We start from the raw sequence: 108,245 nt of genomic DNA, 5'->3' as shown, positions 1-108,245 counted from the left end.
CGTGGTGCTGCTCGCGGCCGTGCTGCTGATGATCCTGGGGCTCACCCGGATGATCGACCTGCGCAGGGAGCTCTGAGGGATGGACCGGCCGCGCGGCTTCGCCTTCTACGGGCTCGCCGGGATTTTTTCCCTCTACGTCCTGTTCCTGTACGGGCCGACGCTGACGATCCTAGCCCTGAGCTTCCAGGGCCCGTCCGGCGGCCTGACCTTCCCGATGAACGGGGTCTCGATCCACTGGTTCGCCAAGCTGTGGGAGGGGGTCGGCGTCGTCGACATCTGGGCGGCGCTGCGGCGCTCGCTGATGCTCGGGCTCGTGGTGATGGCGCTCACCGTCACCCTCGCGTTCTATGCCGGCCTCGCCTTCCGCAAGGGGTTCTGGGGGGCCGGTCTGGTCTTCGCCCTGGCGGTGTCGAGCCTGATCGTGCCCTCGATCGTGGTCTCGCTCGGGATCGGGCTGGAATTCCGGCTCCTCGACGACGCGGTCAAGGCGCTGGCCGACGCCACCGGCTTAGGATTTCTGCAGGATCACGGCACCTTCATGGGCCTCTTCACGTCGGCGCTGGGGGCGCATCTCACCTGGACGCTGCCCTTTGGCCTGCTGATCATGTTCGCGGTGTTCAACCGGTTCAGCCCCGCCTACGAGGAGGCCGCCCGCGACCTCGGCGCCACGGGAGCGCAGACCCTGCGGCACGTGGTGGTGCCGATCCTGGCCCCGGCCCTGGTCGGCGTCGCCCTGTTCGGTTTCACCCTGTCCTTCGACGAGCTTGCCCGCACCAGCCAGGCGATCGGCGGCCGCAACACCCTGCCGCTGGAGCTCCAGGGCCTGACCACCACGGTGACGACGCCCGAGATCTACGCGCTGGGCACTACCACGACGGCGTTCTCCGCCCTGGTGATCGGCACGGCGCTCGGTTTGACCGTGTGGCTGCAACGGCGCCGGGCCCGGCGGGCGCTGGCGGGGCTGCGGCCGTGAAGGTCTTGGCCTCGGATCGGATCTATTGGGGGATGTCGTCGGCCGTCAGATCGCGGCCAGCGTAGAGCACCCGCAGGATTGTCACGGCCATGTCGGTCACGATGAGGGCCACCAGCACTCGGCGTTCCAGGGCCACGGTACGCAGCCCCGGCATGAGGTCGTCGCGCGGCCTGGTACGGTTGGGAAAAACGGCCAAGCTCCTGCAGAGCTGCTCGACCCGGTCGATATAATCTCCGGCGCGTTCCGGGCCGGACCGGCTCTCGATGTAGGCGTAGATCTCCAGGAGATCCGTACGGGCCAGCGGATGAAATTGGACGCTACGCGCCACGTTTGGCAGCTTTCATCCGATCAGCGTGGTGGGCGCGCAACTCGGCGAAGACCTCATCGGCGGGAATCGCCGGCCGGGGGTCGTCCAGCGCCTCCTGCACCTTCTGTCGAAGGACGGCATCCAGCGCCGCCTCTTCGCGGTCGAGCGCTCGCAGACCGGCCCGCAGCACCTCACTGACACTGGCATAACGACCGGATCTTATGCGGGCGTCGACACCCTCCTGCAATTCGCCGAGGGTTACGGTAACGGGCTTGCTCGCGCGCATCGACCAAGCTTCCTATGCGTTTTTGCTGAACACGCGTATGACTTTATCACACTTCGATGGGCTGATCAGGAGCCTGAGTCGATGCCATGGTCCTTGAAGGAGGCACTCGAACGACGGGACCGGGACCGAAACGAGTCCGGCGACCGCAGCCCTTCCGGCCTCCCCGCCGATCTCGTTCTGTGGGCTCCGGGTGAGATCGAGCAGCCGGTCAGCCTCGTGCGGGCGCTTGTGAGCTTCAGCCTGGACTTACGCGAAGCGCACGATGCGGTCGATCGATTGGCCTGCGGGGAGAGCGTCAGAGTCACTCTGAGCACGACGGCAGAGAGCGAATCGCTCCCATCCCTCCGGGCCTTCGGGGTGATGGCAAATGTCCTTGCGGGAGAGGCGACCGCGTAGCGCGGCCCCTCCCAAACATTGCCAATCCGCCCCCATCCGTGTATGCGCACGGCGCGCCCCCCGACACCCTTGGAGGCAGGGGCGCACCGGGAAGGTCACAGCCGTCCGCGTCGGGCGGCTTTTTCGTTTTCCGGGTCCCACCATCATGTGAAGGATCACGCCATGAGCGCAGTCAAGACGCTTGAGGCCGTGGCACGCGACCGGGTCGGCAAGGGGGCCGCCCGGGCCGTTCGTCGCCAGGGTCAAGTTCCCGCCGTCGTGTACGGAGGCGGCCAGCCGCCGCAATCCATCGCCATCGACCTCGTCCGCGCCCGCACCCTGATCTACGCCGGCGGCTTCAAGACCACGCTGTTCGAGATCAAGGCCGGCGGCAAGACCGTCCGGGCGATCCCGCGCGACTTCCAGCTCGACCCGGTCAGCGGCGTGCCGCTGCATGTCGACTTCCTGCGCGTCGTCTCCGGTCAGACCGTGACCGTCGAGGTGCCGGTGCACTTCATCAACGAGGACGCGGCCCCCGGCATCAAGAAGCTCGGCGGCACCCTCAACATCGTCGCCCACACCCTGACCCTCGACGTCGCCCCGGACCAGATCCCGGACGCGATCGAGGTCGACCTGACCGGCCGCCAGATCGGCGACGTGATCCACGTCTCCGACATCAAGATCCCGGCCGGCACGCATACCGGTGAGCCCCACGATCCGGTCGCCAACATCGTGCCGCCGACCGTGCTGGGCGCCGAGGTCGAGGCCGAGGAGGCCGCGATCGCCGAGGCGCAGTCGGCCGAGGCCGCCGAGGAGAAGGCCGAAGAGGCTTCCGAGGACGGCGAGAAGAAGGACGGCGAGGAGGCCTGAGCCTCATCGCACGTCACCGATCAAGCCTGAGAGCCCCGGCCCCGCCGGGGCTCTCTTCATTTCAGGGGTTCCCAAAGGGCTCAGCCCTTTGGCGGGGTTCGGGGGCGGAGCCCCTGATGTATCGGGCGAAGCCTGACAGCAGGGCTCTGCCCTGCACCCGCAAAAGGTCTCGACCTTTTGAAACCAGAACTGTCCTACGGATAGAGCCGCGCGCGGCTCCAGCCGTCGCCGGCCCGGGTGAAGCGGACCCGGTCGTGCAGGCGGTAATCGCCGTTCTGCCAGAATTCCAGCGTCAGCGGGGTGATGCGGAAGCCGGTCCAGTGCTCCGGCCGGGGGATCGGGCCGTCCTCGTAGCGGGCGGCGAGGTCCGCGACCTCGGCCATCAGCGTGGCGCGGTCGACGAGCGGGCGGGATTGCCGGCTGGCGATAGCGCCGAGGCGGCTCTCCCGGCGGCGGCTCTCGAAATAGGCGTCGGCCTCTTCCGGCGTCACCGGCGAGACCGGCCCCCGGGCGCGGATTTGCCGGCGCAGGCTCTTCCAGTGCAGCACCAGGGCGGCCTGCGGGTTCTGGGCCAGCTCCTCGCCCTTGGCCGACTGGATGTTGGTGTAGAACACGAAGCCCTTCGCGTCGAAGCCCTTCAGCAGGACCATGCGCACGTCGGGCAGCCCGTTCGCATCCGCGGTGGCCAAAGCCATCGCGTTCGGATCCTCCGGCTCGGCGGCCTCCGCGTCGCGCATCCAGGCGGAAAACAGCGCCACCGGATCGTCGCTGAGGGTGAAGTCCCCCGCCGGGGCCTTCGGGTCATCGGTCCTTAACTGATCCACGGCAAGACTCCTGCCTGCCGCGTCCAGGGCCTGAGGGGGCACCGACATCGGCATGTTCGGTCGAGCGGATAGCCCGTCGTGAGTCAGGTGTAATGCGGCGATGCGCGTGTAAAGAGCCAAGCCGACGGTTGCGCGTCCCTGTGGCGATGGCAGCCCTGTCGCTGGCGATGGCCCTGTGCAGCTGCAGCCAGCCGCTGCTCGTCTTCCGCGGCGAGCCCGCGGCAGCGCCCCCCGTGGCCGAGGAGCCCGTGGTCACCGGCAGCATCGAGAAGCGGCCGGCGAGTTTCGGCAGCGATCTCGGGGAAGAGGATTGGCGGCGCGCCCGCGCGGCGCTGGCGGTGGCCCTCGATCCGCAGGGCAACGGCCGTCCGGTGAAGTGGGACAACCCGGAAACCGGCCTGTACGGCGCGGTCAACCCGACCGGCCTGCCTTACGTCGCCGACGACCTGATCTGCCGCAATTTCCTGGCTTCGGTGATCGGGCCCGGCCGCAGCCGCTTCGTGCGCGGCACCGGCTGCAAGCCCTCCGGCGGCCATTGGACGCTCAAGCGGGTCCGGCCGGCCGGAAACGAACGGTCCTGACGAGGCCGCCGGCTCCCCCGACGCGGGACCCGGCGGACGCGAAGTCCCTCAGTACGGGTGACCGTAATACGGCCGCATGCGCAGGCGCGGCTGGGCGGCCGGCGGCGTGGCGGCGCGGGCCGCGGCTTCCGGATCGTAGGCGCGGATATAGGGGTCGAGGGCCGGATCCCGGTAATTGCCGTTGTTGACCCCGGCCGAGCGGTCGTTGCCGCTCAGCGCCGCGTAGGGCGAGAGACCGCTGCCGCTGTCACCACCGCCGCCACCGCCGCCACCCCAGGCGAAGGCCGCGCTCGGAAGGCCGATGAGCAGCAACGCGGCCAGCGGCATCATCTTGCGTGTCATGTCGTGTCTCCGCATCACATCTCACGGGCGAACCGCCAAGCCGATCGGGGAGTTCCCGGGGGAGGCCGGGATCGGCGCGCGGCATGATATCACGGCGCCGTAACGGTGGGTTATCGCGATGCGTGAAAAACAGATCACTCCGCTTCTCAACAGAATCCGATGCGAATTAACCGCCCAAAATGGTGAACCCTCGACCAGACTTGTTTGATCGTGCCACAGAGCGATAGCATTCGGGCACGTGATAACCGTCTCGATGGTTGTCTTCGGGCGTCGTCAGGGTTCGCGGTGAGCGTCGTTAAGGAATTCGCCCCGCCGCATATGAGAGCCTCGTCGGAAACGGGGTTCGTCGGCCTGCGGGACGAGGCCCCCGCACAACCCGACAGCATCGTGCACCTGATGGAGCGGTCGATCGGCGGCGCGGACCGCCCCGTGGCCGGGACCGGCCGCGGACCGGTCTGGCCGGAGCCCCGCAGGGTCGCGCCGCCGCCGGTGGCCCGGGAGATCACCGTGCGGCTCGACCGCCGGACCCTGCGCGGCTGGCATATCCGCCTCCTCGACCAGCTCGGCCAGCGGCCGGAGCGGCGCCTGCGGGTCGAATGGGTCGCCGGCGCGCACGGCCTGCCACCCAATGCCGAGCTGCTGTTCCGCCTGGAGGCGGCGATCCACGGCCTGCCCCGGCCGGGCCTCGCCACGGCGGCCGAGCCGGTGGCGCTCGCCGCCTACGGGACGGAGAGCGCGGCGGACGCGCCCGACCTCATCCTCGATCTCTCCGGCGCACACGCCGAAGCCGACACGGCGCGCCCGGTCTGGCGGCTCGATTTCGACGGGATGCCGGGGGAGGCCGGCCTGCTCGCCGCCCTGTTCGCCGGGCGCGCGCCGGTGGCGGCCGTGCGGGGCCTAGATGGCGTCCCGGTAGCGGTCGGGCGCCTCGGCGCCGAATCCCACACGGTGATGCTTGTCGCCTTCGAGGATTACCTCGCCCGGATCATCACGCTGATCACCGCCGCCCTCGACGGCGGCGCCTCGCCGCGCCTCCCGGACGGGTCCGAGGCGCCGCTGCAACCGGGATCGCGCTTCGACCTCGGCGGCCTCGGCGTCAGCCGGCGCGCCGTGAGCGGGCTGGCCCGGCAGATCGCCCGCCGGCTCTACGCGCTGTGCTTCCACAGCCCGCAATGGCGGGTCGGCTGGCGGCGGGTCGTCGGCCCCGACCTGATCGACCTGCGCCGCCATCCCGAGGGCGGCTGGACCGACCTGCCCGATGACGGGCGCCGCTTCTACGCCGACCCCTTCGCCATCGCGCATGGCGGGTCCGTGACCCTGTTCGTCGAGGAATTCGACTATCGCCGCGGCAAGGGCGTGATCTCGGCCCTCGGCTTCGACGAAACCGGGCCGCGCGGCCGGCCCGAGCCGGTGCTGGAGCTCGACACCCACCTCTCCTACCCGTTCGTGTTCGAGGCGGACGGCGCCGTCTGGATGATCCCGGAATCCCACGCCTCGGGCACGATCGACCTCTATCGGGCGACCGCCTTTCCGGGGGGCTGGGTGCACGAGGCGGTGCTGGTCGATCACGTGGTGGCAGGCGATGCCACGCTGCTGCGCCACGATGGGGGCTGGTGGATGTTCGCCACGGTCCGGGCCGGCGGGGGCAGCTATTCCGACACCCTCCACCTCTGGCACGCGCCGCATTTCCGCGGCCCCTGGACGCCGCACCCGCGCAACCCCGTCCTGATCGATGTCGGCTCGGCCCGGGCGGCCGGGCCGATCGTTGTCCGCGACGGCGCCCTGATCCGCCCCGTGCAGGATTGCCGCCGGGGCTACGGCGCGGCGCTCGGCCTCGCCCGGATCCTGCGGCTCGACGCGGAGGGCTACGAGCAGCGGGTCGAGACCCGCCTCGGCCCCGGGGCGGCCTGGCCCGGCTCGCGCCTGCACATGCTGAGCGCGGCCGGCGGCTTCGAGTTCATCGACGGCTCGCGCCGGGCTCGGTCGCGGCTGCTGGGGTGATCCGGCAAGCGCTGCGGGCGGCCGAAGGCGTGCCTCGGAAGCTTCGATGCGTCACGAGGCCCGGCGATCGCCGCTGTCCTCCGACGCGAAGCTGAGGGAGAGCCGGACTTCCCTCACGGCCGGCCAGAGCGTCATATCCTCCTGCCTGATCAAGCCTGCATCGATCAGGACCCGGACATCGTCGTGGACCCGGCGATAATCCCGATCCAGGGTCTTCGCCAGCGCACGGATCGACCGCGCACTGCCGGACTTGAACAACGCTTCCAGCAGAGCCACGCGCTGGTCCGAGATGACGTTCTTGAAAGTCTTGAGATCCTTGAAGATCAGGACGGGTTCCGCCGGTGTCAGATCGCCGGCTTCCGCCTGCTTCCAGCGCTCGATGAAGCGGTGACCCATATCCTCGGCCGAGCCGCCGATAACGACTTTGATGTGATCCATCACAATGCACCTCCGCGTAGGAGAGAGACTTCGGCCAGAAAGTCGGCCACGAGCCGTTCGACGGATACGAACGCGTAAGCCGTCTCATTGTTGAGGCGATGGACGTGATCGCCTTTTCCGGCTTCGTTGTCGTAGGCCAGGATCCGAAGACCGGGTCGTCCGTAGAACAGCGAATATTTGAATTCGTGCGTTGAGCCCCGTACCGGTTGCGGCACTTGCCATATGCGCATCTGGAGGATCGCGCCGTCCGGATAGACGAGTTTCTCATCGAAATAGGAGATCGCGACTGCCACGGCTCAATGGCTCGCCTCTTATATGCCATATCCGACATATGTCATCGATGCCATAGTCTCGAGCGCATCGGGGCGAGTGTCAATTCCCGTGTCACCCCCGCGGATATGAGACCGTCGGAGCATCGAATCTTCTCAGGCCCCGGCGCCCGCTTGTGCCGAACGGCACGCCCGCGCATCTCGCATCGCGGCGCGGCCCGCGCTAAGCCGGAGCCTGCGCCGACGAATCCGAAGATATCCACCGAGAAGATCTGCATGGCGAGCCCCGTCGAACATGCGAGCTTCCTGCCGCCGGTCCTGACCTTTCTGGCGGCGGCGGTGATCGGCGTGCCGGTGTTCCGGCTGATCGGCCAGAGCGCCGTGCTGGGCTACCTCGTGGCCGGGGTGCTGATCGGCCCGTCCGGCCTGTCGCTGATCGCTGAGCCCGACACCGCCGCGAGCGTCGCCGAGATCGGCGTGGTGCTGCTGCTGTTCATCGTCGGGCTGGAATTGCACCTGTCGCAGCTCGTCTCGATGCGGCGGGACATTTTCGGCCTCGGCGCGGCGCAGCTCGTCGCCTGCGCGCTGGTCCTGGGGGGCGTCGGGCTGGCCGCCGGCCTCAGCTTCGGGGCGGCCTCGGTGATCGGGATCGCGCTTGCCCTGTCGGCCACCGCGGTGGCCTTGCAGCTCCTGGAGGAGCGGGGCGATCTCGGCAGCGCCTACGGGGGCCGGGCCTTCGCGGTGCTGCTGTTCCAGGACCTGTCGGTGGTCGGCATCCTGGCGCTGATGCCGCTGCTGGCCTCGGCGGGCGACGAGACCGGCGGCCCCTGGCTCGGGACGGCGGCGATCTCCACCGGCAAGGCGGTGGCGGCGATCCTCACCGTGGTGCTGGTCGGCCGCTACGGCCTCAACCCGTTCTTCCGCCTGCTCGCGGCCAGCGGCGCCCGCGAGGTCATGACCGCGGCGGCGCTCCTGGTGGTGCTCGGCACCGCGCTGCTGATGGAGCAGGTCGGCCTGTCGATGGCGATGGGCGCGTTCCTGGCCGGCATCCTGCTCGCCGAATCGAACTTCCGCCACCAGCTCGAGGCCGAGATCGAGCCGTTCCGCGGCATGCTGCTCGGCCTGTTCTTCATGAGCGTCGGCATGTCGATCGACGGCGGCCTCGTGCGGGAGGTCTGGCCGGCTTTGTTCGGGGCGACGCTCGGGGCGATCCTGCTCAAGGTCGCGCTGGTCGCCGGCCTGTTCCGGCTGTTCGGCTCCGATACCCTCGGGGCCTTGCGCGGCGCGGCCGTGCTGGCGCCGGCGGGCGAGTTCGCCTTCGTGCTGCTGCCGCAGGCGGAGGAGCTCGGGCTCACCGGGCCCACGGCGACGCGCTTCGCGGTGGCGCTGGCGGCGCTCACCATGCTGATCGGGCCGATCGCCGCCAAGGGCCTCGACAAGCTGATCGAGCGCCGCACCGCCCGGGAGCAGGTCGACGTGTCGGAGCCCTCCGCGGAACTCGCCGAGAGCGGCGAGGCCCGGGTGCTGGTGATCGGCTTCGGCCGGTTCGGGCAGGTGCTGACCCAGGTGCTGCTGGCCGAGGGGATTCCGGTGACGGTGATCGACAAGGACGTGGAGCAGCTGCGCGCGGCCTCGCGCTTCGGCTTCCGGATCTATTACGGCGACGGCACCCGGCTCGACGTGCTTCGCGCCGCCGGGATCGGCCGGGTCGAGCTGGTCTGCATCTGCGTGGACGACCGCGCCGGGGCGCTCAAGATTGTCGACATCGTGCACGAGGAGTTCTCCAACGTCCGCACCTTCGTGCGCGCCTATGACCGCCTGCACGCCGTCGAGCTGATGAACCGGGACGTCGATTTCCAGATCCGCGAGACCGCGGAATCGGCCCTCGCCTTCGGGCGCGCGGCCCTGGAGGGGCTCGGCCTGTCGCCGGAGGTGGCCGCGGCCCGGGCCGACGACGTGCGCAAGCGCGACATCGCCCGTTTGGTGCTGCAGCAGGCGGGCGCCCTGCCGGAGGGTGCCGGCTGGATGCGCGGCGCTGCGGCGGGCCTGAAGCCTGAGCCGCTGACCGAGCCGGTCCGGCCGGCCCGCGCCTTGAGCACCGAGACCCGCGACCTGATCGGCAACGACCGGCGCGAGGCGGCCGAGCGGCTTCTGGACAAGCCCGCCCTCGCCCCGCAGGAGCCCGATGCGGCCGAGGCCGAGAGCGAGGTCGATCCGGAGCCCGAGCTGGAATCGGAAGGCACCGCCCGGGATGCGTGACCGCCCCGATGCCTGACACCCTGCCCCCGGCCCAGGCGGGCCGGTTCGTCACCGGCTCGATCCTCCGGCACGTGGTCGTGATGGCCGCCACCGGCTCGGTGGGGCTGATGGCGATCTTCGTGGTCGACCTGCTGTCGCTGTTCTACGTCTCGAAGCTCGGCGATCCGAAGCTCACCGCGGCGATCGGCTTCGCCGCGATCGTGCAGTTCTTCGCCACCGCAGTGAATATCGGCCTGATGATCGCGGCCGGCGCCCTGGTCGGGAAGGCCCTGGGCGCGGGCGACCGGGACAAGGCCCGGCGCCTGTCTAGCTCGGCGCTGGCGCTCGGGAGCCTCGCCGCCGCGCTCATCGCGCTGCTGATCTTCGTCCTGTCCGACCGGTTGCTGCGCCTGATCGGCGCCAGCGGCGAGACGCTGCGGGTGGCGCAGCTGTTCCTGGACATCACCCTGCCGTCGAACCTCCTGCTCGCCGCCGGCATGCTGTTCACCGGCCTGCTGCGCGCGGTCGGCGCGGCGCGGCAGGCCATGATGGTGACGCTGGCCGGCGCCATCGTCACCGCGTTCCTCGATCCGCTGCTGATCTTCGGCGCCGGCCTCGGCGTCGAAGGCGCGGCGATCGCGATCTGCGTGGCGCGGGCGACCTTCGTGGCGGTTGGCCTGCGCGGCGTGATGCAGCACGGGCTGCTGGCCCTGCCCCGGGTGGCCGATGTGGTCGCCGACGCGCCGATCCTGGCGGCGGTCGCCGGGCCGGCGGTGCTGACGAACCTCGCGCCCTCGGTGGCGAGCGCGTTCCTGGCGCGGCTCTTTGCTGGCTACGGGGCCGATGCGGTGGCCGCCGCCGCGGTGATCGACCGGCTGACGCCGGTAGCCTTCGGGGGGCTGTTCGCCCTGTCGGGGGCGATCGGCCCGATCCTGGCGCAGAACTGGGGCGCGGGTCGGTTCGACCGGATGCGCGGGGTCCTGCACGAAGCGGTCCGGGTGACCCTGGCCTATACGGTGCTGGTCTGGATCGTCCTGGCCCTCGCCCGCGAGCCCCTGGCCTCCCTGTTCGGGCTGCACGGGGTGGCGCGCGACCTGTTCGGCTTCTTCTGCCTTGCCGGCGGGGCGATCTGGTTCTTCAACGGGCTGCTGTTCCTCGGCAATGCCGCGTTCAACAATCTCGGCTTCCCGATCCGCTCGACCCTGCTGAACTGGGGCCGGGCGACGCTCGGCACCGTGCCGCCCGCGATGCTCGGCGCCGCCCTCTACGGGCCGCGCGGCGTGGTCGCCGGCATGGGCCTCGGCTCCCTGGTCTTCGGGATCGCCGGCCTCCTGCTCGCCCGCCGCACCGTCGACCGGCTGGAGGCGAAGGGCCGGCGCGTGCCGGAGCCGGAGGTCGCGCAGGCGGCGCCGCAGCGGGCGGTGCCCCTGCCCGTCGGCCAGCCCCATCCCGGGCCGGTGAGCTGAGGCGGGCGCGGCCCGCAATACCGTCCGTCTCCCGGTCCGGACCGGACTGAGCACAAGATCCTCCGGCGGGAACTGGTATTTCGCCGCGCAACCGGTCACGATGCCCCGTCCCGGCCGGTTCGACCGGGATAGGGACGAGGCGTCATGTTCAACCCGCTCGAGATGTTCCAAGCCCAGGGCGAGGCCGGGATCCAGGCGATGGCCCAGCAATTCGGCCTGACCCCCGAGCAGACCGCCCGCGCCTTCGAGGCGCTGATGCCGGCCCTGACCCTCGGGCTCCAGCGCGGCGCCGGCCTGGACCCGAACGGCTTCGCCCGGATGTTCGGCATGCCCGATGTCGCCCGCACCGCCGCGCCTCAGGGGCTCGAAGCCCTCACCCAGATGTTCGGCTCGGCCCAGCTGATGCAGGCGGTGCTGCGCCAGGCCTCGGCCACCAGCGGCGTCGGCGCCCAGGTGCTGCGCCAGATGCTGCCGATGATGGCAGGCGCCGTGGTGGCGAGCATCGTCCACGTCATGCTCAACCAGCCGCAAGCCGAGCCAGTACAGGCGCCCCCGCCCCCCGTGCCGTTCCCGTTCGGCCCGGTCTGGGGCGAGATGGCCAAGGCGTTCATGCCCCCCGCGGCCCCGCCCCCACCGCCGAAACCCGCCCCGAAATCCGCGGGGGAGAAGGCCGGCGAGGCGGGCTCCGCCATGATCGAGCAGATGCTGCGCACCGGGGCCGAGGTGCAGGGCAACAACATCCGGGCGATGCAGGAACTGTTCGAGACGTTTTGGCCGTCCTCGGAGAAGCCCGGGGATCCGGCAGCGCCGAAGCCTCAGCCGAGCCCGCCAAAGCCCCGGCGTGGCCGCGCGCCCGAGGGCGGGACCGGTTGACGCACGATCCGGGTTGCCAGGGCCGTTGACCCGGCGCGGCCCGGAGGCATCTCCTGCGGTGAAGGAGACAGCCCGATGACCGACCACCTGACCGCCTGGGACGCAAGCGAAGAGAGTGTTGCCGGCAACGGCGTCGCCAAGCGGACGATCCCGGGCGCCGGCGCGAGCCTCGTGCGGGTCGTGGTCCCGGCGGGTGTCTCGGCGGAGCGCCACAGCCACGCGCACGAGCAGTTCGTGCAGGTGATCTCCGGCTCCGGGTTCCTCGAGACCGAGCAGGGCCGCAAGCCATTCTCCGCCGGCAGTGTGTTCCATTTCCCCGCCGGGACATGGCATGCCGCCGCGTTCGAGACCGACACCGTGCTGGTGGAGACGAATTTCGTCTCCTGAACGCGGGCGACATGTGCCCGATCCGGACTCAGAGGGACGTGTTTCTGCCGAACTGCGCTTCGAGCCTTGCGATGCTGGCCACTGCCTCATGAGCGTAGCGGATTGCGGCCTCGGCGGTCAGCAGCTTGTCCTCTTGCGGGTCGAAGGCGACGCCCGTCGACAGCCTTAAGGCGGCGGCAATCGCGATCCAGGTCCCCGCGCAGGCCGGGAACGTCGCGAAATAGAAGGCGTACGCGCAGGCCCATGGTCCCCCGAAATCGGTTTGGGGGTAGGTCTCCGCCAAGTCCGAAAACGGAATGACCGAGCACTCGAAGCCTGCCTCACGTCCCTGCCAGGTGGCCGGGAGATGACCGGATACGGTAGGCGGGATCCGATCCGCTTCAAGTTTCAAATCGAATCCAATCGCATCGATCGCGGACTGCCATTCCGAAGTGCTGGAAATAGATCGCGCGCACAAGACGTAGGCTTCCATAGTCATGCGCTATAAACTCGACGCAAATATGATCTGAAGTAAATATTATCTCTTATGTTGCCCGCCATCCTGAGACGAAATATTTAACTTATGCGGGCATATCAAGATCCGATCCGAAATTTTGATTCGCATTCTACGGTTTTGGCTTGCTTGTCCAAGTCCGCTCCTATGGCGTCCGATTCTTATTTATTCGACGCCTGGACGAACGCATCTCGTTACGCGAAGCTTACGGCCCCGGCCTCAACCCGGCGCCGCGATGCGCACCCTGCGGCAAATAATTCTTTGCGCGCGTCCAAAATGCCTGTGCTTGGCGGCGCGGGCCGGCCCGTGTAGGAATCCCGCTCGAATGCCCGCCCGTGCACGCCGACGAAAGGCCGGGCCCCGCCCCTACCAGAACAGAGGCAGACCATGAGCGCCGGTACCGCCGCCGACAAGCACTTCTCGAACAGCTTCTTCGCCGCCCCGCTGACCGAGGCCGATCCCGAGATCGCCGAGGCGGTGTCGAAGGAACTCGGCCGCCAGCAGCACGAGATCGAGCTGATCGCCTCGGAGAACATCGTTTCCCGCGCGGTGCTGGAGGCGCAGGGTTCTGTGCTGACCAACAAGTACGCGGAAGGCTATCCGGGCCGGCGCTACTACGGTGGCTGCCAGTTCGTCGACATCGCCGAGAATCTCGCCATCGAGCGCGCCAAGCGCCTGTTCGATTGCGGCTTCGCCAACGTGCAGCCGAATTCCGGCTCCCAGGCCAACCAGGGCGTGTTCCTGGCCCTGATGCAGCCCGGCGACACCTTTTTGGGCCTCGACCTCGCGGCCGGCGGCCACCTCACCCACGGCGCCCCGCCCAACGTCTCGGGCAAGTGGTTCAAGCCGGTCTCCTACACGGTGCGCCGGGATGACCAGCGCATCGACATGGAGCAGGTTGCCGCGCTCGCCGAGGAGCACAAGCCGAAGGTGATCATCGCCGGCGGCTCGGGCTACCCGCGTCACTGGGACTTCGCCAAGTTCCGTGAGATCGCCGATTCCGTCGGCGCCTACTTCATGGTCGACGCCGCCCACTTCGCCGGGCTGATCGCGGCCGGCGTGCATCCGTCGCCGTTCCCGCACGCCCACGTGGTCACCACCACGACCCACAAGACGCTCCGCGGCCCGCGCGGCGGCATGATCCTTACCAACGACGAGGCGCTCGCCAAAAAATTCAACTCGGCGATCTTCCCCGGCCTCCAGGGCGGCCCGCTGATGCACGTCATCGCCGGCAAGGCCGTGGCCTTCGGTGAGGCGCTCAAGCCCGAGTTCAAGATCTACGCCCGCCAGGTGGTGGAGAACGCCAAGGCGCTCGCCGACACCCTGATCTCCGGCGGCTACGACATCACCTCGGGCGGCACCGACAACCACCTGATGCTGGTCGACCTGCAGCGGAAGGGCCTCACCGGCAAGGCTGCCGAGGCCGCCCTGTCGCGAGCCGACATCACCTGCAACAAGAACGGCGTGCCCTTCGACACCCAGAAGCCGACCATCACCTCGGGCATCCGCCTGGGCACCCCGGCCGGCACCTCGCGGGGCTTCGGCGTCGCCGAGTTCAAGCAGATCGGCGGCTTCATCGTCGAGGTGCTGGACGGCATGGTGGCCAAGGGCGAGGCCGGCGATCCGGAGGTCGAGGCCTCGGTGAAGAGCCGCGTCCACGCGCTGACCGACCGGTTCCCGATCTACGGCTGAAGCCTGTGCCCGGCGGCCTTCCGGCCCGCCGGCACGTAGTCTAGGAAACGGCCGCGGACCAGACCGGTCCGCGGCCGTTTCCATGCGTCGAGTACAGATCCCATGCGGTGTCCCTATTGCGGCGGCTCCGAGACGCAGGTGAAGGATTCGCGGCCCTCCGAGGATGGCGCCGCGATCCGCCGCCGCCGGGTCTGCCCGGATTGCGCCGGCCGCTTCACCACCTTCGAGCGGGTGCAGCTGCGCGAGGTCGTTGTGCTCAAGCGCTCGGGCAAGCGCGTGCCCTTCGACCGGGACAAGCTCCAGCGCTCGATCGACGTGGCCCTGCGCAAGCGCGCCGTCGACCCGGAGCGGATCGAGCGGCTGGTGAGCGGCATCACCCGGCAACTCGAAAGCGCCGGCGAGCCGGAGGTGACCTCCGAGGCGATCGGTGAGCTGGTGATGGCCGGGCTGAAGGGTCTCGACGACGTCGCCTATGTGCGCTTCGCCTCGGTCTACAAGAACTTTCGCGAGGCCAAGGATTTCGAGGACCTGCTCGGCACCCTGGGCGACGGCCTGCTGGCCGTCGGGGCCGAGGCCGACTCGCCCCCCGACCCCGAGGAGCCGGGGCCCGAGGCATCCCCCCGCCGCCGGGCCGTCCGCCCATGAGCGACGATGCCAGCTTCATGCGCCTCGCCCTGGCGCTCGGGCGGCGCGGGCTCGGCACCACTTGGCCGAACCCCTCCGTGGGCGCTGTCGTGGTCGAGCCCGGCACCGGCCGGATCCTCGGGGCCGGGGCGACGGCTCCGGGGGGCCGTCCGCACGGGGAGCCCCTGGCGCTCGCCGAGGCCGGGGCGGCGGCCCGAGGCGCGACCCTCTACGTCACCCTGGAGCCGTGCTCCCATCACGGCCGCACGCCGCCCTGCACCGACGCGATCCTGGCCGCCGGCATCGCCCGGGTGGTCAGCGCCATCGAGGATCCCGACTCGCGGGTGGCCGGGCGCGGCCACGCCCTCCTGCGGGCCGGCGGCGTCATCGTCGAGACCGGCCTGATGGGGGAAGCGGCGGCCCGCGACCATATCGGCCACATCACCCGGGTGACCCGCGGAAGGCCGGCCATCCACCTCAAGCTCGCCCGCACCCGCGACGGCTTCTGCGCGAGCGCCGGCCCGGAGCGCCTGCGGATCACCGGCCCGGTGGCCGACGGCGCGGTGCATCTCTGGCGGGCGCATGCCGACGCGATCCTGATCGGCATCGGGACCGCCCGGGCGGACGACCCGTCCCTGACCGTCCGGCTGCCGGGCCTCGCCGCCCGCTCGCCCCTGCGGATCGTGCTCGATTCGCACCTGATGCTCTCGCCGGCCAGCGTGCTCGCCCGGACCGCCCGGGACACCGCCACTCTGGTCCTCACCACCCGCTCCGCCCCGGCCCATGCCCGCCGAGCCCTGGAAGCCTTGGGCGTCGAGATCGCCATCCTGCCGGCGGATGTCGCCGGCCGCGTCGACCTGCCGACCGCGCTCGCCCATCTCGGGGAGCGCGGTTTGACGCGGCTGTGCAGCGAGGGCGGCCCCCGCCTTGCCGATGCCTTCGCGCGGGCCGATCTGATCGAGGCCTGCACGCTGGTCACCGGGCCGGCGGAGCTCGGGGCCGCGGGCGGCCTGAAGGCGCTCGGCCCGGATTTGACCGGGGCTTTGGCGAGCGAACGATTCAGGCTGGCCGAGCGGCTTCTGCTCGGCCCTGACGAGGCCGCCACCTACGAGAAGGTTTTTTAGAGATGTTCACCGGTCTCGTCAGCGATGTCGGCACCATCGTCTCGATCGCGGGCGAGGGCGACCTGCGCCGGATCACGATCCGCGCCTCCTACGACCCGGCCACAATCGCGCTGGGCGCCTCGATCGCCTGCTCGGGCCCATGCCTGACGGCGGTCTCGGTGGAGCCGGCCGAGGGCGGCTGCGTCTTCGCGGTCGACGCCGCCGCCGAGACCCTGGCGCGGACCACGGTGGGCCGCTGGGTGGCGGGGGCGCGCATTAACCTGGAGCGGTCCCTGAAGATCGGCGACGAGCTCGGCGGCCACCTCGTCACCGGCCATGTCGACGGCGTCGCCGAGATTTTGGAGCGCGAGAGCGTCACGGCCGGCGCCTGGGGGCCGAGCGATCGCTTCACGCTGCGCGCCCCCGCAGGCCTGTCGCGCTTCATCGCCGAGAAGGGCTCGGTCTGCCTCGACGGCACCTCCCTCACGGTGAATTCTGTCGAGGGCGACGTCTTCTCGGTGCTGCTGATCCCCCACACCCTCCAGGTCACCACCTGGGGCGAGCGGCGCGTCGGCGACGGGCTGAACCTCGAGGTCGACCTGATCGCCCGCTACGCCGCCCGGCTCACCGAGGCACGGCCGGGCGCCTAACTGCGTTCGGATGGGATCGCGTAGGTGCCGGTGGCGTGGCAGACGAGATCGTCGCTGCCCGGGGCGGTGATCCCCACCTCCCCCACCGCCAGGCGCCGCCCGAGCTTGAGCAGGCGGCATTCCGCCAGCAGGTCGCCCGGGGTGGGCTTGCGCAGGAAGTTGAAGGTCAGACTCGTGGTCACCGCCAGAGCGACCGGGCCGATCTGGGCCAGGATCGCGGCGTAGAGCACGTAATCCGCCAGCGCCATCATGGCCGGCCCCGACACCGTGCCCCCGGGCCGCAGGAACCGCTCCTGCCCCTCCATCCGCATCCGCGCCGAGAGCGGCCCCACCGCCTCCAGATGAAACGCCCGCCCGCCGGCCTGCATCTGCGGGAATTCCCGGTCGAGGAAGTCTTTGGTTTCGGCGAGGGTGAGAATCGGGGCGCTCATGCCTGTTTGCAGCATGGGTTGGGGGGATGGGGCAATCCGCGGCTGATCCCATCCACCACCTCATCCTGAGGGGACGGGTGGGAAGACGCCCCTGGACAAACCCTCAGAAAAAGATGGGCCGCGCGCTGGCGCTGATCTCGCCCAGCACCGTGCCGGTGGCCGGCTCGACTTCCTTGAGCACCACGTCGTAGCCCCAGAGGTCGGCGAGGTGCTGGAGCACGCGCTTGGCGTCGTCCTTCTGCAGGGTGATCTTGTTGATCGCCTTGTGGTGCAGGATCAGGCGGCGATCGCCTTCGAGATCCACGTCCACCACCTCGATATCCGGATCGAGCCAGGCGACGTCGTACTGGCGGGCGAAGGAGCGGCGCATCTTGCGGTAGCCGCGCTCGTCGTGGATCGCTTCGACGCGCAGTTCCGCCTCGTCGGGGTCGTCGACCACGTGGAACAGGCGTAGGTCGCGCATCAGCTTCGGCGACAGGAACTGCTGGATGAAGCTCTCGTCGCGATAGTTCTCCCAGCAATCGCGCAGCACCGCCATCGAATCGCCGGCGCCGGCAATGTCCGGGAACCATTCGCGGTCCTCGGCGGTCGGCTGCTCCACGATCCGGGCGATGTCCTGCATCATCGCGAAGCCGATCGCGTAGGGGTTGTGGCCGCCGTAGCTGCGGTCGTCGTAGTTCGGCTGCCGGATGACGTTGGTGTGCGATTGCAGGAATTCGAGATAGGCGGCCTCGGTGATCTGGCCCTTCTCGGAGAGCGAATTCATGATCCGGTAGTGGCAGTAGGTCGCGCAGCCCTCGTTCATCACCTTGGTCTGGCGCTGCGGGTAGAAATACTGCGCCACCAGCCGGACGATGCGCAGGATCTCGCGCTGCCAGGGGCGCAGCCGGGGCGCGACCTTCTCCAGGAAGTAGAGGATATTCTCCTGGGGCAGTTCGAGCAGGGCCTTGCGCCGTTCCGCGGCCAGGTCCGGACGCACCGCGCCGGTCTTCTGCGGCAGGGTCCGCCACAGGTCGTTGTAGATCTGCTCGCCATGCTCGATCCGCTCGCGCTCTCGGCGCTGCTCGGAGGCGAGGTCCGGCCGCTTCTTGCGCGGGTAGCGGTGGACGCCCTGGCTCATGAGCGCATGGGCGGCGTCCAGCACCTGCTCCACCGCCTGGTGGCCGTAGCGCTCCTCGCAGCGGGCGATGAAGCCCTTGGCGAAGTCCAGATAATCGAGGATGCCCTCGGCATCGGTCCATTGCCGGAACAGATAATTGTTCTTGAAGAAGTGGTTATGGCCGAAGGCGGCGTGCGCGATGACGAGCGTCTGCATCGTCGCCGTGTTCTCCTCCATCACGTAGGAGATGCACGGGTCCGAGTTGATGACGATCTCGTAGGCGAGCCCCATCAGGCCGCGCCGGTAGCCGGCCTCGTGCTGGGCGAAATGCTTGCCGAAGGACCAGTGCTTGTAGAACAGCGGCATGCCGATCGACGCGTAGGCGTCGAGCATCTGCTCGGCCGTGATGATCTCGATCTGGTTCGGGTACCAGGACAGCCCCAGTTCCGGCCCGGCAATGGCCTCGCAGGCGTCGTGGATGCGCCGGATCGTGTCGAAATCCCAGTCGTTGCCGGTGAACAGAGGCTTTTGGCCGCCGGAGATGGTCTGGGGCGTCCGTGCCTTGACGCGAGTCATGCGGCCTCCCGTGTCTTCGAACCCTGCCCCGCACCGGCGCGGGACGGGTGGTCTCTCCCCTCGCGGAGGCGACCGGGTCCACCCGCATTTAGGTGGAGCGCGGGTCCCCTCTCCCGTGCGGGAGAGGGACAGGGTGAGGGGCGTGCTCTTTCCGGATGGACCTGATCCCTCACCCCAGCCCTCTCCCGCACGGGAGAGGGGGTGCGTCGCGGTCTGGGCGGACCGATCAGGGTCATGCCCGCGCGTCCCACCTCACGCCTCCGCCTCGGCCCGGGCGTCCTTGCGGCCGAACAGCTCGCGGAAGACCGGGTAGATCTCCCGGCGGTGGTTGACCTTGCGCATGGCGATCGGGCCGCCGGCCTTGGCGATGGCCTCGTAGGTCCGCCACAGGGTGGTGCGGTGCTCCACGAACCCGGCCCGGGGGCCGTTCTCGTCGCCGACCTCCAGATAGGCGAAGTGCTGGCAGGCCGGCAGGATGTGCGACCGCAGCAGCTCCGTCGAGGTCGGGCCGTCGGAGGAGACGTTGTCGCCATCCGAGGCCTGGGCGGCGTAGATGTTCCAGTCGTTGGGGTCGTAGCGCTCGGCGATGACCCGCTTCATCTCCACCAGCGCCGATGACACCAGCGTGCCGCCGGTCTCCCGGGAGCCGAAGAAGGTCTCCTCGTCCACCTCAGTAGCCCGGTCGGTGTGGCGGATGAACACGATCTCCACGTGCCGGTAGCGGCGGGTCAGGAAGATGTGCAGCAGGATGTAGAACCGCTTGGCGAGGTCCTTCATGTGCTCGGTCATCGAGCCGGACACGTCCATCAGGCAGAACATCACCGCCTGGGCGATCGGCCGCGGATAGGGTTCGAACCGGCGGAAGCGCAGGTCGATCGGATCGACATAGGGGATGCGCTTGGCGCGCTCGCGCAAGCGTAGCAGCGACTGCTCCAGGTCCGGCCGGCCCGGATCCGATTCACGCATCTCGGCGAGCTGCGCCTCCAACGCCGCGACCTCCTCGGGCTTCGGACGCTTGAGGGCGATCCGCCGGGACATCGAATTGCGCAGGGTGCGCGTCAGCGCGAGGTTGGCCGGCGAGCCGGTGACCGTGTAGCCGGCCCGGCGCATCCCCTCGGTCTCGACGACGGCAAGCCGCCGCTTGGCCAGATCCGGAAGCTCCAGATCCTCCAGGAACAGCTCCAGAAACTCCTCGCGGGTGAGCACGAAGCGGAACGCGTCCTCGCTGTTCTCGCCGCCCTCTCCGCCCTCGCCGGAGCCACGCCCCCCGCCGCCGCCCGGGGGCCGCTCGATCAGGTCGCCTTCCACGTAGGTCTTGTTGCCGGGCAGGATGTGGTCCTGCAGGCCGGTGCCGGGCTGGCGGGAGAACCGGGGCTCCCGCACGCCGTCGGCGGGCACGGTCACCCGGCCGTCCTTGCCGAGATCCTTGATGTCCTTCTCGCGGGCGGATTCCCGCACCGCGCGCTGGGCGACATCCTTCACGCGCCGCAGGAAGCGCTGCCGGTTGGGGAGGCTCTTGCCTCCCGGGTTCAGGCGTCGGTCGACGATGTGCATCCGCTGCGAAAACCCTCGTCCCGCGTGCTCCGGCCGGTTCTAGCCTCCCGTTATACCATGCTGCCTTCGAAAAGAGGCTTCCCTCTTTCGCACAGTCTGGTCTAACGCGCCGCTCCCAGATGATGTGTTCGGAAAAGCGGTTTTCCCTTTTCCCACATCATGCTTGCGAGCCTCGCCGGCCGGTCGTCCGAAACTATGGCGGCGGAGGGTCGAAACTTGGCCGCCCGGGTTTGGCCCGGGCGGGCTCTTCGTCCCTCAGCCGGCCTGCTTCACCCGCATGTACCATTCCACCAGACGGCGGACCTGCCGCTCGGTGTAGCCCCGGGCGACCATGCGCTCGACGAACTCGCCGTGCTTCTTCTCGGTGTCGCCGTCCTTCTTGGAGCCGAAGGAGATGACCGGCAGCAATTCCTCGACCTGGCTGAACATGCGCCGCTCGATCACCTCGCGCAGCTTCTCGTAGCTGGTCCAGCTCGGGTTGCGGCCGCCATGCTGCGCCCGCGACCGTAGGGCGAACTTGACCACCTCGTTGCGGAAGTCCTTCGGGTTGGCGATCCCCGCGGGCTTCTCGATCTTCGTGAGCTCTTGGTTGAGGAGCTCCCGGTTCAGCAGCTGGCCGGTCTCGGCATCCTTGAAGTCCTGATCCTCGATCCACGCATCGGCGTAGTCGATGTAGCGGTCGAACAGGTTCTGGCCGTAATCGTGGTACGATTCGAGATAGGCCTTCTGGATCTCGTGGCCGATGAACTCCGCGTAGCGCGGGGCCAGCTCGGTCTTGATGAATTCCAGGTACTTCTTCTCGGTCTCCGGCGGCAGCTGCTCCCGGCGCAGCGACTGCTCCAGCACGTACATCAGGTGCACCGGGTCGGCCGAGACCTCGGTGGTGTCGTGGTTGAAAGTCGCCGCCAGCACCTTGAAGGCGAAGCGGGTGGAGATCCCGTCCATGCCCTCGTCGACGCCAGCCGTGTCCTTGTATTCCTGCATCGAGCGGGCGCGCGGATCGACCTCGCGGAGCGATTCGCCGTCATAGACCCGCATCTTCGAGAAGACGTTGGAATTGGCGTGCTCGCGGAGCCGCGACAGCACCGAAAACCGGGCCAGCATCTCCAGGGTGCCGGGGGCGCAGGCCGCGTCCGAGAGCTCCGAGCCGGAGATCAGCTTCTCGTAGATGTGCTGCTCCTCCGTCACCCGGAGGCAGTACGGGACCTTGATCACGTAGATGCGATCGATGAAGGCCTCGTTGTTCTTGTTGGTCTTGAAGGTCTGCCACTCGGATTCGTTCGAGTGGGCCAGGATCACGCCGGTGAACGGGATCGCGCCGATATTTTCGGTGCCGACATAGTTGCCCTCCTGCGTCGCGGTGAGCAGGGGGTGGAGCATCTTGATCGGCGCCTTGAACATCTCGACGAATTCGAGAACGCCCTGGTTCGCCCGGTTGAGGCCGCCCGAGTAGGAGTAGGCGTCGGGATCCGCCTGCGACAGGGTCTCGAGCCGGCGGATATCGACCTTGCCGACCAGCGAGGAGATGTCCTGGTTGTTCTCGTCGCCCGGCTCGGTCTTGGCGATGGCGATCTGCCGCAGCCGCGAGGGCCGCACCTTGATCACCTTGAAGCGCGAGATGTCGCCGTTGAACTCGTCCAGGCGCTTAAGTGCCCAGGGGCTCATCAGGCCGGTGAGCCGCCGACGCGGCACGCCGTAACGCTTCTGGATCTCCTCGCCCATCGTGTCCGGATCGAACAGCCCGAGCGGGCTCTCGAACACCGGCGAGACCTCGTCCCCGGCCTTGAGGACGTAGATCGGGTGGACCTCCATCAGCGCCTTCAGGCGCTCGGCCAAGGACGACTTGCCGCCGCCCACCGGGCCCAGCAGGTAGAGGATCTGCTTGCGCTCCTCCAAGCCCTGCGCGGCGTGGCGGAAGAACGAGACGATCCGCTCGATCGTCTCCTCCATGCCGTAGAACTCGCGGAAGGCCGGATAGGTCCGGATCGTCCGGTTCATGAAGATCCGGCCGAGGCGGGAATCCTTGGCGGTGTCCACGAATTCCGGCTCGCCGATGGCCGCCAGGATGCGCTCGGCGGCCGAGGCATACATCAGCGGCTCGTCCCGACAGGCTTCGAGATACTCGGAGAGTGTCATCTCCGTATCGCGGCGGGCCTCGTACCCTCGGGCGAAGCTCTGGAAAAGGTCGTTCGTCGCATGCATGGGCATTCGATAACCCTCTCAGACCCTGACAGCTTCATCCTGTCTCGGCTCGGATGCAACCGACAGGCCCGCTTTTGTCGCAGCGCGGCGAACGTGCCGCCAGCCTGTCGATTGCTTGCAACACTCGTCTGGCGAAAACAGGGCCTTGACGAGGTTCAACGTTGATTTCAGTCTCCTCCGTACGCGCAATTTAGGATGAAAAACTATGCACGCGCCAGGGTTTCCTGCCTCTGCTTAGAGATCCGTGCCTTCTTTCTTGGCATCGTCCCCGGATTTTGATCCGGCCGCCCCGACGGTGATCTTGATGGTCTGGGTCTGGACTTGGCCGTCGGCGCTTCGGACTTCGAAGGTCACCTCGTCGGCACCGGTGAAGCCAGTGTTGGGCTGGTAGAATAGCGCCTGGACGGCGGCTTCCTTGTTGGGGCAGCGATAGCTCGCCGGCGTCTTCACCTTGCCGACCTTGGTGATCACCGCGCCGTTCTTGGGCGCGCCAGAAACTTTGAACTCCGGCATCGGGCCGGGGCTGCAATCCTTCTTGAGATTCGGGGCGATCTCCAGCCGCACGGTCTTGCCGGGGGCGACCGTCTTGGAGCGCGTCACCGTGGTCTGGGCAAAGGCCGGAACCTGGGCCGGTCCCGCAAGGATCAGGCCCCCTGCGAGCAGCGCGGCGAGCGGACGAAGGGCGGTCATGCGGCGTCTCTCCGGTACCGATCCGGGGCCGGATTTCGGGCTCATGCCCGGGCGCCCCTTTCATCGGTTGACCCGCATGTGGGGACGCCGGGCACGGCCGTCGAGGGTTTTGGGAGCGATGTCCCGTCCCAGACAGAGGCGTTGCGCCGAATCTTTTCCGGAACCGATCCTAATCCTGCAGCACGGCCGCAACCACGCCGGTTACCCGGGCGATCTGGGCGGCGTCGAACTCACCCGCGAGAGCGGCGGCGAGCCGGGCCTCGACCCGGGCGCGCTCCCCGGCGTCGGCGATCGGCACCGGCGGAATCTGGTCCTCGGGCAGGCGGCAGACCCGGCGGATCGTCTCGGCGGCGGTGAGCAGCTTCTCCCGGTCGGGGGGCGCCATGTCCCAGAGGGGATTGCGCAGGCGGCTGATCACCCGCTTGGCGTCCCGGTATTCCCGGTCGACATTGGTGGCGGCCTCGATCTGACTGACGAGGAACATCAGCTCGAGGACTTCGGAGGCGGCATCCGGGCAGGAGCGGACGATCCGCATGAGGCGGGCCATCAGTTCCTGGCTGGGTGACAGCTTGGGTTTGGGCGCGGCCATGCGGGCGTCAACGCGGTCTCCGGCCGGAAAGTTCGCTGATTCCGCAAGTTGCGTGCTTAACGCACTCCACGCGCAGTGCGCGAAGGAGCGCCGGCGGTCACACGTCCCGGTCGTAGGGCCTGCGCAGGGCGTCGAGCAGGGCCCGGCAGGCGCGCAGATCGTCCAGCACGCCCATCAGCGCCGCCCGGTCGGGGGTGTCGGCCCGGAGCGCCGATTCGGGGCCGCCCTCGACCTCCTGGACCAGGGGCTCGGCGGCCTTGGCCTCGCCGCGGCCCACGGCCTGGACGAAGCGGATGCCGTTCTCCTTGAGCACCCGCTGGGCGCCCGCGATGGTGTAGCGCTGCACGTAGAGGAGCTGCCGGATGCCGGCGACCAGCTCGACATCCTGGGGCCGGTAATAGCGCCGCCCGCCCGCCCGCTTCACCGGGCGGATCTGGCCGAATCGGGTCTCCCAGAACCGCAGGACGTGCTGGGGCACGTCGAGCTCGTCGGCGACCTCGCTGATCGTCCGGAACGCGCCGGCGCTCTTCTCCCCGATCGGTTCGAGCGTCCTATCGGCGGCGAGGGCTGGGGGCATGGCTGTCTTACAATGGCTGGGACGGGACGATCTTGCCGGCCCGCGCGGCCGGGCTCAAGCCTTACGGGGGCTCGTTTGTCGTCTTAGCGGGACACCAGCCCGATCCGCGCGTTCCGTCCCGCTCTGCGGGGGAGGGTGGGCCGGCCGTCAGGCCGGGTCGGGAGAGGGGAACCCGGCGTCCGGAAGAGGCAGAGCAGATGTGCGGACCGGAGCCACATCCTGCACCGTTGCTCCCCTCTCCCGACCCGCTTCGCGGGCCACCCTCCCCCGCAGAGGGGGGAGGGAGAGCGCGTCACTTCGGTGGAAAGGAGCCTCGATCGGCCCGCTCAATCATCCTCGTCGTGCTTGTCCAGCCCGTTGATCGCCTGGCCGTTGATCTTGGCCTTCAGGACGTTGGACGGCTTGAACACCATCACCTGGCGGGGCTCGATCGCCACCTCGACGCCGGTCTTGGGGTTGCGGCCGACGCGCTTGCCCTTGCTGCGCACCACGAAGGAGCCGAACGAGGACAGCTTGACCGTCTCGCCCCCGGCCAGGCAGGCGCAGATCTCCGACAGCACGGTCTCGACCAGGGCGGCGGATTCGGTCCGCGACAGGCCCACCTGGTGGTAGACGGCCTCGCTCAAGTCGGCGCGCGTCACCGTCTTGCCTGCCATGCCGTGTCCCCTCGCCCGCTCTTCTCTTCCGGCAGCCCACAGGCACGACGAACGCCGCCGCACAACAAGCTGAAGGTGTATCCCTATGATCCGGCACGCTAATCGGCGCTGGCCGCCCGGTCAACCGCGGGGAGGCCTGGAATCGGTCCAGCCCGTCACCAGCGGATCAGCGCCGCGCCCCAGCTGAAGCCGCCGCCGATCGCCTCGATCATCACCAGATCGCCGGGCTGGATGCGCCCGTCCCGCCGGGCCACGTCGAGGGCCAGGGGAATCGAGGCGGCCGAGGTGTTGCCGTGGCGGTCCACCGTCAGCACGATTTTTTCCCGGGCGATGCCGAGCTTGTCGGCCGAGGCCTCGATGATCCGGCGGTTGGCCTGGTGCGGCACGAACCAGTCGAGATCGTCCGCGGTGAGTCCGGCCTGCGCGAAGGCGTCGGCGATCACGTCGGTGACCTGCCCGACCGCGAACCGGAACACCTCGCGGCCTTCCATGCGCAGATGCCCGGTGGTGCCGGTCGAGCCCGGGCCGCCATCGACGTAGAGCTTGTCCCGGTGCCGCCCGTCCGAGCGCAGGCTGGCGCAGAGCACGCCGCGCGCGCCGGCATCCGCCCGCGCCTCCAGCACCACCGCCCCGGCGCCGTCGCCGAACAGCACGCAGGTGGTGCGGTCCTCCCAGTCGAGGATCCGCGAGAACGTCTCGGCGCCGATCACCAGGGCCCGGCGGGCCGAGCCGGTGGTCAGGAACTTGTCGGCGGTGGAGACCGCGAACACGAAGCCGGCGCAGACCGCCTGGAGGTCGAAGGCCGCGCCCTGATGAATGCCGAGCGCCGCCTGGATCTGGGTGGCGGTGGCCGGGAAGGTGTGGTCGGGGGTCGAGGTCGCGCAGATCACGAGGTCGATATCGGCGCCGGTCAGGCCGGCATCGTCGAGGGCCGCCTGGGCGGCCCGGGTGCCCAGCACCGAGGTGGTCTCGCTCGCATCGGCGATGTGGCGCTGGCGGATGCCGGTGCGCTGGACGATCCACTCGTCCGAGGTCTCGACCCGCTCGCTCAGGGCGGCGTTGGTCACCACCCGCGCGGGCAGGCTCGATCCGGTCCCGACCACCACCGAGCGGAGCGCCTGCGAAGACTCTGTGCGGAGGGCTGACATCGCTTTCCTTCCCGGACGCGGGGGCACCACAATCTTTGGTTGTGGTGCCCCGGACGCCCGAATTCCATCCGTCTGAACACGCGGCGCCGGCTTAGGGATCCGGCCTCCGTGGTGAGCGCATGGCCCTCACGCAGGCCACGCGCTCGATAGAAGATTTTTCCCAGGACCGTCCCGGCGAGGTTCGGTAATCCGAGGGGCAACCGCGGTAGGATCTATCACCCTGTCATTCCGGGGCCGCGCAGCGGAGCCCGGAATCCAGAATCATAGGTCGAGCAAGACTTTGCGCCGTCGGCGGCTCTGGATTCCGGGCTCGCCTCCGGCGCCCCGGAATGACAGGGAGGGTTTTACGCAGGGCGTGAAATTCCAAGGTTTCCGGACCGCAAATCTCCTCGTCGAACCAACTGCCGAGTGCCCGACCTGCCGCCCGTAGGGCACGGCACGCCGCAAGGCAAAAAATTATGCCGGCGCCAGGACCGCCGTCTGGTCCAGCATCTCGCGGATGGTGCGGATCATGTCGTGGCGGGCCATGTCGTGGGCCAGGTCGATCGCCGCGGCGAAGCCTTGCGCGCTCTCCGAGCCGTGGCTCTTGATGACGATGCCCTCGAGGCCCAGGAACACGCCGCCATTGGCGCGGCTCGGATTCATCTTGTCCCTCAGGGCCTTGAACGCCTGGCGGGCGAACAGCGCGCCGATCTTGGCTGCGAGCGTCCGGGTCATGGCCGCGCGGAGATAGGTGCCGATCTGCTTGGCCGTGCCCTCGGCGGTCTTGAGCGCGATGTTTCCCGTGAAACCTTCGGTCACCACCACGTCGACGGTGCCGCGGCCGAGATCCGTGCCCTCGACGAAGCCGTGATAGGTCAGCCCGGAGCTGTCCATCTCGCGCAGCAGCCGGGCGGCCTCCTTGACCGCCTCGTTGCCCTTCATCTCCTCGGTGCCGACGTTGAGCAGGCCGACGGTCGGCTTGTCGAGGTCGAACACGATGCGGGCCATGGCCGAGCCCATCACGGCCATCTCGACCAGGTGCTCCGCATCGGTGCCGATGGTGGCGCCGACATCGAGCACCACGCTCTCGCCGCGCACGGTGGGCCACAGGCAGGCGATGGCCGGGCGCTCGATGCCCGACATGGTCTTCAGGCAGATCTTCGACATCGCCATGAGCGCGCCGGTGTTGCCGGCCGACACGCACGCATGGGCCTGCCCGTCGCGCACCGCCTGGATGGCCTGCCACATCGAGGACTTGCCCCGGCCCTGGCGCACCGCCTGGCTCGGCTTGTCGTCCATGGCCACGGCCACATTCGTGTGGCGGATCTCGACGCAATCCTTGAGGCGCGGCTCCTTGGCGACCAGCGGGGCGATCACCGCCTCATCGCCGAACAGCAGGAAGGTCATGTCGGGATGGCGCTCACGGGCCAGCGCGGCGCCGGGCACGACGGTGGAGGGCCCGTGGTCGCCGCCCATGGCGTCGAGCGAGATGCACACGCGTTGGGACATATCTTTGCGGGTCGCGGTCTCGGCGAGGGGAGCGGCGAGCCGGACGAGGGCCGGCCGCCAAGCGCGGCGGACCATAGCGATACCGGGCCGCCGGGCAAATGAAATCGGGCCGGACGGGCCGGGCAATGTTTTCGGGGCGGGCGGGGGGCTTATGCGAGCGATCCCATCCACCCCCTCATCCTGAGGCTACGATGTTCACACATCGGCTGACGAAAGGCGCGACGCGCTCTCCTCCCCCCTTGCGGGGAGGAGTTGGAGGTGGGGGTGGTGCAGAAGGCACCGTTACGCGCGATCCTGCACTACCCCCACCCCTGACCCCTCCCCGCAAGGGGGAGGGGAAATGCGTTGTGTTTCAGAGGCTTGCGACAGAGTAATCTCGATGTGTGAATCCGCTGGCATCCTGAGGTGCGAGCGCAGCGAGCCTCGAAGGAGGCCTCCAGGGATCGCGCGGCTGGCTGGAGGGCTCCTTCGAGGCCTCCGCTGCGCTCCGGCTCCTCAGGATGAGGGGGTGGATGGGATGTCCCTTGGCAGAAACCTGCCCTCGCCCAGGGGCAGCGCCAGCCGGCCGCCCTCACCCCTCCCCGTCACGCAGCCGGCGGAGCGCGTCGAAAGGCCCCGCATCCTCGCCAGCCACCACGGGCTCGAAGGCGATGCCGGGCTTGCGCGGATAGGGGTCGAGGCCCAGCGCCAGGAACTCAGCGGTCAGCGCGCCGAAATCTATCCGGCCGCCTATCAGCGGGTCGGGCACCTCGACATCCTCGGCATCGGTGCCGGCGAGCTGGTCGGTATCGGTGAACACCACCTCCACCGGCTCGCGGACCGGCCCCTCGAACGGCTCGAGGCTGACCGTGCAGATCTGTGTCACCACGGCCTCGACCATGCCGGTCACGGTCATCCGGTTGGTGGAGCCCGAGATCTCGAACCGCCCGACCAGATCCCGGATGGCCGGGATCTTGAAGTCGGCGGCCAGCGCCGTGCACTCGGCCGGGCTCGCCTCGACGGTGGCGGCGCCCCGGCCCTGCGGCAGGCGCTCGACATTGACCCAGCGCGTGAGCGGCCCGCTCTCCGGACCCGTACGGTGTCTCATATCCTGTCTCCGGTCGGGGCCGGCGCGAAGGCGTCCGGCTCCGGGAAGGGCGGCCCGGCACCGAGCAGCCCGTCGAGATTGGTATTTGCCAGCGCGGCGTCGGCCGCCAGCACGTAGGCGGCCAGGCCTGCCGCGTCACCCTCGCCGCCGAGGACGTTGCGGGCGAGCACCACGGCCAAGGCCGCGCCGTCGCCGGCATCCAGCGCGGCGTCGTAGCCCGTGGCCCGGCCGTAGAAGGCCGCGCCGAGTTTTTTCATCCGCTTGCCGACGCCCATATCGCCGACGCCGAGCTCGCGCAAAGCCGCGTCGAGCTGGGTGAAGACCGAGTTCACCAGATCCTGCGCGACATCGGCCGCTGGGGCCGGCAGCCGGTTGAGCCGGCGCAGGATCAGGATGACGTGCAGGCACAGGGCCTCGAACCGGCCCTCCACGGTGTCGGGCACGGCGAGGCGCGTGTACAGCCCCGGCTGCCGCGCCGCCGCGCTGATCGCCGCATGCAGCCCCTCCACGGCCCGGCGCCGCGCGCTGTCGCGCCGGAAAAGACCGGCGATCATCGGTGCCTCGCGTCGAGACGGAGAGCCGTCGAACGGCGCATGCGGACGGCCCCCGTCTGTGGCCAAGCTTGCCTTGTCAAAGCCATATCCCCGCGGTACGGCAACCCACGCCCAAGGCGCAAGCGCCGTCGGAGACACGGACCGGCGGCGGCCCGCGTCGCTCGTCCGTCAACACCTGCTCTGGGGGCCCGATGCGGCGCCGTCTCGTCCAGTCTTTTGCGCGCCTCGCCCTGCTCGGCCTCGCGGGCGCCGGCCTCGCCGGCTGCGTCGGCGAAGAGCTGCGCCACGGCTACCAGATCGATCAGGCTGCGCTGGCGACGATCAAGCCCGGCATGAGCCCCGAGCAGGTGCTGCAGATCCTCGGCACGCCGTCGACGGTCTCCACGGTGGGCAACAAGTCCTGGTACTACATCTCGCAGAACACCAGCCGGACGATCATGTTCCTGGGCGAGCAGGTTGAGGACCAGAAGGTCACGGCGGTCTACTTCACCCCCGGCTTCAAGGTCGAGCGGGTGGCGCTCTACGGCCTCCAGGACGGCAAGGTGTTCGACTTCATCGAGCGCACCACGCCGACCAGCGGCGCCGACCGGGCCTTCCTCAGCCAGCTGTTCCGCGGCCTGACCCGCTACGAGCCGTTCGGCTCCGGCAAGGGCACCAGCGTCGTCCCGGGCGCCAACCGCGGCCTGTAACAAAAGTCAGGGGTTTCCAAAGGGCTCAGCCCTTTGGCGGGGTTCGGGGGCGGAGCCCCTGATTTGTCTCAGACCAATTCGGGCCGTCGCACCAAGCGTGCGATGTCCGCCGGCTCGGCGAACAGGTATTCGGGACCCAGCGCCGCGAGCGCTCGCGCATCGGTATAGCCCCAGGCCACCGCGCCGAACGGGCAGCCGAGCGCCCGCGCCGCCTCCAGATCCCGGACCTCGTCGCCGATGCACAGGGCGCGCTCGGGGGCGACGCCCTGCCGGGCCAGCAGCGCCCGCAGCCGCCGCGCCTTGCCGAACAGCGAGGCGCCGCAGGCATAGGCATCGATGCGCTTTGCATTCTCCGGCCCGAGCACCCGGCGGATTGTATCAACGCGGTTCGACGACAGGATCGCGAGCAGCACCCCCGCCTCGCGAAGATCGGCCAGCATCGCCGGCACGCCGGGAAACAGCGCGATCCGGCCTGCGTCACGCGCCGCCAGCGCATGCATGTGGCGGGCGATGAGCGGCAGCTTCCAGCGCGGGATGCCGAGATGGGCCACGATCGCCCGCGCCCCCTGCAGCCGCAGCGCCTCGACCTCGTGGGCCTCGACTTGGCGGAAGCGGTAGCGGTCGGCGACGCCGTTCAGGACCGAGCAGAACCAGTCGAAGCTGTCGGCGAGGGTGCCGTCGAAATCGAGCACGACGAAGTGCGGCGCGAATCCCCCCGGGCTGCGCGTCATCTCAGTGGCGGAGATTCTCGAGGGGCACGCTGAGCCGCATCAGCAGGCCGCCCGGGGCCCAATCGTGCACCAGAACGCCGTCGAGCTGGCCGGCGACGCTGCGCTCGGCGAGCACCGTCCCAAAACCCTTGCGGGAGGGTTTTGCCGTGACCGGGGGACCGCCGGCCTCGGCCCAGGTCAGGGTGTAGCGCCCGCCCTCGCGCAGGCCGCTCAGGGCGACGCCGCCCTCCTTGGTGGAGAGGCCGCCATACTTCATCGCGTTGGTGGCCTGCTCGTGCATGATCAGCGCGAGCGCCGTGGCGGTGCGCTCGCCGATCGCGGCATCGTCGCCGGAGATGGCGACGCGCGCCCGGCCGCCCTCCTCGTAGGCGGCCATGATCAGGCGCATGAGGCCGAGCACGGTCTGGCCCTCGACTTCGGGGGCGCTCTCCGGGGAATGCGGGCGGACATATTCGTGGGCCCGGGCCAGGGCGCCGAGCCGCTCCCGGAACGCCGCCGCGAACGGCTTGGCCGCCGGGTCGCTGCGGGCGGTGAGCGCGGCCAGGCCGCCGACCACGGCGAAGATGTTCTTGATCCGGTGGGACAGCTCGCGGATCAGCAGGTCGCGGGCCTCCTCGGCGCGCTTGGACTCGCGCAGGTCCCGGGTGACCGTGGCGTAGCCGATCTCGGCCCCGGTCGGGTCGCGCACCGGGAAGATGTTGTACAGCACCGCGACCCGCTCGCCCGTGACGAAATGCCGGAAGGCCAGTTCGCCCTCCCAGGTGCCGGAGCGCCGCACGGCCGGCATCGCGGTCTCGGACAACACCCGGCGGCTGTCCGCGCAGAAGAAATCCTCCATCCGGTGCTGCCGGGCGGTGGCGAGATCGGGCAGCCCGACGAGCGCCAGGGCGGCCTCGTTGAGATGGGTGATCGCGCCGTCCAGGGTGGTCAGGCCGATGAAATCCTTGGAGGTCTCCACGATGGCGGCGAGCTTGCGCGCCTCGGCCTCGGCCCGCTTCAGGTCGTCGATATCGGTGCAGGTGCCGAACCAGCGCTCGATCCGCCCCTCCGCGTCGCGGATCGGCATGGCCCGGCCCAGCGTCCACCGGTAGGTGCCGTCGTGATGGCGCAGGCGATACTCGATCTCGTAGGGCTCGCCGGTGGCGAGCGAGTGGCGCCAGCGCGCCCAGGCCCGCTCCTGGTCGTCCGGATGGAACACGCCGTTCCAGCCCTCGCCGTCGGTGGAGCCGTAGGGCATGCCGGTGAACTCGTACCAGCGGTCGTTGTAATAGTCGTGGAACCCGTCCGGCAGGGTGGTCCAGACCATCTGGGGCATCGCCGCGGTCATGACCCGGAAGCGGCGCTCGCTGGCGGCGAGCTCGGCCTCCCGAGCGGCCACCTGGGCGTGGGTCCGCCGGTATTCGAGCAGGGTCGAGACCTGGCGGGCGAGCGCCGTCAGGGTGGCTTTCTGGTCGGAATCGAGGCCCTCGGGCCGCGGCGTCCGGTCGAGGACGCAGAGCGCCCCGAGCGGAATGCCCTGCGAGCCCCGGATCACCGCCCCCGCGTAGAAGCGGAAGCCCGGGCCGCCGATCACCAGCGGGTTGTCGATGGTCCGCGGATCGTCGGTGAGATCGGGGATGATCAGGCTCTCGCCGGCCTCGATCGTGTGGGCGCAGACCGAGCAGTTGATCGGCAATTCGCGCTGGCCGAGGCCGAACTCCGACTTGAACCATTGCCGCTCGGCATCGACCAAGCTGACCAGGGCGACCGGCGCCCGGCAGACTTGGGCGGCGATCCGGACGAGGTCATCGTAGAGGGGCTCGGGCTCGCTATCGAGGATAGCGAGGTCGTGCAGCTCCGCCAGCCGATCCGCTCTGCTCCAGCGCCCGTCGGTCGATCCGGCATCCGCGTGTGTCTTGAGAGGCGGCACATCCATGGTCTTGCGCTCAAATAGGCGCAGATAGGCTGGATGCATAGGCACGGCCGCAGATTATGGTTTTCGCGCTCGCTATGACGGCGCGGGCGGCTTCCTCGGAAAACGCCCGCACCGTCATCGCGGCCCCGGAGCCCGCCGCGCAGGCCCCGGAACCAGGTGACCCCTGTCAGGCCGCCCGGGCTTCGTCGAGGGTCGGGTAGTCGGTGTAGCCCTTCGGCCCCTGGCTGTACCAGGTCGCGGCCTCGTCCTTGGCGAGCGGCGCGCCCTTGGCGATGCGCTCGACCAGATCCGGGTTGGCGATGAAGGTCCGGCCGAACGCGATCGCGTCGGCCTGCCCGGCATCGAGCGCCTTCTGGCCGCTGACCCCGTCGTAATCGGCGTTGAGGATCAGCGGGTTGCGGAACACCTTGCGCATCGCCGGGGCGATCGGCGGGTGGTCGGCCTTGCCGAAGGTGCCGTCCGGGCCGGGCTCGCGCATCTCCAGGAAGGCGATGCCGCTGTCGGCCAGCGCCTGGGCGGCGGCCACGAACAAGGGCTCCGGATCCGAATCGTTGGTGCCCTGGATTGCACCGTTCGGCGACAGGCGCACGCCGGTGCGCTCCGGCCCGGCGACCCCGGCGACCGCATCGGTCACCTCGCGCAGCAGCCGCACGCGGTTGGCGATGGAGCCACCGTACTGGTCGGTGCGGTGGTTGGTGCCGTCGCGCAGGAACTCGTCGATCAGGTAGCCGTTCGCGGCGTGGATCTGCACCCCGTCGAACCCGGCCGCGATGGCGTTGGCGGTGGCGCGCTCATAATCGGCGAGCAGGCGCGGGATCTCGGCGACCTCGAGCGCACGCGGTTCGGCATAGGGCTTCTTGCCCGAATAGGTGTGCGCCTGGTCCGGGGCGACGATGGCCGAGGGCGCGACAGGCTTGGCGCCGCCCAAAAAGTCCGGATGGACCAGCCGGCCCATATGCCAGATCTGGCAGACGATCTTGCCGCCGCGATCGTGCACGGCCTTCACGATCGGTCGCCAGGCATCGACCTGCGCGTCGGACCAGATGCCCGGCGCGTACGGCCAGCCCAGTCCCTCCTGGGAAATGCCGGTGGCCTCGGTGAGAATCAGCCCGGCGCCGGCGCGCTGGGCGTAATACTCGACCATGAGGGGCGTCGGCACGTGCTCGCGGGTGGCACGGCCGCGGGTGAGCGGGGCCATGAAGATGCGATTCTTCGCCTCGATGGCGCCGATGCGGATCGGGTCTAGCAGGGACGGCATGGAAACCTCGTGCTGGTGCGGCAGCGCCGCCCGTCAGTGAGACGCCGAGGTGGCGTCGCGGCGCGGTAACGCCAAGGTGCAGCGCAGCACGGGCGCTCGGTCCGTGCGCGAGCGCACGTCTCGGAGGGAGAGAATCATCCCGGGGTTTTTGGGTCGCAAAGCGATTCCCGGTTGGGCCGGACGGCGCGGGGAATGGGTCGCAGCCGCGCCCGGAAAACCCTGCGCTAGCTTAGCGGCATGGATCGCATCTTTCCTATGACCCGGGATGCCGGGCTCGACCGTCTCTCTGCCTTCCTCGCGGAGGCGGGTGCCGATTACGCCGCCTCCCGCAACACCGACCGCGGCGTGCAGGCGCGGCCGACCACCTCGGCGCTGTCGCCCTATCTGCGCCGGCGCCTGATCACCGAGGCCGAGGTGGTGGCCGCGGCCGACAGCGCCTTCGGCGACGGCGGCGCCGAGAAATTCGTCTCCGAGGTGTTCTGGCGGACCTACTTCAAGGGCCATCTGGAGACCCATCCGGCCGCCTGGACAGACTTTCTGGCTCTGGCCGCGGCGGACCGCACGCGGCTCGCCGCCGAGCCCGGGTTGCGCCGGACCTACGAGCGCGCGGTCGAGGGCCGGACCGGCATCGACGGCTTCGACGATTGGGTGCGCGAGTTGGTCGAGACCGGCTGGCTGCACAACCATGCCCGGATGTGGTTCGCCTCGATCTGGATCTTCACCCTGCGCCTGCCCTGGGCGCTCGGCGCCGACTTCTTCCTGCGCCACCTCGTCGATGGCGACCCGGCGAGCAACACCCTGTCCTGGCGCTGGGTGGCGGGCCTCCACACGCGGGGCAAGCATTACGTCGCCCGTGCCGAGAACATCCGGCGCTACACGGAGGGCCGGTTCGATCCCGCCGGGCTCGACGAGTATCCGGATTCCCTCGACGAATCGAACCCGCCGCGCGAGATCGCGCTGCCGCGGGCCGATGCGGCGCCGGCCGGCCCGGTCGCCCTGTTGCTGCATCTCGACGATTTGCACCCGGAGAGCCTGCCTCTGGGCGACGCCCGGGTGGTCCGAGTCGGCGGCCTGGTCGCCCACGCCCCCGGTGCGTCGGACCCGGTTCGGGCGGCCGATGCGGCCGCGATGGCCGACGCCCTGGCGCGGGCGGCGGCGCATTTCGGCTGCCCGGCGGGACCGGTCGCCCCGGATTGGTCCGACGCCCATCCGGTCGTCACGGCCTGGGCCCCGGTCGGCCCGTCCGCGGATGCCCTCCCGGCCGAATGCCTGCGCGTCCGGCGCTCCTGGGACGAGATCGCCTGGCCGCTGGCCACCCGCGGCTATGCCCGGGTGAAGAAGGCCATCCCGCAGTTGCTACCGCATTGATCGTCGGGGGGGCGTTGTGGCCAAGAAGGATAGGGGCGCCGGCCGGACCGACGCGACAACCCCGCTTTGTGCCTATCCTGGGGGTCTGAACCAATCAGCTTGCGCTTAGGGTGGCTGCTTACGATCCAAGTCGAACGGCGAATGAACGCGACACAGTACCCGTAAGCGGACCCTGCCAAGATCACGATGCTTCGACCGGCGCAGCTTGGCCGTTGCGCCCCGTTCGCCGGCGCGCTATCTTCGCGGCGTCGGAAAAGGCAGACTTGGTCTGGTAAGCCCAAGTCCTTTCGGTAACGAAAGCTCTGGTCTCTGGCTCCGCGCCGCTGATCCCCACGACGAACGAAGGATGCGCTCGCGCGTCCGGCCGTTCGTCCGCGTGGGTCTCGGTTTCGGGAAACGCTCCGGTCGAACATCGACTTGGGAGCCCGACCATGACTATCTCACAGACGCAATATGACACGATCATCGCTGGCGCCGGTCCCGTGGGCCTGTTCCTCGCCTGCGAACTGTCTCTTGCCGGCTGCTCTGTGCTGGTCCTCGAACAGGCGAGTGATCCGTCCTCACCGTTGAAACGCGCCCCGTTCGGACTGCGCGGCCTCTCAGTTCCAACGATCGAGAGCCTCGACCGACGCGGCCTGTTGAACGAGATCGAGGCTTACGCGGCAACCCGCGCCACGCTGGGGACGGCGCATTGGATGAAGCAGCTCCGCCGTCCGGGCGGCCACTTCGCCGGCATCCAGTTCTTCCATGATCGGATCGACACCGGGCGCTGGACCCATCGCCTACCCAGCCAAATCAGCAACTTGGCTGCGGAGATGGCGGGCATCGAAGCTGTCCTGACTGCGCGAGCGGAGGCGTCGGGCGTTACGGTCCTGCGGGGCGGAGGTGTCGAAAGCTTCACTCAGACGGACGAGGCCGTTGTGGTCCAGGCGGGCGGCCGATCGTTTCGGGGTCGCTGGCTCGTCGGCTGCGACGGCGCCCGCAGCGCGGTGCGCCAGGCAGCCGGCATCAGCTTCACCGGCACCGAGCCCGAGTTCACGGGCTACTCCGTCCAGGCCGAGTTGGCCGGCGCCGACGCGCTCAAGCCGGGACGCCAGTACACCGCGCAGGGCATGTACCTGTTTACGCCGCCCGGCACGGTCGCGATGGCCGACTTCGACGGAGGCGCATTCCACCGCTCCGCCCCGATCACGCGCGAACACGTCGAGGCTGTCTTACGCCGAATTTCAGGCACCGATGTTACGGTAACCAAGCTTGAACTTGCCACCTCCTGGACCGACCGAGCCTTTCAGGCGAGCGCGTATCGCAACGGTCGCGTGCTGCTGGCCGGCGACGCGGCGCACATCCATTCGCCGCTGGGCGGACAGGGTCTCAACCTTGGGCTCGGCGATGCGATGAACCTGGGCTGGAAGCTCGCCGCTACGATCCGCGGCGATGCGCCGGCGGGTCTCCTCAACAGTTATGAGCGCGAACGGCATCCGGTCGGTGCCCGTGTCTTGGACTGGTCGCGGGCCCAGGTTACGCTGATGAGGCCGAGCCCAGGCTCGCGCGCCCTTGAAGCCATCATCCGCGACCTGATCGAGACGCAAGACGGCGCGACCTACTTCGCCGAGCGGGTGTGGGGTGTCTCGCTACGCTACGACCTCGGTGGCAACCACCCGTTGGTAGGATACAGTGTTCCCAATCTCGTGCTGAAGGATGGACGGTGCGTCGGCAGCCTCTTGCGCGACGGCAAAGGCTTACTCCTGGACTTCGATCCAGGCGCATCGCATCAGGCCTTTGCGTGCCGCCAGTCTAAGAAGATCAGCTATGCCGCAACGGACGCGCGGGATCAGCTCGGCTTGCAGACCGTCCTCGTACGGCCAGACGGGATCATCGCTTGGGCGAGCGAGACAGCCGCCGACGAGGCGACCATAAGCCAAGCTATGTCTCCTTGGTTCGGCGACTGACCGAGCCTCGTAACCTGCTTCAGCGACGTCCGCTTTGAGGCGGATTGCGCTCAACCGCTCGGTCGGGCGTCCGACGCTGGAGCGCCGGTTCGATCCTGCATGAAGCGTCTGGGCCCATGCAGGATCGCCGCCCCGCCCCTCAATAATGCGCCAGCACCGCCAGCAGCAGCAGGGCGATGATGTTGGTGATCTTGATCGCCGGGTTCACCGCGGGGCCGGCCGTGTCCTTGTAGGGGTCGCCGACCGTGTCGCCGGTCACCGCGGCCTTGTGGGCGTCGGAGCCCTTGCCGCCGTGGTGGCCGTCCTCGATGTACTTCTTGGCGTTGTCCCAGGCGCCGCCGCCCGAGGTCATCGAGACCGCCACGTACAGGCCCGTGAGGATCACGCCGAGCAGGCTCGCGCCCACCGTGGCGAAGGCCTGGCTCTTGCCCGCGATGAGTTGGATCACGAAGAAGATCACGATCGGCGACATCACCGGCAGCAGCGAGGGGACGATCATCTCCTTGATCGCCGCCCGGGTCAGCATGTCGACCGCACGGCCGTAATCGGGCCGGTCGGTGCCCTGCATGATCCCGGGTTTTTCCCGGAACTGGCGCCGGACCTCCTCGACCACCGCGCTCGCCGCCCGGCCCACCGCCGTCATGGCGATGCCGGCGAACAGGAACGGGATGAGGCCGCCGAGCAGCAGCCCGACCACCACGTAGGGGTTGGACAGGGAGAAATCGACGCTGACGCCCTGGAAGAAGCGGTACTGCGTCGGGCTCGCATTGGCGATGAAGTAGTTCAGGTCCGACGTGTAGGCGGCAAACAACACCAGGGCGCCGAGGCCGGCGGAGCCGATCGCGTAGCCCTTGGTCACCGCCTTGGTGGTGTTGCCGACCGCGTCGAGCGCATCCGTGGACTTGCGGACATCCGGGGGGAGGCCCGCCATCTCGGCGATGCCGCCGGCATTGTCGGTGACCGGCCCGAAGGCGTCGAGCGCCACGATGAAGCCCGCCAGCGCCAGCATCGCGGTGACCGCGATGGCGATGCCGAACAGGCCGGCCAGCGCGTGGGTCGCGATGATGCCGGCCACGATCACGATGGCCGGGAGTGCAGTGGATTCGAGCGAGATCGCCAGGCCCTGGATCACGTTGGTGCCGTGGCCGGTCACCGAGGCGTCGGCGATGGACTTCACCGGGCGATAATTGGTGCCGGTGTAATACTCGGTGATCACCACGATCAGCGCCGTGATGGCGAGCCCGATCACCGCGCAGCCGAACAGGCCGCCCGAGGTGAAGGTGACGCCGGTGGAGGTGGTGAAGGCGGTGGAGAAGCCGCCGAGCAGGGTCAGGTTGACGATGGCGATCGCCGCCACCGAGAGCACGCCCGCAGTGATCAGCCCCTTGTACAGGGCGCCCATGATCGACTGGTTGGCCGAAAGCCGCACCGCGTAGGTGCCGGCGATCGAGGTGACGATGCAGGCTGCCCCGATGGCCAGCGGATAGAGCATCATCGGCTCGAGCACCGCCCGGCCGCTGCCGGTGGGGCCGGAGAAGAAGATCGCGGCCAGCACCATGGTGGCCACGATGGTCACCGCGTAGGTCTCGAACAGGTCGGCCGCCATGCCGGCGCAATCGCCGACATTGTCGCCGACATTGTCCGCGATGGTGGCCGGGTTGCGGGGGTCGTCCTCCGGGATCCCGGCCTCGACCTTGCCGACGAGGTCGCCGCCGACATCCGCGCCCTTGGTGAAGATGCCGCCGCCGAGGCGGGCGAAGATCGAGATCAGCGAGGCGCCGAAGCCCAAGGCTACCAGCGCGTCGATCACCTCGCGGCTCGACGGGTCGAGCCCGGCGCCGCGGGTGAGATAGAGGTAGTAGAGGGCGACCCCGAGCAGGGCGAGGCCGGCGACCAGCATGCCGGTCACGGCGCCGGATTTGAACGCCATGTCGAGGCCGGCGCCCAGCGAAGTCGATGAGGCTTGCGCGGTGCGGACATTGGCCCGCACCGACACGTTCATGCCGATGAAGCCCGCGGCCCCCGACAGGACCGCGCCGATCAGGAAGCCGACCGCGACCTTGATCCCGAGAAACACCGCCAGCAGCACGAACAGCACCACGCCGACCAGGCCGATGGTGAGGTATTGCCGCTTCAGATAGGCCTGCGCGCCCTCCGCGATGGCGGCGGCGATCTCCTGCATGCGCTGGGTGCCGGCATCCCGTCGCATCACGTCGAGGATCGTGACGATGCCGTAGGCGACGGCACAGAGCCCGCCCACGATGATCAAGGCCAAGGGGATCATGCTCTACCGTCCTTGTTTTTATCGTGCCTGGCGGGGGCTTGTGATTGTTGTCGAGCTTGGCCGCCGGAGGACGACCATGGGACGTGGCGCTCGAGTCGGGGCATTCCTTCCCAAATGTCAGTCTTAGCGCGACCCAAGCCGAGGTGGAGAGCGGTTCGGTAACGATGAGCCGTCTCAGCAAAGGATAAGTGTCGGCCCGATCCTCGCGTGATCGGGCCGACACTAGTTGCCAAACTTCGCCGTTTTGCGCAAACGCCACGTTTTCCCGTGTTGGCAGCGCAAAACGCGCATGCTGCACCGCGCCAAAACCTGGCGAATTCTTGCCGCGAAGGCTCTTCGAAGGGAACCGAAGCTGGACGCGCCATCTCTTCGAAGGATGGGCCGATCCCGGGGCCGCCGGGGTGGAATTCTTCGCGCGATGGCAGGCCTTAACCCGCGGTTAACCATACGGCTCTCTACTTCCGGTTGTATAACCGGATGGGGCTGGACATGAGCAGCGACCAGGTCGCCAAGCTGGCGGCGACGATCGAGGTGTTGACCGGAGCGGTGCATTTCCTGCTGGCCGAGCGGGTCTCGGCCCAGCCGGAGGCGGCCCAGGGCGATCTCTTGCACATCCTGCAGCGGGCCTTCTCAACCCCGCCCCGCCCGGAGGAGGCGGTCACCGGGCGCTCCACCCTGACGCCCGGCGGCCTGGCCCTGTGGATGCCGATCGTGGCCGCCGGGATGATGGACGAGGTCCGCCGCCAGATCGGCCGCCAGCCCGAAGGCGTCACCCACATCGTCCTCGGACGGACCAGCCCGGGCCCAGCCTCAGAAGTGGCTGAACGCCCCAGCCGCGAACACGCGCGCAGTGCCATCGCCCATTTCGAAGCCGGGCGGGCCGTCGCCTGAGGTGACGGTGCCGATGGCAGTGAGCGGGATCCCGGCTTGCGCCGCCTCGGCGCGGAGCGCGTCGAGCCCCTCGGGGGCGACCGCGCAGAGAATTTCGTAATCGTCACCGCCGGTTAGAATCGGTTCGATCAGGCCGGGCTCCGCCTCCCACGCCCGGGTGGCAGCCTCCGAGAGCGGTACGGAATCGGTCGCGATCCGGGCGCTGCGGCCCCCGCCCAGCATCTTGGCGAGGTCGCCGGCGAGCCCGTCCGACACGTCCATCGCGGCCGAGGCGTGGCGGCGGATCGCGCCTGCCAGAGCGAGGCGCGGGCGCGGATGCAGGTAGCGGTCGGCCAGCACCGCCCGCTGCGCTGGATCGAGGGACGCCGCCCAGGCCGCCTCCGGCTCCAGGCGCAGCTTGAGGCCCAGCGCCGCGTCGCCGATCGTGCCGCTGACACAGATCCGGTCGCCGACCCGCGCGGTGCCGCGCCGGACGATGCCGCCCGCCGGCACCTCGCCGAATGCCGTGACCCCGATCAAGGCCGGCCCGCCGGAGCGCACTGTATCGCCGCCGAGCAGCGGGCAGCCGTCCTCCGCCGCAGCCGCGCCCAGCCCCTCGGAAAAGCCCGCGAGCCACGCTTCGGTCCAGTCGTCGGGCAGCGCCAGGGTCAACAGGAAGCCCCGCGGCACCGCGCCCTTGGCGGCGATGTCGGACAGGTTCACCCCAAGCGCCTTGCGGGCAATCGAGGCTGGCGGATCCTCAGGGAAGTAGTGGACCCCGGCCACCAGAGCGTCGGCGGTGACCACGAGATCGTGCCCGGGGGTCGGGGTCAGGGTCGCGGCATCGTCCCGGAGCCCGTCCGCCCCCGGCCCCGCCAGCGGGGCGAAGTAGCGGGCGATCAGCCCCTCCTCGGAGGCGCGGCCCGGCCCGGCCACGGCTCAGGCCTTCTTGGCGGCGGGCTTTCCGGAGCCCGGCTTACCGGCCGCTGCCTTGCCGCCGCCCTTGCCGGAGACCTTGGGCGCGCTGACCTCCCCTGGACGGACCTCCCGGGCGACCCGGTCGAGCACGGCGTTGACCAGGCCCGGCTCGTCGGCGGTGTAGAAGCTGTGGGCCACATCGACATATTCGGAGATCGCCGCCGGCGCCGGCACGTCGGGCCGGAACAGCAGCTCGTAGGCGCCCGCCCGCAGGATCGCCCGCAGCACGATCTCGATGCGCCGGAGCGGCCAGCCCTGGGCCAGCGCCTGGTCGAGCTTCTGGTCGATCGCCCGCTGCTCCTCGACGGTGCCGCGTAGCAGGTCGCGGAAGAAGGCGGTCTCGGCCTTGGGATGCACGATCCCGTCGACCTCCTGGCCGATCCAGAACGCCTCGAACTCGGCGAGCGCGTCGAGGACGCCCTTGCCGGAGATGTCCATCTCGTAGAGCGCCTGCACCACGGCGAGGCGGGCGCCGCTGCGCGGGCTGATCGCGCGGGCGGTCTCCTCGGGGGCGCCTTCGGAGCTATCCTGGGCGGTGCCGTCCGGCCTGGTATCGGTGGTCCCGGTCATGTCGGTTCTCGTTATCGCGGACGCGCCGCCTCGGCCGCGCGCTTCAGGGCGAGCACCCCGAGCGCCGCCTCGGCCGCGCCGCCGCCCTTGTTCATCTCGGCGACCCGGGCGCGTTCCAGCGCCTGCGCCTCGGTCTCGACCGTGAGGATGCCGTTGCCGAGCGGCAGCCGGCGCTGGACCGAGAGGTCCATCAGGGCGCGGGCGCTCTCGCCGGCCACGATGTCGTAATGTCCGGTCTCGCCGCGGATCACGCAGCCCAGCGCCACCACGGCATCGTAGTCGTCCGCCAGGATCGCCACCGCGGCGGGGATCTCCAGGGCGCCCGGCACCGTCACCACGGTGGCCTGCGCGCCGGCCGCCTCGATCGCCGCCAGCGCGCCGGCCAGCAACTCGTCCGCGAGGGCGTCGTAGTAGCGCGCCTCGACGACGAGGATTCGGGCGCCGGCAAGCGCCGGATCCGCGGGCTTCGGCGCCGTGGCGGCGCGGGTCTGAGCGACCATGGCTTCGTCCGGTCGGTTTTTCGGGGGTTGGCGGGGCGCCGGCAGCGGGCGCCCACAGGCGAGTGGGACGGTTAGACCGAAGCGGCCGGCGCTACAAGCGGCGCAGGACCTAGCGCACCAGCGGCGGCAGCGGCGGCGGCCCGTCCTCGGGCAACGCCGTGCGGCCGACATTCATGGTCATGGCGAGCAGCGCGTAATAGCCGTTGATGCCGGTGAGATCGATCGCGCCCTGCTCGCCGAAGCGCGCCACCAGAGCGGCGTAGGTGGCGTCGCTCACCGCACGGTTGTGCTGCAGCTCGGTCGAGAACGCGTAGGCCAGCGCCTCCTCGTCGCTCATCGTGTCGGGCCGCCGCCCCTCGGCCAGCGCCTGCGCGGTCTCCGGCGCGACCCCGGCCTTGAGGGCGATCGGGTGGTGGATCTGCCACTCGACCTGCTGATTCCACAGCCGGGCGACGAACAGGATCGCGAACTCGCTGATGCGCAGCGGTAGGGTGCTGCCGTAGCGCAGGTACAACCCCATGCGACTGGCGCATAGCATCAGCTCGGGGCTGCGCAGCAGCGGCACGAACGGCCCGAAGACCGGGACTCCACGCTCGGCCTTGAACGCCTCCGCGGCCTTGGCCTGCGCGTCGGTGAGGCTTTGCGCGGGGATCTCCGGCAGGCGGTCCGTACCCGTCATGGCTTGCCTTTCACCCGTTCCGTACGCGCGTGACGCACTCTGGATTTCCAATCCCTGTCAGCCTAGACCGTTCAGGCTCACAGGGACGACCCGCGGCCGCTCCGGACGCGATCCGAAACCCCGCCAGCGAGGCTTACGGCTTTGGCCCTCCCCGTCAACGAACGCCGGCGCATCATGCTGCTCACGGGCGCGAGCCGGGGCATCGGCCACGCCACGGTCAAGCGCTTCTCGGCGGCCGGCTGGCGGGTGATCACCTGCTCGCGCCACGCTTTCCCGGAGAACTGCCCCTGGGAGATGGGGCCCGAGGACCATCTCCAGGTCGATCTCGCCGACGCGCAGGACACGATGCGCGCCATCGAGGAGGTCCGGGGCCGGCTCGACGCCGAGGGCGGCGTGCTGCACGCGCTGGTCAACAATGCCGGCATCTCGCCCAAAGGCCCCGGCGGCGAGCGCCTGGGCGCATTGGCCACCGAGTTCGATGGCTGGCAGCGGGTGTTCCAGGTCAACGTCTTCGCCACGATCCTGCTGGCCCGGGGCCTGCGCGACGAGCTCGCCCGCGCCCGGGGCTCGATCGTCAACGTCACCTCCATCGCGGGCTCCCGGGTCCACCCGTTCGCGGGGGCGGCCTACGGCACCTCCAAGGCGGCGCTCGCCGGCCTGACCCGCGAGATGGCCGCCGATTTCGGCCCCCTCGGGGTGCGGGTGAACGCGATCTCGCCCGGCGAGATCGACACCTCGATCCTGTCGCCCGGCACGGAGAAGCTCGTTGCGCAGATCCCGCAGCGGCGGCTCGGCACTCCCGACGAGGTCGCCAAGGCGATCTACTTCCTGTGCACCGACGCCTCGTCCTACGTGAACGGGGCCGAGCTGCACATCAACGGCGGCCAGCACGTTTGACCCGGCGATCCGGGCGGCGAATGGCCGCCATGCGCCAATCTCCGGCCGTCGGGCGGCGGAGCTTCGCGATCCTCCTCACCCTGATCCTGTGCACGCCGCTGGCCCCCGCCCGCGCGGAGGCGCCGGCCGTCCGGATCCTGGACTTGCCCTTCAAGGTGCGCGCGCTGCGCGGGCCGCGCAGCGAGGCCGCGATCTCCGTGGCCACCTCCGGCCTCCTGCCGATCGCCGGCGCGAAAGCCGGCCCCGCGGCCGGTGACGAGGAGAGCGCCCCCATCGCCCTGGTCTGGGGCGACGACGGCGGCGCGGTGCTCGGCCTCGCGGACGGCGCGGTCACGGTCCGGCCGATCGGCCGCGATGCCGTCGAGGGTCTGACCGCCGCCGAGACGCCCCGGGGCGCCCTGCCGGGCTCGCGCCGGGTCCTCGCCGGGGCCTTGAGCGCCTATCTCACCGGTCGCGCCCGGGCCCCCGATGGCGGCGAGGCCGCCGCGGTCCTGACGATCCGCGAGCGCCAGCCGATGGCCGTCAGCACCGATCCGAAACCCGTCCCGGTCGCCACCGTCACGGTGCCGGCGGGGGGCGAAGCGGTGTTCGCCCCGCTCCGGCCGCGGCTGCTGCGCCTCGCCGGCCGCCCGGCCCTCCTGGCCGCGACCCTGTCTGGTTCGGAATCGGGCGGCCTCGTGCTGATCGGGCGCCCGGACGGTCAGGCAGCCTGGAGCGTTACGGCGCGCACCCCGCCCCAGCCCGGACCGCCCCTCAAGATCGCCGGCATCGCGGACTTCGCCGGCTCCGGCGGCGTTCAGGCTGCCACGATCAGCGCCCGGGGCCTGCTCCAGCTCTGGACACTGAGCCCGGAAACGATGGCGCCGGCCGGTGAGGCGCCGGGTTACGCGGCGGGCGAAGGCGATGCCGACCTCGCCGTCACGGTCCCGGCCGCCGGGCCGCCCGAGCTGGTGTTGCCGGTGGCGGGCCGGCCGGAGATCGCCCTCGTCCAGGCTAAGGGATCACCGCACGAGCGCCTGCGCGTCCCGCTGCCGGCGCCAGCCACCCTCGGCATCGCGGCGCTGGGCGAGGGCGCGGCGGCGCGGCTGCTGGTCGGCCTCGCCGACGGGCGGGTCGCGGTCGTCGCCCCCGATGGAGGCAAGCCGTGACCGAGGGCACAGCCGATGGCGGCAGCCGCCTGTTCCCGACCCGGCCCTATGTGGGCGCGTCGATCGCGGTGATCCGCGGCGCGCGCGTCCTGTTGGCGGCCCGGGCCAACGAGCCGATGCGCGGCGTCTGGACCCTGCCGGGCGGCCTGGTCGAGGCCGGCGAGACCCTGGCCGAGGCCGCGCTGCGCGAATTGTCCGAGGAGGTCGGCCTCCCGGCCGAGGTGGTCGGCGTGCTCTCGCCCACCGAGATCATCGTCCGGGACGAGGCCGGCCGCGCCCGCCACCACTACGTCGTCCATCCGCACGCCGCCCTGTGGCGCGGCGGCGAGCCCGTGGCCGGCCCGGAGGCCCTCGGGGTCCGCTGGGCGACGCTGGACGAGATCGCGGGCCTGGCGACGACGCCCGGCCTGATCGAGACCCTCCACGAGGCGTTTGCGCGGGTACGCGGCAGAGAGGCGAGCGCGTGAGGCTTCCGGTCATCCTGTGCCTGACCGCGGCGCTCGCCGGGCCGGCACTGGCGCAACAGCGCGGCACCCGCGCCGCGCCCGCGCCGGCGAAGGAAGCGCCCAAGGACACGGCTAAAGAGGCGAGCCCGCCCGCGGACGCCCCCGCCCCCTACGACCGCGACCTGCTGCGGATGTCCGAGATCATCGGGGCGCTCGCCTTCCTGCGCGGCCTCTGCGCGACGCCCGACGCCGCCGAATGGCCGGCCCGCATGAAGGCGCTGATCGAATCCGAGGGCGTGACTCCCGCCCGGCGCGACCGGCTGGCCGGCGCCTACAATCGCGGCTATCGCGGCTACGCGCTGACCTACCGGGTCTGCACCCCGGCGGCGCACGAAGCGGCCGCCCGCTACGTCGCCGAGGGCGACCGGCTGTCGCATGCCCTGGCCGGGCGATTCGGGGGGTGATGCAGAGGCAACACACCGCTCTCGCATCCCCGAGAAGCATCAAGTTCGAGTGCCCGCGTTAACCGATCTGAAATTCCTGGCTGGCCGAGGCGCGGAGAGCCGCCTATCATTCGCTGGTCCGCCGGGTCCTGTGCCCGGCGCAGCGGAAGTATCGGGCCATGCAGCATATCTCTCAGACCGCCCCCATCGAGGTCGATGTCGAGGAGAAGCGCGTCGCGCTGAGTTACGTCTCGGAAGCGTTCGCGGAAGGCTGTCTCGACGGGCTCGACGGTGATTGCATGGCGCAGGCCGCCCTGTTCGCGGCCTTCCAGGAACTCGTGATGACCTACGGCGAGGAGGCCACCGCCCGCTACGCCGAGGGTTTCCCGGAGCGCATCCGCGGCGGCGCCTTCACCACGACCCTCCAGCATTGAGGAGACGGGCGACGGCGGACGGTTGAGGCGGGCTCCCACAGCACCTACCTCCCGGCCACGCGATCCGGACGACCGGATCGCACCCGTCGCGTGAGGATCCACCTGTCATGCCCGTCGCCCTGCTGCCGGACCGCGCCCTCGTTACCGTGAGCGGGCCGGATGCCGCCGCGCTGCTCCAGGGCGTGTTGACCTGCAACGTCGAGACCCTTCAGGAAGCCGAGGCCCGCCTCGGCGCCCTGCTGGCGCCGCAGGGCAAGATCCTGTTCGATTTCCTGATCTCTCGGATCCCGGACGGGTTCCGCATCGACACGGCCCTCGATCGGGCGGCCGACCTCGCCAAGCGCCTGACCCTCTACCGGCTGCGCGCGCAGGTCGCGATCGCGGTCGACCCCACGGTCGCGGTGGCGGCCTCCTGGGCCGGCGCCTCCCCGGCGGTGGAGACCGGCACGGTCGCCGATACCCGCCATGTCGATCTCGGCGCCCGGCTCTACACCGCCGCGGGCGCTTTCTCCGCCGACGCGGCGGAGGCGGATTACCACAGCCATCGCATCCGGCTCGGCGTGCCCGAGGGCGGGCGCGACTACGCCTACGGGGACGCGTTCCCCCACGAGGCGATGATGGACCAGCTCGGCGGCGTCGACTTCAAGAAGGGCTGCTACGTGGGCCAGGAGGTGGTCTCGCGCATGCAGCACCGGGGCACCGCTCGCACTCGGATCCTTGCGGCCCATTATCCGGGCGAGGCCCCTCCCCCCGGCACCGAGATCACCGCCGGCGGCAAGGGGCTCGGCACCACCGGCAGCGCCGCTGAGAATCGCGGCCTCGCCCTGGTCCGCCTCGACCGCCTGGCCGACGCGCTGGCGGCCGGTGCCACACCGCTGGCCGGCGACCGCCCGGTGACGTTCGAGAAGCCGGCCTACGCGACCTTCGCGCTGCCGGAAGCGGCGGGCTCGCCGGCGGCCTGACCGCGGATCGGGTCGCGGGCCGCGATAGCGTTCCGCTCCTGTTCTCGTTAAACAGGCGGGATGTCCGAGACCGGCCTGATCGATCATCCCGACGGTTGCCCCCGCTGCTGGTGGGCCGGCCACGACCCGCTCTACGTCGCCTATCACGACACCGAATGGGGCGTGCCCGAGCGCGACGGCCGAGCGCTCTACGAGAAGCTGATCCTCGACGGCTTCCAGGCGGGCTTGTCCTGGATCACGATCCTGCGCCGCCGCGACGGGTTCCGGGATGCGTTCTCCGGCTTCGATCCGGAGGCCATCGCTCGCTACGACGAGGCCGACGTCGCCCGGCTGATGGCGGACACCCGCATCATCCGCAACCGCGCCAAGATCCTGGGCACGATCGCCGGCGCCCGGGCTTGGCTGCGGATCGAGGAGAGCGGCCCCGGCTTCGCGCCGTTCCTGTGGGATTTCGCGGACGGGCGGCCGATCCAGGGCAGCGCCCGGAGCCGGGCCGAGGTCCAGGCCGAGACGCCTGTCTCTCGGGCGATGGGCAAGGCCCTGAAGGCGCAGGGTTTCTCCTTCTGCGGCCCGACCATCGTGCACGCCTTCATGCAGGCGGTCGGGATGGTCAACGACCACCTCGTCGGCTGCCACCGGCACGGGCCCTGCGCCGAGCTGGGGCAGCCGGCATGAGCGAGACGCCCGATCCGGCGCCCCGGGCCTGGCAGCGGATGCTGTCCGGCCGCCGCCTCGACCTCCTCGACCCCGCCTCCCGGGACATCGAGATCGCCGACATCGCCCACGGTCTCGCCCGGGTCGCCCGCTGGAACGGCCAGACCCGGGGTCCGCACGTCTTCTCGGTGGCCCAGCACAGCCTGCTGGTGGAAGCGGTGGGGCGCCACATCGCCCCCGGCTGCACCGATCCCGAGGGGCTGGAGCTGCTGCTGCACGACGCCCCGGAATACGTCGTCGGCGACATCATCTCGCCGCTTAAGGCCGCGATCGGTGACGCCTATCGTGGGGTGGAGCTGCGCCTGCTCGCCGCCGTGCGCCATCGCTTCGGCCTGGCCGAGCCCACACCCGCCCTCGGCCGCCTGGTCAAGCGCGCCGATCGGATCGCCGCCCATATCGAGGCCGTAGAGCTCGCGGGCTTCGCGCCCGATGAGGCCGAGCTCTATTTCGGCCCGGCCCCGGACCTGCCCGAGCCGGTCCGGGCGCTGGCCGAGCCTTGGCCGACCGCGCAGGCCGAGGCTCGGTTCCTCGATCGATTCCAGGCTCTGCATCGGGCTTGAGGAGCGAGGCCGTCGCCCTTTATCCGTCACGTTCCCACGCCATGGGACGCTCATGCCGACCCTGCACGTCTGTCCGCTCTCGCGCCTGCCCGAGACCGTCGCCGCCACCGGCGCGAGCCATGTGCTCACGCTGGTCAATGTCGGTACGCCGCTGGAGCGGCCGGCGCTGATCGATGCGGAGAATCACGCCATCATCGGGGTCAGCGATATCGCCGAGCCCCGGGACGGACACGTTTTGCCGGCTGACGAACACGTGGCCGGCATCCTGGCCTTCGCCAGGGCCTGGCCCCGGGACAAGCCGCTGGTGATCCACTGCTATGCCGGGATCAGCCGCTCCACCGCGGCGGCCTATATCGCGGCCTGCGCGCTGGCGCCGGAGCGCGACGAGGGCGCGATCGCCGAGGCGCTGCGGGCCGCCTCCCCTTCTGCCACCCCCAATCCGCTGTTCGTGGCGATCGCCGACCGGATGCTCGATCGGGACGGCCGCATGGTCGCGGCGATCGCACGGATCGGCCGCGGCGCCGAGGCGTTCGAGGGGACGCCGTTCTGCCTCACCGTGACGTGATCGCCGTTCACCAAACTTCCGGTTGTCAGCGGCGCCGCCCCTGCGCGCGCCCGGTCGAGAGGCATTCCGCAGAGGGCGCCGCTAGGGGAACGCGGTGTGGCGCAAACGCCGCCGCATCGCCCCAAAACGCTGCGGATCGGCCCCGCGCCGCCCTCGCGTGGGTTGTGGCCGCACCGGATGCCGCCTTAGAACCGACCCAAAGGATGTGTGTGGGATGAACGCGAGCAGACCCGAGGTGGCCCCGGCCGCCGGCGACCTGCCTTTCGAGAAGGCGCTGGAGCAACTCGAGGAGATCGTGCGCAGGCTCGAGCGGGGCGATGTCCCGCTGGACGAGTCGGTGGCGATCTACGAGCGCGGCGAGGTGCTGAAGAAGCACTGCGAAGCGTTGCTGAAGCGGGCCGAGGCGCGGATCCAGCGGATCACCCTTGGTGCCGACGGGCGGCCCGAGGGCGTGGCGCCGCTCGATATATCCTGAGGCTCGGCGGTCAGACCGATCCCGTCCGATAGAGGTTGATGCCGTGGCGATTTCCCCCGAGCTGAGCGCGATTCTCGACCGTGTCCCGGAGCCTGCGGCGCTTCGGCAGCTTCCGGAATCGGAGCTGCAGGCGGTGGCGGACGCGGTGCGGGCCGAGATGATCGACGCGGTCTCGATCACCGGCGGCCATCTCGGCTCGGGACTCGGCGTGGTCGAGCTCACCGTGGCGCTGCACCACGTGTTCGACACCCCCGACGACCGCATCGTCTGGGATGTCGGCCACCAGTGCTACCCGCACAAGATCCTCACCGGACGCCGCGACCGCATCCGCACGCTGCGCCAGGGGGGAGGCCTGTCCGGCTTCACCAAGCGTTCCGAGAGCGTCTACGACCCGTTCGGCGCCGCCCATTCCTCGACCTCGATCTCCGCGGCGCTCGGCATGGCGGTCGCCCGCGACCTCGATTCGGACGCCGCCAAGGCCAAGGGCCGGACTGCCAAGCGCCGCAACGCCATCGCGGTGATCGGCGACGGCTCGATGTCGGCCGGCATGGCGTATGAGGCCATGAACAATGCCGGCGCCCTGCACTCGCGCCTGATCGTCATCCTCAACGACAACGACATGTCGATCGCGCCGCCCGTCGGCGCCATGTCGGGCTACCTGGCGCGGCTGGCGTCGGGCGGCACCTACCAGTCCCTGCGCGAGACCGCCAAGCAGCTCGGCAAGCTCCTGCCGAAGGCGCTCTACCAGCGCGCCGCGGCGGCGGAGGAGTACGCCCGCTCCCTGGTGGTCGGCGGCGGCACGATGTTCGAGGAGATGGGTTTTCACTATGTCGGCCCCGTGGACGGGCACAATCTCGACCAGCTGCTGCCGGTCCTGAAGAACGTCCGCGACGCCGAGCACGGCCCGATCCTGCTCCACGTCGTCACCCAGAAGGGCAAGGGCTACGCCCCGGCGGAGGCGTCCGCCGACCGCTACCACGGCGTGGTCAAGTTCGACGTGGTCTCGGGCGTCCAGGCCAAGGCCAAGCCGAACGCCCCGGCCTACACGAGGGTGTTCGGCGAGAGCCTGATCAAGGCGGCCGACGCCGACGACAAGGTCGTGGCGATCACCGCGGCGATGCCCGGCGGCACCGGCATCGATCTGTTCGGGAAAGCCCACCCGGACAAGACCTTCGACGTCGGCATCGCCGAGCAGCACGCGGTGACGTTTGCCGGCGGGTTGGCCACCGAGGGTTACAAGCCGTTCGTGGCGATCTACTCGACCTTCCTGCAGCGGGCCTACGACCAGGTCGTGCACGACGTGGCGCTGCAGAACCTGCCCGTGCGGTTCTGCCTGGACCGGGCCGGGCTGGTCGGCGCCGACGGGGCGACGCATGCCGGCGCCTTCGACCTGGCGTATCTGTGCTGCCTGCCGAACATGACCGTGATGGCGGCCGCCGACGAGGCCGAGCTGGTGCACATGGTGGCCACCGCGCACGCCCATGACACGGGCCCGATCGCGCTGCGCTACCCGCGCGGCGAGGGCGTCGGCGTCGAGCTGCCGGAGCGGGGCGAGGTGCTTCCGATCGGCAAGGGCCGGGTGGTGCGCCGGGACCCGGAGGCGCGGGTGGCGATCCTGTCGCTCGGCACGCGGCTGTCGGAGGCGCTGAAGGCGGCGGATGCGCTGGCGGACCAGGGCGTGGCGGTGAGCGTGGCGGATGCGCGCTTCGCCAAGCCTCTGGACGAGGCGCTGATCCTGGATCTGGCGCAGAGCCACGAGGTGTTGATCACCATCGAGGAGGGCTCGCGCGGCGGGTTCGGGGCGATGGTTCTGCACCTGCTGTCCGAGCAGGGCGCGCTGGATGCGGGCCGGGTTCGAGTGCGGACACTGACGCTGCCGGACCTGTACCAGGACCACGACAGCCCGGAGAAGATGTACGCCGAGGCCGGGCTCGACGCCGCCACCATCGTCAAGACCGCGCTCGCCACCCTGCCGGCCTCCGCCGGCCAGGTCGAGCAGGCGAGCAACGTGGTGAGCGTCCGCCGCCGTCCGCGCTGATTTTTTTGAACGCGACGGCCGTCCAACCCAAATCCCTCATCCTGCGGTGGGGGAGCGCGGGGATACGAACCCGACCGCTGAACCCGGCTTGGTGCGGACGCGCGCAGAATGCGCTATGGTTCTAAAGAAGGACCTCGCCATGACTGCACAGGTTGCCGTCCGTCCGCAGGCCGATGCCGCGCCGATGACGGCCAGGGACATAATCCACGACCTCGCCCGCCAGCACGCCATCCGCTACGAGCGGGGGGGCCTCGATGACTGGGCCGAGACGGTCTCCCGCGTGGCAGGCGACGACATCCAATTGGACGAGACCGAGTGGCTCCTCGTCGCGCTGGGCCGCGCCGAAGTCATGCCCGAGATCGAGAACACCAAGCTTCACGCCCGTTACCTCGCTGAGCGGGACGGCCCCGAAATGTGATGTTCGATGTCTTCGGCGACTTCGCGGAACGCGGCTACCTCCGCAACGTTGCGGGCCTGAAAGACATCGCTCGCGTCAAGCAGCTGGAGCACAGGGCATTTCTGACGAAAGTCGGCAAGGCCATCGTTGAGCTCTCGGATCGCGTGCCACTGACCTACGCCGACATCCTCCGCACGCACGAAACCCTGTTCAGCCCCGTTTATCCCTGGGCCGGGTGTGACCGCTTGGAGACCGCGCCCGGTGCCCACATCAGCCGTGGCGGCTACGACCGGATGTTCGCCTTCCCGCGGGATATCCGCGGAGCCGCCGAACACGCCCTTGAACAGGGTAACGATTCCGCCTTCATGCGGGCAAAGCCCGGCGCGGTGCTGGGCTCGCTGGCGCATGCCCATCCGTTCCTGGACGGGAACGGGCGCACCATCATGGTCGTGCACACGGTCCTGGCGAACCGATCCGGTATCTCCATCGCCTGGCAGGAAGCCGACAAGGCCGCCTTCCTGATAGCCCTGACGAAGGAGATACATCTGCCCGGCGACGGCCATCTCGACGCCTACCTCGCGCCGCTCCTGCGCGAAGCGGCGGCGCAGGAGGAGCAGATCGAGAGCCTGAAGGCCCTCAAGACTCTCGGCGCTGCGCCCTCCCTCGGTTGACCCCTACCCCAACGCCTCCGCCACGGCCTTCCCGCACGCCTGCGTGTCGGCATTGCCGCCGAGGTCGCGCGTGCGCAGCGTCCGCTCGGACAGCACCCGCTCGATCCCGCTGACGATCTCCCGGGCGGCCTCGTGCTCGCCGAGATGCTCCAGCATCATCGCCCCCGACCAGATCTGGCCGATCGGGTTGGCTATGCCCTTGCCGGCGATGTCGGGGGCCGAGCCGTGAACCGGCTCGAACACGGACGGGTGCACCCGCTCCGGGTTGATGTTGCCGGACGGCGCGATGCCGATCGTGCCCGTGCAGGCGGGCCCCAGATCCGACAGGATGTCGCCGAACAGGTTCGAGGCGACGACCACGTCGAACCGGTCCGGGTTGAGCACGAAATGCGCGGTCAGGATGTCGATGTGGTACTGGTCCCACCGCACCTCCGGGTAGCCCTCGGCCACCGCCTTCACGCGCTCGTCCCAGTACGGCATCGTGATCGAGATGCCGTTCGACTTGGTGGCCGAGGTCAGGTGCTTCTTCGGGCGCTTCTGAGCCAGCTCGAAGGCGAATTTCAGGATCCGGTCGACCCCGTGGCGGGTCATGATCGTCTCCTGCAGGGCGAATTCCCGGTCGGTACCGGCGAACATCCGGCCGCCGGCATTCGAGTACTCGCCCTCGGTGTTCTCCCGGACCACCCAGAAGTCGATATCGCCGGGCTTGCGGTCGGCGAGCGGGCACTTCACCCCGGGCATCAGGCGCACCGGGCGCAGGTTGGCGTACTGGTCGAATTCCCGCCGGAACAGGATCAGCGAGCCCCACAGGGAGATGTGGTCCGGAACCCGCTCCGGCATGCCGACGGCGCCGAAATAGATCGCGTCGTGCGTCTCGATCTGCGGCTTCCAGTCCTCCGGCATCATCCGGCCGTGTTTTTCGTAGTAGTCGCACGACGCGAAATCGAACCAGTCGAGTTGGAGCGCGAAGCCGTGCCGCTTGGCCGCCTGCTCGAGCACGCGCACGCCCTCGGGCACCACCTCCTTGCCGATGCCGTCGCCCGGGATCACCGCGATGCGGTAGCCGCGCTGCGAGCTGTTGTCTTGACCGGCCATGGATCCTCACGGGTGTCGCGTCACGGGCCGCCTGCCGGCCCCGAGTTGTCCCGCCCCAGGGTGTTGCACGCGCCCACGCGGTCAACACCCCGGCCTGACAATCATGCGGATTCCCCCGCCATCATCCGGCGCTGGCGGTCCAGTTCCTCGCTGTAGCGCTTGAGCGTGTGGCTCTCGGTGAGCAGGCCCAGGACCTGGCGGCTCTCGGCGCTCTGGACCACCGCGAGCGCCTCGCTCTCGCTGCGATCAAAGGTGGCGGCCGCGTCCTTGGCGTTCATCTCGGGCGTGAGGAACAGGTCGGTGTGGTGCAGGAGGTCGGCCAGAACCGGCGCCGCGCCGGCCTCGGCGTCCCGGGCGGCGGCATGTGCCTCGGGGACGTTCACGATCCCGGCATAACGGCCCTGTCCATCCACGGCGACCACCCGGGAGGGCGAGCCGAGCGGATGGGCGCGCAGGAAGGTCGGCAGCGGCGTGTCCAAAGCCACGGTGGGGACGTCCCGGCGCATCAGCCGGCCCACGGTGAGCGAGCGGATCCAGCCGACATCGTGTGGGCTGCGGATGCTCTCGCCGCGCAGGTGGAAGCGCCAGGTGGCGAAGGAGTAGCCGAAGATCTTGCGCACGGTCAGCGAGGAGGCGATCACCGCCGCCAGCACCAATCCGGTGATCGGCAGGCTGCCGGTGACCTCCAGCGCCAGGAACGTCATGGTGAGCGGGCCGCCGATGATCGCCACGGCGAGGGCGCTCATGCCGATCACCGCGTAGGCCAGCGGCGTGAGGCCGAACCCCGCCAGCGCGGGCAGGAGCTCCGGCGCCACGACGGCGAACAGCTTGCCGGCGATGGCCCCGAGAAACAGCGAGGCGAAGAACAGGCCGCCCCGGAACCCGGAGCCGATGGAGATCGCCGTGGCGGTCGCCTTGGCGGCGAACAGCCCGGCCAGCACAGCCGCCCCGTGGCCCTGCCCCTCGGCGGCGAAATGCATGTGCAGGGCGCCGTGGCCGCCCGAGAGCACCTGCGGCGTCGCGATGAGCGCCAGCGCGCCGACGCACAGCCCCCCGAAGGCGGGCCCGGCCGCCCGCGGCAGCCCGGATGCCTGGACCAGCCGCTCGACCAGGGTGACGCCGCGCATGATCAGGATGCCGAGCAGCGCACAGAGCAGCCCGAGGGCGAGGCTCGGCAGGATCTCCAGGCTGGTGATGTGCGAGGTCGTGACCGCCTGCATGTCGCCGAGCTCGACCAGGGGCTGCGTGTGGATCAGCGCCCGGGAGACCAGGTTGCCGCAGAGCGCCGCGACCACCACCGGTGCCAGGGTGGCGATGGTGTAGGTGCCGATGATCAGCTCGAAGGCGTAGAACGCCCCGGCGAGCGGCGCCCCGAACCCCGCCGCGATGGCGCCGGCCGCCCCGCACCCGACCAAGGTCCGCAGGTCGCCCCGGCGCACCTCGAAGGCGATCCCGAGCCGGGAGGCGAGACCGGAGGCGAGCTGCGTGTAGCCGGCTTCCAACCCCACCGAGGCGCCGGAGCCGTTCGAGATGACGTTCTGGAGGGCGAGATAGAGGCTGTCCCGCAGGGACATCCGGCCGCCATGCAGGGCGTTGGCCTCGATCGGGTCGATGGCCGGGCGCTTGCGCGGCCCGCGCAGGTAGTTCGCCGCGAGGATCAGCAGCCCGAGCAGCACCCCGCCCAGGCAGGGGCCGATCAGCAGAAGCGGCGGCGCGACCGCATCGGCGGCACTGAGCCGCGTCCCCGCCGGCAGGTGGTAGAGCACCTCGCGCAGGGCCTGCGTCACCCAGGTCATAGCCGAGACCGCGAGCCCCGCGATACACCCCACCAGGGTCGCCAGCAGGACGAGGCCGCCCTCGCTGCGCCGGACGAGGCTGCGCAGCCGACCGGGCGCCAGGAGGATCCGGGAGCGGGTCCAGCGCCCGCGGGGGCGATGATCCGCTCGGGCAGCCGTCCGGGCCGGCCGGCCGGCCGCTCCCGTCTCGGCGGCCTGGCCCGAATCCCGGCCCCCGGTCGCGGCTGGCGCCGGCTGTCGCGCGCTCACATTCCGCCCCTCACCCCCGATCCGCCCCGGCCGGCGCCGCGTGGTTTCACCCGCTCCTTATGAAGCGAATCCGGCCTGCGTCCACCGAGGCGCCATCAAGCTGCACGGATCGCCTTGAAAACTGCCGCAGCCCACGATACACCGCCCGCCAGTGCCGCCGTAGCTCAGTTGGTTAGAGCACCAGATTGTGGATCTGGGGGTCCCCCGTTCGAGCCGGGGCGGTGGTACCAAGGACTTAGCTGGTTTCAGACAGCTCGAAAGTGGGCCAGGGGTAACGCTGAGGGTAACAGCGACCCCTGGTTTTCTTTTGCCCGCACGGGATGCGCGAGCGGCGTTCGTAAGGGGCGGCCTCTTGGCGGGTTGGGTACGTTTCCAACGATTGATGGCCACGACCGGCGGCAGCTAACCTTGGCTGCCGAGTGCCCCTCAAGTCTCGGCAGCCCACGTCCGCGGTGATCGCTCTTCGCCCCCCGATAGCGATAGGTCAGCGGGCGTGGGCGTCGGGGGAGCGCGAACTGCTATTCCCTTAAGCTCATGTAGCTTTCGCCAACTTGGCGACACACGTGGCGGCCAACCTGGCCATCACGTTCGGCTTCGCCAGCAATCGACAACCTGTCAGTTGCTCACCCACGCGACATCGAGGTCAGCGACAGCAGGCCCCCCCCCGGGCGGGATGCGCGAGCGGCATTCGTGAGGGGCGGACATCAACCGGCAAAAGTCGCTACCTATTGCCGAGGTTGTCGGCGGCCTAAGCCCCCGCTGACCTTCCACGTCCGTCCCGAAGTGCCCCTCAACCCACCGATGGGGCGGGCGTGGATGCTGCTAAATCTAGGGGCGTGCTGGAAACAAACTGTTCAGCCCTGGGTTGTCGGTCCGGATCTGCCCCTATGGCGGAACACCACCGGCCAGAAGTGCTCTCGCAGAAAGCGATCACAGATCATGTTCGACCTCGCCTTCACGGTCGTCTACTCGGCCGGTGCGTTCATGGCCGTTGGGGTGATCCTGCGAGGGCTTGCAGCCTAGCCCTAAGCTCAACTTAGCCCGCCAGCTTAGCGAACCCTCGGCCGACCAAGTCGCCGAGTTGGCGACTTGAACCGACGCAACCGCAAGATTGCGGCTTCATCCGATGAAGGGGGTAGCGATTCACTACCCCCTACCGGCACAACACCGGCATCGGCGGGATCGCCGGCACGCCGCTGAGCGTGCGCGGGATCGGACCCTGTCCAACTGCGATCAGGGTCCGCAGAGCACGGGTGGCGAGGTAATCTGCTTGGCGCAGGCCTTCCCTGGCCCGACGCATGTCGTCACCGGCACGGCGGACCAGCCGCATCTGCCACCACGCCACCGCGATGATGATCGGGCTGATCAGGCGCATAGCGTGCCCTCCGCGAACCGCATCAATTCAAGGGCAAGGCCGAGCGCCATCTCATCCATGCAGACCTCTGTCTGCCGAACCTTCAAACCGACCTCAATGGCCAACTCGTCGGTAGGCCACAACCGGCCGAGGCAGGCAGCCTTGGCAAGCGTGTCGGCAAAGCTACGGGATGAAAATCCGGTTACCCGAGTTCGGGCATGGCGTGCGGCACGCATCGTCCCGTAGCTAGGCAGGCTCGAATCGTCCGTCTGTGTTTCCCGATTGAGGATCGCATTGATGCGATCGTGCTTGGCGATCAGTCGGACCAACTCTGGCGAAACAGCAGGCGCCGTAGGCTGCGGCACGTTGGAAGGAAGGGCCATGACGGCCCCACCTGTGAGCGGAGCGGCGAGGATGGCGCCGAGGGCAGCGCGGCGGGTAGAGACGGTCATAGGCTGCCCTCCCGCACGATCGGCCGGAACGTCGTCGCCCATGCATTCTCTGCCTCTGCCGAGGTCAGGGGGCAGCCGACCGCCGACAGAACGACTGATGCCCGGAGCTGCGCGTCGAGCGCGAACCGCTCCTTGTCGTACTCGTCGAAGTGGTAGTGCGAGCCGGGATTGAGGCATGGGATGAAGGTGCCTCCTTCCATCCCCACCACCGCGCTTTGAATGGCGCGCTGTTCGTAGTGCAGCCAGGTCGAGTATGTGGCGAGCATGCCGGGCGTGACAGGCTGGGCGGCTCGGACAGGGCTGCCGATGAGGGCCACACTGCCGCCGATGAGCGGGAGCGTGGTCAGGCCGCGCAGGAAGCCGCGGCGGTTCGAGGGGCCGCTCATGCCGACCTCCCGAAGCTGGTGACCGCGTAGCCACCACCGCCCATGTGGAGCGGCTGGTTGCCGGCCTCGTCGTCGGCTGTGTCGTTCTCGCGATCGTCGCCACCGCCACCTGGCCACTGGACCATGAGCCCGCACAGGCTCGGCTCACCGTCGGTGTCGGGCTCACTATCCACATCTGGTTCGTGGTCAGCGTCGCCGTCGAGCGCATCAAGTAAAGCGAGGTCAGACTCGATTCGATCGGCAATCCGGCAACGCAGTTCGCGGACGCGCTGGCGGTCGGCATCGGCGAAGAAGCTCGCCAGCCCGATCTGGATCTCGGCGATGGCGAGGTCAGCCGGATCGACGGGACGGCAAGCCCTGAGGGCCTGTGTGACCGGTCCTACCTGTGCTGAAGGCAAGCGGGGGCGTTCACCGCTGCCGAAGGGCGGTGTAGGATGGTGGATAGCCATGAACTGCACTCCTGGTGCGGTTGGTGGTCAGGGCCGGATGGGAGGTTGCACCCTTCCGTTCGGCCTGTTTTTGGGTTAAACCGAAAAGTATGCTGATGTCAATTCCGGTTGAACCGAAAAAGCGCGGCCGCCCTGCCACCGGACGTGATCCGCTGGTCGGCTTCCGCGCGCCCCCGGACTTGCTGGCTCAGCTCGAAGCCTATGGTGAGCGAGAGGGCCTGAAGCGCTCTGAAGCCATCCGGCGCCTTGTCGAGGAAGCCTTGAGGGCCAAGCGAGCGTAGCGTGCTGGATACGCACGATTGTACCTTTCAGTCGAGCAACGGTAATGAGTGACACGTAAGGTTGTGTCGGCTACGACGTGCGATCAATTGGTGCGGACCGCTCAAGTTGAAGAAGCTATCTCGACGGCATCGCACGCTGCTTATTTACCGATCAAAGAAGGTTCTTAGGCTGCGAACGTTATTAAACGCACGATTTAGGAAATTAGCCGCTTCGTCGGTTGCTTCCTTATCACGCGGTCAAATCAGAACCGTAAGTTTATATCGCGACGGTCAATTCGAAAACGGGTTTAGCCTATCTGATGGGCTGGCCCCTCCGGCAGATATTTCATTGGGTGCAAATTATGAGGAAACTGCGTTATTTCTACAAGACGTAAGAGGCAGATTAGCTGCAAGTTGGCAGACATTTGTTCAAAATAAATCTCGGTATAACGCAGCGGCGAGAAGATCTGGTTCGACCGGAGTTCTCAACTATTACGACTACACGAAAATTGAACGAATGAGCGTTTCGTCTGCGCTCGTTCTTGCTTCTGAATATGACTGTTTGCGCAAATCGCGTATTTTCATTCCGAAAGCTATTGATTTTGAAAGATGGCAGCCGAATGTAAGGGCCCTCCTAGAAGGCATTGGTTTTTTGGAAATGTCGGGAGTTCACTCAAATGGTCCAAAATTTACTGAGTTTTCTGATTTAAGGATATTGAGATTTCGCTCCGGGGCCGAAGCCGATGGCGAGCAGGTTGAAAAATTGCTGACCGAACTTGGTGTGCCTCAGGCTCTAGAGGATCCGGCGATTTACGATGCAATCATTGAGGCGTTAGTAAATACAAGACATCACGCGTACCCAAAAGGATTACGGTTCCCAAGACCTCACTTCGCCGGATGGTGGCTTACGGCCCTCGTTGACCATCGAGATCGACGGATTGTCATAAGCACTTTTGATCGCGGGCTAGGAATTCCTGCCACCCTACCCCACTGGGAACGCTATCCCGCCTTTCAGCGCGGATGGCGACGCATCTTTAGCAACGATCCTGATCTCGCAGACACCAGCCAAGATGGAATGGCAATCCGCGTCGCGATGGCTGTCGGCAAATCGTCGACCGGCTACAGCCACCGAGGGCGGGGGTTGCCCGCGATGGAGAGCGTGATCGACCTTTGCCTAGACGGCTCGCTCACTATATATTCACGCTGCGGGGAGTACCGTCGCTCGAAAGGTGGCCGTCCGCAGCCTACGAACCGGAACACGCCGGTTGGGGGTACGTTGGTCACGTGGGATCTGGCTTTTTGAGGACTTCATGGCCGATGCCGTGATCAGCATCGCGAGAGACTTCAGCCGTTTTCCGAGCGGCCGTTTTCGCACGGACGGCCCACACAATGGGCAAGAATTCAGAGAGGCCGTGCTCCTCCCTGCGCTCAGTAAGGCACAGGTCATTTGCATTGACTTAGATGGCGTTGCTGGGCTTCCCGCCTCTTTTCTCGAAGAAGCTTTTGGCGGCTTGGTTCGCAGTGGATTTAGTAAGTCCAATATACGATCGCGCATTAAAATCATCGCGAGCTCGCCTCGACTTCAGAGATATCCAGCCCAAATATACGAGTATATTGAGAATGCCCGCGAAGAATTAGCGCATGCCGGTTGATCCAGTCCAGGTTTTGCTGGGTGGATTTCTTGGTTTTGCTGGCGCAGGAGCGCTTCGTTGGTGGCAGTATCGCAGAGATCTATGGATTTCAGAGATTGAGCGGTTTACTGACGCGCTAAACGAAGCATGCGATCTGTCTACCGAGTATTGGCTTTGCCGGAAGTCTGACGACAAAGAAATAATTGATAAAGACAAGGCTCTTGAACTCTTGGTTCAGGAGGCGAAGTTGCTTGGATTTCAAATTAGGCTAGACGGACTGCAGGCATGTTTTATTGATAGGTTATTGAGGGACGATAGAAAGTCGATCAACTCGAAGATGAGTGATCTCTCCAGCGCCCTAACGGGCGGGTCATTTCAAAGTAAGGAGCGAGATGCCGATCCGGATCGGGCTATCTTGATACAGGCAACTGCTGCTGACTTGCTTATCGAAATGAGACAATCGGTGCGAAGGTCCTTAAGTATATCAGGGACTCTGCGTGCCTCCGCAGAAAAATTTTCGATCCGCGCTTATAATATGATCGTCATGCGGCATCACGCCAAACGCAAAATAGAATGGTGAGTACGAACTTGAAATAGCAGGGGAAGCGCTAGGCTCAACCTGCCCGCCATTGGACGCCATCGCGTAGGCTTGGACCGTCGCTCTCTGCGCGTTCTGCAGCACCAAGCTGTGCCTCGACACGGGTGCCCAAGCAGCTATCCTCCCGCCATGCGCACTGCCCTCGCCGCCCTCGCCTTCGTCGTCGCTGCCGGTGGGGCGAGCGCCCGAGAAGGGCAAAACGGGTTTCCTCTGCCACTGCAGGGCTTGTGGGCTATCTCGCGCTCTGATTGCGCGCTGCTCAAGCGAGCACCTGCAAGCGTTTCTGTAGACCGTGGATGGCTCCGCATCACACCCGAAGCCGTGGCCGGATCCTCGAATGGCAGGTTCATCCGGACTACTGGTCCCAGATCAGCCGAGGCCACCGATAATTGGGTCTCGACCATCACCGTCTCCTACTCGCTGCTCAGAGACGGCAGTTTGGATGAAGGAGTGGTCGGAGCACGGGCTTCGACCCAGTACATGCGCTGCCGCTAGCTCACTCCGCCTTCGCCATCTGCCGCCCGTGGTTCTGCACGATGTCGCGGAAGAGGGGGCGGGTGGCTCGCCCATCCTTCACCGGGAAGCGCTACACGCCCGTCGCGAACGGATCAGCGGCGCAAACGATATAATTTCTATTTGCCAGCATTGGCTTGGCAGCACATGCAATCGAATTTTGCACAGCTGCCTTATGTTTGCATTTGACCGACATGCTTAAGTAGTATCTAATTTGGAGTAAGAAGAATTTTACAACAATTCTAACCGTGAAGTGTTTTGTATAAGTGAGGCGCTTCCATGAGCTATATGACAAAAGATCCGAGCGGAACGCTTGCTAGTGCCCTCGCAGGCCAAATAAATAAAAACGGCTACGCAGTCATTGAAGACTACGTCGATTTGGCTGAACTACGCGACGCGCAAGCGTTCGTTGTCAAATCGATTGCAGATAACAACGGGGGGTATGTCGGTTTTTCTGGGACAGAGCGTCTTGGTAACACATTCTTAGCAGACCTGCCAAAAAACCCGAACTTTCTAGCGCTATGCCATGGGATATATGAAAGCGAGGTTGGCAAACCTGCTCCGAATGTCGGTTTTTACCAAATTCTACGCTGCCTGTCTGGTGGGGCCGCTAAGAAGCATTCGATGCGCTTCCATTTCGACTCCTACGTTCTGACCGCTCTGATCCCCATCACTGTTCCCGATCACGGCAATCCCGGCCGGCTGATCATACACCCCAACAGCCGCGGTATTCGCCGAACATACCTCCGTAATCTTGTCGATAAGGTTCTGGTCGATAACAGGCTCTCACAGGCTCTGTTCAACGCACTTTACCGTCGGGGCAGCAAGCGTGTAATTCGACTGTCGTTGAAGCCAGGAAACCTGTATTTCTTCTGGGGCTACCGCTCGCTGCATACCAACGAACCATGCGACGCCGATGCGATCCGCGCCACTGCGCTCTTGCACTACGCCGACCCGCATGCAGACAGCTGGATCAAGCAAAAGTTGCGACGACACTGAGCACCTGATCGGACAGCAGAGGTTCAATCCGCCTTTGCCATCTGCCGTCCATGGTTCTGAACGACATCACGGAAGAGGTTGCCGGCGGTCGAGGTCGTGACCCTGGCGTCCGCGCCGGCCTTGTGGACGTTGACCACCACACTGCCGTTGTTCTCGACCTTGGGGCCGGCCACGACACCGGCACGGCCGGCTGAGGCATCGAGGCGGCCTTCGCCCTGCTGCATCGCCTCGAAAGCCTTCCGAGCCTTCTCCCGGGCCGCCCAGCCCTCGCCGTCAGCCTTGCCGACATCGGGACGCGGGAGGCCTGGCGTGCGGGCCGTCGGTGTCTCGACGCCCTGCCGGCGCAGCCGATCAAGAAAGGGCTTGCGGATCCCGAAGGCCAGGCTGTGCTCTCGCGGGTTCTCGTACCCTGTGATGCCGGTCCACAAGGACTGCTCGCCGGTCTGCGCGCCGCGGATCCGATCGTAAACCCGGCGGTAGGCTCCCATCATCTCCCGGCGGTACATCTCCTGCTGCACCGAGCGATCCGTCCAGTCCTTGCCCATCTCGGCGCCCAGAGCGCGAAGCCGGGGAAAGCGCTGATTGCCCTTGGCATCGCTCCACTGCACGGTACCGAAGGCATGGGGGACGCCGCTGCGGTCGTGATCGCCCTTCGCAGCCGAGTTCAGGTTCAGCCCCGACTCGCCCTGCATCATGGCGATCTGGCCGCGGGCCTGCTCCTCCGTGTAGCCCATGCCGCCCTGGTCGGTCGGGCGACGGAAAAACTCCATCCAGGAGGCGACGTTCTCGCGGCCGGACCCAGACATGCGACTGCCGGCGGCGCGCCGACCATCGTTGCCGGTATAGCCAGCTTCACCGCCCCCGAGGCCAGGCAAGCGCGGCATATCCGGAGCTTTGCTCCCCGGCGCCAGCGGAACAGTATTACCGCCCGTGTAGCCTGGAACGGTTTTCTTCAGGTGCTCGCGGAATTGCTCGCGGGCGGCATCGCGCTCGCCCTGCTCGCCGCGGTAGCCGGGACCAGAGCCGCCGCCGGGCAGGTTTGCACCGCGACCGAGCCCAGGCAGCCGCCCGAAGGCACCACCGCCCGTGTAGGCCGCCGACTGGATGCGGGCACCGGCGAACGGCCCGTCGCTGTCAGCGGAGCTTTTCTGAGCCGTGGCGTCGCCGGTGTCCTTCTGGCGCAACGCCCGGATCTCCTCGGTCAGCTTTTCCATCTCGCGGCGGAGGCGGTCGGCCTGCTCGCGGGAGCGGTCGCTGACCGGGCCGATCTTCTGGGCAGCCTCGAAGTTCTGTAGCTGGCCCTTCATCTGATCGAGGCGGTCCTGCTTGGCCAGCACGTCGTCGCCCGGTAGCGGGGCGAGCTTGCGTGCCAGGGGGCCGGAGCCGCCATCGAGGTGCCGGAACGCCTCGACGTACTTGCCCTCGTTGAACGAGCGGATCGCCGCCGCGATCTCCTTGATGTCGTCGGCCAGGGGCTTCACCAACGCGGTGGTCGAGAGCAGCATCTGCTTGGCGCTGTCGCCGGCGCTCTTCCAGTCGATCGCGTTCAACTCGCGGGCGATGTCCTGCAGGCCGGTGCGCAGCCCCTTCACGAAGTCGCCGCGCTGGTCCTTGGCGATGCTATCCACCCACTGGGTGAACTCGCTGGCGAACGGCAGCACCTCCCGAGCGATCGTCGTGCCGATAGTCTGCATCGAGGTGCGCAGGTCAGCGATGGACTGCTCGAACTTCTCGGCCTGAAGGATGGCTTTCGGATCCAACGGGCCGAGCCGCTGCTTCTGCGCGTTCCACACGTCGGCCAGCTTGCCGAGGTGGCCGTCGGCGATGCGCCCGAAGTCCGAGTTGCCGAACACGTGCTGGGCGAAGATCCCCCGCTCGACCGGATTGCGGATCGTCTCCAGGAAGGTCAGGCTCTTGCGGAGCTTCTCGCCCTCGTCGGTCGTGCCGCGGATGTCCTGGGCGAAGTCCTGAAAAGCCTTCCGCCCGGCCGCGTCGGTGCCCTGCCGGTTGATCCACTGGTAGGTCTCGCCGATACCCCGGCTGAACTCCCGCATGTTGCCGGCGAAGGTCTTGGTGCCGGCGGCTACCGCGTCCTGCTCCAGTCCGAACTTGCGGGCCACGGCCCCGAACGTCTGAAGCGTGCCGGCAGCTACGCCGGTTTCTCGGCTGAGTGCACCGAGGCTCGACAAGCCGCTGGAGAGCTTGTTCAGCGACATCGCCACCCCAGCGACCGCCGCACCGGCCGTCAGGCCCGTGACGCCCACGGTCGCGAGCGCGGGGTTCAGGATCGTTGTGGCGGAGCGTGCCGTGGTCTGGATCGCGGACTCGGCCTTACCCATACCCTTCGCCAAGATCTCGCCGTGGCTGGCCCCCTGCCGGGAGACATCGAGCAGCTGCGCCCGCAGGCTCTTCAGAGGCCCGGAGAAGCGGTCGACCACCTCGGCCTGCATCCGCAAGGTTTCATCGGCCATGCCGGCCTCCTATCGTGTCTCTGGTTCGGTTAGGTGTAGAGGCCGGGTGGCGTACCGCCGGAACCGCCCTGGCCGGCGTTGGATTGGGTCTGGCCACCGCCGTTGAAGGCTTCCGGAAGGACCAAGCTGATGTCGGTGGTCGTGCCCTGCGGCCCCTGTGAAGAGGTCACAGCCTGGATCGCCAGTTGCATGCGGTCTTTGGTGAACAACATCGGGGAGTAGACCGACACGACATCGCCGATGTGCTCTAGCCAGAGGCTGTTCTGGTCCTTGAACCAACCCTGGATCTTGATGTTCACGTTGATCTGGTTGGCAAGATTGAACCCGTTCTCGTGCTGGGCTTGCATCCGCATGTCGGTCTGGTCACCGGGCATTTCGGCGATCAGGTGGTACGGCGCGTGCTCTGTGACGGCCGAGTTCTTCACCGTGGCGGTCACGTCTCTGGAGGCATCGCCGAAGGTCTGGTCGTTGCCGGGCTGCTGGCCGATGGACTGGATCTCGGAGAAGGCGTCCTGGTAGTCGAACACCGCGTTGGCCGCGAGGATGTTGCGGCCTTCCTCCAACTCGGCGATGGCCCCAGACTTGGCCTTCAGCCTGTAGCCGACGATGTCCGCGCCCTGGCCGGGCAACAAGTAGATGTTCCGGAACCGGCACAGGCGCTCGATGAAGGCGAAGACGCTCTCGCCGGCCAGTACGTTGACCTTCGGGAAGGCCTTGTCAGCATCTGTCGTGTCGCCCTTCAGACTGAACTTCACGCCGTAGGGTTTGAGCACGGCGTTGGCGATCTGACTCAGCGAGTAGCCTTTGAACTCGCCCTTGTTGTGATCAACGGTCGCGCGGGCGATCACCTGCGAGCGGGTCGTGCCGGTGATCTGCAGACCGTGCTCCCTGGCATCGTAGGCCGGCTGCCGGCCGGTGATGCGCCCCTCGGAGACGGCCTGGCGCCCGCCGAGGATCACTTCGCAAGGATCGCCGATCCCGAGCTTCATGGAGGCGAAGTCCGGAGCGCTCTCGGCCGGCGCCGCTGCCGTAAAGGCGAACTTCGGGAACAGGTCGACGCCGGACCGGGTGACCGACACCGTCTGCCAGTTGAGGTAGTTCTTGCCCTTCACCTTGATTGAGGCGACCTCCTGCGGCTTGGGCATGTCAGGTCACCTTTACCCACTGGGAGCCATTCCACTGCAGCCGCACGCCGAACAGCTCCCGGATCTCCCCGATGCGGGGCGGGTCGTTCGAGGCTGTAGGCTGGGGGTTCGATTGGTCGGTCATGCCAAATCGTCCGTGCCGATCTCGGCCTTCACCTCGTCCAAGCTCACTAGCCCATCACCGTCGCCCAGCTCGGTCAGGATAAGGTCGACTTCTTGAGCGAGAAGCCCCTGCAATTCCGCAGTGGTCTTCATGTGCACGCCTCGCGGCGCCGCCCGGCTCGGCAGGCCCTGGAACTTGTTCTTCAGCTTCCGACACAGCAGAACCTGTGAAGCGATAGCCACGTCCGCCAAGACGATCTTGCCGATCGCGAGGTCGTTCCTCATCTCGGTCTGGATCGCCAAGGCGCGGTTCTTTCGAGCCAACTCTTGGCTCGGATCCAAATCACCCGTGGGCACGCGGCCGGACGCATTCTCGCGCAAATGCCGGATGTAGCTGAGCCGCGCTTCAGCAAGATCAATCGCACCGGGCTTTGCCTTCGAGATGACGCCCTTGGCTTGAAGCTCGTAGATCCGCCGCTCCGATAGAGCGATGTGTTCGGCAAGCTCTGCGATCGTCGCCATGCTGCTGAACTCCCCTTACAACTGTGAATATCAACGGCCGAGCCAAACTCGCGCGGACCCTGGGTCTCCACCCTCCTCACGGGGGAACCAGGGACTCGCATGGGGGCATCTCTGACCGGATCCCCTCCCTGGCCGATGGACCGCGGGTCCCACCTACCTAGCCGCTCCGAGCGCTCTAGGGGCGCGTGTGCTATACTGATCAGACCGACGAACCGATGGAGGTTCTGATGGACATGAAGCAGTCGATTGAGATTGCGGTCTTCGTCATCGCGGCAGTTGCGCTGATGGCGGCCATCCTGAACCTGCTGATGCGCGAGCGGCGCCCGCAGGTCGGCTACACCTACAACGGCAGTGGGGACTGGGAATGGGGCGGCAACTCGTCGTCCACGTCCTCCGACCCTGGCTTCAGCTCCGGCGGCCCTAGTGGCCACGGCTGCTCGCACGGCGGCTCCTCCAGCGACGGCGGCAGCTGCGGTGGTGGAGACGGCGGTGGAGGTGGTGGCGGCAACTGACACGGTCGTCAGACCCGACGCCACGCTGCGTCACGCGCTGCGACCTCCGCGGCCGTCTCGTGCAATAGGTCGGCCCGGATCGGCGCCTGCTCCACGTTGCCGATGCCGTGGGCGTCACCATGATCGATGGGCGTGATCTCGATGACCGGCACGTCGGTCTGGGCTGAAGTGTCGGGCTTGGTGGCTGCCATGGCGGCTCTCCGGCTAGGGCTGGGGAGGAGACCGCAGCGGGGTGACCCCTCCGCCGCGATCTCTCGGGATCCCTGCTTGGTCAGGGGTGCAGTCGTGCCGGCCTTCGTATCCCTCGGTTCCATGGCCATGGATCAGGCAAGGGACAGGCTGGCTCTCCGGTGTTGGGCTGACTGCATCGCCCTCAATGGCGTGGGCAGGAGGCCCTTGCGGGCTGGACCCACGCAATTCCGTTCAGGCGACGCGCTGCCAGCGAGAGCCGTCGGCGGCATACCTCTCACCGCCGATCGCGAAGGCCGAGCCAGGCGTGTGCAGGTCGCGTCGGGTCTGCTCCACGGCCGAACGGGTCTGAGTGCTCTTGGCTTCGGCCTCGCGGTTCTGCGCCAGCCAAGCGGCAACGCGTTCTGCCGAACTCAGCTTGCGCTCAGAGGCCGCCGGCTCGGGCTTGCGGTAGAGCCGGCGCGCCCAGGCAGCGCCTTCCTCGATTTCAGAGCGAGTCATGGACGATCCTGTAGGGAAGCGGGGCAGCGACCTCGCCCCAGATGAAGCCGGTGTCGTTGCCCGGATTGGGCAGCTTCACGCGGCCGGCGATGGAGCAGTGCGGCTGGTCAGCCTTGCCGTTCCAGCTGCAGCGGGGCTCACCGGGCGGCACCGGGTCGGCGCCGTCGGGTAAGGCGTAGTTGGCGGCCTCAATCAGCGCGGCCCGCTCGCGGATCTTCTCCAGCAGGGGCACCAAGCGCTGAGCCTCGGTGACGTACTCTGCAGCCAGCTTCTCGACCTCGGCGCTGGCCTTCGTGGCCTTGCGATGAAGATCCTTGCGGCGCTTCTGCTCGGCGTCGTGCGCGGCCTGGGCCTGCGCTTCGGCGATCACTGCGGCGGCGTGCTGAGCCCCCAGCTGGTCGAGCCGGATCTTGGTGAGGGCAATGCGGTGGTCGAGGGCGGCCACGTCATCAGCGCGGCCGCTCAACAGCACGTTGGCGCGGCTGGCTTCCAGGGCCTCGCGTTCGGCCTGGGCGGCAGCACGCTCAGCGGAAATCTGCGTTGAGGTCCGGGGCGCAGCCGGAAGCACAGGCTGCAGGTCGGGCCGGTTGCGGCCGAGGCTGACGAACGGCGCGACGTTGCCGTCGTGGCGGTTGTGCCGAACGGAGACGGTGGGGATCGCGTTCATGCCGGCCATCCTCACGCTGCCTGACGGAGGGCGGGCGCGGCCGGAGGCGTGCGGGGACCGTCGTCGGGACTGAGCCGAACGCCGTGACGGGCGAGGTGCGCGCGGACGCTCTGGCGCACGAACTCCGACATGGTCTGGCCGCGATGCCGGGCGGTGGTTTCGACGGCGCGGGCGAGATCAGTCTCGACCTTGAACCGGAGCAATGCGTCTCGTCGGAGAAGATTTGTCATGATGTGGCTACGCCTCAATCACTGCGTAGCGAGACGATGGGCGGCCTATTGCAATGCGGCAAGCCGTTGGAGTCGAGGATCCAAATCGCTGTGCTGCCGTCCTGTCGTCCTTAGTTATCCACTGTTGCGCTATGTTATATTTCCGCCCAAATTTTCATGCCAATATGCCGCACCTCTGAATTACAGTTTTGCGTCGAGGAGCCATGATTGAGCAAGCGCCGCGGGTGGCTAGGGAGTTTCACGTCGGATCCGCCGGAGACCGTTGGTCACTAATGCGAGATCTGAATACGGGGCAGCCCTATGTGGTCCATCGCCCCTCGGACGATGAGCCGGAGGTCGAGCTGGACCTCGGTTCCTTCCTGGTCCTGTTCCATGGCCAAGAGCGGGACAACCTTCTGCAGCTGATCGCGTCGCTGCTGCCGGATGAGGAACCGTCTGACCGCGACGAGACCAACGTCGTCCGGTCACCCCGCTTCCTGTCCCGATGGATGCCGAGCCGGCAAAACTGACAAGGCGCTAGGCGCATGCTCAATTCGATGCAATTCACGAACGGTTTGTAGCGTATTCGTCCGGCAGGATACTCCGCTTTACGCGAGTGCCCCATGGACAATCAGCGAACTGCCCGCCGCGTTTCCATCAACATGATCGGGCACATCGCTGTGCCTGGTGACGTGGCGATCCCATGCGTGATCCACGACATCTCGAAGTGGGGTGTGCGTGTCAGATTGGACGGCGCCGAGCGCGTGCCGGACAAGTTCACGCTGACCTTCGATGCCACCGAGAAGGTGATCGGCTGCGAGACGGTCTGGAAAAGCTCGAACGAGATCGGGGCTTTGACCGATCTTATGGAGTGACGGAGCTGGCAGCGCCGCCAGCGTCCCGCCCCGCGGACCGTAAGTGTACTTTGAATACGATTGCAGTGTAGTGGGCGATTTAACACCCCTTTAATCGGCGCCATTCAGTCTGTGCTGAATTGGAGTCGCATTTTATGATTAGCGTCTCGTCTAACAATTATTTCGGCATGATCCGGGCTGCGGAGACGGAGGCGATCCGAGCCGGCATGCCCCTGAACGGCAAGCAGTCTATGGCCGTTGTGATCGACAAGCCGGCGCCCCCGCCAGCACCGCCGGCCTCTAATTCCGCTGCTGGCGCCGGAGCAGGCCAAGTCGTCAATGTGATGGTCTGAGTGCGGCGAAGGCGGCTCTGATCCTCAGTGTCCAAACAGGGCTGCGATCACCGCGATCAGCGTGCCGCCTGCGATCGGCGCGAACAGCCCGAGGATCGAGATCAGGATGATGAGTGTGACGGCGGCGTTCTCAGCCCGCTTGGCATCCCGAGATGGTTTCCGCGGCGGCTCCCACGGTGGCGGGACGGATCGCTGATCGGGTGGGACGAACACAGGTACCCTTCAAAGCGCTGGCCAATGCGTAGCTGTCGAGTGCTTGAATGCCAACAGCGCCGCTGCCGGAACGGTCTCAGTCCGCTCGGCGTTCACCGCGCCCGTCACCGGGCAGGCTGGAGACCGCCATGAACGCCGTGAAACCCCTCGTACTCATCGCCTTGCTTGCCACCGGCATGGCCGGCTGCGACGACAAGAAGGCCGAGAACAACACGCCCACCAAGGCAGACTCGTCCAAGATGGAGCCGCAGACCGATCAGTCGGCCCCGCCGAGCCAGAAGCCCAAGCCATAGGGCCACACGGTGGGCGGCAGAGACGGGGGCCGCAACGATCGTCAACGTGATTGTGAGGCCATCCGATCTCCCGACCCGCATTTCGAGCGTTAACCTCCATCAAATGTCGTTGCGTCGGTCGGTGGCGGGGCTTTTGCTTCGTGTGCGGCGACGAGTCGGAGGCGAGAGCATGACCGAGTCCACCGAGGCCGAAGTGCTGGCCCGCGCCAAAAGCAACTTCATCGACACGACCCACGATGACCGGGCCTGGGACAAGGAAGCGATGCAGCGCGAGGCCGACAAGGGCCACAGCGTCATGTGCCTGACGGAAGAAGAGCGTCAGGAGTATCTTGAGCAGGCTCGACACGAGCTGCGCTCTCGGCCGGCCGACTATCGGACAGTCGAGTGCGATCCGACCCCCAAGGCTTGGCCTGTCGAGCCGTCCTCAATGCCGCCGGATGCCCGTTGAGGAATGACGCAGGCGCCGGTTGAACTAGCAACGCCTCACGACTGGGCGCGTGAACGGGCCCACTCCCGATCGCGCACGGCCTGCATCTCCCGCTGCTGCGCTTCGTAGGCTGCCTGCTCGGCCAATTCCTTCAGCAGCCTGCGATCCGCCGCGGCGGCTGCCCGCCGCCGTTCCGCATCAGCCTCAGCCCTCTGCCGAAGCACCTCCTCAAGCGTTGGCGGCTTCACGGGCCGCCTCGGTTTCGCCCTAGGCGTGGTCCGACGTGACGTGTGGGGCGGTGGGTACGGCCAATCCATTCTTGGCGGGGCTGGCCGAGAGCGTCCGACGGCAGTCTTAGCTTCCGCCAGCGTCATGCCGGCCGACGAAGCAATACGCTCGGCAGCGGCAAGGCCGGCGGCCCGCTCGCCGGCTGTAGCGCCGCGCTTGGCCAGGGCGAGACATTTCTCGAAGCGGTCGCGATCAATCATCGGCATGCCCGGTTTTGAAGGCGTTCCTGTGCGCGGGAGAAGGTGACCGGACAAAGCGGACGCGCCGGACAGATGTCCGGTTTGTCCGGCGTCCGGGACCGGACGGACAGGACAAAACCCTAGGGATCTGTCCTGTCCGTCCGGTCGAACCGATCATTCCGCGGCCTCGATCAGCCAGAGATGGTCGACACCCTTGAGCGCGACGGAGCCGATCAGGCTGCGGCCGAGGCAGGTATCGACGGCGCGCTTGAAGGCCTTCCGCTTCGCCTCGGTGCGCTTAGCCTCGTCATCCCCATCCGCCGGGTAGATCGCGCTGAAGCCGGTTTTCACGGTCTGCAACGGCACGGCGCGAACCTCGGCGCCCTCGTCGCCGAACGGCCAGGCGCGAATGCCGTCGTCGGCAAGGCTCGACAGCAGGGCTTGCCGGAACACCTTCACGGATGTCGGCCAGCGCTCCTTCCCGGCCGCCATCGCAGCGGTGGATGTGCGGTCCGTCTGCCACTGCACCACGCAGGTAGTGATCGGCTCCTGATCGTAGTTCTCGCCGACGGTGATCACCTCCAAGGCGAACGGGATCTCGTAACCGCAGCGAGCGCCGCGCACCTTCCGGATCGCCATGCGCGTGTTGGAGATCGTGCCGCCTTCATCGCGGTTGGCCAGAACCGCCAACACCACGTCGGCGGCCGCTTCCTTGGCGGAGGAGCCGCGGGTACCGGTCTCGGTCGTCTTCCCGAAGTGGTCGATGCCGAGGACGAACGCGCCGGTCTGACGGCTCAACGCCTCCATAGCGTTCATGACCTTCTGGGCCTCGGCGGCGCTATTCTCGTCGCCGAAGCCGGCGGCGGCGGCCACCGTGTCGATGATGATCATCGCAAGCGGAAGATCGAACGTCTCGCGCAGATGGTCGGCCGCGGCTTTTGCCGTCGCGGCGAGTTGCGCCACCGCCTCGGTGCTCAGGAGGCGGGGGCAGTCCTCAATCCAAGCGAACGGCAGACGTTCGGTTGTGTCCGAGCCGAGCTTGCCGTGAACGAGCCCCCTCAAGCGGATCGGGATCTCGAAGGCACCTTCCGAGGCGACGAACAGCACGCCGCCGCGGCGCATAACCCGCCGGCCGGCGAACGGCTCGCCTGTCATTATGGACGCGGAGAGGTCGAGCGCCGTGAAGGTCTTTCCGGAACCCCACTGGCCAGGCATGAGGCCCTTGCCGGTCTCGCTGATCAGATCCTGCACGAGCCAGTCGCGATCGGCCCGCGGATCCGCATCGCCGTGCCATCGGATGCTGATCGGAGATGAGTGAACGACGCGCGGCTCGAAGCGCTCGACGCTGTAACTAGCCTCAGCCATGGCGCACCTCCGGGAGGTCATTGAGGTCGGCACCCGCGATGGTGGAGCGGACGAGGAACACCTCGCGGCCGGCGCGGCGCCAGCGATCGGCACACAGCTCGGATGCCCCGCGGCCCGCGGGATCATCGTCGACCGCGATCCAAAGGCATTCGATGCCGGGCAGCACTGGGAAGCTAGTGATCCCGCCTGCATTCAGAACCGACCAGACGGGCGAGGCTCCGAACTCGGGCAGGCACCGGAACGAGAGCGCCGTCTCGATCCCTTCACCGATCCCGAGGCAGGTGGTTACCTCCTCGTCGGCCGTGAGTTTTACGGCGCCGCCGCGAATGCTCCCGAGGGCGAGGCGGTCCTTGCCGTTCACCTCAACCTTCTGACCGTCGAGGGTCAGCGCGGTGCGGTGGATCGCCTGCGGCTGGTTAGTGACGATGTTGCGGACCAGCGCGACCATCGCCCGGGTCCGGTTGCCCGCGAAGGGACACGCAGGATGAAACCGCAGAACCTCATGTACATCGTCGACGAGATCGAGGCCGCGCCGGGCGAGGTGGCGAGCGACCGGCGACTCAGCCGGTTGCCGAGCCTCATTCCAAATTCGCAGAGCTAGTGCCGTGCGGTCTGAAGGCAGCTCAGTTTCCACTTGTCCGGCAGGTGAACTGAAAGTGTCCACCTGGTGGAAGCTTTGGAGCCCAATTCGCTCACGAACATAATCTCGGCACACGCCGAAGTCGTCTCCGGCATGGCTGTGCAGGGTGAACCCGCCCGGCGCCGAGGCATCGAACAAGATGCTGAGAGAGCGGTCTTGGCGGCTGTGGTGCGGACCAGGGCACACGATGCCCCGGCCGACCACTTCGCCACCGAGCGCGCGCGCTGCGGAGCGAAGATCCATCATCGCGTCGCCCTCCACGAGTCGGAGGACGCAAACGCCAATTCGGCGACGGCGGAAGCGACAGCTGGTGTCAGGCCATAGCGTGCGGCGAGATACAGATCTTGCCGAAAGGCGGGGGCGGGAGTATTTCCTTCAACGTCGGCCTGCGAAGCGACAATCAAGGAAACCTGCCTCGGCCCGCGCTGAGCGCAGGTTTTCTTTTGCATACTATGCGGCCTCCTTCGAAGCCTGCCGGGCCTCGAAGGCCTGCAGGTCGGCCAGCCGCCAGTAGCGGCGCCCGTTGATGCGGATCGGCTGAGGAAACCCAAGCTTCGGGTCGGCAAGCCACCGAAAGATCGTCATGTCCGACACGCCGTAGCGGGCGCGGGTGATCGTGGTCGGCAGCAAGTCTTCGTTGGACTTTGGGACAGCAAGTGGCATTGCGTGGCTCCTTGTTAGGGCACGCTATGAATTGCAGATTAGGAAGCGGTCAGTCTGGTGGGGAAAAATTGGGCGGATCGAATTTCGCTCTCAGCATGGGAAGTAAGACAGCTTCCGCATATTCCGTCTCGCCGATTTCGGACGTGAGTTGACAGATTAGATTAGTACCAGAATTGGGATCTTTCGCGCTAAAGGTGGCCGCGAAGGCTAGAGCCATTTTTAACCGCCAATTGGCATCGTCTGTCGCGAGATATTTAGGCTCTGATCCCTTGCGTGCTCTAAGTTTAGACTTTCCCCGAATTGTATCCGATTTTCCAAGAATTGTGACAGATGGCGAGCCTGGCAAAGCGCTTTCGTATTGAACTTTCACTCGACCGTCAGCAGTAATGTTAGATGCGGTTTCACGTCCGACAATTAATGCGGCAACTAAATCAAATGATGATTTTTCTGTTAAACCTAAAAGCTGCAATGCATCAGACAAAGCTACGGCGTATCTCTCAGGGTCGGCACGAAAACTTTTTTGGGGTCGACCTCGCGGCCTTCCTGTCCTTGGCGTCACCATCGGCTCAGTGAGCTTTCTTGCAGACGATCGCCTCAACATGCGCCGCCCACGCCTCCAGCGCCGCCCGCTTCTCATCGAGGTATTGGTACCGGTTGTAGACGGCCGCCACGCCCTGGATGACGCCGGACCGATGGTTCAGCACGGCCTCGATCACGTGCGGCTCGATCTTCAGGCGGCCCATACCTGTCGAAGCCGTCCGGCGCAGATCGTGCAGCCGCCAGGGTTCGATAGCGATGCTGTCAGGATCGCCCCCAGCGGCAACCGCGTCGGTGCGTGCAAGAGCCAGCATGACAGCGTCGAGGCGCGCCTTGGCCTTGGCGTAACCCGAAATGCCGCTGTTGCCAGTCGTGCTGATGAGATAGCCGGCCCGCCCTGCTACCCGCGGCAGTGAGCCCAGGATGCCCTGTGCCGTGCCGCTCAACGGCACATCGTGAGCCTGACCGTTCTTCGCTCGCTCCCCCGGTATGGTCCACAGCGTGCCGCTCTCGCGCAGTTCGACGCGCCGCATCTTGGCGACTTCATCGCGGCGCTGAGCAGTCAGCAGCAGGAGTTGCACGAACGGACCGAACGGCCATCCGATCGAAGCGCAGCCTCGCCAGAGCAGGCGCAACTCTTCGTCGCTCAGGACGCGGTCGCGGCTCGTCTCGGCCGCCGGCGCCTTAATGCGCACGCACGGGTTCGCGTCGATGACACCGCGATCGGTAGCCCAGTTGAATAGCTTGGACAGGGCCGCGAGCGTGCGGTTGGCAGCTACCGGTGTCCCAGCATCCACGATCCCGTCGAGTAGATCGATCACGTCGCGGCGGCTGATGTCCTGGATCTTCCGGCCGTCCCAGACCGGCAGCACCTTGGTCCGCAGGATCCGGATCGTCTCCTCGGCCGTGCGAGGCCGGTTCCGCGGCTTCACGTGACGCTCGATGAAGCTGTCGATCACCGAGCCGATCAGGTCACGCGTCGGCAAGGGCACGGCCACCTTGCGTTCCGCAATCGGATCCTGCCCAAGCGACACGGACTGGAGTGCCGCCCTCCCCTCGGTTCGAGCCTTCACGAGGTCGAGAGCCGGATAAGCGCCGAGGGTGAGCTTTCGGGTGCGGCCGCCATGCCGGTATCGGACCGCCCAGCTTTTCGCGCCGGACGGCTGGATGATGAAGTACAGCCCTGGCAGCGTCGCGTCCGGGATCTCCAACCGGCGCGCAGCGTCGGGCTTCAGGCGTTCTATGGCTTGCACGGTGAGGACTCGCGCTGCCACTCTGGTGATCCTCCGGGGTAACCAGGGGTAACAGAAACCGAGCGTTATGCCCTGTTACCCCGTGTTACTAACAAAGCATCACAATGGCAGTTTTTGCTAGGCCTGGCAAAGCCGTTGACCGTCCAGAGGGCACCTGATTGTTAGGGCTTGTTTTGCCCTTAAACCAGATTGTGGATCTGGGGGTCCCCCGTTCGAGCCGGGGCGGTGGTACCATCCATTCAGGACGACTGCGCAAGGGGTTGGCGGATTGCCGACCCCTTTTGCGTTTCCGGATCTCGCGCGCAGCGCAAGCGGTCCCCGCCCATGGAACCGCGGACCCAGGATCGGCGCCGACTTGCCGGGGTCGGCAGAACACCGGCCCTATGCCATCCTGCCGCGAGACCGGCGCTCCTCGACGGGCGGCGGACGAACAAGACCATCGAGGACGCGCCATGAAGCAGTACCGCATCGCCGCCATCCCGGGGGACGGAATCGGCAAGGAGGTCATCGCCGCCGGCATCGAAGTGCTCGACGTCCTCGCCGAGCGCGAGGGCAGGTTCCGCTTCGCCTTCGATCGGTTCGACTGGGGCTCGGACTATTACAAGAAGCACGGCGTGATGATGCCGGCGGATGGTCGCGAGAAAATCAAGGATCACGACGCGATCTTCTTCGGGGCGGTCGGCGCGCCGGACGTGCCCGACCACATCACCCTCTGGGGCCTGCGGCTCGCGATCTGCCAGCCCTTCGACCAATACGCCAATGTCCGGCCGACCCGGATCCTGCCCGGCATCACCAGCCCCCTGCGCCACGTCAGCGGGCCCGAGCTCGACTGGGTGATCGTGCGCGAGAACTCCGAGGGCGAGTATGCCGGCGTCGGCGGCCGGGTGCACCAGGGCCACGCCAACGAGGTCGCCACCGACGTGTCGATGATGACCCGTTCGGGCGTCGACCGCATCATCCGCTACGCGTTCGCGCTGGCGCGCTCGCGTCCGCGCAAGCTCCTGACCGTCGTCACCAAGTCGAACGCGCAGCGGCACGCCATGGTGATGTGGGACGAGATCGCCGCCGAGGTGGCGCAGGATTTCCCCGACGTGACCTGGGACAAGATGCTGGTCGACGCCATGACCATGCGGATGGTGGGCAAGCCCGAAACCCTCGACACGATCGTGGCGACCAACCTGCACGCCGACATCCTGTCGGACCTCGCGGCAGCGCTGGCCGGGTCGCTGGGCATCGCGCCCACCGCCAACATCAACCCGGAGCGCCGGTTTCCCTCGATGTTCGAGCCGATCCACGGCTCGGCCTTCGACATCACCGGCAAGGGCATCGCCAACCCGGTCGGCACCTTCTGGACCGCCTGCCAGATGCTGGAGCATCTGGGCGAAAAACCCGCCGCCGACCGGCTGATGCGCGCGGTCGAGCGCGTCACCGCCGATCCCGCCCTGCATACCCCCGATCTCGGCGGCACGGCCACCACCCGCGCGGTCACGGATGCGGTGATCGCGGCGATCCGGGGCGACAACGGCTGACACGCCGTCCACGGGCGGCGCGATCCGGAGTTCCCCCGGCGGCCTTCGGGCGCTAAGACCGACCTTCGATCGCGGCGGCGAGCCCGTCCCGCAAGAAGAACAAGCTCCCGGGACACGTCAGATGAGCATCCCCGAGCGGCGCGTCCGCACCCTCTTCGACGAGGCGGCGATCGCCAAGCGCAACACTGAGCTGGCGCAGGAGATCCTGTCGGCGAACCCGGAGGATCTGCTGGTCGTCGCGGTGCTCAAGGGCAGCTTCATGTTCGCCGCCGACCTCCTGCGGGCGCTGCACCGGGTCGGGCTCTCGCCGCAGGTGGAGTTCGTGCACCTGTCGAGCTACCGCACCGGCACCGTCTCCACCGGCCAGGTCGAGATCCTGCGCGATGTGCAGAGTGAGGTGCGCGGGCGGGACGTGCTCCTGGTGGACGACATCTTGGAATCCGGCCGGACCGTGGTGTTCGCCAAGGACCTCCTCATGGCGAGGGGCGCCAAGCGGGTACTCACCGCCGTGCTGCTCGAGAAGCCGGGCAAGCGCGCCGTGACGATCGACGCCGATTTCGTCGGCTTCACCTGCCCGGACGTGTTCGTGGTCGGCTACGGAATGGATGCGGCCCACGCCTTCCGCCAGCTGCCCTTCGTGGGCGTGGTCGATTTCGGCAGCGGCGACCCGGACCTGTTCGACGAGGCCTGACGCGCCCATGAGCGGGCGCGGCATTTTCGCCGCGCCACCCGGCGATGCGATTGTTTTCCCGTCGCCCGACTTGACAGGGCAACGGTTCCGTTCGTGATCTGTTATCCATAAACAGGCCTGAAGTCTCATCCTGTCGAGACGCCCTCGGAATCAGGCCCGGGATCAGGAACGTTGACGGAACCCCATGGCGCGCATCCTTCTCGTGGATGACGAAGAGACCGTCCGCGGCTTCCTCAAGCGGGGGCTGGAGATCGACGGCCACGCCGTCGTGACCGCCAATGACGGCAGCGACGGGCTCGACCGGCTCAACGAGGCCGATGGCGGGTTCGACCTGATGCTGACCGACATCCGCATGCCGCTCATGGACGGCATCGCCCTGGCGCTCGCCGCCAAGCGCGACTTCCCGGACCTGACGATCCTGCTGATGACCGGCTTCGCCGACCAGCGGGAGCGCGCCCGCGGGCTCGATGCGATCGTCACCGATGTGCTGACCAAGCCGTTCTCGCTCGCGGACCTGCGCGCCACCGTGAGACGGGCGCTGGCCGCCTGACCCGAGACCTTTGGGTCATCGACAGGCTGCGAATGGTGATTTCATCCGCCTTTAAACATCCGTTTTAGGCACCGCTTCACGAAAGCGTGGCAGTTTCATCCGGCGAATTCCGATCAGGCCGGACACGAGACCGCGATGGACCGTCGAGACAGGGACGCCGCCGACGCGGATTGGTACGACGACTGGGACGAGCCGCGGCGCCCCCGCAAGAGCCTGTTCGGGCGGATGTTCGGGCTCGTGAAGCTCGCATTGTTCCTGCTGCCCGGGGCGATCTTCCTCTACGGCAGCTTCGCCGATTGCAGCGCCCGTCCCGCTGCGTCGAGCTGGCTCGGGCTCCTCGGCGCGGGCGCCTGCGCGCGCGGCGAGATGATCGGCAACGTCCTATCGATGCAGGACAACTTCGCCCTCCTGAAGCGCCTGATCGATTGAGGCGCGGGCGAACACCCCGCCGCGTCCCGCGCCGCACCGTTCCTCGCGAGCTCCCGCCATGTCCAGCCGGCCCCTCCCCTCATCCTCCTCCGGCGCCGCCCCTGACGCCCTCGAAGAGGTCCAGTTTCGCGCCCGCATGGCGCGGCTCGGCACCGAGCCGGAGAATCGGCGCGGCCGCCGCCGGCCCCCGCGGGCGCTCGGCCGGGGCGGCTTCCGCCTCGGCTGGAAGGGCTGGCTCGTCGTCGATAGCCTGATCGTGCTGCTGGTCGTGGCCGGGGTGGTCGCCTGGCCGCCGATCCAAGCCTGCCGGCACCAGGACAAGACGACCGGCTTCTACGCCGGCGACTCAGTCGACCGCTGCATCCGCCGGGGCATCGCCGAGCGCATCGACCGGGCGGACCAGCGCCTGAAGGCCCTGGCGCGAAACTCGGGCCGCTAGCCGATTCCGCGCGCCAGATTTCGGATCCTAACCCGCCTCGGCTTGAGCGGCGGCACCGCGACTGGTAGCAAGCGTGTCGCGGGCCGGTGTAGCACAGCGGTAGTGCAGCGGTTTTGTAAACCGAAGGTCGGGAGTTCGATCCTCTCCACCGGCACCACACCTCCCGCGCCCTTGTGCCTCGGCCGGGACCGGGCGCACCATCCTTCCTTCGACTTGTCGGCGGCCGCTTCGGCCAAGTCTGAGTCTGTGCGGGCCGTGATCGGTCGCCCATGCTCAGCACCCGTTCAGCTGCGCCGCGCGACGATGGCTTACTGCCAAGCTCAGATAAGTATTTCTGAATTGTATCTGGCGCAATTGTCAATAAATTACGGTCCAGCTCGCGAATTTCTAGATTAAGATTTGATGAATACGAAGTTCAGAACCGATTAAATCCGGCGCGCCTACCAGCGCCGCCGGAAGGCGATGAAGCGCGTCTCAGCCCGCACCGGTCGCGAGACCGAGGCGGCGGAGCGCAGGCCCTGTCGGGGCCGCGTCGCCAGAGGGTCGGGGCGCAGTCATGAGCCAGGGCAAGGACGAGCGGACGGTGACGCGGTCCGCCGGAGCGGCGGACGGAGACGGGTCGGCACCCGTGGCCGGCGCCTCGCCCCTGCCCGACGGCGCGGCCGCAGGGCCCGCGCCCGGGCGTCGGCCGATTAACGACGCGGCGCGCGCCCGGATCGGGCGCGGTCTGCGCCTGCACTACGCTGATGTTCTGGCCCTGCCGATCCCGGAGCGGCTCCGGACGCTAATCGACGACCTCGCCGCATGCTCCGACACGGAGGCCCCGCAATGACCATGACCCTGCACGCCGCGCCCGCCGGCAGCCAGTCCGGGCCGCCGCCAGCTCCGGGCGTCGATGCCGAGATGCGCGACCTCCTGCTCGGCTCGATCCCCGCCCTGCGGGCCTTCGCGTTCTCGCTCACCTACGATCTCGACCGCTCCGACGACCTCGTGCAGGACACGCTGGTGCGCGCCTGGGTCAATGCCGGCAGCTTCCGCCGGGGGACCAACCTCACGGCTTGGCTGTTCACGATCCTGCGCAACCTGTTCTACTCGGAGCAGCGCAAGCGGAAGCGCGAGGTGGAGGACGCCGACGGCGTGATGGCCGGCAAGCTGACCTCCCTGCCCGAGCAGGAGGTGCGGATGGAGATGGCGCAGTTCCAGACCGCCCTGAATCGGCTGCCCCATGCCCAGCGCGAGGCGCTCGTGCTGGTGGGGGCCCAGAGCTTCACCTACGAGGAGGCAGCCGCGATTTGCGGCGTCGCGGTCGGGACGATCAAGAGCCGGGTCAGCCGCGCGCGCATGCGCCTGATCGAGGTTCTGGGCCTCGAAGGCCCGGACGATATCGGCACCGATGCCCGCACCCGGGCGGCGCTGGACGGAGGCTGAACGCGCTCACTTGATCAGCTTGACCGCCTCGCGAAAACGCGGGTGGCGAGCGGTGCCGAGCCACTCGAACATCACCATCTCGGTGGTGACGATCTCGGCGCCGTGGGCGGCCATCCGGGCGAGACCGGCGTCGCGGTTCTCGGGCCGGCGCGAGCCTACCGCGTCGGCGACCACAAAGGCCCGCCGCCCGGCATCGAGGAGGCCGAACACCGTCTGCAGCACGCAGATATGCGCCTCGCAGCCGGTCACCACGAGGTCGCGGTCGCCGACCCGGTCGAGGAAGCCCGGCGCCTGGGCGGCGCCGAAGCTCATTTTGGCGAAAGCCGCTCCGGGCTCCGGGGCGAGTTCCGGGACGGTCGGGCCGAGGCCTCCGGCATTCTGCTCGGTGAACAGGGCCGGCACGTCGAGGAGCCCCGCCGCCGCCGCGAGGCGGTTCGTGTTGGCGATCACCCCGGCGCCGTCGGCGATGGCCGGCATCAGCCGGACCTGGACGTCGATGACGAGGAGGAGCGCCCGGGCGGGATCGATCAGGGGCATCGGGCTCAGTACGTGGCGAAGAAGCGCGCGACCGCCTCGGGCTCGGCGGTCACGGTCAACGCCAGGGCGAGCAGGATCCGGGCCTTCTGCGGGTTCAGGTTGTCGGCGCTGAGGATGCCGCGGGCGTGCAGGCGCGTGGTCAGCGGCACAACCCCGCTCCCGGCCCGGGTCGACATCACCACCAGGATGCCGGCGGCGGCCGCCTCCTCCAGGGCGTCGGCCTCGGCCGGCGGGGTCATGCCGGGGGCGAGCCCGGCCGAGACCAGGCCGCGGGCGCCGGCTGCCCGAAACGCGCGCACCGCGGTGCCGTCGGCATCGGCGTAGCCGTAGGACACGTCGACCCGCGGCAGGGCCGGCAGCGTCCGGATGTCGAACGGGGTGCCGGGCGCATGGGCGCGCTCGGAGCGGCGGTAGTACCGGACATGATCGCCGTCCACCTGGCCGAGCACGCCGAAATCCGGGGTGCGGAAGGTCTGCAGCCGGGCCACCGAGGTCTTGGTCACCTCGCGGGCCGCCTGGATCTCGTCGTTGAGCACCACGAGCACGCCCCGGCCGCGGGAGGCCGGCGCGGCGGCGGTGCGGATCGCCGCCACTAGGTTGAGCTTGGCGTCGGTGGACAGAGCGCTCATCGGCCGCTGCGAGCCGACCAGCACCACCGGCAGGTCCACCGTCAGGGTGAGGCTCAGCGCGTAGGCGGTCTCCTCCAGGGTGGCGGTACCGTGGCCGATGACGATGCCGGCGAGGTCCGGATGCGCGGCGGCGGTCTGCGCGCACAGCAGGACGAGGTCGCGCCACTCGGCGAAGCCGATCGCCGGGCTCGGGACCGCCCGGAACGGCACCGGGATCACATGAGCCACCGTGGCGAGTTCCGGGACCGCATCCAGGATGGCGCCAGCTTCCAGGCGCCGGTCGGTGGCGGTGTAGTCGAGGATGTCGAGGGCGTCGCGCCCGAGGGATGAGATCGTCCCGCCCGTGCCGATGAACGCGACCTTGGGCAATCCCGCCCCGTGTCCTGCCGCCATGCCGTGCCTCCTGGCCGCTGCCGGGCCATCCGCGGTCCCGGGCTGCGGCCCTCTGCATGCCGTCTCGCCCCGCCGCGGTCGACCCCGCTGGGCGCAGGCGGGCGATGCGCCCGGCGGTGGGACGGCGAACCCCGGGTGCCAGGCCGCGAAGGGGCTTCGCCCCTTCGCGGCCCCGGTTTCAGCTCCGGAAGTCGAACAGCAGGGCCGAGGCGTTGGTGCCGGTGCCGGTCGTACCGCTCGCCCCGTAGCTCGTGCCACTCGTTTGCGAGGCCTGGAGTTGCTGGATGAAGGTCGAGAGCAGGTCGCTCGCGGAGGTGCCGCTGGAGGAGGTGCTGCTGGCGGAGCTGCCCGACGCGTCCGCACCCGGGGGCGGCCCCGGAGGCGGACCGCCGGCCCCGGAGATGGCGTCGTCATCCGAGTCCGTAGCGCCCGAACTCTGGGTCGACTGGCCGTGGCTGGCGAACAAATTCTTCAGCTCCGTGGCCTGGTCGCTCGTCAGGCTGCCGCTGCTGACCTGATCGGAGATCAGGCTGTCGATCCGGTCCTTCATCGATGCCGGATCGAGCTTGGTCGCCGCCGTACTGCTGCTCGCCGTCGCGGCGGTCGTGCCCGACGACAGGCTCGAATCGATCGCGCTGAGGGCGCTCGTCAGAGCTGTGGCGTCGGTGCTGCTGAGGGTGCCGGCCGTCAGCTCGCTGCTGATCGTGTCGGACATCCGGGTTTTGCCGGAGCCCTGCGGGGGCGGCGGCCGCTGGACGGATAGTTGCGATGTCGTGGTGGAGGAGACGGAGCTCATACGGGCGCTCGATGCACTGATTTGCCGGAATCGCCCGGCCGCGGGTCCGTGTGCAAATTACCCACGCGGTTCTTAAGAGCGCCTTTCCAGGAAGAACCTCCTCGACCGGTGAGGGCCGGCTTTCGGGATCGGGTACGACAAAAACCCCGAAGCCGCGCCCGGGATCCGAGATCCGCGGCGCCGCTTCGGGGTTCGATCAGTACGAGTGTTTAAGTTACGCGATCCCGGTCCGAAACGGCTCGAACCGGGATCAAGGCCGTCAGACGCCCGCGGCGACGCGCAGGGGAGCTGCCATTTCGGAGGCCCGGCCCACCGGCTCGGCGTGGCCGTAGAGGCCGCGATGCTTCGGGTTCGGGCTGAGCCGGTCGGTGAGGCCGATCACCGTCTCGGCGGCGCCGAGCAGCAGCGCCCCCCCCGGCGCGAGCTGGGCCGCGAGCCGGGCCAGCACGTCCGACTTGGTCGGCGCGTCGAAGTAGATCAGCACGTTGCGGCAGTAGATCACGTCGAACTGGCCGAGCGACGCGAAGCTGTGCAGCAGGTTGAGCTGGCGGTAATCCACCATGGAGCGCAGGCTCTGGGCGATCTGCCACTGCTCGCCGATCTGGGTGAAGTACTTGATCAGCCACTGCACCGGCAGGCCGCGCTGGACCTCGAAGTGGCTGTAGAGGCCGAGCTTGGCCTTCTCGATCACCTCGGTGGAGAGATCGGTGGCGACGATCTCGACCTGCCACCCGGCGAGCCGGGGCGCGGCCTCCTGCAGCAGCATCGCCAGGGAATAAGGCTCCTGGCCGGTCGAGGCCGCCGCGCACCAGATTCGCAGCCGGCGCTTGCTGGCGTTGCGCGCCAGGGCCTCGGGCAGGATCGTGTCGCGGAACAGGTCGAACGGGATGCGGTCGCGGAAGAAGAAGGTCTCGTTCGTGGTCATGGCCTCGACCACGGCGCGCTCGATGGCGCTGTCCTGGCCGAGCTTCAGGGCACCGATCAGGTCGCCGAGGGCGGCGAGCCCGAAGCGCCGGCAGACCGGGGTCAGCCGGCTCTCGACGAGGTAGCGCTTCTCGGCGGTCAGCGCGAGGCCGGAGCGCTGCTTGAGGAAGGTACGCAGGTATTCGAACTCGAACTCGGTCATGACGGCTGCCCCGTGATCAGGGCGCGCAGCGCCGTCGCGAGTTCGGGGAGCGGCAGCACGGCCTCGGCGAGGCCGGCCCGGGCGACGCTGCCGGGCATGCCCCAGACGGTGCTGGTCGCCTCGTCCTGGGCGAGAACCGGGCCGCCGGCATCGGTCAGTGCGCGGGCACCGTTGGTGCCGTCCGAGCCCATGCCGGTGAGGATCACCGTGGCGGTGGCGGCACCGAACACCACGGCGGCGTCCTTGAACAGGACATCGACGGCGGGGCGGCAGAAATTCACCGGCGGCCCGTCCGTAAGCCGGATCGTCGGACCGTTGGGACCCGTCACCAGCCCCATATGGCGCCCGCCCGGCGCCACGTAGATGCGCCCCGCCTCCAGGCGCTCGTCGGCCTTGCCCTCGGCGGCGCGCAGCCCCGTGCGAGTGGAGAGATGCTCGGCGAACACGGCGGTGAAGATCGGCGGCATGTGCTGCACGATCAGAACCGGCACCCGGCGCAGGGCGGCGGCGCCGATCCCCTCCAGCATCTCGCCCACCGCCCGGGGTCCGCCGGTCGAGGAGCCGATCAGCAGGGCGCGGGGCTGGGTGCGGTTGCGGACCTTGGGCCGGAGGGTGAAGGGTGTGGCGGGCCGCGGGGCCGGCGCGGCAGGGGCCAGCGCGGGCGCCGCGTGGGCGGGAGCCGGCGCGGTCCCAGGGGCGCTCGCGGGACGCCGCGTCCGGGCGCGGGCGGCGCCGAACACCCGGACCCGCTCGATCAGCTCGACCCGGAACGTCTCCGAGGTGGTGACGCCGCGGTTGCTCTCGGGCTTGGCGATGTAATCCACCGCGCCGAGGGCCAAGCATTTCAGCGAGATGTCGGCGTTCCGGGTGGTCAGCGTCGACATCATCACGACTTGGAGGTTCGGGCTGATCGCGAGCATGCGCGGCAGCGCCGTCGTGCCGTCGAGTTCCGGCATCTCGATGTCGAGCAGCACGACATCCGGGTCGTGCTTGGCCATCATCTCCAGGGCGATGCGGCCGTTGGAGGCGGTGCCGACGAGCTCAAACCCGGCCTCGGCGATCCAGCGGGCGACCAGCCCGCGCACCACGGCGGAATCGTCGGCGATCAGCACCCGGATCGGAGCCGCCGCGGAGGTCGTGGATTGCGCAGGCGGACTGCGAAGCGGGACGACCGCGGGGCTCAGGGCCATGATGAATGCCTCGGGTACTGGGTCGCGGGTGAAAGTGGCGTCGGTTCAGGCCGCGTCGGCGACGAGCCCGACCTGTTCGAGCTTGGCCGCCAGGATGTCGCGGTCGAAGGGTTTCATGATGTACTCGTCCGCGCCCGCTCGGAGCGCCCGGGCGATCGCTCCGACATCGTTCTCGGTCGTGCAGAACAGGACCTTCGGGGTCGTCCCCCCCTCGCTCCGGCGCAGGGTCTGGAGGAAGGTGTAGCCGTCCATGTTCGGCATGTTCCAATCGAGCAGGATGGCGTCGGGCATGTTGGCCGCGCAGGCTTCGAGCGCAGCGCTGCCGTCCTCCGCCTCGTTCACATTCATGCCCAGGGCCTCGATGATCCGCCGCGCGACCTTTCGGATCACCGCGGAATCATCGACCACCAGGCAGGTCGTCTCGTGTGGCGCTTTCATACCCCCTCCCTCACGCCGCCTTGGCGCCGGCGGCGCTGAAGCCGAGGAGCGCGTCCACGTCGAGGATCACCAGAAGGCGGCCGTCGAGGCGGTGGACGCAGGTGGCGAGGTTGCGCCAGCGCGGATCCAGGTTGATCGGCACCGCCTCGCGGCTGTCGGCCCCGAGCCGCAGCACTTCGCCGACGCCGTCGACCACGAGGGCGAAGGTCTCGCCGGTCTGCTCCAGGCCGATCGCCATCTTGGGGCTGGCCTTGTCGTCTTGCGCCACGGCATCGGGCAGGCCCAGGCGCCGGCGCAGGCACACGGCCGTGACCACACGCCCACGCAGGTTCAGCAGGCCGACGATCTCGCTGGGCGCCAGGGGTACCGGCGTTACCCCTGAGGGGACGAACACATCGTGGACCCGTTCGATCGCCAGGCCGAACAGGGTGTCGGCCACATAGACGGTGACATACTCGTCGGTGGGGCCGGTCTCGGCGCCGTTGGCATTGGCAGCCTGCATCAGAACTCTCCGGATTCGATCGTCGTGTGGCGGGCGGTGCCGGGATCAGGCGGCTTGCGAGACGTTGGTGGCGCTGATCTCGGCCAGGGCCGCGATCAATCCGCTGCGGTCGAACTTGGCCACGAGGTCGCTGATCGCCAGCGACCGGGCCCGCTCCACCACGTCGGCTCCGACCGTCCCCGTGAGGCCGATCACCGGCAGGCGGGCGAGCCGCGGCTCGGCGCTCCGCATGGCGGCGACGAGGTCGAAGCCGCTGCGGCCCGGCATCTCCAGATCGGTGACCACGACCTCGATCCGCGCGTCCGATTGCAGGACCGTCAGCGCCGCCTCGGCGCTCGCCGCCGTGATGACCTGGTAGCCCGCGGCCTTCAGCACCGGGCTCAGCATGTCGCGGAAGAAGGCCGAGTCGTCCACGAGCAGGAGCGTCGAGACCTGCTCCGCCTTCTTCGGGCCCCGCGCCCAGTCGTCGTAGGCGAGCGGCAGGAAGTGGGCGATGTTGATGATGTCGGTGGCGCGACCGCGCAAAACCGCCGAGCCGATCAGGTCCGAGCGGTCGGCCGCGATCTCGATGTCGAGGCGCTCCTCGACGATGTCGACGATCTCGTCGACCACGAGGCCCATGGCCCGCTCGCCGTCGGAGAACACCACCAGGGCCTGCGTGCCCTCGGAGCGGATCGTGATCGCCGGATCGGCCGGGACCAGCGGCATCAGCCGGCCGCGGTACTGGATCAGCGGACGGCCGCCCAGCCACTCGACCTTGTCGCACTCGATCTCTTCGAGGCGGGTGACCAGCGAGAGCGGCACCGCCTTGAAGCTGCCCTGGCCGCCCTTGAACACCAGGAGCGTCGTCTTGGCATCACCCACGTCGGCCGCCTCGCTCTCGGCGTCGGCATCGGCGTGGCTGTTGCTGCCCTGGATACCCTGGGCCACCTGCCGGGCCACGCCGTTGGGATCGACGATCAGCACGACGGCGCCGTCGCCGAGGATCGTGTTGCCGGCAAACATCGGGATGTGTCGAAGCTTGGCCGACATCGGTTTCACGACGATCTCTTCCGTGTGGAAGACCTCGTCGACCAGGATGCCGAAGCGTTCGCGCCCGACCTGGGCCACGACCACGAAGCCCGCCTGTTCGGTCTCGTCGCCCTGGCCATCCGATTGCCCAAGCAGGCCGGTAAGCGAGACGATCGGCAGCAGCCGCTCGCGCAGGCGCAGAACCGGCGAGCCGTTGATGCGCTCGACCCGTTGCGCCCCGGCATCGACCCGCACGAGTTCGAGCACGGCCACCTGCGGCAGGGCGAAGCGGTGCTCGCCGGCGCGCACGATCAGGGCGGCGACGATCGCCAGGGTCAGCGGGATCTTGATGGTGAAGGTGGTGCCGCGGCCCGCCGTGGTGGCGATGTCGATGATGCCGCCGATGGTCTCGATGTTGGTCTTGACCACGTCCATGCCGACGCCGCGGCCGGACACCGAGGTGACCGCCGCCGCCGTGGAGAAGCCGGCATCGAAGATGAACTTGGCGACCTGCGCGTCGGTCATCCGCTCGACGTCGGACTGGGACGCCAGCCCGCGCTCCACCGCCTTCTTGCGGATCGCCGCGAGGTCGAGGCCCTTGCCGTCGTCGGCGATCTCGATCGTGATCGTGCCGCCCTCATGGTAGGCGGCGAGCCGGATCGTGCCGCGGGCCGGCTTGCCTGCCGCCACGCGCCCGGCGGTGGATTCGAGGCCGTGATCGGCGGAGTTGCGGACCATGTGGGTCAGCGGGTCCTTGATCACTTCGAGGACCTGCCGGTCGAGCTCGGTCTCGGCGCCGACCATCACCAGGTCGATCTGCTTGCCGAGTTCGGCCGAGAGGTCGCGCACGACGCGCGGCAGCTTCTGCCAGGCGCTGCCGATCGGCTGCATGCGCGTCTTCATGACGCCTTCCTGCAGCTCGGCCGTGACGTGCGAGAGGCGCTGGAGCGGAACCTTGTAGCTCGAATCCTCGTGCCGGCGGGCGATCTCGAGGAGCTGGTTGCGGGTCAGCACCAGCTCCGAGACCATGGTCATCAGGTGCTCGAGCGTATCCACGTTCACGCGGATCGTCTGGATCTTGCTCCCGGCCGCCGTGGTCTCTGTCGCCACCACGGCCTCGGCGTCGCCCGCCGGCTCGGCCTTGGCCGAATCAGCTTCGGCGGGCTCGGCCTTGGGCGCCACAGCCTTGGGCGCGGCGGGCTTGGGGGCCTCGACCTTCGGCGCTTCGGCTTTCGGCGCCTCGACGGGAGCCGAGATCGGCGCGGCGAAATCCGCCTCGCTCGGGCCCGGGGCCGCCAGGAAGGCCGCCTCCAGATCGTCCAGGGAGACCTCGCCGGGCTTCAGCTCGCGGGAGACGGGCTCGGGCAGCACCAGCTCGGGTGCGGGGGCCGGCGCGGCCTCGGGCTCGGCCGACGCCATGCGCTCCAACTCGGAGATCAGGTCATCGTCGGAGCCCGCCGGCTCGGCGCCGGTGGCCTCCAGGTCCGCCAGGATCGCCTTGAGCCGGTCCAGGGTCGAGAGAATCAGCGTGACCGATTCGGAGGTGGCGGGCAGGCCGTCCCGGAAGCGGCCCATCAAGGTCTCGGCGGCGTGCGCCAAGGCTTCGAGGCGTGGCAACCCGAGAAACCCGCAAGTTCCTTTGATCGTATGGACGAGCCGAAAGATATTCCGCAGTATCGTCTGATTATTCGGGTCCTGCTCGAACCGAACGAGTTCAGCATCGACCGTGTCGAGGTGTTCCCCGCTCTCGGTCAGGAATTCACGAAGCAGGTCGTCCATCGGCGATACTCGTTACACGAAGAGGCTCTCGCGTAACGTACTTACTCACGCGGGGTTAGGGAAGCGTTTCGATCCCCTCCCCACCCCGGCGTTTTCCAGTTTTTTAGGCCAGCGCTGTGTCGGAAGCTTCGTCACCGTCTTCCGCGGGGGCCGCGATCACTGTCGGCGAGGCCGTGATCGTCACTTCATCACCCTCAATGCCGAATCGGACATCCATGGCGGCGGCCCGGGCCACGAGGCCGGCATAGAACGGCAGGATACCGTGGGCGTCGACGGTGCCGCTCTCGGGGCTGCCGGCCATCAGCTCCTCGACATGGGGCGGGATGCGGGCATGCGAGCCCTTGGCCTTGAGCACCAGGGTCGGCGCCTCGCCGTCGCCGGAGACGACGACGTCGATCAGGCCGCCCCGCGGGATCGCCGAAGTCGCGATCATCACGAGATTGAGGAGCAGCTTGACCTTGTTCTTCGGGAACAGGGCCTGCGGCGCGCTCCAGGCGAGCTTGGTCTTCTCGTCGCTGAACATGCCCTTGGCCACGCCCTCGGCATCGGCGAGGTCGATCGAGGCGCCGGCCGAGCCCGCAGCCCCGAAGGCGATCCGGGCGAATTTCAGCCGGGCCGAGGCCTGGCGGGCGCTCTTTCCGATCAGTTCGAGGGCGAAGGTCCGCATCGATTCGTCATCGTCGTCCTCCAGCACCTCCAGCCCGTTCACGATCGCGCCGACGGGGCTGATCACGTCGTGGCAGACGCGGGAGCAGAGCAGGGCGGCGAGGTCGAGGCCGTCGAGGGTCAGGCTGGGGGCGTTCGGGGAGGACATGGCGCGCTCCGGGCGGCGGATCTGGGGGGCGAACACTCTGCGGGCCGGCTCGTCGATTCGGAGCCGCCGATCCTTGGCCGCCCGATCAAGCGGTCGAGCCCCCGCGAAACATCCCGCGCGGCCCACCGGTCGGGCCGGGGGCGATGGACCGGTCCGCACGGATAAACGCCACGGTCGGCTTTGAAAAGCGTTACCGGCCGGGACCGGTGCCGGCCGCGCCCGGATCGGGTACGTTGGCGCGGGTCACGATGAGGACCGCGAGCCGCCTCGGCGCGATCGGGCTCGGCTTGAACTCAGGGAGGAATCGGCGTGGGACGACAGACCGTCAGCCGAACCGGGACTCCCATGCAGCCCGAACCGACCCTGCTCGCACGCCTGCGCCCTGGCCTGCGGCCCGCCGATCCGGATGCGGCGGGCGCACGGCTCGCCGAGATCGAGCCGGCCTTCCCAGTGGGCTTCCTCACCCCGGCCTGCCGGGCTTTGCTGCTCGGGCTCGCCGACCATTCGCCCTTCCTCTGGCAGGCTATCACCCGTTCGCCGGAGCGCCTCGTCGCCCTGATGGGGCAGGCGCCGGAGGCCGCAAGCCGGACGATCATCGCCCGGCAGCGCGCGGTCGGGGGCGCTTGCGGCGACAATCCCGACCTCGTCGAGGTTGCCCGGCGGCTCCGCCGGAACCGCGAGGAGCACGCCCTGCTGGTGGCGCTCGCCGATCTCGGCGGCTGCTGGGATATCGACGCCGTTATCCAAGCCCTGTCCGATTTCGCCGACGCCTCGGTGAGTGCTGCCACCGACGCCCTGCTCCGGCAGGGCATGGCGGCCGGCCGGTTCCAGCCTCAGGACCCGGAGGCCCCGCAGGCCGGCTCCGGGCTCGTGATCCTGGCGCTCGGCAAGCATGGCGGGGCCGAGCTGAACTATTCCAGCGACATCGACCTCGTCATCTTCTACGAGCTCGAGCGTGCAGCCGCCGCCACCGGCGGCGACCCCAAGGCGTTCTTCGTCAAGCTGGCGCAGGGCTTGGTGAAGCTCCTGTCCGAGCGCACCGCCGACGGCTACGTCCACCGGCTCGACTACCGACTGCGCCCGGACCCGGGCTCCACGGCGGTGGCGCTCTCCACCAGCTTCGCCTTCGACTACTACCAGACGCTGGGCCAGAACTGGGAGCGCGCCGCCTTCATCAAGGCCCGGCCGATCGCCGGCGATATCCCGGCCGGCACGGCGTTCCTGGCCGATCTCGCGCCGTTCATCTGGCGTCGGCACTTCGACTTCGCGGCCATCGCCGAGATCCACGCGATGAAGCGCCAGATCCACATGGTCCGCGGGCACGACACGATCACGGTGGCGGGCCACGACATCAAGATCGGCCGCGGCGGCATTCGCGAGATCGAGTTCTTCGTCCAGACCCAGCAGCTCGTGTTCGGCGGCCGCAAGCCCGCCCTGCGGGGGCGCCGGACCGTCGAGATGCTGGGTCGTCTCGTCGAGGAGGGCTGGATCGACGCAAAAGCCCGCGACGAGCTCGCGGCGGCCTACGGGTTCCTGCGCACCCTCGAGCACCGGATCCAGATGATCCGCGACGAGCAGACCCAGCGCCTGCCCACCGGCGACGCGGCGCTCGAAGCCCTGGCCCGATTCGCCGGGTTCGACACGCGGGCGGCGTTCGAGGCGACGCTGCTCCACCAGGCCGGCCGGGTCCAGGCCCATTACGCCCTGCTGTTCGAGACGGCGCCGGGGGACGGCGCCCCGGAGGACGCCCTCGTCTTCGGCGAGAGCGAGCCGGATCCTGCCACCCTGGAGAATCTGGCGGCGTTCGGGTTCCGCGATCCCCGGCTCGCCTGGGAAACCGTGCAGGGCTGGCATGTCGGCCGCCGCCCGGCGCTCCAGACCGGCCGGGCGCGGGAGATCCTGGCCGAGCTGCTTCCGAGCCTGCTGCGGGCGCTCGGCGGCACCAACGATCCGGACGCTGCTCTCCTCACCCTCGACCGGGCCTTCGCCCGGATGCCCGCGGTGGCCGAACTCCTCGCCATCCTGCGCTCGCACGCGCGGCTACGTCTCTTGTTCGCCGACATCCTGGGGACCTCGCCCCATCTCGCCGATACGGTCAGCCTCAGCCCGCACGTCCTCGACACCGTGCTCGACCCCGACTTCGTGGCGCCGATGCCGGCGCCCGAGCAGGTGCAGGCGCAATACCGGGCGCTGGTCGGGCAGCCGGCGAGCCACGAGGAGTTTCTGGACCGATGCCGGGACGCCACCCGCCAGATGGTGTTCGTCACCGGCGCGCGGCTCCTGTCCGGCCTGATCACCCCGCGCCAGGCCGGAGAGGCCTATTCGGCCATCGCCGAGGCGACAGTCGCGCTGAACCTGGAGGCGGAACTGCACCGGTTCACGCAAGACCACGGCGCCGTCCCGAAGGGGCGGTGCTGCGTCCTGGCGCTGGGCCGGCTCGGGTCCCGGCAGCTCAGCGCGGTCTCTGACCTCGATCTGGTGTTCCTGTACGATTTCGATCCCGAGAACCGGATGAGCGACGGCCCGCGCCCGCTCGACGCGGTGGTGGCCTATAACCGCTTGGCCCAGCGCCTCTACGCCGCGCTCACCACAGCCACCCGCCGCGGCCGGCTCTACGCGGTCGATCTGCGCCTGCGGCCGTACGGCAGCCACAGCCCGCCCGCCGTGCAGCTCAACGGCTTCGTGACCTATCAGCGCGAGGCGGCCGAGCCCTGGGAGCACATGGCCCTGACCCGGGCCCGGGTGGTGGCGGGCGATCCCGAGCTCGGCGCCGCCGTCATGGCGACCATCGCCGAGACGATCGGGCAGCCGCGCGATCCCGCCCAGGTCTGCGCCGCGGCCGGGGAGATGCGCAGGCTCGTCGCGGACGAGCGCGGCCACGCCGGTCCCTACGACTTGAAACTCGCCCCCGGCGGCCTGTTCGACCTCGATTTCGTGGCCCAGTCCATCGTGCTGAGCCACCCGGAGGCTTGGCACATCGGCATCGATCTGTCCGGCGAGGCGGTGCTGCGCCAGGCGGGCGAGCACGGCCTGTTGCCCGCCGCCATGGCCGAGCCCCTGGCCGAGACCTACGGCTTCCTCGACGCGGTCTACCAATGGCAGCGGCTGGTGATGGCCGATCCCGGCGCCGTCCCCTCGGACAGCGCCGCCCGGCAGATCGCCAAGGCCGTGGGCCTGCCGGATGCCCGCAGCCTCGCGGCGGAGCTGCATCGCCACCGGCGCCGGACCTGCGCGCTGCTCGCGCGGATCAAGCGGACGGTGATCGGGGCACCCGAAGGGTAGGGCATCGCCCCACCGGCGACGCGCTCAGGCGGCCCGGACGTTCCGGAGGAACTGGTCGATCTCCGTGTGCAGGGCGCGGGACTGGACGGCCAGATCGTCGGCGGAGCTTGCGACCGCCTCGGCGGCATGGCCGGCAGCGCCCGCCGAGCGGGCGACCTCGGAGATGTCGGCGGTCACCTTGTCGGTCCCGCCCGAGGCTTCGGACATGCTGCGCACGATCTCCCGGGTGGTGACGCCCTGGCCGTCGACCGCGCTGGCGATGCGTGTGGTCACGCCGCTCAGCGCGTGGATCTGGGCCGTGATGTCCTGGATCGCCTCGGCGGCGCCACTGGTCGCCCCCTGGATGGCGCCGATCTGCTGGCCGATCTCGTCGGTGGCCTTGGCGGTCTGCGCGGCCAACTCCTTCACCTCGGCTGCCACGACGGCGAAGCCGCGCCCCGCCTCTCCGGCCCGGGCCGCCTCGATCGTGGCGTTGAGCGCCAGCAGGTTGGTCTGGCCCGCGATGGTGGAGACCAGTCCGACCACGTCGCCGATCCGGGCCGCGGCCGCGGACAGGGCCGCCATGATCGCGTCGGTGCGCGCAGCGGCCTCCACGGCGGCGGACGACATCCCGGCGGCATGGGCGACCTGCCGGCCGATCTCCTGCACGGTCGAGCCCAGGGCCTCGGCCGCCGCCGCCACGGCGTTGACGTTCCCGGCAGTCCGGTGCGCGGCCTCCGCGGCGCTGGTGGAGCGCAGGGCCGTCCCTCCCACCGCGGCCTGCATCGTGCCAGACGAGGCCTGCAGGCCGGTCACCGCCTCGGCCACATGGGCGACGATCCCGCCGACCGAATGCTCGAACCGGTCGGCAAGGTCGTGCAGCATCGCGCGCCGGGCCTGCTCCTCGCGCAGGCGGGCGGCTTCGGTGGCCTCGACCTGCTGCGCGGCCTCCGCCCGCGACGTGTCGCGAATCGCCACGACGGCGCGGGCGATGGCGCCGATTTCGTCGCGGCGGTTTGCGGCGGCCAGCGCGACGCTCGTGTCGCCGTTCGCCAGGCGGGTGGTCTCGTCGGTCAGCCGGACCAGCGGCCGTGCCAGATTGCCGGCGAGCCAGAGCGCCGTGATCGATCCGATGAGGACCACGCCGCCCCCGAGCCCGAGCATCGCCCAGATCTTCCAGGCCGTGGCCTCGCGGGTCGCCTGCATCTGAGCCCGGGCATCCGCGGCGGCGAGCGCCACGGCTTCGTCGAACCGCTGCCGCAGGCGCCGGCTCTGCTGGGCCATCCGTTCCTGGACCGGGATCTCCCGCGCCTGCCGAATGCCGAGCAGGATCTCGGCATCGCCGCGCCATTGCCGCGCCTCGGCCTCCGCGCTCCGCGCCAGGGCCTGCATCGAGTCGGACAGGGCGATGTCCTTCAGGCGCCCGAGCAGGACCGTCAAGCGATCGCCCGCCCCGGTGAACTCCGTTTGGATCGGCGCCATGTCGAGGAGGTCGGTCATCGCGCTCACCCGCGCGACCAGTTCCTCGGCCCGGTGGAACTGGTCGCGGGCGGCGCGACTCGTCTCGGCCGCCTCGGCGGTGCGCTCGGCGAGCCGCGACAGATCGCCGACCGCGCCGAGGCCGACGAGACCGGTGATCCCGGCTAGGAGCCCGGCGAGGAGCAGGAAGCCGAGGAGCGGGAGCAGGATCTTATAGCGGATGGACATGGCGACTTCCCGGTTTCCCGCTGAGCGCCGTCCCCGATCGGGCTGCGATCGGGGACGGATCCTGGAAAACATGATGTAAAAGCAAAACGTTAGTTCGGCAGATTCGGCAGGGCGGTCCGAGTCTGCTCCGCGGTCAGCGAGCGCAGGAAGGCGATCAGGTCCGCGCGCTCCTCCGGGCTCAGTTTGAGCGGCTTCATCAGCGGCGATTTCGACGGCCGATCGAGACCGCCGGTCTCGTAGAACGCGACGATCTCCTCGAGATTGGCGAACTGGCCGGCATGCCCGAACGGTGCCCGGTAGGTCAGGTTGCGCAGCCCCGGCGTCTTGAACGCGTATTGCGCCAGCGGGTTGTCGGGCTCGAAGGTCCCGCGCCCGATATCCGTCGTCGGGATGCCGAGGTCGTGGAACTTGTTGTCGGTGAAGTTCCAGCCGGTATGGCAGCCCGAGCAGCCGGTCTTGCCGGTGAACAAGGCGAAGCCGCGCTGCGCGGCCGGCGAGATCGCCGTCGCGTCGCCCTCGATCCAGCGGTCGAACGGCGCCCATTCCGCCACGACCGTCCGCTCGTAGGTGGCGATCGCGGTCAGGAGGTTGTCCTGGGTGATGCCGTCACGCGGGAACAGCTTGCCGAACCAAGCCCGGTATTCCGGTATGCGCGTGAGGGTGGCGACGATCTCGGTGAACTTGCCGTCCATCTCGGCCTCGGCCGTGATCGGTCCGAGCGCCTGCATCTCCAGGCTCGGGGCCCGCCCGTCCCAGAACAGCGTCGGGATCCAGGCGGCGTTCAGCAGGGTCGGCGCCTTGCGGGCGAGCGGCGTGTTGGCCGCCCCGATCGCCCCGGGGACGGGAACCTCGAACCCGAAGGACGGATTGTGGCAGCTCGCGCAGCTGAGGTTCTGCTTCCCGCTCAGCCGGGGATCGAAGAACAGCATCTTGCCGAGGGTCGCCGTCTGCGGCGAGAACGGCGCTTCGTCCGGGAATGTAATCGCCGTCGGCCTCTTATATTGAGCCTTGATGAGGTCCAATTCTGCTGCATTTGCCCCGACGATACAGGACAATATCAGCAAACATATCGGCAGCGCAAAATGTCTTCCCGGAGTCATGACGCATCTCAGATCTAGCTTGTCGATCTGCGTAACAAAACTCGCTGTCCAACCGCAAGTTTTTTACCTGATCCCGCACAGAACTATCGGTTCCTGGTTTAGTTATTTCTTAAGAAGAGATCACGAGGCCAGATTTTCTCTTCGGTGCGTCGTTCCGAGGTGTTCGAGGATGCCTACGCTGGGCCGCGCGATATGGATCGCGCCTGAACCGCCGATACCGGGGTCGAATCGGTCCGTTCGGCGGCGGGGTTTCCCACGCGCAGAACCACGCAACGGAACCGTTTCCCGGCCCGAACCGTCGACAAGAGCAACCTGCTCGGGCATGCAAGCAGGTGCGGGAGGCGACATGACGGGCGCGGCGATGTTTTCGGGGCCTGAGCGCGAGCGGATCGCCGCGGCGCTCGCCGAGATCGCCTGCGCCGCCGGAGAGGTGCTGCGGCGCTATCATCGCGGCCCCTGCCCCCACGCCCTCAAGCCGGACGGCTCGCCGTCGAGCGCCGCCGATGTCGAGGCCGAGGCGCTGATCGTCGCCGCCCTCGCGGCGCGCTTTCCCGGAATCGCCGTCATCGCCGAGGAAGGCACCGCGGCCGACGACCTCGTGGTGCGGCCGGCCCAAAACTTCTTCCTGGTCGATCCCCTGGACGGCACCCGCGACTTCCTGGCCGGGACGCCGGACTATTCGGTCAACATCGCCCTGGTGGCGGGGGAGCGGCCGGTGGCGGCCGCCCTGGTCGCCCCCGGCCTCGGGCGGGTCTGGTGGGCGGGGCAGGCCAGCGTTGAGGCGCCGGTGATCGAGGGGCGCCCGGGCGCGGGCCGGCCGGTCCATGCCCGCCCGGCACCGCGCAGCGGCCTCGTGGCGCTGGGGAGCCGACGCCACGGCGACCTGGAGACCGCCACCTGCCTCGCCGCCCTGCCCGTTTCGGAGACCCGCCAATCCGGGTCCGCGCTCAAGTTCGGGCTGATCGCTTCCGGCGAGGCGGATGTCTACGTCCGCTGCGGACCGACCATGGAATGGGACACCGCCGCCGGCGACCATATCCTGACGGCGGCCGGCGGCTGCGTGGTGGTCCCGGGCGGCGGCCCGATCCTGTACGGACGCTACCGGGCCGGCTACCGCAACGGTCCGTTCGCGGCCCTGGGCGATCCGGACCTGGCCGCCACGCTCGCCCTCCCCGCCCCCGGCGGAAAGGGCCGTGCGCCGGAGACGCGCCTCACCGCGGCGCATCCCTGAGCGGCACGTCCAGCAAGCCCTGCAGGCCGGGCCAGGCGGCTTCCGCTTGCCGGACCAGCTCGGGCTCGGCCAGGAACCGGGCGCGCCGCTCCGCATCCCGGAACAGGTAGAGGCGCTCCCCGATCACGGCGAAGACCAGGGGATCGGCATCGACCAGGCGCCCGTCCAGGATACCGGCGGCGTCGAAGCCGCCGAGCCGCGGGGCGTAGACTTCCGGGTTGTCCCGGAAGGCGGCCCGGTCGGCACCGCTGGCGAAGCGCCAGACCCGGCCACCCCAGGACAGCTCGAACCGCGCGGCGCCGGCCTGCGGTCCGTCCTTCAGGAAGTAGCTGACCGGATCGAACCCATTCAGCGCCAGCAGCTCGACTGCCGTCGCCGCCGGCTGGGCCGCCGCCGGCACGCAGGCCATGATCATGAGGGCGGCGAGCACCGATCGCGACGCGATACGGAGCAGGCCCAAAGTCCTGGCACGCATCGAAGCCGGGGCCGGGGCGGCGTCAGGGCGCGTTAACCACATCTTGCGGTTTTCCTCAGAAGCTGGTCCGACGTATCGGTCCGCGCCGTCCCGGATAGCGGGCCCGTCCTCAGGCCGATCCCGGTTGCGATCGAGACTGGCCCGTGGATGCGGCAAGGATCCACCGCGGAACCGTTAGAGCATCGTCCCGAAAGGTGGCCACCGGCTTTCGGAAAAAGACGAGGCAGAGTCGAACCGGGCGAGGAGGCAACGATGACGGCACGAGACGAGCGCGGCACCCATCGCCGCCACCTGCTCCGCGCGGGCCTTGGCCTGGCGCTGGGCGCCCCTTTGGCGGGCCTCGCCGGCCTCGGTCCGGCCCTGGCGCGGGGCGAGGACCTCGATACGCCCGAGACCTTCCGCCCCGGCGAGATCGTGGAATCCGGCCACCGGTTCTTCGGCTCGGTCTCCCGCGGCCTGGCGCTCACCGTCGAGGAGGCGGGGCGCCGCTGGGGCGAGCCGAACGGCTACATCCTCGGCCAGGAAGGCGGAGGCGCGGTGGTGGCCGGCGTCCGCTATGGCGAGGGCACGCTCTACACCCGCAATGCCGGGCAGAAGCACGTCTACTGGCAAGGGCCGTCGCTGGGCTTCGACGTCGGCGGCGACGGTGCCCGCACCATGATGCTGGTCTACAACCTGCCCAACGTGCGGGATCTGTTCCGGCGCTTCGGCGGCGTCGACGGTTCGGCTTATCTGGTGGGCGGCTTCGGCATGACCGCGGTGGTGAGCGACCGCATCATCGTGGTGCCGATCCGCAGCGGCGTCGGCGCCCGGCTGGGCATCAATGTCGGCTATCTCAAGTTCACCCGGGAGGCGACCTGGAACCCGTTCTGATCGATAAGTCGCGCCGGATTTCGCCCCGGCAGCCGACCTGGGTTAGACTGATACTGGGCCGGGCCTTCCGGCCGCCTACGCGGGCTGTCCCCTCGTGATCGAAACCGTAATGATCTTCGCGCTGGGCTTCCTGGCGGCGAGCCTGTGCGGCCTCCTGCTGCTCCCGGCCCTCAACGCGCGCGCGGCGCGTCTGGCGCGGCGGCGTGCGGAGGCGCGCCTGCCGCTGTCGCCGGCCGAGATCGCCGCGGAGCGGGATTTCCTGCGGGCGCAATTCGCCGTGCAGCAGCGGCGCCTGGAGCGCAAGGTCGAGACCGTGCAAGCCAAGCGCCATGGCGACCTCGCGGCGATCGGCGCCGGCGCCATGCGGGCGGCCGCCCTCGCCCGCGACGTGGCGGCCCGGGACGCCGAGATCGCCCAGGCCCAGGCCAAGACCCGGGAGCTCGAGACCGAACTGGCCAGCGCTCGCGAGGACGGCACCGCGAGCTTCGCCACGCTGCGCGCCCTCGAGGAGGCGCATGCGGACCTGCTCGACAGCCTCCTGGCGATCCGACAAGGCCGTGGGGCCGACCGGCCGCAGGGCGAGGATGCGGCTGCCTTGGCAGCCGAACGCGACGATCTGCGGGCCAGCCTGAAGGCGGCCGAAGAGGCCCTGGCCCAGAATCTGGCGGACCGCCAGGGCGGCCTAGAGGGTGAGAACGCCGATCTGCGCCGGCGGATTACGGAAGTCGCCGACGCCCTGATCGGCCAGGAACGGCTACCGCGGGCGGCGTTTCCGACCCCGCAGCCCGAGCGCGTCTAACCGGAGCGCGCGGGCCAATCACCACAGAGAAACGTTTGCGGGTTGCCTTGTTTCGACCATGCAAAGGCATCATCGCAACCGGGACTCATCCCGACATTCCTGACTCCGAGAGATGGTACGTATCCTCATGCGCCTGAAGCCAATCCTTCTCGCCGTCGTGGCGGCCTCCGCCCTGACGCTGCCGGCCGCGGCGCAGCAGTCGAAGCGCGGCAACGAGACCCTCAAGAAGTACTGCACCGGGGATTATCTCACCTATTGCGGCAACCTGGCCCCCGACGATCCGGCCACCGACGCCTGCTTCCAGAAGAACTGGAAGAAGCTCAGCGAGAATTGCCGCCGGGCGATCGACGCCTACGAGGCCCAGCAGCAGCAGGACGCTCCGGCCAAGGGCAAGCAGGGCGCCGAGGGCACCAAGGAGCGGCGCGGCTGAGGCGAGACCCACACGCGTGTGGCGGCACCGCGCTCGCGCCGAAGCCCGGCAACCGCTAAGCTAGCGCTCCCGCCGGCCTTCGAGCGCCGGCGCCGAGCCCGTCGGACCCGCGCGCGATGTTGTCGTCTCCCGCCCTGAAGCTCCTCGCCGTGTCCGGCCTCGTCGCCCTCGCGGTCTCCGCCTGCGGCCGACGGGGCGCCCTCGAACCGCCCCAGACCGCGGCTCCGGCTCCGACCGCCCAGGCGGGATCCGACGCGGTCAACGGCCGCCGGACCCTGCCGGTCTCGGTCGGCCTCGGCGGCGGGGCCGAAGAGCCGACGGCCGAGGGTGTGCGGGCCGGGGACGAGCTCTCCGTCGCGGCGGTCCCGCCGGGTGGCACCGGGGCGCCGATCGAGACCAGCCGCGGCGCGAAGCGCGGCTACCGGGTCCCCAAGGAGCCTTTCATTCTCGATCCGCTGCTGTAGACGGCTTCTGCCGGAGCCCTGCTCCGCGCCTGCGCCGTGTCCGCCCGCGTCGCTGGGCGCTCCGCCGACAGGCGGCCGGGATGTTTCACGGGAAACACCTCGCGCTCCGGCATGCAGGAGAGATACGGCCGAGATGCACCATTTCCACTATCGCGACGGCCGCCTGCTGGCCGAGGACGTCGACCTGACGGGCCTCGCCGCGGAAGTCGGCACGCCGTTCTACTGCTACAGCAGCGCCACCCTGGAGCGGCATTACCGCGTGTTCGCCGAGGCCTTCGCGGGCGACGACGCGTTGGTCTGCTTCGCCATGAAGGCGAACTCGAATCAGGCCGTGCTGCGGACCCTCGCGGCCCAGGGCGCCGGCATGGACATCGTCTCCGGCGGCGAGTTGCACCGGGCGCTGGCGGCCGGGGTCGATCCGGCCAAGATCGTGTTCTCCGGCGTCGGCAAGACCCGGGACGAGATGGTCGCCGCGCTCCAGGCGGGCATCTTCTGCTTTAATGTCGAGAGCGAGCCGGAGTTGGTCCAGCTCTCCGAGACCGCAGTGAGCCTCGGCCTGACCGCGCCGGTCTCGGTGCGGGTCAACCCGGACGTGGATGCCGGCACCCACGCCAAGATCTCCACCGGCAAGTACGAGAACAAGTTCGGCATCCCGATCACCCGGGCCCCGGAGGTCTATGCCGCCGCCGCCGCCCTGCCCGGGATCGCGATCCACGGCGTCGACATGCATATCGGCAGCCAGATCACCGACCTGGCACCGTTCACCAGCGCCGCGCGGCTCCTGGCCGAGCTCGCCAAGCAGCTCCTGGCTGCGGGCCATCCCCTGCGCCACATCGATTTCGGCGGCGGCCTCGGCATCCCGTACCGGGACGACAACGCCCCGCCGCCCGATCCCGCCGCCCTGGCCGCGACCCTGCGGCCGCATTTCGCGCCGCTCGGCCTGCGCCCGGTCTTCGAGATAGGCCGGATGATTGCCGGCAATGCCGGGATCCTGGTGACCCGGGTGCTGTATGTGAAGCATTCCGAGGGACGCACCTTCGTGATCGTCGACGCCGCGATGAACGACCTGATCCGCCCGACCCTGTACGAGGCCTATCACGGCCTGCGCCCGGTCGCCGAGCCGGGGCCGGACACGCCCCGCGTGATCGCCGACGTGGTCGGCCCGGTCTGCGAGAGCGGCGACTACCTCGCCCTCAACCGCGAGATGCCGGCGGTGAAGGCCGGCGACCTGATCGCCGTGATGAGCGCGGGCGCCTACGGGGCGGTCCAGGCCTGCACCTACAACACCAGAGCCCTGGTGCCCGAGGTGCTGGTGCGCGGCGACCGAGCGGCCGTGGTGCGCCCGCGGGTGAGCGTCGAGGATCTCGTCGCCCTCGACCGGGTGCCGGACTGGCTGGCGTGACCGAAACGCCGATGGGCCCTGGGGCGGCCGGCCCGGCGCCGCTGCCCCTGTCGATCTTCATCATTGCCCGCAACGAGGCGGACCGGATCGGCGCGACGATCCGGGCGGTGCGCGACCTGACCGACGATCTCGTGGTGGTCGATTCCGGCTCTACGGACTGCACCCAGGCGCTGGCGGCTTCGCTCGGCGCCCGGGTGATCCACAATCCCTGGCCGGGCTACGGCCCGCAGAAGCGCTTCGCCGAGGAGCAGTGCCGACATGTCTGGCTCCTGAACCTCGACGCCGACGAGGTCGTCCCCGCCGACCTCGCGGCCGAGATCCGCGCCCTGTTCGCCGCTGGCGAGCCGCACCGGCCGGCCTGGCGGATCGGCATTGCGGAAGTCTTCCCCGGCGAGGGGCGGCCCCATCCCTGGGCCTACACGCTGACTCCGGTGCGGCTCTACCGCAAGGACCGGGGCCGCTACGCCCCCTCCCCGGTCCACGACCGCGTCGCCCTGGAGCCCGGGGTGAAGCCCGGCCGCCTCCGGGGGATCATCCACCATTTCTCGGTGCGCTCGCTCGGCGACCAGCTGGACAAGCTCAACCGCTATTCCGACCAGCAGGCGGACGACCTCGAAGCCCGGGGCGTGGTGATTCCAAGCTGGCGCGTCTTCGTCGAGCTGCCGGGCAATTTCCTGAAGGCCTATCTCGGCCGGCGCCACTTCCTGCGCGGCACCTACGGCTTCCTGACGGCCATGAACTACGCCATGTCGCGGCATCTGCGCATCGCCAAGCACTACGAACGCCGCCGCCGCGCCGCCATCCCACCGGATCGGGTTGACCCGCCCGATCCGACCTTCTAGAGCCAGAGCGCCGGAGACGTGGCCGAGCGGCTGAAGGCACTCGTTTGCTAAATGAGCATACCCCGAAAGGGGTATCGAGGGTTCGAATCCCTCCGTCTCCGCCACCCATGCATCGCCCGGAATAGCCGAGCGATTTCAACGGCCCGGCGCCATCTACGATCCGCGAAGTACCGCAAAAGTACCACGGATCCCTGGCCTCCGCGTACCGCAGGCCGCGCGAGAATCCACAGGATCGGGCGCCCTGTCCTTCCCGACGCGGCCCGAAAGCCTGGGCGCCGACGTATCGCAGGTTAGACCGTAAGCCGCTTAGCGTCTCACATGCGATACGTTACGGGCGGTGGTGGTGCCCCGGTGTCGAGTCGAACGACACTCTCCGGATTTTCAGTCCAGCGCTATCACCGGGTCAGCTGCCGGGGCTCGACCGGATGGTCCCATCTCACCGAGGATTCGCATAGGGTCCCGGACACCTTCCTCGATACTCAGCACCCGTCCCGGCTTGCCCGATGACACGCCCGGCGCGAGAATCCGTGCATGAACGATGGCGACGTCCTCGAAATCATCCGCGCCGCGATGGCCGGATCCATGAAGGCCGGCCTGGTCGATGGGGGGAGCCTCCCCTACGACGGGATCCAGGCCGTGCGCATCGGCGACTGGCGCATCAGGGTCCACCTCGACGCCGGTTCCCTCGATTACATCGATGGCGCCACGGCGCCGGACGGCCGGACGTGGGGCTACCGCGAGGTCGGGGGCATCCTCCGGGGCATGAACGCTGGCGAGCGTCGGGCGGTCCAGGCCTGGCTGGACGGCGTGGTACCTGTTTAAGGCAATCTCGGACTTTGCCTTAAGAAGGGATCAGAGCCCGTCGAGCGCGTCGAGGTCTTCGGCCGGGAGCGCGGCCGGCACGGGCGCGCCGTAGCGGGGAGGCCTGCCCGCCCACCGGTCGTCCGCCAGCTCGCGTCGGACGATGCGGAGGCGATCCGACAGCCCCTTGAGCCACCACTTCTGGTCGGCGAGGTGCATCCCGCGGTGGGCATCCTCGAACGTCGGCCGCGCGTCGGCGATGCGATCGACGAGACCCTTCAGCCGGGCGAACTGCTCCGGGTATCGCGTGAACCATTCGCCGGGCACCGGGGCGCCTGTCTCGCACAGCTCACCCACCAGCTTGGCAACCTGGGGGCCGATCTTCTCGGCATGCCGGATCCGGGCCGCCTCGCGCTGGCCGGCGCCCCTGGCGCTGCGCTGCGGGTCGACCCTGCGCCACTTGCCGCTCCCCATGCGCTCGAACAACGGGGCACGGATCTCCAGGAGGAAGATCCGGTCTCCGCCGGGATTCGGGGCCTCCCTGAGAATGCCGAGCCTGATGCCCTGGCCGATGGCGTTGCCGACCACGTCGTGCACGAACACCGAGTTCCAGTCCCGGCCATGCCCGGGGAAGGCGGGATCCGCGGCCCTGGCGGCTTCGTGGAAGGGCACGAGCTGGGCGAGGTAGAGCATGTCGGCTTCGCCGAAGATGCCGAGGATCCGGGCCTGCATGCTCGCCTGGATGTCCAGCTCGTTGCCGTCCCCGTACGTCGGGGACCGGATGGCAGCCAGCAGGGCGGACTCGGGCGTGGCGTCCTTCAGGTGCCGGTAGTCCGGCTTCTCGCGGCGGTTCCAGCTTGGCATGTCAGGACCTCCTCGCCTGCGCCGCGGCCGCCCGGCGTTGCGCCCGGTTGCCCCGATGGGGCTCGGACACCCCGAACCGGGCAAGGCCTTCGTGGTGGCGCTTCACGGCGGCGGGCCCGCCGGTGCTGCCCATGCTTCCGGGGGGCCCATGTCGGCGCGTTCCAGTCGACGGGCACATGCACGGTCGCCCTCGGCTCTAGCGCCGCGTCGCTGAAGTCGGTCAGGTCCTCGACCGCGACGCGCTTGTCGTAGCCGCGCTCGGCGTCGAGGTGCTCGGTGATCCCGACGTCGCCGAACCGGGAGGCCATCGTCACGCGCACGGGGCGGCCCTCGTGCCGGGCGAACAGCACCGGCACGGGATCCCGCCACATGGGCATGCCCAGGCGCTCCTCCAGGCCCCGATCGAAGTCCTCACGGCCCGTCGGGTACTTCAGGGCGGCGGGGCGGCAGTGGTAGTCGAGGAACCGCCGCAGGCACTCGGGCTGCGCCTGGTCGTCGATGTAGTCGTAGCAGTGTTTGGTCATGACGCCCCTCCGGCCAGCTCGGCTTGGGCGGTCTCCAGGCACAGCTTGGCGAGCCGCGTGCCGAGGCTGTCCATGAACTTCATGTCCGAGAACGATGCCAAGAAGGTGTGTGATCTCAGCTCCAATGTTGTGATCAGGGACCCAAAGTTCGGGTTTGAAATTACCTGAAGTTGAGCGAGGCCGCATTCGGACGAATGCGGCCTCGTTTACGTTTACAGTTTTTTCCGTCAAAAGACGGCTTAGACCGGAGGTCAAGCCACCAGTGGGGCAGCAAGACCAAGCTCTAAGAGGAGGCCGCCTTAATCTCTACGAACCGTCGAGGTGGTGAGCGACGCAAACCAACCCAAACCGAAGGCGGCCGCATGATGTCCGCGGGACTACCGATAACGGCAGGCGTATGCAGGCAGCATCGGGGATCCTCGGACCAACGGACAACGCAAACAAGGCTAACCCGTAGCGGATAGCGGGACCCGTTACACGCTACCTGGTGCGTAACAGTCTGCCGCCGGCGGGGTGTTTACCCACGCGTATGAGTTACTCCGGGGATCGTGGGGCATCCAAGCGTGGGCTGACTATGCCGATTCAACAAACCGCGCGGCGACAGTTCGGCATGGCATCTTGAAGAAAGCTCGTCGAGCTACCGCCGCACGCCGCTTTCGAGACCCAGTTCAGGACGCGCGAGGCTGATGGCCATGTCGTCGGGAGGAAACGCCATCAGCGCCTGGGCTGTCCGGCGCCAAGTCAACCGACTACTACCGTTGAACGTGAGGGGTCACGCATATCGGTACACGCTACGCGATGCGCTCGGCGTCGCTAGCACCAGCGAACTCGACGCCTTCCAGCGCTGCGTATCGGCCATCGCCCAGGCTCTTGAAATAGTACCCGCGTCCCGCCCGTTCGGACATGTCCTTCGAGAGACGCTTCAGCCCATCCTTCCAGTGCCTCTTGGCGGCCTCGTGAACCCGCAGCGGCAACCGCTCGCGTATCTGGGCTGCCTTCATCGGGCCGTGCTCAAGCAGCACCTTTCGGACCTCCCACATTACGGCGTCGCCGAGGGACGGCGGCGGCGACCTTATCTCGACCTCCTGCAACGGGGCAGGGTCCGGCTCGACAGGCACGAAGCGTCCGTTCATTTCCGTGAGCGGCTTGCCTGCCTCGATCATTGACCGCAGCCTGTATCTCAACCACCCGACTGACAGGGGCATCTCGACGTCGGCCCCGCGGTTGAGCAGGCTCGCCGGCAGGGCAGACAGAAGATCCCCAGCGGGCATCGGACCGCGTCCCCGGAGCAACGCCAGCACCTCGGTCTCGACAGATTTCCAGAACGCCTCCTGGGCGTCCGGCCCGACCATCTCGTCCCTCTTCCGGGCCATCAGCGTCCGCAGTCCCACGCCTCGTTCCCAGACATCCCGCCGGCGCAGTATTTCGGTATCCTCCTCAGCCGAACTTTCCGATGTCTCAGTCGCCCCGCCCTTGCGCAGGCGCTCGACCTCGGCGGTGAGCGCGACCACCCGAGCCTCCAGCACGTCGACCGTCATGCCGGCTTCGTCCAGCATTTCCCGGAAGGCCGCCCGCTCGACCTCGAAGTTCGCGCGCTCACCGTCCCGGACGCGGCTCTCGTTCGCCTGGACCTCATCGAGCAACGCCTTGCCGAAATCGCCCAAACGCTTCTGCAAGGCGTCCGGCAACTCCATCAACTCGATCACGGGCTGGTAATTCCGCGCCGCCTTCCAAACCGCCAACTTCGGCCCGACGTCGCTGAAGGACCCCTTACGACGAAGCTTGTCCCGTACGCGCCGGACCGAGACGCGCACCGCCTGGTCTCCGCGCAGAGCCCGCAGTTGATCCGCGATCCTAAAGACCTCGACCCTATCGACCATGACCCGCGCCTCGACAGCTTTCGGTCATCATGGGGCCCAGGCGTGAAGAAGCAGTCACCTCGACGCGTCCCTGCCCCTCCCGCCGACTGCAACCCGATCACGACGCCCCGGTTATCGCGTTGCAGATCCACACCTTTTCAGGGAACAAAACGAGGTCGAGCGGCCTGACCTAGACCTTGGCCGCCACGATCCGGAGGCATCATGGCCACGCGTAACCGCACCCGATCCGCCAAGACGGCCGTCCCCGGGAAACCAGAGTCCGCGGTGACCAGGGCGAAGGCCACTGCCAAGGCGAATGTCAGGACCGCGACAAGCAAGCCCGAGATCCGGATCTTCGTCTCCTACTCCCACGTCGACGCCGCCGCCCGGCAGAAACTCGAAACCCACCTGGCACCCCTGCTCAAGGACGGCGTCAAGACTTGGTTCGACGGAAGGATGGACCCCGGCGACGCCCTCGACGCGGGCATCTCCAAAGCCCTCAGGCAGGCCCACGTTATGGTCGCCCTGCTCAGTCCCGAGTACATCTTCAGCCGCTACTGCCAATTGGAGTACGACCGCGCCATGGCCCGGAGGGCCCGGGGCACCATTCGGGTCGTCGGCGTCGTGGTACGGCCCTGCGGTTGGAAAGAGACAAAGGCCGCCGGTTTCAAGCTGTTGCCCGAGGACGGTCGGCCCGTTCAGGACTGGCGCAGCGCCGACGCTGCCTATCTCAACGTTGCCCAGGGCATCGGTAAGCTGGTGAAGACCCTCCGCGCCGAAATGGCCGGAAGCCCGATCAAACCGTCAGCCCACCCGCCGAAGGCGAAGCCAGCGGTCAGAATGCCTTCGGCCGCCCTAGAGGCTGTTATGAACCTGTGGCGAGTTGAGCGGCCTTTTTGAGCATGAGGCAGACGAAAGCGACGAGGTGCAGGTCTGCCAGGGTGCTTGCATAGCGCTCGTAATCTTTGACGAGCCTGCGAAAGCGTGTGGCCCAGGCAAAGGAGCGTTCGACGACCCAGCGGCGGGGCAGGAGTACGAAGCCCCGCTTGGCCTCGGGCAACTTTACCACCTTCAGTTCGATGCCGTGCGCGCGGGCTGCCGCGGCCGGCTTCTCGCCCGTGTAGCCCTGATCGACGAAGGCGACCTCGACGCTCTCGCCCGTGGCTGCCTGCACGGCCTT

Annotated in this window: 118 protein-coding genes and 4 tRNA genes (1 of these 122 running past the window's edge); 59 read left to right on the top strand and 63 right to left on the bottom strand. The window is 68.5% G+C overall.

Annotated features, from left to right (window positions below):
* Positions 1 to 76 carry the 3' portion of an ABC transporter permease gene (locus BM228_RS18580; protein WP_092042935.1) on the top strand. The gene continues 857 nt to the left of window position 1, outside the view, so the window shows 76 of its 933 coding nt (coding positions 858–933); its start codon lies beyond the left edge, outside the window; its stop codon occupies positions 74 to 76.
* Between the two features lie 3 nt (positions 77 to 79).
* Entirely contained in the window at positions 80 to 973 is an 894-nt protein-coding gene (locus BM228_RS18575) for an ABC transporter permease (protein WP_092042933.1), read from the top strand.
* Between the two features lie 22 nt (positions 974 to 995).
* Here BM228_RS18575 and BM228_RS18570 read toward each other — a convergent pair whose 3' ends face one another.
* Both BM228_RS18570 and BM228_RS18565 read right to left on the bottom strand, forming a co-directional pair.
* A complete protein-coding gene (locus BM228_RS18570; protein ID WP_092042931.1) occupies positions 996 to 1,301 on the bottom strand; it encodes a type II toxin-antitoxin system RelE/ParE family toxin in 306 nt (101 codons plus the stop codon).
* Positions 1,291 to 1,566 carry a type II toxin-antitoxin system ParD family antitoxin gene (locus BM228_RS18565; protein WP_092042930.1) on the bottom strand — a complete coding sequence of 92 codons (276 nt, stop codon included), beginning with the start codon at positions 1,564 to 1,566 and terminating at the stop codon, positions 1,291 to 1,293. The genes BM228_RS18570 and BM228_RS18565 overlap by 11 nt, the downstream gene beginning before the upstream one ends.
* A 558-nt stretch (positions 1,567 to 2,124) precedes the next feature.
* On the opposite strand from BM228_RS18565, the gene BM228_RS18555 reads away from it, so the two are divergent.
* Positions 2,125 to 2,811 carry a 50S ribosomal protein L25/general stress protein Ctc gene (locus BM228_RS18555; protein WP_092042926.1) on the top strand — a complete coding sequence of 229 codons (687 nt, stop codon included), beginning with the start codon at positions 2,125 to 2,127 and terminating at the stop codon, positions 2,809 to 2,811.
* Between the two features lie 194 nt (positions 2,812 to 3,005).
* On the opposite strand, the gene pdxH is transcribed toward BM228_RS18555, so the two are convergent.
* Positions 3,006 to 3,635, bottom strand: coding sequence for a pyridoxamine 5'-phosphate oxidase (pdxH, locus tag BM228_RS18550; protein WP_244537202.1), 630 nt, complete (start codon positions 3,633 to 3,635; stop codon positions 3,006 to 3,008).
* 92 nt (positions 3,636 to 3,727) lie between these two features.
* On the opposite strand from pdxH, the gene BM228_RS18545 reads away from it, so the two are divergent.
* On the top strand, positions 3,728 to 4,216 hold the full coding sequence (locus tag BM228_RS18545) for an RT0821/Lpp0805 family surface protein (protein WP_425284964.1): 489 nt from the start codon (positions 3,728 to 3,730) through the stop codon (positions 4,214 to 4,216).
* 48 nt (positions 4,217 to 4,264) lie between these two features.
* Here BM228_RS18545 and BM228_RS18540 read toward each other — a convergent pair whose 3' ends face one another.
* Positions 4,265 to 4,558, bottom strand: coding sequence for a hypothetical protein (locus tag BM228_RS18540; protein ID WP_092042922.1), 294 nt, complete (start codon positions 4,556 to 4,558; stop codon positions 4,265 to 4,267).
* Positions 4,559 to 4,954: 396 nt separating this feature from the next.
* Between BM228_RS18540 and BM228_RS18535 the strand changes: the two genes are divergently transcribed.
* A complete protein-coding gene (locus tag BM228_RS18535; RefSeq protein WP_092042972.1) occupies positions 4,955 to 6,559 on the top strand; it encodes a glucosamine inositolphosphorylceramide transferase family protein in 1,605 nt (534 codons plus the stop codon).
* A 51-nt stretch (positions 6,560 to 6,610) separates the two neighbouring features.
* Here the strand turns inward: BM228_RS18535 and BM228_RS18530 are convergent, their stop codons facing one another.
* Together BM228_RS18530 and BM228_RS18525 are read right to left on the bottom strand one after the other, a co-directional pair.
* Positions 6,611 to 6,997, bottom strand: a complete 387-nt coding sequence (locus tag BM228_RS18530; protein WP_092042920.1) for an HVO_A0114 family putative DNA-binding protein — start codon at positions 6,995 to 6,997, stop codon at positions 6,611 to 6,613.
* The gene (locus BM228_RS18525; RefSeq protein ID WP_092042918.1) at positions 6,997 to 7,290 is read right to left on the bottom strand and encodes a toxin-antitoxin system TumE family protein; all 294 of its coding nucleotides are present in this window, start codon (positions 7,288 to 7,290) and stop codon (positions 6,997 to 6,999) included. Before BM228_RS18525 ends, BM228_RS18530 begins: the two co-directional genes overlap by 1 nt.
* 252 nt (positions 7,291 to 7,542) lie before the next feature.
* Between BM228_RS18525 and BM228_RS18520 the strand changes: the two genes are divergently transcribed.
* From BM228_RS18520 to BM228_RS18505, 4 genes are all read left to right on the top strand, one after another.
* Entirely contained in the window at positions 7,543 to 9,525 is a 1,983-nt protein-coding gene (locus BM228_RS18520) for a monovalent cation:proton antiporter-2 (CPA2) family protein (protein WP_092042917.1), read from the top strand.
* A gap of 8 nt (positions 9,526 to 9,533) precedes the next feature.
* Positions 9,534 to 10,970 carry an MATE family efflux transporter gene (locus BM228_RS18515; protein ID WP_092042971.1) on the top strand — a complete coding sequence of 479 codons (1,437 nt, stop codon included), beginning with the start codon at positions 9,534 to 9,536 and terminating at the stop codon, positions 10,968 to 10,970.
* A 144-nt stretch (positions 10,971 to 11,114) separates the two neighbouring features.
* Positions 11,115 to 11,843: a DUF937 domain-containing protein gene (locus BM228_RS18510; RefSeq protein ID WP_092042915.1), complete on the top strand. Its 729-nt coding sequence runs from the start codon at positions 11,115 to 11,117 to the stop codon at positions 11,841 to 11,843.
* A gap of 75 nt (positions 11,844 to 11,918) precedes the next feature.
* Positions 11,919 to 12,230 (top strand): cupin domain-containing protein, encoded by a 312-nt coding sequence (locus tag BM228_RS18505; RefSeq protein WP_092042914.1) that lies wholly within the window; start codon positions 11,919 to 11,921, stop codon positions 12,228 to 12,230.
* Positions 12,231 to 12,258: 28 nt separating this feature from the next.
* On the opposite strand, the gene BM228_RS18500 is transcribed toward BM228_RS18505, so the two are convergent.
* Complete coding sequence (locus tag BM228_RS18500) at positions 12,259 to 12,708, bottom strand: hypothetical protein (protein WP_092042912.1); 450 nt, start codon at positions 12,706 to 12,708, stop codon at positions 12,259 to 12,261.
* Positions 12,709 to 13,110: 402 nt separating this feature from the next.
* On the opposite strand from BM228_RS18500, the gene glyA reads away from it, so the two are divergent.
* The 4 genes from glyA to BM228_RS18480 all read left to right on the top strand — a co-directional run bounded on the left by glyA (position 13,111) and on the right by BM228_RS18480 (position 16,792).
* The gene (gene glyA / locus BM228_RS18495; protein ID WP_092042911.1) at positions 13,111 to 14,415 is read left to right on the top strand and encodes a serine hydroxymethyltransferase; all 1,305 of its coding nucleotides are present in this window, start codon (positions 13,111 to 13,113) and stop codon (positions 14,413 to 14,415) included.
* A 102-nt stretch (positions 14,416 to 14,517) separates the two neighbouring features.
* Positions 14,518 to 15,060 carry a transcriptional regulator NrdR gene (gene nrdR, locus BM228_RS18490; protein ID WP_092042909.1) on the top strand — a complete coding sequence of 181 codons (543 nt, stop codon included), beginning with the start codon at positions 14,518 to 14,520 and terminating at the stop codon, positions 15,058 to 15,060.
* Positions 15,057 to 16,163, top strand: coding sequence for a bifunctional diaminohydroxyphosphoribosylaminopyrimidine deaminase/5-amino-6-(5-phosphoribosylamino)uracil reductase RibD (gene ribD / locus BM228_RS18485; RefSeq protein WP_092042908.1), 1,107 nt, complete (start codon positions 15,057 to 15,059; stop codon positions 16,161 to 16,163). The genes nrdR and ribD overlap by 4 nt, the downstream gene beginning before the upstream one ends.
* 2 nt (positions 16,164 to 16,165) lie before the next feature.
* Positions 16,166 to 16,792, top strand: coding sequence for a riboflavin synthase (locus BM228_RS18480; RefSeq protein ID WP_092042906.1), 627 nt, complete (start codon positions 16,166 to 16,168; stop codon positions 16,790 to 16,792).
* Here BM228_RS18480 and BM228_RS18475 read toward each other — a convergent pair.
* The 12 genes from BM228_RS18475 to BM228_RS18415 all read right to left on the bottom strand — a co-directional run bounded on the left by BM228_RS18475 (position 16,789) and on the right by BM228_RS18415 (position 29,446).
* Complete coding sequence (locus tag BM228_RS18475; RefSeq protein WP_092042904.1) at positions 16,789 to 17,223, bottom strand: PaaI family thioesterase; 435 nt, start codon at positions 17,221 to 17,223, stop codon at positions 16,789 to 16,791. The genes BM228_RS18480 and BM228_RS18475 overlap by 4 nt on opposite strands.
* 103 nt (positions 17,224 to 17,326) lie before the next feature.
* Entirely contained in the window at positions 17,327 to 18,898 is a 1,572-nt protein-coding gene (locus tag BM228_RS18470) for a SpoVR family protein (protein WP_092042902.1), read from the bottom strand.
* 252 nt (positions 18,899 to 19,150) lie between these two features.
* Positions 19,151 to 20,452: a YeaH/YhbH family protein gene (locus BM228_RS18465; RefSeq protein WP_092042900.1), complete on the bottom strand. Its 1,302-nt coding sequence runs from the start codon at positions 20,450 to 20,452 to the stop codon at positions 19,151 to 19,153.
* A 255-nt stretch (positions 20,453 to 20,707) separates the two neighbouring features.
* Positions 20,708 to 22,660 (bottom strand): PrkA family serine protein kinase, encoded by a 1,953-nt coding sequence (locus tag BM228_RS18460; protein ID WP_092042899.1) that lies wholly within the window; start codon positions 22,658 to 22,660, stop codon positions 20,708 to 20,710.
* 228 nt (positions 22,661 to 22,888) lie between these two features.
* Positions 22,889 to 23,344, bottom strand: coding sequence for an Ig-like domain-containing protein (locus tag BM228_RS18455; protein WP_092042897.1), 456 nt, complete (start codon positions 23,342 to 23,344; stop codon positions 22,889 to 22,891).
* Between the two features lie 169 nt (positions 23,345 to 23,513).
* Positions 23,514 to 23,933 carry a hypothetical protein gene (locus BM228_RS18450; protein WP_092042896.1) on the bottom strand — a complete coding sequence of 140 codons (420 nt, stop codon included), beginning with the start codon at positions 23,931 to 23,933 and terminating at the stop codon, positions 23,514 to 23,516.
* Positions 23,934 to 24,030: 97 nt separating this feature from the next.
* Positions 24,031 to 24,510 (bottom strand): MerR family transcriptional regulator, encoded by a 480-nt coding sequence (locus tag BM228_RS18445; protein ID WP_092042894.1) that lies wholly within the window; start codon positions 24,508 to 24,510, stop codon positions 24,031 to 24,033.
* Between the two features lie 326 nt (positions 24,511 to 24,836).
* Complete coding sequence (locus tag BM228_RS18440) at positions 24,837 to 25,166, bottom strand: integration host factor subunit alpha (protein WP_092042893.1); 330 nt, start codon at positions 25,164 to 25,166, stop codon at positions 24,837 to 24,839.
* A gap of 155 nt (positions 25,167 to 25,321) precedes the next feature.
* Positions 25,322 to 26,314 (bottom strand): beta-ketoacyl-ACP synthase III, encoded by a 993-nt coding sequence (locus BM228_RS18435; protein ID WP_092042891.1) that lies wholly within the window; start codon positions 26,312 to 26,314, stop codon positions 25,322 to 25,324.
* A gap of 456 nt (positions 26,315 to 26,770) precedes the next feature.
* Positions 26,771 to 27,805: a phosphate acyltransferase PlsX gene (plsX, locus tag BM228_RS18430; protein ID WP_092042969.1), complete on the bottom strand. Its 1,035-nt coding sequence runs from the start codon at positions 27,803 to 27,805 to the stop codon at positions 26,771 to 26,773.
* 571 nt (positions 27,806 to 28,376) lie between these two features.
* The gene (locus BM228_RS18420) at positions 28,377 to 28,892 is read right to left on the bottom strand and encodes a YceD family protein (RefSeq protein WP_092042888.1); all 516 of its coding nucleotides are present in this window, start codon (positions 28,890 to 28,892) and stop codon (positions 28,377 to 28,379) included.
* A complete protein-coding gene (locus BM228_RS18415; RefSeq protein WP_092042886.1) occupies positions 28,889 to 29,446 on the bottom strand; it encodes a ubiquinol-cytochrome C chaperone family protein in 558 nt (185 codons plus the stop codon). The genes BM228_RS18420 and BM228_RS18415 overlap by 4 nt, the downstream gene beginning before the upstream one ends.
* A gap of 191 nt (positions 29,447 to 29,637) precedes the next feature.
* Between BM228_RS18415 and BM228_RS18410 the strand changes: the two genes are divergently transcribed.
* Positions 29,638 to 30,135, top strand: coding sequence for an outer membrane protein assembly factor BamE (locus tag BM228_RS18410; RefSeq protein ID WP_092042884.1), 498 nt, complete (start codon positions 29,638 to 29,640; stop codon positions 30,133 to 30,135).
* Between the two features lie 68 nt (positions 30,136 to 30,203).
* Here BM228_RS18410 and BM228_RS18405 read toward each other — a convergent pair whose 3' ends face one another.
* The 3 genes from BM228_RS18405 to BM228_RS18395 form a co-directional block, all read right to left on the bottom strand.
* The gene (locus BM228_RS18405) at positions 30,204 to 30,866 is read right to left on the bottom strand and encodes an HAD hydrolase-like protein (protein WP_092042883.1); all 663 of its coding nucleotides are present in this window, start codon (positions 30,864 to 30,866) and stop codon (positions 30,204 to 30,206) included.
* A gap of 1 nt (position 30,867) precedes the next feature.
* Positions 30,868 to 32,781 carry a PAS domain S-box protein gene (locus BM228_RS18400; RefSeq protein WP_092042968.1) on the bottom strand — a complete coding sequence of 638 codons (1,914 nt, stop codon included), beginning with the start codon at positions 32,779 to 32,781 and terminating at the stop codon, positions 30,868 to 30,870.
* A 166-nt stretch (positions 32,782 to 32,947) separates the two neighbouring features.
* Positions 32,948 to 34,039, bottom strand: coding sequence for an alkene reductase (locus BM228_RS18395; protein ID WP_092042881.1), 1,092 nt, complete (start codon positions 34,037 to 34,039; stop codon positions 32,948 to 32,950).
* Between the two features lie 255 nt (positions 34,040 to 34,294).
* On the opposite strand from BM228_RS18395, the gene BM228_RS18390 reads away from it, so the two are divergent.
* Positions 34,295 to 35,407, top strand: a complete 1,113-nt coding sequence (locus BM228_RS18390; RefSeq protein ID WP_092042880.1) for an FAD-binding domain-containing protein — start codon at positions 34,295 to 34,297, stop codon at positions 35,405 to 35,407.
* 431 nt (positions 35,408 to 35,838) lie between these two features.
* Positions 35,839 to 37,356 (top strand): FAD-dependent monooxygenase, encoded by a 1,518-nt coding sequence (locus tag BM228_RS18385; RefSeq protein WP_092042878.1) that lies wholly within the window; start codon positions 35,839 to 35,841, stop codon positions 37,354 to 37,356.
* A 139-nt stretch (positions 37,357 to 37,495) separates the two neighbouring features.
* Here BM228_RS18385 and BM228_RS18380 read toward each other — a convergent pair whose 3' ends face one another.
* The gene (locus BM228_RS18380) at positions 37,496 to 39,640 is read right to left on the bottom strand and encodes a sodium-translocating pyrophosphatase (protein WP_092042877.1); all 2,145 of its coding nucleotides are present in this window, start codon (positions 39,638 to 39,640) and stop codon (positions 37,496 to 37,498) included.
* A 489-nt stretch (positions 39,641 to 40,129) separates the two neighbouring features.
* Here BM228_RS18380 and BM228_RS18375 point away from each other — a divergent pair, with 489 nt between their 5' ends.
* Entirely contained in the window at positions 40,130 to 40,531 is a 402-nt protein-coding gene (locus tag BM228_RS18375; RefSeq protein ID WP_092042875.1) for a hypothetical protein, read from the top strand.
* On the opposite strand, the gene thiL is transcribed toward BM228_RS18375, so the two are convergent.
* From thiL to BM228_RS18355, 4 genes are all read right to left on the bottom strand, one after another.
* Positions 40,451 to 41,446: a thiamine-phosphate kinase gene (thiL, locus tag BM228_RS18370; RefSeq protein WP_092042874.1), complete on the bottom strand. Its 996-nt coding sequence runs from the start codon at positions 41,444 to 41,446 to the stop codon at positions 40,451 to 40,453. The genes BM228_RS18375 and thiL overlap by 81 nt on opposite strands.
* Before the next feature lie 3 nt (positions 41,447 to 41,449).
* Positions 41,450 to 42,058 carry a transcription antitermination factor NusB gene (gene nusB / locus BM228_RS18365; protein ID WP_425284963.1) on the bottom strand — a complete coding sequence of 203 codons (609 nt, stop codon included), beginning with the start codon at positions 42,056 to 42,058 and terminating at the stop codon, positions 41,450 to 41,452.
* Positions 42,059 to 42,069: 11 nt separating this feature from the next.
* Entirely contained in the window at positions 42,070 to 42,558 is a 489-nt protein-coding gene (gene ribH / locus BM228_RS18360) for a 6,7-dimethyl-8-ribityllumazine synthase (protein ID WP_092042872.1), read from the bottom strand.
* Between the two features lie 109 nt (positions 42,559 to 42,667).
* Positions 42,668 to 43,237, bottom strand: a complete 570-nt coding sequence (locus BM228_RS18355) for a carboxymuconolactone decarboxylase family protein (protein WP_092042871.1) — start codon at positions 43,235 to 43,237, stop codon at positions 42,668 to 42,670.
* A gap of 174 nt (positions 43,238 to 43,411) precedes the next feature.
* On the opposite strand from BM228_RS18355, the gene BM228_RS18350 reads away from it, so the two are divergent.
* The 13 genes from BM228_RS18350 (at position 43,412) to BM228_RS18290 (ending at position 52,987) form a co-directional block, all read left to right on the top strand.
* Positions 43,412 to 44,134: an SDR family NAD(P)-dependent oxidoreductase gene (locus BM228_RS18350; protein WP_092042965.1), complete on the top strand. Its 723-nt coding sequence runs from the start codon at positions 43,412 to 43,414 to the stop codon at positions 44,132 to 44,134.
* A 29-nt stretch (positions 44,135 to 44,163) separates the two neighbouring features.
* Positions 44,164 to 45,282, top strand: a complete 1,119-nt coding sequence (locus BM228_RS18345) for a hypothetical protein (protein WP_092042963.1) — start codon at positions 44,164 to 44,166, stop codon at positions 45,280 to 45,282.
* Positions 45,279 to 45,749, top strand: coding sequence for an NUDIX hydrolase (locus BM228_RS18340; protein WP_092042869.1), 471 nt, complete (start codon positions 45,279 to 45,281; stop codon positions 45,747 to 45,749). Before BM228_RS18345 ends, BM228_RS18340 begins: the two co-directional genes overlap by 4 nt.
* Entirely contained in the window at positions 45,746 to 46,192 is a 447-nt protein-coding gene (locus BM228_RS18335) for a TIGR02301 family protein (protein ID WP_092042868.1), read from the top strand. Before BM228_RS18340 ends, BM228_RS18335 begins: the two co-directional genes overlap by 4 nt.
* A gap of 158 nt (positions 46,193 to 46,350) precedes the next feature.
* A complete protein-coding gene (locus tag BM228_RS18330; protein WP_007564226.1) occupies positions 46,351 to 46,605 on the top strand; it encodes a hypothetical protein in 255 nt (84 codons plus the stop codon).
* Positions 46,606 to 46,712: 107 nt separating this feature from the next.
* On the top strand, positions 46,713 to 47,567 hold the full coding sequence (gene ygfZ / locus BM228_RS18325) for a CAF17-like 4Fe-4S cluster assembly/insertion protein YgfZ (protein ID WP_092042866.1): 855 nt from the start codon (positions 46,713 to 46,715) through the stop codon (positions 47,565 to 47,567).
* 60 nt (positions 47,568 to 47,627) lie between these two features.
* The gene (locus BM228_RS18320; protein WP_092042865.1) at positions 47,628 to 48,242 is read left to right on the top strand and encodes a DNA-3-methyladenine glycosylase I; all 615 of its coding nucleotides are present in this window, start codon (positions 47,628 to 47,630) and stop codon (positions 48,240 to 48,242) included.
* Positions 48,239 to 48,841: an HD domain-containing protein gene (locus tag BM228_RS18315; protein WP_092042864.1), complete on the top strand. Its 603-nt coding sequence runs from the start codon at positions 48,239 to 48,241 to the stop codon at positions 48,839 to 48,841. The genes BM228_RS18320 and BM228_RS18315 overlap by 4 nt, the downstream gene beginning before the upstream one ends.
* 52 nt (positions 48,842 to 48,893) lie before the next feature.
* The gene (locus BM228_RS18310; RefSeq protein WP_092042862.1) at positions 48,894 to 49,406 is read left to right on the top strand and encodes a tyrosine phosphatase family protein; all 513 of its coding nucleotides are present in this window, start codon (positions 48,894 to 48,896) and stop codon (positions 49,404 to 49,406) included.
* A 214-nt stretch (positions 49,407 to 49,620) separates the two neighbouring features.
* The gene (locus tag BM228_RS18305) at positions 49,621 to 49,881 is read left to right on the top strand and encodes an exodeoxyribonuclease VII small subunit (RefSeq protein ID WP_058193261.1); all 261 of its coding nucleotides are present in this window, start codon (positions 49,621 to 49,623) and stop codon (positions 49,879 to 49,881) included.
* 43 nt (positions 49,882 to 49,924) lie between these two features.
* Complete coding sequence (dxs, locus tag BM228_RS18300) at positions 49,925 to 51,919, top strand: 1-deoxy-D-xylulose-5-phosphate synthase (protein WP_092042861.1); 1,995 nt, start codon at positions 49,925 to 49,927, stop codon at positions 51,917 to 51,919.
* A 139-nt stretch (positions 51,920 to 52,058) separates the two neighbouring features.
* Positions 52,059 to 52,337 (top strand): hypothetical protein, encoded by a 279-nt coding sequence (locus BM228_RS18295; protein WP_244537201.1) that lies wholly within the window; start codon positions 52,059 to 52,061, stop codon positions 52,335 to 52,337.
* Entirely contained in the window at positions 52,337 to 52,987 is a 651-nt protein-coding gene (locus BM228_RS18290) for a Fic family protein (RefSeq protein WP_092042859.1), read from the top strand. The genes BM228_RS18295 and BM228_RS18290 overlap by 1 nt, the downstream gene beginning before the upstream one ends.
* 3 nt (positions 52,988 to 52,990) lie before the next feature.
* Here the strand turns inward: BM228_RS18290 and BM228_RS18285 are convergent, their stop codons facing one another.
* Together BM228_RS18285 and BM228_RS18280 are read right to left on the bottom strand one after the other, a co-directional pair.
* Complete coding sequence (locus BM228_RS18285; RefSeq protein WP_092042857.1) at positions 52,991 to 54,082, bottom strand: tartrate dehydrogenase; 1,092 nt, start codon at positions 54,080 to 54,082, stop codon at positions 52,991 to 52,993.
* A 101-nt stretch (positions 54,083 to 54,183) separates the two neighbouring features.
* Positions 54,184 to 56,127, bottom strand: a complete 1,944-nt coding sequence (locus BM228_RS18280; protein ID WP_139234119.1) for a chloride channel protein — start codon at positions 56,125 to 56,127, stop codon at positions 54,184 to 54,186.
* A 153-nt stretch (positions 56,128 to 56,280) separates the two neighbouring features.
* Here BM228_RS18280 and BM228_RS18275 point away from each other — a divergent pair.
* A tRNA-His gene (locus BM228_RS18275) sits at positions 56,281 to 56,357 on the top strand.
* Positions 56,358 to 57,280: 923 nt separating this feature from the next.
* On the opposite strand, the gene BM228_RS18270 is transcribed toward BM228_RS18275, so the two are convergent.
* From BM228_RS18270 to BM228_RS18255, 4 genes are read right to left on the bottom strand one after another with little or no spacing between them, the layout of a single operon-like run.
* Positions 57,281 to 57,502, bottom strand: a complete 222-nt coding sequence (locus tag BM228_RS18270) for a hypothetical protein (RefSeq protein ID WP_092042856.1) — start codon at positions 57,500 to 57,502, stop codon at positions 57,281 to 57,283.
* Positions 57,493 to 57,933 carry a hypothetical protein gene (locus tag BM228_RS18265; protein WP_092042855.1) on the bottom strand — a complete coding sequence of 147 codons (441 nt, stop codon included), beginning with the start codon at positions 57,931 to 57,933 and terminating at the stop codon, positions 57,493 to 57,495. The genes BM228_RS18270 and BM228_RS18265 overlap by 10 nt, the downstream gene beginning before the upstream one ends.
* The gene (locus BM228_RS18260) at positions 57,930 to 58,319 is read right to left on the bottom strand and encodes a hypothetical protein (RefSeq protein ID WP_092042854.1); all 390 of its coding nucleotides are present in this window, start codon (positions 58,317 to 58,319) and stop codon (positions 57,930 to 57,932) included. Before BM228_RS18260 ends, BM228_RS18265 begins: the two co-directional genes overlap by 4 nt.
* A complete protein-coding gene (locus tag BM228_RS18255) occupies positions 58,316 to 58,768 on the bottom strand; it encodes a hypothetical protein (protein ID WP_139234118.1) in 453 nt (150 codons plus the stop codon). Before BM228_RS18255 ends, BM228_RS18260 begins: the two co-directional genes overlap by 4 nt.
* A 387-nt stretch (positions 58,769 to 59,155) precedes the next feature.
* Here BM228_RS18255 and BM228_RS33855 point away from each other — a divergent pair, with 387 nt between their 5' ends.
* The 4 genes from BM228_RS33855 (at position 59,156) to BM228_RS18240 (ending at position 62,769) form a co-directional block, all read left to right on the top strand.
* The gene (locus tag BM228_RS33855; protein WP_139234117.1) at positions 59,156 to 60,331 is read left to right on the top strand and encodes a hypothetical protein; all 1,176 of its coding nucleotides are present in this window, start codon (positions 59,156 to 59,158) and stop codon (positions 60,329 to 60,331) included.
* A gap of 7 nt (positions 60,332 to 60,338) precedes the next feature.
* Entirely contained in the window at positions 60,339 to 60,680 is a 342-nt protein-coding gene (locus tag BM228_RS18245; protein WP_092042851.1) for an STAS-like domain-containing protein, read from the top strand.
* Entirely contained in the window at positions 60,670 to 61,239 is a 570-nt protein-coding gene (locus BM228_RS33850) for a hypothetical protein (protein ID WP_139234116.1), read from the top strand. The genes BM228_RS18245 and BM228_RS33850 overlap by 11 nt, the downstream gene beginning before the upstream one ends.
* Before the next feature lie 810 nt (positions 61,240 to 62,049).
* Positions 62,050 to 62,769 (top strand): hypothetical protein, encoded by a 720-nt coding sequence (locus BM228_RS18240; protein ID WP_092042850.1) that lies wholly within the window; start codon positions 62,050 to 62,052, stop codon positions 62,767 to 62,769.
* Positions 62,770 to 62,792: 23 nt separating this feature from the next.
* On the opposite strand, the gene BM228_RS18235 is transcribed toward BM228_RS18240, so the two are convergent.
* From BM228_RS18235 to BM228_RS18225, 3 genes are all read right to left on the bottom strand, one after another.
* Positions 62,793 to 65,240 carry a phage tail tip lysozyme gene (locus BM228_RS18235; RefSeq protein ID WP_092042849.1) on the bottom strand — a complete coding sequence of 816 codons (2,448 nt, stop codon included), beginning with the start codon at positions 65,238 to 65,240 and terminating at the stop codon, positions 62,793 to 62,795.
* Between the two features lie 29 nt (positions 65,241 to 65,269).
* Positions 65,270 to 66,385, bottom strand: a complete 1,116-nt coding sequence (locus BM228_RS18230) for a phage baseplate assembly protein (RefSeq protein WP_092042848.1) — start codon at positions 66,383 to 66,385, stop codon at positions 65,270 to 65,272.
* 120 nt (positions 66,386 to 66,505) lie between these two features.
* Positions 66,506 to 67,009: a hypothetical protein gene (locus BM228_RS18225; protein WP_092042847.1), complete on the bottom strand. Its 504-nt coding sequence runs from the start codon at positions 67,007 to 67,009 to the stop codon at positions 66,506 to 66,508.
* Between the two features lie 233 nt (positions 67,010 to 67,242).
* Here BM228_RS18225 and BM228_RS18220 point away from each other — a divergent pair, with 233 nt between their 5' ends.
* A complete protein-coding gene (locus tag BM228_RS18220; protein WP_139234115.1) occupies positions 67,243 to 67,521 on the top strand; it encodes a hypothetical protein in 279 nt (92 codons plus the stop codon).
* 8 nt (positions 67,522 to 67,529) lie between these two features.
* Here the strand turns inward: BM228_RS18220 and BM228_RS18215 are convergent, their stop codons facing one another.
* From BM228_RS18215 to BM228_RS18200, 4 genes are all read right to left on the bottom strand, one after another.
* Positions 67,530 to 67,712: a hypothetical protein gene (locus BM228_RS18215; RefSeq protein WP_092042845.1), complete on the bottom strand. Its 183-nt coding sequence runs from the start codon at positions 67,710 to 67,712 to the stop codon at positions 67,530 to 67,532.
* A 232-nt stretch (positions 67,713 to 67,944) separates the two neighbouring features.
* Complete coding sequence (locus BM228_RS18210) at positions 67,945 to 68,211, bottom strand: hypothetical protein (RefSeq protein WP_092042844.1); 267 nt, start codon at positions 68,209 to 68,211, stop codon at positions 67,945 to 67,947.
* Positions 68,198 to 68,878 carry a hypothetical protein gene (locus BM228_RS18205; RefSeq protein ID WP_092042843.1) on the bottom strand — a complete coding sequence of 227 codons (681 nt, stop codon included), beginning with the start codon at positions 68,876 to 68,878 and terminating at the stop codon, positions 68,198 to 68,200. Before BM228_RS18205 ends, BM228_RS18210 begins: the two co-directional genes overlap by 14 nt.
* Positions 68,879 to 68,889: 11 nt before the next feature.
* Entirely contained in the window at positions 68,890 to 69,108 is a 219-nt protein-coding gene (locus BM228_RS18200) for a ribbon-helix-helix protein, CopG family (RefSeq protein ID WP_139234114.1), read from the bottom strand.
* 272 nt (positions 69,109 to 69,380) lie between these two features.
* Between BM228_RS18200 and BM228_RS18195 the strand changes: the two genes are divergently transcribed.
* The 4 genes from BM228_RS18195 (at position 69,381) to BM228_RS18180 (ending at position 71,248) form a co-directional block, all read left to right on the top strand.
* Positions 69,381 to 69,617, top strand: coding sequence for a hypothetical protein (locus tag BM228_RS18195; RefSeq protein ID WP_244537200.1), 237 nt, complete (start codon positions 69,381 to 69,383; stop codon positions 69,615 to 69,617).
* A 93-nt stretch (positions 69,618 to 69,710) separates the two neighbouring features.
* Positions 69,711 to 69,962 carry a PilZ domain-containing protein gene (locus tag BM228_RS18190; RefSeq protein WP_092042841.1) on the top strand — a complete coding sequence of 84 codons (252 nt, stop codon included), beginning with the start codon at positions 69,711 to 69,713 and terminating at the stop codon, positions 69,960 to 69,962.
* A 673-nt stretch (positions 69,963 to 70,635) separates the two neighbouring features.
* Positions 70,636 to 70,800, top strand: coding sequence for a hypothetical protein (locus BM228_RS34720; RefSeq protein WP_167367766.1), 165 nt, complete (start codon positions 70,636 to 70,638; stop codon positions 70,798 to 70,800).
* Positions 70,801 to 70,969: 169 nt separating this feature from the next.
* The gene (locus tag BM228_RS18180) at positions 70,970 to 71,248 is read left to right on the top strand and encodes a hypothetical protein (protein ID WP_092042840.1); all 279 of its coding nucleotides are present in this window, start codon (positions 70,970 to 70,972) and stop codon (positions 71,246 to 71,248) included.
* A 35-nt stretch (positions 71,249 to 71,283) separates the two neighbouring features.
* On the opposite strand, the gene BM228_RS35420 is transcribed toward BM228_RS18180, so the two are convergent.
* The 6 genes from BM228_RS35420 to BM228_RS18155 all read right to left on the bottom strand — a co-directional run bounded on the left by BM228_RS35420 (position 71,284) and on the right by BM228_RS18155 (position 76,173).
* A complete protein-coding gene (locus BM228_RS35420) occupies positions 71,284 to 71,475 on the bottom strand; it encodes a hypothetical protein (RefSeq protein ID WP_244537199.1) in 192 nt (63 codons plus the stop codon).
* A gap of 393 nt (positions 71,476 to 71,868) precedes the next feature.
* Complete coding sequence (locus tag BM228_RS18170) at positions 71,869 to 73,059, bottom strand: ATP-binding protein (RefSeq protein WP_244537197.1); 1,191 nt, start codon at positions 73,057 to 73,059, stop codon at positions 71,869 to 71,871.
* A complete protein-coding gene (locus tag BM228_RS18165; RefSeq protein WP_092042958.1) occupies positions 73,052 to 73,945 on the bottom strand; it encodes a DUF7146 domain-containing protein in 894 nt (297 codons plus the stop codon). Before BM228_RS18165 ends, BM228_RS18170 begins: the two co-directional genes overlap by 8 nt.
* 204 nt (positions 73,946 to 74,149) lie before the next feature.
* The gene (locus BM228_RS18160; protein ID WP_139234113.1) at positions 74,150 to 74,362 is read right to left on the bottom strand and encodes a helix-turn-helix transcriptional regulator; all 213 of its coding nucleotides are present in this window, start codon (positions 74,360 to 74,362) and stop codon (positions 74,150 to 74,152) included.
* Positions 74,363 to 74,411: 49 nt separating this feature from the next.
* Positions 74,412 to 74,843 (bottom strand): hypothetical protein, encoded by a 432-nt coding sequence (locus tag BM228_RS33845; protein WP_139234112.1) that lies wholly within the window; start codon positions 74,841 to 74,843, stop codon positions 74,412 to 74,414.
* Positions 74,844 to 74,928: 85 nt separating this feature from the next.
* Positions 74,929 to 76,173, bottom strand: a complete 1,245-nt coding sequence (locus BM228_RS18155; protein ID WP_092042836.1) for a tyrosine-type recombinase/integrase — start codon at positions 76,171 to 76,173, stop codon at positions 74,929 to 74,931.
* Positions 76,174 to 76,604: 431 nt separating this feature from the next.
* On the opposite strand from BM228_RS18155, the gene BM228_RS18150 reads away from it, so the two are divergent.
* From BM228_RS18150 to BM228_RS18115, 8 genes are all read left to right on the top strand, one after another.
* A complete protein-coding gene (locus tag BM228_RS18150; protein WP_092042835.1) occupies positions 76,605 to 77,681 on the top strand; it encodes a tartrate dehydrogenase in 1,077 nt (358 codons plus the stop codon).
* A gap of 121 nt (positions 77,682 to 77,802) precedes the next feature.
* Entirely contained in the window at positions 77,803 to 78,372 is a 570-nt protein-coding gene (gene hpt, locus BM228_RS18145; RefSeq protein ID WP_092042834.1) for a hypoxanthine phosphoribosyltransferase, read from the top strand.
* Positions 78,373 to 78,556: 184 nt separating this feature from the next.
* Positions 78,557 to 78,922 (top strand): response regulator, encoded by a 366-nt coding sequence (locus BM228_RS18140; protein WP_007567202.1) that lies wholly within the window; start codon positions 78,557 to 78,559, stop codon positions 78,920 to 78,922.
* A 135-nt stretch (positions 78,923 to 79,057) separates the two neighbouring features.
* Complete coding sequence (locus BM228_RS18135) at positions 79,058 to 79,351, top strand: hypothetical protein (protein WP_092042833.1); 294 nt, start codon at positions 79,058 to 79,060, stop codon at positions 79,349 to 79,351.
* A gap of 58 nt (positions 79,352 to 79,409) precedes the next feature.
* Entirely contained in the window at positions 79,410 to 79,790 is a 381-nt protein-coding gene (locus BM228_RS18130; RefSeq protein WP_092042832.1) for a hypothetical protein, read from the top strand.
* Between the two features lie 82 nt (positions 79,791 to 79,872).
* Positions 79,873 to 79,947, top strand: a tRNA-Thr gene (locus BM228_RS18125).
* A gap of 399 nt (positions 79,948 to 80,346) precedes the next feature.
* Positions 80,347 to 80,622 carry a NepR family anti-sigma factor gene (locus BM228_RS18120; protein ID WP_092042831.1) on the top strand — a complete coding sequence of 92 codons (276 nt, stop codon included), beginning with the start codon at positions 80,347 to 80,349 and terminating at the stop codon, positions 80,620 to 80,622.
* Entirely contained in the window at positions 80,619 to 81,218 is a 600-nt protein-coding gene (locus BM228_RS18115) for a sigma-70 family RNA polymerase sigma factor (protein WP_092042830.1), read from the top strand. The genes BM228_RS18120 and BM228_RS18115 overlap by 4 nt, the downstream gene beginning before the upstream one ends.
* 6 nt (positions 81,219 to 81,224) lie before the next feature.
* Here BM228_RS18115 and BM228_RS18110 read toward each other — a convergent pair whose 3' ends face one another.
* The 9 genes from BM228_RS18110 to chpT all read right to left on the bottom strand — a co-directional run bounded on the left by BM228_RS18110 (position 81,225) and on the right by chpT (position 90,433).
* Positions 81,225 to 81,755 (bottom strand): isochorismatase family protein, encoded by a 531-nt coding sequence (locus BM228_RS18110; RefSeq protein WP_092042829.1) that lies wholly within the window; start codon positions 81,753 to 81,755, stop codon positions 81,225 to 81,227.
* Positions 81,756 to 81,760: 5 nt separating this feature from the next.
* Complete coding sequence (locus BM228_RS18105; protein ID WP_092042828.1) at positions 81,761 to 82,777, bottom strand: asparaginase; 1,017 nt, start codon at positions 82,775 to 82,777, stop codon at positions 81,761 to 81,763.
* 178 nt (positions 82,778 to 82,955) lie between these two features.
* Positions 82,956 to 83,492: a hypothetical protein gene (locus tag BM228_RS18100; protein ID WP_244537196.1), complete on the bottom strand. Its 537-nt coding sequence runs from the start codon at positions 83,490 to 83,492 to the stop codon at positions 82,956 to 82,958.
* A 340-nt stretch (positions 83,493 to 83,832) separates the two neighbouring features.
* Entirely contained in the window at positions 83,833 to 84,699 is an 867-nt protein-coding gene (locus tag BM228_RS18095) for a CheR family methyltransferase (protein WP_092042826.1), read from the bottom strand.
* Entirely contained in the window at positions 84,696 to 85,889 is a 1,194-nt protein-coding gene (gene cheB / locus BM228_RS18090; protein WP_092042825.1) for a chemotaxis-specific protein-glutamate methyltransferase CheB, read from the bottom strand. Before cheB ends, BM228_RS18095 begins: the two co-directional genes overlap by 4 nt.
* Before the next feature lie 45 nt (positions 85,890 to 85,934).
* Complete coding sequence (locus tag BM228_RS18085) at positions 85,935 to 86,327, bottom strand: response regulator (protein WP_092042824.1); 393 nt, start codon at positions 86,325 to 86,327, stop codon at positions 85,935 to 85,937.
* 10 nt (positions 86,328 to 86,337) lie between these two features.
* Positions 86,338 to 86,829, bottom strand: coding sequence for a chemotaxis protein CheW (locus tag BM228_RS18080; RefSeq protein WP_092042823.1), 492 nt, complete (start codon positions 86,827 to 86,829; stop codon positions 86,338 to 86,340).
* Positions 86,830 to 86,874: 45 nt separating this feature from the next.
* On the bottom strand, positions 86,875 to 89,619 hold the full coding sequence (locus BM228_RS18075; RefSeq protein WP_092042822.1) for a hybrid sensor histidine kinase/response regulator: 2,745 nt from the start codon (positions 89,617 to 89,619) through the stop codon (positions 86,875 to 86,877).
* Between the two features lie 103 nt (positions 89,620 to 89,722).
* Entirely contained in the window at positions 89,723 to 90,433 is a 711-nt protein-coding gene (gene chpT / locus BM228_RS18070; RefSeq protein ID WP_092042957.1) for a histidine phosphotransferase ChpT, read from the bottom strand.
* Between the two features lie 345 nt (positions 90,434 to 90,778).
* On the opposite strand from chpT, the gene BM228_RS18065 reads away from it, so the two are divergent.
* A complete protein-coding gene (locus tag BM228_RS18065; RefSeq protein WP_092042821.1) occupies positions 90,779 to 93,715 on the top strand; it encodes a bifunctional [glutamine synthetase] adenylyltransferase/[glutamine synthetase]-adenylyl-L-tyrosine phosphorylase in 2,937 nt (978 codons plus the stop codon).
* A 24-nt stretch (positions 93,716 to 93,739) separates the two neighbouring features.
* On the opposite strand, the gene BM228_RS18060 is transcribed toward BM228_RS18065, so the two are convergent.
* Together BM228_RS18060 and BM228_RS18055 are read right to left on the bottom strand one after the other, a co-directional pair.
* Positions 93,740 to 95,401 carry a methyl-accepting chemotaxis protein gene (locus BM228_RS18060; protein WP_167367765.1) on the bottom strand — a complete coding sequence of 554 codons (1,662 nt, stop codon included), beginning with the start codon at positions 95,399 to 95,401 and terminating at the stop codon, positions 93,740 to 93,742.
* A gap of 89 nt (positions 95,402 to 95,490) precedes the next feature.
* Entirely contained in the window at positions 95,491 to 96,501 is a 1,011-nt protein-coding gene (locus BM228_RS18055; protein WP_092042819.1) for a cytochrome-c peroxidase, read from the bottom strand.
* 346 nt (positions 96,502 to 96,847) lie between these two features.
* On the opposite strand from BM228_RS18055, the gene BM228_RS18050 reads away from it, so the two are divergent.
* A complete protein-coding gene (locus BM228_RS18050; protein ID WP_092042818.1) occupies positions 96,848 to 97,732 on the top strand; it encodes a 3'(2'),5'-bisphosphate nucleotidase CysQ family protein in 885 nt (294 codons plus the stop codon).
* On the opposite strand, the gene BM228_RS18045 is transcribed toward BM228_RS18050, so the two are convergent.
* Entirely contained in the window at positions 97,713 to 98,249 is a 537-nt protein-coding gene (locus BM228_RS18045; RefSeq protein ID WP_244537194.1) for a YHS domain-containing (seleno)protein, read from the bottom strand. The two genes, BM228_RS18050 and BM228_RS18045, sit on opposite strands and share 20 nt — an antisense overlap.
* Before the next feature lie 210 nt (positions 98,250 to 98,459).
* On the opposite strand from BM228_RS18045, the gene BM228_RS18040 reads away from it, so the two are divergent.
* The 7 genes from BM228_RS18040 (at position 98,460) to BM228_RS18010 (ending at position 103,121) form a co-directional block, all read left to right on the top strand.
* Positions 98,460 to 99,080, top strand: a complete 621-nt coding sequence (locus BM228_RS18040; protein WP_092042817.1) for a DUF1134 domain-containing protein — start codon at positions 98,460 to 98,462, stop codon at positions 99,078 to 99,080.
* Between the two features lie 109 nt (positions 99,081 to 99,189).
* Positions 99,190 to 99,879 (top strand): hypothetical protein, encoded by a 690-nt coding sequence (locus BM228_RS18035; protein WP_092042816.1) that lies wholly within the window; start codon positions 99,190 to 99,192, stop codon positions 99,877 to 99,879.
* A gap of 127 nt (positions 99,880 to 100,006) precedes the next feature.
* A complete protein-coding gene (locus BM228_RS18030; protein ID WP_092042815.1) occupies positions 100,007 to 100,309 on the top strand; it encodes a 3',5'-cyclic-nucleotide phosphodiesterase in 303 nt (100 codons plus the stop codon).
* A 116-nt stretch (positions 100,310 to 100,425) separates the two neighbouring features.
* Entirely contained in the window at positions 100,426 to 100,773 is a 348-nt protein-coding gene (gene lptM, locus BM228_RS18025; RefSeq protein ID WP_092042814.1) for an LPS translocon maturation chaperone LptM, read from the top strand.
* Between the two features lie 133 nt (positions 100,774 to 100,906).
* The gene (gene lysA / locus BM228_RS18020; protein WP_092042813.1) at positions 100,907 to 102,175 is read left to right on the top strand and encodes a diaminopimelate decarboxylase; all 1,269 of its coding nucleotides are present in this window, start codon (positions 100,907 to 100,909) and stop codon (positions 102,173 to 102,175) included.
* A gap of 11 nt (positions 102,176 to 102,186) precedes the next feature.
* On the top strand, positions 102,187 to 103,017 hold the full coding sequence (locus tag BM228_RS18015) for a glycosyltransferase family 2 protein (protein ID WP_092042812.1): 831 nt from the start codon (positions 102,187 to 102,189) through the stop codon (positions 103,015 to 103,017).
* A gap of 12 nt (positions 103,018 to 103,029) precedes the next feature.
* Positions 103,030 to 103,121, top strand: a tRNA-Ser gene (locus tag BM228_RS18010).
* Between the two features lie 237 nt (positions 103,122 to 103,358).
* Here BM228_RS18010 and BM228_RS18005 read toward each other — a convergent pair.
* Positions 103,359 to 103,434 (bottom strand) — tRNA-Phe (locus BM228_RS18005).
* Positions 103,435 to 103,548: 114 nt separating this feature from the next.
* Here BM228_RS18005 and BM228_RS18000 point away from each other — a divergent pair.
* Positions 103,549 to 103,839 carry a DUF7693 family protein gene (locus BM228_RS18000; protein ID WP_092042811.1) on the top strand — a complete coding sequence of 97 codons (291 nt, stop codon included), beginning with the start codon at positions 103,549 to 103,551 and terminating at the stop codon, positions 103,837 to 103,839.
* 30 nt (positions 103,840 to 103,869) lie between these two features.
* On the opposite strand, the gene BM228_RS17995 is transcribed toward BM228_RS18000, so the two are convergent.
* The 3 genes from BM228_RS17995 to BM228_RS17985 all read right to left on the bottom strand — a co-directional run bounded on the left by BM228_RS17995 (position 103,870) and on the right by BM228_RS17985 (position 107,086).
* Positions 103,870 to 104,682: a hypothetical protein gene (locus tag BM228_RS17995; protein WP_092042810.1), complete on the bottom strand. Its 813-nt coding sequence runs from the start codon at positions 104,680 to 104,682 to the stop codon at positions 103,870 to 103,872.
* The gene (locus BM228_RS17990; protein WP_092042809.1) at positions 104,637 to 105,206 is read right to left on the bottom strand and encodes a hypothetical protein; all 570 of its coding nucleotides are present in this window, start codon (positions 105,204 to 105,206) and stop codon (positions 104,637 to 104,639) included. Before BM228_RS17990 ends, BM228_RS17995 begins: the two co-directional genes overlap by 46 nt.
* Positions 105,207 to 105,997: 791 nt before the next feature.
* Entirely contained in the window at positions 105,998 to 107,086 is a 1,089-nt protein-coding gene (locus tag BM228_RS17985) for a DNA-binding protein (RefSeq protein WP_092042808.1), read from the bottom strand.
* A 201-nt stretch (positions 107,087 to 107,287) separates the two neighbouring features.
* Between BM228_RS17985 and BM228_RS17980 the strand changes: the two genes are divergently transcribed.
* Positions 107,288 to 107,965: a toll/interleukin-1 receptor domain-containing protein gene (locus BM228_RS17980; protein ID WP_092042807.1), complete on the top strand. Its 678-nt coding sequence runs from the start codon at positions 107,288 to 107,290 to the stop codon at positions 107,963 to 107,965.
* On the opposite strand, the gene BM228_RS17975 is transcribed toward BM228_RS17980, so the two are convergent.
* On the bottom strand, positions 107,931 to 108,245 hold a 315-nt coding region (locus BM228_RS17975; RefSeq protein WP_139234111.1), incomplete at its 5' end, for a transposase. The two genes, BM228_RS17980 and BM228_RS17975, sit on opposite strands and share 35 nt — an antisense overlap.

The organism is Methylobacterium pseudosasicola, assembly GCF_900114535.1.
Classification (GTDB): domain Bacteria; phylum Pseudomonadota; class Alphaproteobacteria; order Rhizobiales; family Beijerinckiaceae; genus Methylobacterium; species Methylobacterium pseudosasicola.
Note: the sequence above shows the minus strand (reverse complement) of the source record. Positions and strands in the feature narration are given on the sequence as shown.

Excerpts from the sequence above, each read along its gene's own strand:
- ribD (WP_092042908.1), top strand. The coding sequence starts at position 15,057 with ATGAGCGACGATGCCAGCTTCATGCGCCTCGCCCTGGCGCTCGGGCGG.
- BM228_RS18400 (WP_092042968.1), bottom strand. The coding sequence starts at position 32,781 with ATGGATGTGCCGCCTCTCAAGACACACGCGGATGCCGGATCGACCGAC.
- BM228_RS18000 (WP_092042811.1), top strand. The coding sequence starts at position 103,549 with ATGAACGATGGCGACGTCCTCGAAATCATCCGCGCCGCGATGGCCGGA.
- BM228_RS17980 (WP_092042807.1), top strand. The coding sequence starts at position 107,288 with ATGGCCACGCGTAACCGCACCCGATCCGCCAAGACGGCCGTCCCCGGG.
- BM228_RS18265 (WP_092042855.1), bottom strand. The coding sequence starts at position 57,933 with ATGACCGTCTCTACCCGCCGCGCTGCCCTCGGCGCCATCCTCGCCGCT.
- BM228_RS18380 (WP_092042877.1), bottom strand. The coding sequence starts at position 39,640 with ATGATCCCCTTGGCCTTGATCATCGTGGGCGGGCTCTGTGCCGTCGCC.
- BM228_RS18350 (WP_092042965.1), top strand. The coding sequence starts at position 43,412 with ATGCTGCTCACGGGCGCGAGCCGGGGCATCGGCCACGCCACGGTCAAG.
- BM228_RS18120 (WP_092042831.1), top strand. The coding sequence starts at position 80,347 with ATGAGCCAGGGCAAGGACGAGCGGACGGTGACGCGGTCCGCCGGAGCG.
- nrdR (WP_092042909.1), top strand. The coding sequence starts at position 14,518 with ATGCGGTGTCCCTATTGCGGCGGCTCCGAGACGCAGGTGAAGGATTCG.
- BM228_RS18460 (WP_092042899.1), bottom strand. The coding sequence starts at position 22,660 with ATGCCCATGCATGCGACGAACGACCTTTTCCAGAGCTTCGCCCGAGGG.
- BM228_RS18215 (WP_092042845.1), bottom strand. The coding sequence starts at position 67,712 with ATGGCAGCCACCAAGCCCGACACTTCAGCCCAGACCGACGTGCCGGTC.
- BM228_RS18140 (WP_007567202.1), top strand. The coding sequence starts at position 78,557 with ATGGCGCGCATCCTTCTCGTGGATGACGAAGAGACCGTCCGCGGCTTC.
- BM228_RS34720 (WP_167367766.1), top strand. The coding sequence starts at position 70,636 with ATGAACGCCGTGAAACCCCTCGTACTCATCGCCTTGCTTGCCACCGGC.
- BM228_RS18105 (WP_092042828.1), bottom strand. The coding sequence starts at position 82,777 with ATGGCGGCAGGACACGGGGCGGGATTGCCCAAGGTCGCGTTCATCGGC.
- BM228_RS18505 (WP_092042914.1), top strand. The coding sequence starts at position 11,919 with ATGACCGACCACCTGACCGCCTGGGACGCAAGCGAAGAGAGTGTTGCC.
- BM228_RS17995 (WP_092042810.1), bottom strand. The coding sequence starts at position 104,682 with ATGCCAAGCTGGAACCGCCGCGAGAAGCCGGACTACCGGCACCTGAAG.
- BM228_RS18270 (WP_092042856.1), bottom strand. The coding sequence starts at position 57,502 with ATGCGCCTGATCAGCCCGATCATCATCGCGGTGGCGTGGTGGCAGATG.
- BM228_RS18135 (WP_092042833.1), top strand. The coding sequence starts at position 79,058 with ATGGACCGTCGAGACAGGGACGCCGCCGACGCGGATTGGTACGACGAC.
- BM228_RS18440 (WP_092042893.1), bottom strand. The coding sequence starts at position 25,166 with ATGGCAGGCAAGACGGTGACGCGCGCCGACTTGAGCGAGGCCGTCTAC.
- BM228_RS18450 (WP_092042896.1), bottom strand. The coding sequence starts at position 23,933 with ATGGCCGCGCCCAAACCCAAGCTGTCACCCAGCCAGGAACTGATGGCC.
- BM228_RS18510 (WP_092042915.1), top strand. The coding sequence starts at position 11,115 with ATGTTCAACCCGCTCGAGATGTTCCAAGCCCAGGGCGAGGCCGGGATC.
- BM228_RS18235 (WP_092042849.1), bottom strand. The coding sequence starts at position 65,240 with ATGGCCGATGAAACCTTGCGGATGCAGGCCGAGGTGGTCGACCGCTTC.
- BM228_RS18050 (WP_092042818.1), top strand. The coding sequence starts at position 96,848 with ATGACGGGCGCGGCGATGTTTTCGGGGCCTGAGCGCGAGCGGATCGCC.
- BM228_RS18555 (WP_092042926.1), top strand. The coding sequence starts at position 2,125 with ATGAGCGCAGTCAAGACGCTTGAGGCCGTGGCACGCGACCGGGTCGGC.
- BM228_RS18195 (WP_244537200.1), top strand. The coding sequence starts at position 69,381 with ATGCGAGATCTGAATACGGGGCAGCCCTATGTGGTCCATCGCCCCTCG.
- BM228_RS18130 (WP_092042832.1), top strand. The coding sequence starts at position 79,410 with ATGTCCAGCCGGCCCCTCCCCTCATCCTCCTCCGGCGCCGCCCCTGAC.
- BM228_RS18255 (WP_139234118.1), bottom strand. The coding sequence starts at position 58,768 with ATGGCTATCCACCATCCTACACCGCCCTTCGGCAGCGGTGAACGCCCC.
- BM228_RS18455 (WP_092042897.1), bottom strand. The coding sequence starts at position 23,344 with ATGACCGCCCTTCGTCCGCTCGCCGCGCTGCTCGCAGGGGGCCTGATC.
- BM228_RS18390 (WP_092042880.1), top strand. The coding sequence starts at position 34,295 with ATGACCCGGGATGCCGGGCTCGACCGTCTCTCTGCCTTCCTCGCGGAG.
- hpt (WP_092042834.1), top strand. The coding sequence starts at position 77,803 with ATGAGCATCCCCGAGCGGCGCGTCCGCACCCTCTTCGACGAGGCGGCG.
- BM228_RS18205 (WP_092042843.1), bottom strand. The coding sequence starts at position 68,878 with ATGAACGCGATCCCCACCGTCTCCGTTCGGCACAACCGCCACGACGGC.
- BM228_RS18480 (WP_092042906.1), top strand. The coding sequence starts at position 16,166 with ATGTTCACCGGTCTCGTCAGCGATGTCGGCACCATCGTCTCGATCGCG.
- BM228_RS18190 (WP_092042841.1), top strand. The coding sequence starts at position 69,711 with ATGGACAATCAGCGAACTGCCCGCCGCGTTTCCATCAACATGATCGGG.
- BM228_RS18035 (WP_092042816.1), top strand. The coding sequence starts at position 99,190 with ATGATCTTCGCGCTGGGCTTCCTGGCGGCGAGCCTGTGCGGCCTCCTG.
- BM228_RS18330 (WP_007564226.1), top strand. The coding sequence starts at position 46,351 with ATGCAGCATATCTCTCAGACCGCCCCCATCGAGGTCGATGTCGAGGAG.
- BM228_RS17985 (WP_092042808.1), bottom strand. The coding sequence starts at position 107,086 with ATGGTCGATAGGGTCGAGGTCTTTAGGATCGCGGATCAACTGCGGGCT.
- BM228_RS18545 (WP_425284964.1), top strand. The coding sequence starts at position 3,728 with ATGCGGCGATGCGCGTGTAAAGAGCCAAGCCGACGGTTGCGCGTCCCT.
- BM228_RS18535 (WP_092042972.1), top strand. The coding sequence starts at position 4,955 with ATGGAGCGGTCGATCGGCGGCGCGGACCGCCCCGTGGCCGGGACCGGC.
- lptM (WP_092042814.1), top strand. The coding sequence starts at position 100,426 with ATGTTGTCGTCTCCCGCCCTGAAGCTCCTCGCCGTGTCCGGCCTCGTC.
- BM228_RS18100 (WP_244537196.1), bottom strand. The coding sequence starts at position 83,492 with ATGTCCGACACGATCAGCAGCGAGCTGACGGCCGGCACCCTCAGCAGC.
- BM228_RS18375 (WP_092042875.1), top strand. The coding sequence starts at position 40,130 with ATGAGCAGCGACCAGGTCGCCAAGCTGGCGGCGACGATCGAGGTGTTG.
- BM228_RS18315 (WP_092042864.1), top strand. The coding sequence starts at position 48,239 with ATGAGCGAGACGCCCGATCCGGCGCCCCGGGCCTGGCAGCGGATGCTG.
- BM228_RS18180 (WP_092042840.1), top strand. The coding sequence starts at position 70,970 with ATGACCGAGTCCACCGAGGCCGAAGTGCTGGCCCGCGCCAAAAGCAAC.
- BM228_RS18575 (WP_092042933.1), top strand. The coding sequence starts at position 80 with ATGGACCGGCCGCGCGGCTTCGCCTTCTACGGGCTCGCCGGGATTTTT.
- BM228_RS18500 (WP_092042912.1), bottom strand. The coding sequence starts at position 12,708 with ATGACTATGGAAGCCTACGTCTTGTGCGCGCGATCTATTTCCAGCACT.
- BM228_RS18095 (WP_092042826.1), bottom strand. The coding sequence starts at position 84,699 with ATGACCGAGTTCGAGTTCGAATACCTGCGTACCTTCCTCAAGCAGCGC.
- BM228_RS18015 (WP_092042812.1), top strand. The coding sequence starts at position 102,187 with ATGGGCCCTGGGGCGGCCGGCCCGGCGCCGCTGCCCCTGTCGATCTTC.
- BM228_RS18285 (WP_092042857.1), bottom strand. The coding sequence starts at position 54,082 with ATGGCCGGTCAAGACAACAGCTCGCAGCGCGGCTACCGCATCGCGGTG.
- BM228_RS18210 (WP_092042844.1), bottom strand. The coding sequence starts at position 68,211 with ATGACTCGCTCTGAAATCGAGGAAGGCGCTGCCTGGGCGCGCCGGCTC.
- BM228_RS18040 (WP_092042817.1), top strand. The coding sequence starts at position 98,460 with ATGACGGCACGAGACGAGCGCGGCACCCATCGCCGCCACCTGCTCCGC.
- BM228_RS18065 (WP_092042821.1), top strand. The coding sequence starts at position 90,779 with ATGCAGCCCGAACCGACCCTGCTCGCACGCCTGCGCCCTGGCCTGCGG.
- BM228_RS18290 (WP_092042859.1), top strand. The coding sequence starts at position 52,337 with ATGTTCGATGTCTTCGGCGACTTCGCGGAACGCGGCTACCTCCGCAAC.
- BM228_RS18160 (WP_139234113.1), bottom strand. The coding sequence starts at position 74,362 with ATGCCACTTGCTGTCCCAAAGTCCAACGAAGACTTGCTGCCGACCACG.
- BM228_RS18540 (WP_092042922.1), bottom strand. The coding sequence starts at position 4,558 with ATGACACGCAAGATGATGCCGCTGGCCGCGTTGCTGCTCATCGGCCTT.
- BM228_RS18345 (WP_092042963.1), top strand. The coding sequence starts at position 44,164 with ATGCGCCAATCTCCGGCCGTCGGGCGGCGGAGCTTCGCGATCCTCCTC.
- plsX (WP_092042969.1), bottom strand. The coding sequence starts at position 27,805 with ATGTCCCAACGCGTGTGCATCTCGCTCGACGCCATGGGCGGCGACCAC.
- BM228_RS18305 (WP_058193261.1), top strand. The coding sequence starts at position 49,621 with ATGAACGCGAGCAGACCCGAGGTGGCCCCGGCCGCCGGCGACCTGCCT.
- BM228_RS18245 (WP_092042851.1), top strand. The coding sequence starts at position 60,339 with ATGGCCGATGCCGTGATCAGCATCGCGAGAGACTTCAGCCGTTTTCCG.
- BM228_RS18355 (WP_092042871.1), bottom strand. The coding sequence starts at position 43,237 with ATGACGGGTACGGACCGCCTGCCGGAGATCCCCGCGCAAAGCCTCACC.
- BM228_RS18055 (WP_092042819.1), bottom strand. The coding sequence starts at position 96,501 with ATGACTCCGGGAAGACATTTTGCGCTGCCGATATGTTTGCTGATATTG.
- BM228_RS18470 (WP_092042902.1), bottom strand. The coding sequence starts at position 18,898 with ATGACTCGCGTCAAGGCACGGACGCCCCAGACCATCTCCGGCGGCCAA.
- BM228_RS18230 (WP_092042848.1), bottom strand. The coding sequence starts at position 66,385 with ATGCCCAAGCCGCAGGAGGTCGCCTCAATCAAGGTGAAGGGCAAGAAC.
- BM228_RS18225 (WP_092042847.1), bottom strand. The coding sequence starts at position 67,009 with ATGGCGACGATCGCAGAGCTTGCCGAACACATCGCTCTATCGGAGCGG.
- BM228_RS18060 (WP_167367765.1), bottom strand. The coding sequence starts at position 95,401 with ATGTCCATCCGCTATAAGATCCTGCTCCCGCTCCTCGGCTTCCTGCTC.
- BM228_RS18220 (WP_139234115.1), top strand. The coding sequence starts at position 67,243 with ATGAAGCAGTCGATTGAGATTGCGGTCTTCGTCATCGCGGCAGTTGCG.
- cheB (WP_092042825.1), bottom strand. The coding sequence starts at position 85,889 with ATGGCCCTGAGCCCCGCGGTCGTCCCGCTTCGCAGTCCGCCTGCGCAA.
- BM228_RS18515 (WP_092042971.1), top strand. The coding sequence starts at position 9,534 with ATGCCTGACACCCTGCCCCCGGCCCAGGCGGGCCGGTTCGTCACCGGC.
- BM228_RS18415 (WP_092042886.1), bottom strand. The coding sequence starts at position 29,446 with ATGATCGCCGGTCTTTTCCGGCGCGACAGCGCGCGGCGCCGGGCCGTG.
- BM228_RS18150 (WP_092042835.1), top strand. The coding sequence starts at position 76,605 with ATGAAGCAGTACCGCATCGCCGCCATCCCGGGGGACGGAATCGGCAAG.
- BM228_RS18420 (WP_092042888.1), bottom strand. The coding sequence starts at position 28,892 with ATGAGACACCGTACGGGTCCGGAGAGCGGGCCGCTCACGCGCTGGGTC.
- BM228_RS18170 (WP_244537197.1), bottom strand. The coding sequence starts at position 73,059 with ATGGCTGAGGCTAGTTACAGCGTCGAGCGCTTCGAGCCGCGCGTCGTT.
- BM228_RS18115 (WP_092042830.1), top strand. The coding sequence starts at position 80,619 with ATGACCATGACCCTGCACGCCGCGCCCGCCGGCAGCCAGTCCGGGCCG.
- BM228_RS18320 (WP_092042865.1), top strand. The coding sequence starts at position 47,628 with ATGTCCGAGACCGGCCTGATCGATCATCCCGACGGTTGCCCCCGCTGC.
- BM228_RS18475 (WP_092042904.1), bottom strand. The coding sequence starts at position 17,223 with ATGAGCGCCCCGATTCTCACCCTCGCCGAAACCAAAGACTTCCTCGAC.
- BM228_RS18410 (WP_092042884.1), top strand. The coding sequence starts at position 29,638 with ATGCGGCGCCGTCTCGTCCAGTCTTTTGCGCGCCTCGCCCTGCTCGGC.
- BM228_RS18310 (WP_092042862.1), top strand. The coding sequence starts at position 48,894 with ATGCCGACCCTGCACGTCTGTCCGCTCTCGCGCCTGCCCGAGACCGTC.
- BM228_RS18405 (WP_092042883.1), bottom strand. The coding sequence starts at position 30,866 with ATGACGCGCAGCCCGGGGGGATTCGCGCCGCACTTCGTCGTGCTCGAT.
- BM228_RS18165 (WP_092042958.1), bottom strand. The coding sequence starts at position 73,945 with ATGATGGATCTTCGCTCCGCAGCGCGCGCGCTCGGTGGCGAAGTGGTC.
- BM228_RS18530 (WP_092042920.1), bottom strand. The coding sequence starts at position 6,997 with ATGGATCACATCAAAGTCGTTATCGGCGGCTCGGCCGAGGATATGGGT.
- chpT (WP_092042957.1), bottom strand. The coding sequence starts at position 90,433 with ATGTCCTCCCCGAACGCCCCCAGCCTGACCCTCGACGGCCTCGACCTC.
- ygfZ (WP_092042866.1), top strand. The coding sequence starts at position 46,713 with ATGCCCGTCGCCCTGCTGCCGGACCGCGCCCTCGTTACCGTGAGCGGG.
- BM228_RS18200 (WP_139234114.1), bottom strand. The coding sequence starts at position 69,108 with ATGACAAATCTTCTCCGACGAGACGCATTGCTCCGGTTCAAGGTCGAG.
- BM228_RS18240 (WP_092042850.1), top strand. The coding sequence starts at position 62,050 with ATGAGCTATATGACAAAAGATCCGAGCGGAACGCTTGCTAGTGCCCTC.
- lysA (WP_092042813.1), top strand. The coding sequence starts at position 100,907 with ATGCACCATTTCCACTATCGCGACGGCCGCCTGCTGGCCGAGGACGTC.
- BM228_RS18045 (WP_244537194.1), bottom strand. The coding sequence starts at position 98,249 with ATGTGGTTAACGCGCCCTGACGCCGCCCCGGCCCCGGCTTCGATGCGT.
- BM228_RS18085 (WP_092042824.1), bottom strand. The coding sequence starts at position 86,327 with ATGAAAGCGCCACACGAGACGACCTGCCTGGTGGTCGATGATTCCGCG.
- BM228_RS18385 (WP_092042878.1), top strand. The coding sequence starts at position 35,839 with ATGACTATCTCACAGACGCAATATGACACGATCATCGCTGGCGCCGGT.
- BM228_RS18465 (WP_092042900.1), bottom strand. The coding sequence starts at position 20,452 with ATGCACATCGTCGACCGACGCCTGAACCCGGGAGGCAAGAGCCTCCCC.
- BM228_RS18030 (WP_092042815.1), top strand. The coding sequence starts at position 100,007 with ATGCGCCTGAAGCCAATCCTTCTCGCCGTCGTGGCGGCCTCCGCCCTG.
- BM228_RS17990 (WP_092042809.1), bottom strand. The coding sequence starts at position 105,206 with ATGACCAAACACTGCTACGACTACATCGACGACCAGGCGCAGCCCGAG.
- BM228_RS18295 (WP_244537201.1), top strand. The coding sequence starts at position 52,059 with ATGACTGCACAGGTTGCCGTCCGTCCGCAGGCCGATGCCGCGCCGATG.
- BM228_RS18080 (WP_092042823.1), bottom strand. The coding sequence starts at position 86,829 with ATGCAGGCTGCCAATGCCAACGGCGCCGAGACCGGCCCCACCGACGAG.
- BM228_RS18565 (WP_092042930.1), bottom strand. The coding sequence starts at position 1,566 with ATGCGCGCGAGCAAGCCCGTTACCGTAACCCTCGGCGAATTGCAGGAG.
- glyA (WP_092042911.1), top strand. The coding sequence starts at position 13,111 with ATGAGCGCCGGTACCGCCGCCGACAAGCACTTCTCGAACAGCTTCTTC.
- nusB (WP_425284963.1), bottom strand. The coding sequence starts at position 42,058 with ATGACCGGGACCACCGATACCAGGCCGGACGGCACCGCCCAGGATAGC.
- BM228_RS18520 (WP_092042917.1), top strand. The coding sequence starts at position 7,543 with ATGGCGAGCCCCGTCGAACATGCGAGCTTCCTGCCGCCGGTCCTGACC.
- BM228_RS18445 (WP_092042894.1), bottom strand. The coding sequence starts at position 24,510 with ATGCCCCCAGCCCTCGCCGCCGATAGGACGCTCGAACCGATCGGGGAG.
- BM228_RS18395 (WP_092042881.1), bottom strand. The coding sequence starts at position 34,039 with ATGCCGTCCCTGCTAGACCCGATCCGCATCGGCGCCATCGAGGCGAAG.
- BM228_RS18435 (WP_092042891.1), bottom strand. The coding sequence starts at position 26,314 with ATGTCAGCCCTCCGCACAGAGTCTTCGCAGGCGCTCCGCTCGGTGGTG.
- BM228_RS18260 (WP_092042854.1), bottom strand. The coding sequence starts at position 58,319 with ATGAGCGGCCCCTCGAACCGCCGCGGCTTCCTGCGCGGCCTGACCACG.
- BM228_RS18075 (WP_092042822.1), bottom strand. The coding sequence starts at position 89,619 with ATGGACGACCTGCTTCGTGAATTCCTGACCGAGAGCGGGGAACACCTC.
- BM228_RS18110 (WP_092042829.1), bottom strand. The coding sequence starts at position 81,755 with ATGCCCCTGATCGATCCCGCCCGGGCGCTCCTCCTCGTCATCGACGTC.
- ribH (WP_092042872.1), bottom strand. The coding sequence starts at position 42,558 with ATGGTCGCTCAGACCCGCGCCGCCACGGCGCCGAAGCCCGCGGATCCG.
- BM228_RS33850 (WP_139234116.1), top strand. The coding sequence starts at position 60,670 with ATGCCGGTTGATCCAGTCCAGGTTTTGCTGGGTGGATTTCTTGGTTTT.